The sequence below is a fragment of the Symbiopectobacterium sp. Eva_TO genome (assembly GCF_053848865.1).
In genome coordinates, this window is record NZ_JBSPEY010000004.1 from 1,953,210 (window position 1) to 2,068,552 (window position 115,343).

At 53.4% G+C, this 115,343-nt stretch carries 90 protein-coding genes, 1 tRNA gene, 32 pseudogenes and 1 riboswitch (2 of these 124 cut by a window edge); of the genes and pseudogenes, 65 read left to right on the forward strand and 58 right to left on the reverse strand.

Annotation, left to right across the window (positions count from 1 at the left end; all coding sequences use genetic code 11):
* A protein-coding gene (hofC, locus tag ACWWJF_RS12300; protein ID WP_455869601.1) for a protein transport protein HofC crosses the window boundary here: on the forward strand, positions 1-1,092 show its 3' portion. Its footprint begins 111 nt before the window's first position; 1,092 of the gene's 1,203 nt are visible here — the last part of the coding sequence; its start codon lies beyond the left edge, outside the window; its stop codon occupies positions 1,090-1,092.
* Between the two features lie 43 nt (positions 1,093-1,135).
* Here hofC and ACWWJF_RS12305 read toward each other — a convergent pair whose 3' ends face one another.
* A complete protein-coding gene (locus tag ACWWJF_RS12305; RefSeq protein ID WP_455871059.1) occupies positions 1,136-2,161 on the reverse strand; it encodes a GMP reductase in 1,026 nt (341 codons plus the stop codon).
* 82 nt (positions 2,162-2,243) lie between these two features.
* On the opposite strand from ACWWJF_RS12305, the gene ACWWJF_RS12310 reads away from it, so the two are divergent.
* From ACWWJF_RS12310 to yacG, 4 genes are all read left to right on the forward strand, one after another.
* A complete protein-coding gene (locus ACWWJF_RS12310; protein ID WP_455869602.1) occupies positions 2,244-3,284 on the forward strand; it encodes an IS481 family transposase in 1,041 nt (346 codons plus the stop codon).
* A 143-nt stretch (positions 3,285-3,427) separates the two neighbouring features.
* Entirely contained in the window at positions 3,428-4,045 is a 618-nt protein-coding gene (gene coaE, locus ACWWJF_RS12315; protein WP_455869603.1) for a dephospho-CoA kinase, read from the forward strand.
* A gap of 2 nt (positions 4,046-4,047) precedes the next feature.
* A complete protein-coding gene (gene zapD, locus ACWWJF_RS12320) occupies positions 4,048-4,800 on the forward strand; it encodes a cell division protein ZapD (protein ID WP_455869604.1) in 753 nt (250 codons plus the stop codon).
* Positions 4,801-4,824: 24 nt separating this feature from the next.
* A complete protein-coding gene (yacG, locus tag ACWWJF_RS12325) occupies positions 4,825-5,025 on the forward strand; it encodes a DNA gyrase inhibitor YacG (RefSeq protein WP_264623695.1) in 201 nt (66 codons plus the stop codon).
* Positions 5,026-5,061: 36 nt separating this feature from the next.
* Here the strand turns inward: yacG and mutT are convergent, their stop codons facing one another.
* From mutT to secM, 3 genes are all read right to left on the reverse strand, one after another.
* Complete coding sequence (gene mutT, locus ACWWJF_RS12330; protein ID WP_455869605.1) at positions 5,062-5,460, reverse strand: 8-oxo-dGTP diphosphatase MutT; 399 nt, start codon at positions 5,458-5,460, stop codon at positions 5,062-5,064.
* Positions 5,461-5,537: 77 nt separating this feature from the next.
* Positions 5,538-8,246 carry a preprotein translocase subunit SecA gene (gene secA / locus ACWWJF_RS12335; protein ID WP_455869606.1) on the reverse strand — a complete coding sequence of 903 codons (2,709 nt, stop codon included), beginning with the start codon at positions 8,244-8,246 and terminating at the stop codon, positions 5,538-5,540.
* A gap of 177 nt (positions 8,247-8,423) precedes the next feature.
* A complete protein-coding gene (secM, locus tag ACWWJF_RS12340) occupies positions 8,424-8,936 on the reverse strand; it encodes a secA translation cis-regulator SecM (protein ID WP_455869607.1) in 513 nt (170 codons plus the stop codon).
* Positions 8,937-8,970: 34 nt separating this feature from the next.
* Here secM and ACWWJF_RS12345 point away from each other — a divergent pair, with 34 nt between their 5' ends.
* On the forward strand, positions 8,971-9,501 hold the full coding sequence (locus ACWWJF_RS12345) for a DUF721 domain-containing protein (protein ID WP_455871060.1): 531 nt from the start codon (positions 8,971-8,973) through the stop codon (positions 9,499-9,501).
* 44 nt (positions 9,502-9,545) lie between these two features.
* Here the strand turns inward: ACWWJF_RS12345 and lpxC are convergent, their stop codons facing one another.
* From lpxC to mraZ, 16 genes are all read right to left on the reverse strand, one after another.
* A complete protein-coding gene (gene lpxC, locus ACWWJF_RS12350) occupies positions 9,546-10,463 on the reverse strand; it encodes a UDP-3-O-acyl-N-acetylglucosamine deacetylase (RefSeq protein WP_455869608.1) in 918 nt (305 codons plus the stop codon).
* Positions 10,464-10,565: 102 nt separating this feature from the next.
* Complete coding sequence (ftsZ, locus tag ACWWJF_RS12355; protein WP_455869609.1) at positions 10,566-11,717, reverse strand: cell division protein FtsZ; 1,152 nt, start codon at positions 11,715-11,717, stop codon at positions 10,566-10,568.
* 66 nt (positions 11,718-11,783) lie between these two features.
* The gene (gene ftsA, locus ACWWJF_RS12360) at positions 11,784-13,040 is read right to left on the reverse strand and encodes a cell division protein FtsA (protein WP_222158190.1); all 1,257 of its coding nucleotides are present in this window, start codon (positions 13,038-13,040) and stop codon (positions 11,784-11,786) included.
* Positions 13,037-13,912, reverse strand: a complete 876-nt coding sequence (ftsQ, locus tag ACWWJF_RS12365) for a cell division protein FtsQ (protein WP_455869610.1) — start codon at positions 13,910-13,912, stop codon at positions 13,037-13,039. The genes ftsA and ftsQ overlap by 4 nt, the downstream gene beginning before the upstream one ends.
* A gap of 1 nt (position 13,913) precedes the next feature.
* The gene (locus ACWWJF_RS12370; RefSeq protein WP_455869611.1) at positions 13,914-14,834 is read right to left on the reverse strand and encodes a D-alanine--D-alanine ligase; all 921 of its coding nucleotides are present in this window, start codon (positions 14,832-14,834) and stop codon (positions 13,914-13,916) included.
* A 2-nt stretch (positions 14,835-14,836) separates the two neighbouring features.
* The gene (gene murC / locus ACWWJF_RS12375) at positions 14,837-16,297 is read right to left on the reverse strand and encodes a UDP-N-acetylmuramate--L-alanine ligase (protein ID WP_455869612.1); all 1,461 of its coding nucleotides are present in this window, start codon (positions 16,295-16,297) and stop codon (positions 14,837-14,839) included.
* Positions 16,298-16,387: 90 nt separating this feature from the next.
* Entirely contained in the window at positions 16,388-17,452 is a 1,065-nt protein-coding gene (gene murG, locus ACWWJF_RS12380; protein WP_455869613.1) for an undecaprenyldiphospho-muramoylpentapeptide beta-N-acetylglucosaminyltransferase, read from the reverse strand.
* Positions 17,449-18,651 (reverse strand): cell division protein FtsW, encoded by a 1,203-nt coding sequence (ftsW, locus tag ACWWJF_RS12385; protein ID WP_455869614.1) that lies wholly within the window; start codon positions 18,649-18,651, stop codon positions 17,449-17,451. The genes murG and ftsW overlap by 4 nt, the downstream gene beginning before the upstream one ends.
* Complete coding sequence (gene murD, locus ACWWJF_RS12390; RefSeq protein ID WP_455869615.1) at positions 18,651-19,967, reverse strand: UDP-N-acetylmuramoyl-L-alanine--D-glutamate ligase; 1,317 nt, start codon at positions 19,965-19,967, stop codon at positions 18,651-18,653. The genes ftsW and murD overlap by 1 nt, the downstream gene beginning before the upstream one ends.
* Before the next feature lie 4 nt (positions 19,968-19,971).
* Positions 19,972-21,054 (reverse strand): phospho-N-acetylmuramoyl-pentapeptide-transferase, encoded by a 1,083-nt coding sequence (gene mraY, locus ACWWJF_RS12395; protein WP_455869616.1) that lies wholly within the window; start codon positions 21,052-21,054, stop codon positions 19,972-19,974.
* Positions 21,048-22,409, reverse strand: a complete 1,362-nt coding sequence (gene murF / locus ACWWJF_RS12400) for a UDP-N-acetylmuramoyl-tripeptide--D-alanyl-D-alanine ligase (RefSeq protein ID WP_455869617.1) — start codon at positions 22,407-22,409, stop codon at positions 21,048-21,050. The genes mraY and murF overlap by 7 nt, the downstream gene beginning before the upstream one ends.
* Positions 22,406-23,893, reverse strand: a complete 1,488-nt coding sequence (gene murE / locus ACWWJF_RS12405; protein ID WP_455869618.1) for a UDP-N-acetylmuramoyl-L-alanyl-D-glutamate--2,6-diaminopimelate ligase — start codon at positions 23,891-23,893, stop codon at positions 22,406-22,408. Before murE ends, murF begins: the two co-directional genes overlap by 4 nt.
* On the reverse strand, positions 23,880-25,643 hold the full coding sequence (locus ACWWJF_RS12410; RefSeq protein WP_455869619.1) for a peptidoglycan glycosyltransferase FtsI: 1,764 nt from the start codon (positions 25,641-25,643) through the stop codon (positions 23,880-23,882). The genes murE and ACWWJF_RS12410 overlap by 14 nt, the downstream gene beginning before the upstream one ends.
* 37 nt (positions 25,644-25,680) lie before the next feature.
* The gene (ftsL, locus tag ACWWJF_RS12415) at positions 25,681-26,001 is read right to left on the reverse strand and encodes a cell division protein FtsL (RefSeq protein WP_222158201.1); all 321 of its coding nucleotides are present in this window, start codon (positions 25,999-26,001) and stop codon (positions 25,681-25,683) included.
* Positions 25,998-26,939, reverse strand: coding sequence for a 16S rRNA (cytosine(1402)-N(4))-methyltransferase RsmH (rsmH, locus tag ACWWJF_RS12420; protein ID WP_455869620.1), 942 nt, complete (start codon positions 26,937-26,939; stop codon positions 25,998-26,000). The genes ftsL and rsmH overlap by 4 nt, the downstream gene beginning before the upstream one ends.
* A gap of 18 nt (positions 26,940-26,957) precedes the next feature.
* Positions 26,958-27,416, reverse strand: a complete 459-nt coding sequence (gene mraZ, locus ACWWJF_RS12425; protein WP_455869621.1) for a division/cell wall cluster transcriptional repressor MraZ — start codon at positions 27,414-27,416, stop codon at positions 26,958-26,960.
* Positions 27,417-28,760: 1,344 nt separating this feature from the next.
* On the opposite strand from mraZ, the pseudogene alaE (ACWWJF_RS12430) reads away from it, so the two are divergent.
* A pseudogene (gene alaE, locus ACWWJF_RS12430) lies at positions 28,761-28,859 on the forward strand (L-alanine exporter AlaE); the annotation flags it as partial.
* An 89-nt stretch (positions 28,860-28,948) separates the two neighbouring features.
* Positions 28,949-30,156 (forward strand): IS3 family transposase gene (locus ACWWJF_RS12435; RefSeq protein WP_455871061.1). Its coding sequence is split into 2 segments (ribosomal slippage): positions 28,949-29,270 and positions 29,270-30,156, totalling 1,209 coding nucleotides; the frame shifts between segments, so codons are not numbered across the junction.
* 29 nt (positions 30,157-30,185) lie between these two features.
* On the opposite strand, the gene ACWWJF_RS12440 is transcribed toward ACWWJF_RS12435, so the two are convergent.
* Positions 30,186-31,354 (reverse strand): IS3 family transposase gene (locus ACWWJF_RS12440; RefSeq protein ID WP_455868400.1). Its coding sequence is split into 2 segments (ribosomal slippage): positions 30,186-31,099 and positions 31,099-31,354, totalling 1,170 coding nucleotides; the frame shifts between segments, so codons are not numbered across the junction.
* 75 nt (positions 31,355-31,429) lie between these two features.
* Between ACWWJF_RS12440 and alaE (ACWWJF_RS12445) the strand changes: the two are divergent.
* The 3 pseudogenes from alaE (ACWWJF_RS12445) to alaE (ACWWJF_RS12455) form a co-directional block, all read left to right on the forward strand.
* A pseudogene (alaE, locus tag ACWWJF_RS12445) lies at positions 31,430-31,531 on the forward strand (L-alanine exporter AlaE); the annotation flags it as partial.
* 113 nt (positions 31,532-31,644) lie between these two features.
* Positions 31,645-32,685, forward strand: a pseudogene (locus ACWWJF_RS12450) (IS481 family transposase).
* Positions 32,686-32,928: 243 nt separating this feature from the next.
* Positions 32,929-33,192 (forward strand): annotated as a pseudogene (gene alaE / locus ACWWJF_RS12455) (L-alanine exporter AlaE); the annotation flags it as partial.
* A gap of 91 nt (positions 33,193-33,283) precedes the next feature.
* Here the strand turns inward: alaE (ACWWJF_RS12455) and cra are convergent.
* Together cra and ilvN (ACWWJF_RS12465) are read right to left on the reverse strand one after the other, a co-directional pair.
* Positions 33,284-34,288: a catabolite repressor/activator gene (cra, locus tag ACWWJF_RS12460; RefSeq protein WP_455869622.1), complete on the reverse strand. Its 1,005-nt coding sequence runs from the start codon at positions 34,286-34,288 to the stop codon at positions 33,284-33,286.
* Between the two features lie 355 nt (positions 34,289-34,643).
* A pseudogene (gene ilvN, locus ACWWJF_RS12465) lies at positions 34,644-34,853 on the reverse strand (acetolactate synthase small subunit); the annotation flags it as partial.
* Positions 34,854-35,158: 305 nt separating this feature from the next.
* On the opposite strand from ilvN (ACWWJF_RS12465), the gene ACWWJF_RS12470 reads away from it, so the two are divergent.
* Positions 35,159-36,490 (forward strand): IS4 family transposase, encoded by a 1,332-nt coding sequence (locus ACWWJF_RS12470; protein WP_455869047.1) that lies wholly within the window; start codon positions 35,159-35,161, stop codon positions 36,488-36,490.
* Between the two features lie 118 nt (positions 36,491-36,608).
* Complete coding sequence (locus ACWWJF_RS12475; RefSeq protein WP_455869623.1) at positions 36,609-37,649, forward strand: IS481 family transposase; 1,041 nt, start codon at positions 36,609-36,611, stop codon at positions 37,647-37,649.
* Positions 37,650-37,708: 59 nt separating this feature from the next.
* On the opposite strand, the pseudogene ilvN (ACWWJF_RS12480) reads toward ACWWJF_RS12475, so the two are convergent.
* The 4 genes and pseudogenes from ilvN (ACWWJF_RS12480) to ACWWJF_RS12495 all read right to left on the reverse strand — a co-directional run.
* Positions 37,709-37,996, reverse strand: a pseudogene (gene ilvN, locus ACWWJF_RS12480) (acetolactate synthase small subunit); the annotation flags it as partial.
* 2 nt (positions 37,997-37,998) lie between these two features.
* Positions 37,999-39,723, reverse strand: coding sequence for an acetolactate synthase 3 large subunit (ilvI, locus tag ACWWJF_RS12485; protein ID WP_455869624.1), 1,725 nt, complete (start codon positions 39,721-39,723; stop codon positions 37,999-38,001).
* A gap of 300 nt (positions 39,724-40,023) precedes the next feature.
* A pseudogene (locus ACWWJF_RS12490) lies at positions 40,024-40,718 on the reverse strand (IS1 family transposase).
* 96 nt (positions 40,719-40,814) lie between these two features.
* Positions 40,815-42,617: pseudogene (locus ACWWJF_RS12495) on the reverse strand (AMP-dependent synthetase/ligase).
* A gap of 495 nt (positions 42,618-43,112) precedes the next feature.
* On the opposite strand from ACWWJF_RS12495, the gene leuA reads away from it, so the two are divergent.
* Genes leuA through leuD form a run of 4 tightly spaced genes read left to right on the forward strand, consistent with a single transcriptional unit; the run spans position 43,113 to position 47,816 of the window.
* Positions 43,113-44,690: a 2-isopropylmalate synthase gene (leuA, locus tag ACWWJF_RS12500; RefSeq protein ID WP_455869625.1), complete on the forward strand. Its 1,578-nt coding sequence runs from the start codon at positions 43,113-43,115 to the stop codon at positions 44,688-44,690.
* Positions 44,690-45,784, forward strand: a complete 1,095-nt coding sequence (leuB, locus tag ACWWJF_RS12505; protein WP_455871062.1) for a 3-isopropylmalate dehydrogenase — start codon at positions 44,690-44,692, stop codon at positions 45,782-45,784. Before leuA ends, leuB begins: the two co-directional genes overlap by 1 nt.
* A 2-nt stretch (positions 45,785-45,786) precedes the next feature.
* A complete protein-coding gene (leuC, locus tag ACWWJF_RS12510; protein ID WP_455869626.1) occupies positions 45,787-47,199 on the forward strand; it encodes a 3-isopropylmalate dehydratase large subunit in 1,413 nt (470 codons plus the stop codon).
* Between the two features lie 14 nt (positions 47,200-47,213).
* Entirely contained in the window at positions 47,214-47,816 is a 603-nt protein-coding gene (gene leuD / locus ACWWJF_RS12515) for a 3-isopropylmalate dehydratase small subunit (protein WP_455869627.1), read from the forward strand.
* A 175-nt stretch (positions 47,817-47,991) separates the two neighbouring features.
* Here the strand turns inward: leuD and ACWWJF_RS12520 are convergent.
* Positions 47,992-48,894: pseudogene (locus ACWWJF_RS12520) on the reverse strand (LysR family transcriptional regulator).
* 104 nt (positions 48,895-48,998) lie between these two features.
* On the opposite strand from ACWWJF_RS12520, the gene ACWWJF_RS12525 reads away from it, so the two are divergent.
* A complete protein-coding gene (locus tag ACWWJF_RS12525; RefSeq protein WP_455869628.1) occupies positions 48,999-49,628 on the forward strand; it encodes an NADPH-dependent F420 reductase in 630 nt (209 codons plus the stop codon).
* 84 nt (positions 49,629-49,712) lie between these two features.
* On the opposite strand, the gene sgrT is transcribed toward ACWWJF_RS12525, so the two are convergent.
* The gene (gene sgrT, locus ACWWJF_RS12530; RefSeq protein ID WP_455869629.1) at positions 49,713-49,877 is read right to left on the reverse strand and encodes a glucose uptake inhibitor SgrT; all 165 of its coding nucleotides are present in this window, start codon (positions 49,875-49,877) and stop codon (positions 49,713-49,715) included.
* Positions 49,878-49,967: 90 nt separating this feature from the next.
* Between sgrT and sgrR the strand changes: the two genes are divergently transcribed.
* The 7 genes and pseudogenes from sgrR (at position 49,968) to ilvN (ACWWJF_RS12565) (ending at position 57,468) form a co-directional block, all read left to right on the forward strand.
* Complete coding sequence (sgrR, locus tag ACWWJF_RS12535; RefSeq protein ID WP_455869630.1) at positions 49,968-51,641, forward strand: HTH-type transcriptional regulator SgrR; 1,674 nt, start codon at positions 49,968-49,970, stop codon at positions 51,639-51,641.
* A 24-nt stretch (positions 51,642-51,665) separates the two neighbouring features.
* Positions 51,666-51,795, forward strand: a riboswitch (TPP riboswitch).
* A 144-nt stretch (positions 51,796-51,939) separates the two neighbouring features.
* Positions 51,940-52,844: pseudogene (gene thiB, locus ACWWJF_RS12540) on the forward strand (thiamine ABC transporter substrate binding subunit); the annotation flags it as partial.
* Positions 52,820-54,445: a thiamine/thiamine pyrophosphate ABC transporter permease ThiP gene (gene thiP / locus ACWWJF_RS12545; protein WP_455871063.1), complete on the forward strand. Its 1,626-nt coding sequence runs from the start codon at positions 52,820-52,822 to the stop codon at positions 54,443-54,445. The pseudogene thiB and the gene thiP, both read left to right, overlap by 25 nt.
* Positions 54,433-55,140, forward strand: a complete 708-nt coding sequence (gene thiQ / locus ACWWJF_RS12550; protein WP_455869631.1) for a thiamine ABC transporter ATP-binding protein ThiQ — start codon at positions 54,433-54,435, stop codon at positions 55,138-55,140. Before thiP ends, thiQ begins: the two co-directional genes overlap by 13 nt.
* Positions 55,141-55,304: 164 nt before the next feature.
* On the forward strand, positions 55,305-55,391 hold the full coding sequence (gene ivbL, locus ACWWJF_RS12555) for an ilvB operon leader peptide IvbL (protein ID WP_455871064.1): 87 nt from the start codon (positions 55,305-55,307) through the stop codon (positions 55,389-55,391).
* Positions 55,392-55,505: 114 nt separating this feature from the next.
* Complete coding sequence (gene ilvB, locus ACWWJF_RS12560) at positions 55,506-57,170, forward strand: acetolactate synthase large subunit (protein WP_455871065.1); 1,665 nt, start codon at positions 55,506-55,508, stop codon at positions 57,168-57,170.
* Positions 57,171-57,174: 4 nt separating this feature from the next.
* Positions 57,175-57,468 carry an acetolactate synthase small subunit gene (gene ilvN, locus ACWWJF_RS12565; protein WP_455869632.1) on the forward strand — a complete coding sequence of 98 codons (294 nt, stop codon included), beginning with the start codon at positions 57,175-57,177 and terminating at the stop codon, positions 57,466-57,468.
* Between the two features lie 258 nt (positions 57,469-57,726).
* Here the strand turns inward: ilvN (ACWWJF_RS12565) and ACWWJF_RS12570 are convergent, their stop codons facing one another.
* Entirely contained in the window at positions 57,727-58,500 is a 774-nt protein-coding gene (locus tag ACWWJF_RS12570) for a DedA family protein (protein ID WP_455869633.1), read from the reverse strand.
* 316 nt (positions 58,501-58,816) lie between these two features.
* Here ACWWJF_RS12570 and ACWWJF_RS12575 point away from each other — a divergent pair.
* Positions 58,817-59,661 (forward strand): IS5 family transposase gene (locus ACWWJF_RS12575; protein ID WP_455869634.1). Its coding sequence is split into 2 segments (ribosomal slippage): positions 58,817-59,162 and positions 59,162-59,661, totalling 846 coding nucleotides; the frame shifts between segments, so codons are not numbered across the junction.
* Between the two features lie 38 nt (positions 59,662-59,699).
* A pseudogene (locus tag ACWWJF_RS12580) lies at positions 59,700-59,951 on the forward strand (transposase); the annotation flags it as partial.
* Here the strand turns inward: ACWWJF_RS12580 and ACWWJF_RS12585 are convergent.
* Both ACWWJF_RS12585 and ACWWJF_RS12590 read right to left on the reverse strand, forming a co-directional pair.
* Positions 59,898-60,137, reverse strand: coding sequence for a hypothetical protein (locus ACWWJF_RS12585; RefSeq protein WP_455868475.1), 240 nt, complete (start codon positions 60,135-60,137; stop codon positions 59,898-59,900). The pseudogene ACWWJF_RS12580 and the gene ACWWJF_RS12585 overlap by 54 nt on opposite strands.
* Positions 60,138-60,170: 33 nt before the next feature.
* Positions 60,171-60,302 carry a hypothetical protein gene (locus ACWWJF_RS12590; protein WP_455869635.1) on the reverse strand — a complete coding sequence of 44 codons (132 nt, stop codon included), beginning with the start codon at positions 60,300-60,302 and terminating at the stop codon, positions 60,171-60,173.
* Positions 60,303-60,356: 54 nt separating this feature from the next.
* Between ACWWJF_RS12590 and ACWWJF_RS12595 the strand changes: the two genes are divergently transcribed.
* A complete protein-coding gene (locus ACWWJF_RS12595) occupies positions 60,357-60,599 on the forward strand; it encodes a hypothetical protein (protein WP_455869636.1) in 243 nt (80 codons plus the stop codon).
* On the opposite strand, the gene ACWWJF_RS12600 is transcribed toward ACWWJF_RS12595, so the two are convergent.
* Positions 60,588-61,432 (reverse strand): IS5 family transposase gene (locus ACWWJF_RS12600; protein ID WP_455869637.1). Its coding sequence is split into 2 segments (ribosomal slippage): positions 60,588-61,087 and positions 61,087-61,432, totalling 846 coding nucleotides; the frame shifts between segments, so codons are not numbered across the junction. The genes ACWWJF_RS12595 and ACWWJF_RS12600 overlap by 12 nt on opposite strands.
* A 55-nt stretch (positions 61,433-61,487) precedes the next feature.
* On the opposite strand from ACWWJF_RS12600, the pseudogene ACWWJF_RS12605 reads away from it, so the two are divergent.
* The 4 genes and pseudogenes from ACWWJF_RS12605 to ACWWJF_RS12620 form a co-directional block, all read left to right on the forward strand.
* Positions 61,488-61,964, forward strand: a pseudogene (locus ACWWJF_RS12605) (Rha family transcriptional regulator); the annotation flags it as partial.
* Positions 61,936-62,565, forward strand: a complete 630-nt coding sequence (locus ACWWJF_RS12610; RefSeq protein ID WP_455869638.1) for a hypothetical protein — start codon at positions 61,936-61,938, stop codon at positions 62,563-62,565. The pseudogene ACWWJF_RS12605 and the gene ACWWJF_RS12610, both read left to right, overlap by 29 nt.
* 293 nt (positions 62,566-62,858) lie before the next feature.
* A pseudogene (locus tag ACWWJF_RS12615) lies at positions 62,859-64,023 on the forward strand (IS3 family transposase).
* Between the two features lie 4 nt (positions 64,024-64,027).
* Positions 64,028-64,594 (forward strand): annotated as a pseudogene (locus ACWWJF_RS12620) (IS110 family RNA-guided transposase); the annotation flags it as partial.
* A 531-nt stretch (positions 64,595-65,125) separates the two neighbouring features.
* Here ACWWJF_RS12620 and glnG read toward each other — a convergent pair.
* The 4 genes from glnG to glnA are packed head-to-tail and all read right to left on the reverse strand — an operon-like array spanning position 65,126 to position 69,244.
* Positions 65,126-66,538, reverse strand: a complete 1,413-nt coding sequence (glnG, locus tag ACWWJF_RS12625) for a nitrogen regulation protein NR(I) (protein WP_455869639.1) — start codon at positions 66,536-66,538, stop codon at positions 65,126-65,128.
* Positions 66,539-66,546: 8 nt separating this feature from the next.
* On the reverse strand, positions 66,547-67,596 hold the full coding sequence (glnL, locus tag ACWWJF_RS12630; RefSeq protein ID WP_455869640.1) for a nitrogen regulation protein NR(II): 1,050 nt from the start codon (positions 67,594-67,596) through the stop codon (positions 66,547-66,549).
* A 50-nt stretch (positions 67,597-67,646) separates the two neighbouring features.
* Positions 67,647-67,799 carry a hypothetical protein gene (locus ACWWJF_RS12635; protein ID WP_455869641.1) on the reverse strand — a complete coding sequence of 51 codons (153 nt, stop codon included), beginning with the start codon at positions 67,797-67,799 and terminating at the stop codon, positions 67,647-67,649.
* Between the two features lie 35 nt (positions 67,800-67,834).
* Positions 67,835-69,244: a glutamate--ammonia ligase gene (gene glnA / locus ACWWJF_RS12640; RefSeq protein ID WP_455869642.1), complete on the reverse strand. Its 1,410-nt coding sequence runs from the start codon at positions 69,242-69,244 to the stop codon at positions 67,835-67,837.
* A gap of 371 nt (positions 69,245-69,615) precedes the next feature.
* Here glnA and typA point away from each other — a divergent pair, with 371 nt between their 5' ends.
* From typA to fabY, 4 genes and pseudogenes are all read left to right on the forward strand, one after another.
* The gene (typA, locus tag ACWWJF_RS12645; RefSeq protein ID WP_455869643.1) at positions 69,616-71,439 is read left to right on the forward strand and encodes a ribosome-dependent GTPase TypA; all 1,824 of its coding nucleotides are present in this window, start codon (positions 69,616-69,618) and stop codon (positions 71,437-71,439) included.
* Between the two features lie 170 nt (positions 71,440-71,609).
* On the forward strand, positions 71,610-72,248 hold the full coding sequence (yihX, locus tag ACWWJF_RS12650) for a glucose-1-phosphatase (RefSeq protein ID WP_455869644.1): 639 nt from the start codon (positions 71,610-71,612) through the stop codon (positions 72,246-72,248).
* Between the two features lie 68 nt (positions 72,249-72,316).
* A complete protein-coding gene (dtd, locus tag ACWWJF_RS12655; protein ID WP_455871066.1) occupies positions 72,317-72,754 on the forward strand; it encodes a D-aminoacyl-tRNA deacylase in 438 nt (145 codons plus the stop codon).
* Positions 72,755-72,825: 71 nt separating this feature from the next.
* Positions 72,826-73,766: pseudogene (gene fabY, locus ACWWJF_RS12660) on the forward strand (fatty acid biosynthesis protein FabY).
* 11 nt (positions 73,767-73,777) lie between these two features.
* Here fabY and ACWWJF_RS12665 read toward each other — a convergent pair.
* The 3 genes and pseudogenes from ACWWJF_RS12665 to ACWWJF_RS12675 all read right to left on the reverse strand — a co-directional run.
* Positions 73,778-75,472 (reverse strand): AsmA family protein, encoded by a 1,695-nt coding sequence (locus tag ACWWJF_RS12665; protein WP_455869645.1) that lies wholly within the window; start codon positions 75,470-75,472, stop codon positions 73,778-73,780.
* Positions 75,473-75,672: 200 nt separating this feature from the next.
* Positions 75,673-75,903, reverse strand: a pseudogene (locus ACWWJF_RS12670) (integrase core domain-containing protein); the annotation flags it as partial.
* 171 nt (positions 75,904-76,074) lie between these two features.
* Positions 76,075-77,021 (reverse strand): annotated as a pseudogene (locus tag ACWWJF_RS12675) (IS3 family transposase); the annotation flags it as partial.
* A gap of 221 nt (positions 77,022-77,242) precedes the next feature.
* Between ACWWJF_RS12675 and ACWWJF_RS12680 the strand changes: the two are divergent.
* Positions 77,243-78,574: pseudogene (locus tag ACWWJF_RS12680) on the forward strand (IS4 family transposase).
* Here the strand turns inward: ACWWJF_RS12680 and ACWWJF_RS12685 are convergent.
* From ACWWJF_RS12685 to ACWWJF_RS12705, 5 genes and pseudogenes are all read right to left on the reverse strand, one after another.
* Positions 78,539-78,994, reverse strand: a complete 456-nt coding sequence (locus ACWWJF_RS12685) for a lysozyme (RefSeq protein ID WP_455869646.1) — start codon at positions 78,992-78,994, stop codon at positions 78,539-78,541. The pseudogene ACWWJF_RS12680 and the gene ACWWJF_RS12685 overlap by 36 nt on opposite strands.
* Before the next feature lie 125 nt (positions 78,995-79,119).
* Positions 79,120-79,548: a Mor transcription activator family protein gene (locus ACWWJF_RS12690; protein ID WP_455869647.1), complete on the reverse strand. Its 429-nt coding sequence runs from the start codon at positions 79,546-79,548 to the stop codon at positions 79,120-79,122.
* 112 nt (positions 79,549-79,660) lie between these two features.
* Positions 79,661-80,179, reverse strand: coding sequence for a gp16 family protein (locus ACWWJF_RS12695; protein ID WP_455869648.1), 519 nt, complete (start codon positions 80,177-80,179; stop codon positions 79,661-79,663).
* Complete coding sequence (locus tag ACWWJF_RS12700) at positions 80,176-80,484, reverse strand: hypothetical protein (RefSeq protein WP_455869649.1); 309 nt, start codon at positions 80,482-80,484, stop codon at positions 80,176-80,178. Before ACWWJF_RS12700 ends, ACWWJF_RS12695 begins: the two co-directional genes overlap by 4 nt.
* Positions 80,485-80,666: 182 nt before the next feature.
* A pseudogene (locus ACWWJF_RS12705) lies at positions 80,667-81,086 on the reverse strand (integrase core domain-containing protein); the annotation flags it as partial.
* A 92-nt stretch (positions 81,087-81,178) separates the two neighbouring features.
* On the opposite strand from ACWWJF_RS12705, the gene ACWWJF_RS12710 reads away from it, so the two are divergent.
* Positions 81,179-82,386 (forward strand): IS3 family transposase gene (locus tag ACWWJF_RS12710; protein WP_455871067.1). Its coding sequence is split into 2 segments (ribosomal slippage): positions 81,179-81,500 and positions 81,500-82,386, totalling 1,209 coding nucleotides; the frame shifts between segments, so codons are not numbered across the junction.
* Between the two features lie 35 nt (positions 82,387-82,421).
* A pseudogene (locus tag ACWWJF_RS12715) lies at positions 82,422-82,562 on the forward strand (IS481 family transposase); the annotation flags it as partial.
* A gap of 58 nt (positions 82,563-82,620) precedes the next feature.
* Here ACWWJF_RS12715 and ACWWJF_RS12720 read toward each other — a convergent pair.
* A pseudogene (locus ACWWJF_RS12720) lies at positions 82,621-82,803 on the reverse strand (integrase); the annotation flags it as partial.
* Positions 82,804-82,862: 59 nt separating this feature from the next.
* Here ACWWJF_RS12720 and ACWWJF_RS12725 point away from each other — a divergent pair.
* Positions 82,863-83,464, forward strand: a pseudogene (locus ACWWJF_RS12725) (IS1 family transposase); the annotation flags it as partial.
* Positions 83,465-83,638: 174 nt separating this feature from the next.
* Positions 83,639-83,737, forward strand: a complete 99-nt coding sequence (locus ACWWJF_RS12730; protein WP_455871068.1) for an IS1 family transposase — start codon at positions 83,639-83,641, stop codon at positions 83,735-83,737.
* A 264-nt stretch (positions 83,738-84,001) separates the two neighbouring features.
* Here the strand turns inward: ACWWJF_RS12730 and ACWWJF_RS12735 are convergent, their stop codons facing one another.
* Complete coding sequence (locus ACWWJF_RS12735; RefSeq protein ID WP_455869650.1) at positions 84,002-84,319, reverse strand: hypothetical protein; 318 nt, start codon at positions 84,317-84,319, stop codon at positions 84,002-84,004.
* A protein-coding gene (locus ACWWJF_RS12740) for an IS3 family transposase (RefSeq protein ID WP_455869651.1) occupies positions 84,316-85,484 on the reverse strand; the annotation gives its coding sequence in 2 pieces (ribosomal slippage) (positions 84,316-85,229 and positions 85,229-85,484; 1,170 coding nt in all). The genes ACWWJF_RS12735 and ACWWJF_RS12740 overlap by 4 nt, the downstream gene beginning before the upstream one ends.
* A 198-nt stretch (positions 85,485-85,682) precedes the next feature.
* Here ACWWJF_RS12740 and ACWWJF_RS12745 point away from each other — a divergent pair.
* The 10 genes and pseudogenes from ACWWJF_RS12745 to ACWWJF_RS12790 all read left to right on the forward strand — a co-directional run bounded on the left by ACWWJF_RS12745 (position 85,683) and on the right by ACWWJF_RS12790 (position 94,900).
* Positions 85,683-86,606 (forward strand): IS5 family transposase, encoded by a 924-nt coding sequence (locus tag ACWWJF_RS12745; RefSeq protein ID WP_455868634.1) that lies wholly within the window; start codon positions 85,683-85,685, stop codon positions 86,604-86,606.
* A gap of 327 nt (positions 86,607-86,933) precedes the next feature.
* Positions 86,934-87,557: a guanylate kinase gene (gene gmk, locus ACWWJF_RS12750; protein ID WP_455869652.1), complete on the forward strand. Its 624-nt coding sequence runs from the start codon at positions 86,934-86,936 to the stop codon at positions 87,555-87,557.
* Positions 87,558-87,610: 53 nt separating this feature from the next.
* A complete protein-coding gene (rpoZ, locus tag ACWWJF_RS12755; RefSeq protein ID WP_455869653.1) occupies positions 87,611-87,886 on the forward strand; it encodes a DNA-directed RNA polymerase subunit omega in 276 nt (91 codons plus the stop codon).
* 18 nt (positions 87,887-87,904) lie between these two features.
* Entirely contained in the window at positions 87,905-90,007 is a 2,103-nt protein-coding gene (spoT, locus tag ACWWJF_RS12760; protein ID WP_455869654.1) for a bifunctional GTP diphosphokinase/guanosine-3',5'-bis pyrophosphate 3'-pyrophosphohydrolase, read from the forward strand.
* 75 nt (positions 90,008-90,082) lie between these two features.
* Positions 90,083-90,774, forward strand: a pseudogene (trmH, locus tag ACWWJF_RS12765) (tRNA (guanosine(18)-2'-O)-methyltransferase TrmH).
* Positions 90,775-90,785: 11 nt separating this feature from the next.
* The gene (recG, locus tag ACWWJF_RS12770; RefSeq protein WP_455869655.1) at positions 90,786-92,870 is read left to right on the forward strand and encodes an ATP-dependent DNA helicase RecG; all 2,085 of its coding nucleotides are present in this window, start codon (positions 90,786-90,788) and stop codon (positions 92,868-92,870) included.
* Positions 92,871-93,042: 172 nt separating this feature from the next.
* Positions 93,043-93,198: a hypothetical protein gene (locus ACWWJF_RS12775; RefSeq protein ID WP_455869656.1), complete on the forward strand. Its 156-nt coding sequence runs from the start codon at positions 93,043-93,045 to the stop codon at positions 93,196-93,198.
* A 7-nt stretch (positions 93,199-93,205) separates the two neighbouring features.
* Positions 93,206-93,454, forward strand: a pseudogene (locus ACWWJF_RS12780) (solute carrier family 23 protein); the annotation flags it as partial.
* A 180-nt stretch (positions 93,455-93,634) separates the two neighbouring features.
* Positions 93,635-94,702, forward strand: a pseudogene (locus ACWWJF_RS12785) (solute carrier family 23 protein); the annotation flags it as partial.
* Between the two features lie 57 nt (positions 94,703-94,759).
* Complete coding sequence (locus ACWWJF_RS12790) at positions 94,760-94,900, forward strand: hypothetical protein (protein ID WP_455869657.1); 141 nt, start codon at positions 94,760-94,762, stop codon at positions 94,898-94,900.
* On the opposite strand, the gene ACWWJF_RS12795 is transcribed toward ACWWJF_RS12790, so the two are convergent.
* On the reverse strand, positions 94,865-96,196 hold the full coding sequence (locus ACWWJF_RS12795; protein ID WP_455869658.1) for an IS4 family transposase: 1,332 nt from the start codon (positions 96,194-96,196) through the stop codon (positions 94,865-94,867). The two genes, ACWWJF_RS12790 and ACWWJF_RS12795, sit on opposite strands and share 36 nt — an antisense overlap.
* Positions 96,197-96,322: 126 nt before the next feature.
* Between ACWWJF_RS12795 and ACWWJF_RS12800 the strand changes: the two are divergent.
* The 3 genes and pseudogenes from ACWWJF_RS12800 to ACWWJF_RS12810 form a co-directional block, all read left to right on the forward strand.
* Positions 96,323-97,401, forward strand: a pseudogene (locus ACWWJF_RS12800) (IS3 family transposase); the annotation flags it as partial.
* A gap of 120 nt (positions 97,402-97,521) precedes the next feature.
* Entirely contained in the window at positions 97,522-97,704 is a 183-nt protein-coding gene (locus tag ACWWJF_RS12805) for a hypothetical protein (protein ID WP_455869659.1), read from the forward strand.
* Positions 97,705-97,782: 78 nt separating this feature from the next.
* Positions 97,783-98,823, forward strand: coding sequence for an IS481 family transposase (locus tag ACWWJF_RS12810; RefSeq protein ID WP_455868660.1), 1,041 nt, complete (start codon positions 97,783-97,785; stop codon positions 98,821-98,823).
* Positions 98,824-98,959: 136 nt separating this feature from the next.
* On the opposite strand, the gene ACWWJF_RS12815 is transcribed toward ACWWJF_RS12810, so the two are convergent.
* On the reverse strand, positions 98,960-99,382 hold the full coding sequence (locus ACWWJF_RS12815) for a DUF1640 domain-containing protein (RefSeq protein ID WP_455871069.1): 423 nt from the start codon (positions 99,380-99,382) through the stop codon (positions 98,960-98,962).
* A 110-nt stretch (positions 99,383-99,492) separates the two neighbouring features.
* On the opposite strand from ACWWJF_RS12815, the pseudogene ACWWJF_RS12820 reads away from it, so the two are divergent.
* The 8 genes and pseudogenes from ACWWJF_RS12820 to ACWWJF_RS12855 form a co-directional block, all read left to right on the forward strand.
* Positions 99,493-99,828: pseudogene (locus ACWWJF_RS12820) on the forward strand (KilA-N domain-containing protein); the annotation flags it as partial.
* A 124-nt stretch (positions 99,829-99,952) separates the two neighbouring features.
* A complete protein-coding gene (locus tag ACWWJF_RS12825; protein ID WP_455869660.1) occupies positions 99,953-100,477 on the forward strand; it encodes an IS4/Tn5 family transposase DNA-binding protein in 525 nt (174 codons plus the stop codon).
* Between the two features lie 114 nt (positions 100,478-100,591).
* Positions 100,592-101,464: pseudogene (locus ACWWJF_RS12830) on the forward strand (IS4 family transposase); the annotation flags it as partial.
* A gap of 216 nt (positions 101,465-101,680) precedes the next feature.
* Complete coding sequence (locus ACWWJF_RS12835) at positions 101,681-102,481, forward strand: hypothetical protein (RefSeq protein WP_455869661.1); 801 nt, start codon at positions 101,681-101,683, stop codon at positions 102,479-102,481.
* Between the two features lie 608 nt (positions 102,482-103,089).
* Positions 103,090-103,248: a DUF1187 family protein gene (locus ACWWJF_RS12840; protein ID WP_455871070.1), complete on the forward strand. Its 159-nt coding sequence runs from the start codon at positions 103,090-103,092 to the stop codon at positions 103,246-103,248.
* A gap of 250 nt (positions 103,249-103,498) precedes the next feature.
* A pseudogene (locus ACWWJF_RS12845) lies at positions 103,499-104,522 on the forward strand (IS630 family transposase).
* Positions 104,523-104,846: 324 nt separating this feature from the next.
* Positions 104,847-106,178 (forward strand): IS4 family transposase, encoded by a 1,332-nt coding sequence (locus ACWWJF_RS12850; RefSeq protein WP_455869662.1) that lies wholly within the window; start codon positions 104,847-104,849, stop codon positions 106,176-106,178.
* Between the two features lie 172 nt (positions 106,179-106,350).
* A complete protein-coding gene (locus ACWWJF_RS12855; protein WP_455868660.1) occupies positions 106,351-107,391 on the forward strand; it encodes an IS481 family transposase in 1,041 nt (346 codons plus the stop codon).
* Between the two features lie 83 nt (positions 107,392-107,474).
* Here ACWWJF_RS12855 and ACWWJF_RS12860 read toward each other — a convergent pair whose 3' ends face one another.
* From ACWWJF_RS12860 to ACWWJF_RS12875, 4 genes and pseudogenes are all read right to left on the reverse strand, one after another.
* Entirely contained in the window at positions 107,475-107,627 is a 153-nt protein-coding gene (locus ACWWJF_RS12860; RefSeq protein ID WP_455869663.1) for a hypothetical protein, read from the reverse strand.
* Between the two features lie 100 nt (positions 107,628-107,727).
* Positions 107,728-107,805, reverse strand: a tRNA-Gly gene (locus tag ACWWJF_RS12865).
* Between the two features lie 15 nt (positions 107,806-107,820).
* Positions 107,821-108,306 carry a hypothetical protein gene (locus tag ACWWJF_RS12870; RefSeq protein WP_455869664.1) on the reverse strand — a complete coding sequence of 162 codons (486 nt, stop codon included), beginning with the start codon at positions 108,304-108,306 and terminating at the stop codon, positions 107,821-107,823.
* A 117-nt stretch (positions 108,307-108,423) separates the two neighbouring features.
* Positions 108,424-109,482 (reverse strand): annotated as a pseudogene (locus ACWWJF_RS12875) (IS4 family transposase); the annotation flags it as partial.
* A 211-nt stretch (positions 109,483-109,693) separates the two neighbouring features.
* On the opposite strand from ACWWJF_RS12875, the gene ACWWJF_RS12880 reads away from it, so the two are divergent.
* Positions 109,694-110,862, forward strand: a protein-coding gene (locus ACWWJF_RS12880; protein ID WP_455868400.1) for an IS3 family transposase whose coding sequence is annotated in 2 segments (ribosomal slippage) — positions 109,694-109,949 and positions 109,949-110,862 — 1,170 coding nt in all. Because the reading frame shifts where the segments join, the coding sequence is not laid out codon by codon here.
* A 10-nt stretch (positions 110,863-110,872) separates the two neighbouring features.
* On the opposite strand, the pseudogene ACWWJF_RS12885 reads toward ACWWJF_RS12880, so the two are convergent.
* The 3 genes and pseudogenes from ACWWJF_RS12885 to ACWWJF_RS12895 form a co-directional block, all read right to left on the reverse strand.
* Positions 110,873-111,430: pseudogene (locus ACWWJF_RS12885) on the reverse strand (GAF domain-containing protein); the annotation flags it as partial.
* A gap of 12 nt (positions 111,431-111,442) precedes the next feature.
* The gene (gene rppH / locus ACWWJF_RS12890; protein WP_195313845.1) at positions 111,443-111,970 is read right to left on the reverse strand and encodes an RNA pyrophosphohydrolase; all 528 of its coding nucleotides are present in this window, start codon (positions 111,968-111,970) and stop codon (positions 111,443-111,445) included.
* A gap of 252 nt (positions 111,971-112,222) precedes the next feature.
* Positions 112,223-112,351, reverse strand: coding sequence for a hypothetical protein (locus ACWWJF_RS12895; RefSeq protein ID WP_455869665.1), 129 nt, complete (start codon positions 112,349-112,351; stop codon positions 112,223-112,225).
* 323 nt (positions 112,352-112,674) lie between these two features.
* On the opposite strand from ACWWJF_RS12895, the gene mutH reads away from it, so the two are divergent.
* Positions 112,675-113,355, forward strand: a complete 681-nt coding sequence (mutH, locus tag ACWWJF_RS12900) for a DNA mismatch repair endonuclease MutH (protein ID WP_455871071.1) — start codon at positions 112,675-112,677, stop codon at positions 113,353-113,355.
* Between the two features lie 297 nt (positions 113,356-113,652).
* Positions 113,653-114,984: an IS4 family transposase gene (locus ACWWJF_RS12905; protein WP_455869666.1), complete on the forward strand. Its 1,332-nt coding sequence runs from the start codon at positions 113,653-113,655 to the stop codon at positions 114,982-114,984.
* A 164-nt stretch (positions 114,985-115,148) separates the two neighbouring features.
* Here the strand turns inward: ACWWJF_RS12905 and ACWWJF_RS12910 are convergent.
* Positions 115,149-115,343 (reverse strand): annotated as a pseudogene (locus ACWWJF_RS12910) (integrase core domain-containing protein); its annotated part runs 327 nt beyond the window's last position; the annotation flags it as partial.

A 115,343-nucleotide genomic window follows, 5' to 3' on the forward strand; every position in this document is an offset into this window, starting at 1 on the left:
GGGTACCAGCCGTTACGTTTACGATACCGGCAGACGCTCACACAACGTTACTGGAAAACGACGGCCCGTATCGCCTTGTTTAAACAGGTTGCCGCATTGCTACAGGCTGGCCTGCCGCTGCTGAATGCACTGCGACTGCTGGCCGAACAGCATGAACTGCCGGGATGGCGATGCCTGATTAACGCATTAGCCGATGACATTGCCGAAGGCGAATCTTTTTCCGATGTCCTGCGCCACTACCCACAGGTGTTTCCTACGCTTTATCCTACCCTGGTTGCCGTTGGGGAGATGACCGGCAAACTGGATGTGTGTTGCCAACAGTTGGCGGCGCAGCAAGAGAAGCAGCTTCAGCTGCAAAAGAAAGTGAAACAAGCGCTGCGCTATCCTGGTTTTGTTCTGGGCGTTAGCGTTACGCTGAGTATCATCATGCTGATATGGGTATTACCCGAATTTGCCAGCCTGTATGAGGCATTCGAGACACCGCTACCGCCACTGACTCAGTGCGTTTTGGCACTGGCAGATGTGGTAGCCCATCGCGCGCTACTGCTACTTACGCTAACAGTGAGCATCGTACTGGGATATCCAGTGTGCCGCGCCCGCTCCATAGCCCTACGACGGCAGGAAGAACGTTTTTTGCTGAAGATCCCGCTATTTGGCACACTGATACGAGGAGAGGCATTGAGCTATCTTTTCACGCTGCTCGCCTTGACGCAACGCGCTGGGCTGACACTGCCGGCCGGCCTGACAGCCGCCTCAACCCTTCCCTATGTTGCCTATCAGGAAGCGCTAATCCCGATTCTGCGGAATATAGAGCAGGGGGACTCGCTGCAACAGGCAATGACACCTTACAGTAGGTTATTCCCACCCCCTTGTGCACAACTGATTCGCGTAGGAGAAGAAACCGGCGCGCTGGACAACATGTTTAGCCAGTTAGCGCAATGGCACCAACAGCAGACAGCACATCGCGCTGAAACGCTAACCCACACGCTGGAGCCACTGCTGATCGTGTTGGTTGGAGGCATAATTGGTACGCTGGTGATTGCCATGTACCTGCCCATCTTCCAATTCGGGAATCTGATGGCGAATGCGTAATCGCTTCGCCATCTTCGTACAGTCTGCACCGTGCGTGCTGGCGCTATGCGTTGCCGTTATAGATGCGGTTTTCCTGCTCTGCCACACGAATAAACGTGGTGCGCTTGGTGAGCTCTTTCAGGCGAGAAGCGCCAACGTAGGTGCATGCCGAACGCAAACCGCCCAGAATATCACGTACGGTATTATCAACCGGACCGCGCAACGGCAGTTTGACCGTTTTCCCTTCTGCGGAGCGATACTCTGCGACACCGCGGGAATGGCGCTCCATCGCAGAGGCAGAACTCATGCCATAGAACAGCATCAATATCTCGCCATTCTCTTCCACCACCCGGCCTTCACATTCATCGTGGCCTGCAAGCATGCCACCGAGCATCACAAAATCTGCACCGCCGCCAAAGGTTTTCGCCACGTCCCCCGGCATCGAGCAGCCACCGTCACTGACGATCTGCCCGCCCAAGCCGTGTGCGGCATCGGCACATTCAATCACAGCAGAGAGTTGCGGATAACCCAAACCGGTTTTCACTCGCGTGGTACACACTGAACCCGGTCCGATCCCCACCTTGACGATATCCGCACCAGAGAGAATCAGCTCTTCCACCATTTCGCCCGTCACGACGTTCCCAGCGCAAATGACCTTATCCGGCCAGGCTTCACGCGCTTTTTGCAGGAAATTAACGAAGTGCTCGGAATAGCCGTTGGCAACGTCGATGCAGATAAATTTGAGTTCAGCCGACAGCGCCAAGATCTGTTTCACCTTAACGAAATCCGCCTCCGAGGTACCGGTGGACACCATCACATGGCGTAATACCGTTTCAGGCGCGTCTTTGAGGAACTGCGCCCACTGCTCAACGCTGTAGTGCTTATGTACCGCGGTCAGCACGTCAAATTCCGCCAGCGCACGCGCCATGCGAAAGGTGCCTACGGTATCCATATTGGCTGCAATCACCGGTACACCAGACCAGGTGCTCTGAGCATGAAGGAAGGTGAATTGGCGTTCCAATTCAACATCAGAACGACTTTTCAAGGTAGAACGCTTGGGGCGAATAAGGTGTATTAGTCGCGACTTGATCTGACACTGGACCTTGAAAGGTTGAGAGTTACCGGTTTTGATATGGGTGTCGAATCCTTATACAAAACACGAGGTAACTCTCATGCTTCATACTAACAATCCCATCATCAAACACAAAGCCGGCCTGCTCAATCTCGCCGAAGAACTCGGTAACGTATCAAAAGCCTGTAAAATCATGGGGGTGTCACGCGACACGTTTTATCGCTATCAGGAACTGGCGGCAGAAGGCGGCATTGACGCTCTGGTTAACCAAAACCGCCGGGTTCCCAACCTGAAAAACCGTGCTGATGAAGCCACTGAACGTGCGGTTGTTGATTACGCCATTGAGTTCCCGGCTCATGGCCAGCACCGGACCAGTAATGAGCTGCGTAAAAAAGGCGTCTTCATTTCTGGCAGCGGTGTGCGCTCCATCTGGCAACGACACGATCTGGAAAACTTTCGTAAGCGCCTGAAGGCACTTGAGGAAAAAGTTGCCAGAGAAGGCATCGTACTTACTGATGCTCAAATCGCTGCACTGGAGAAGAAGGCGCACGACGACGAAGCCTGTGGTGAAATAGAGACTGCTCACCCGGGTTATCTGGGGTCGCAGGACACCTTCTACGTGGGTAATCTGAAAGGTGTTGGCCGTATCTACCAGCAGACGTTCGTGGATACGTACTCGAAAGTGGCGCACTGCAAGCTTTACACGAGTAAAGCACCGATCTCTGCCGCCGACCTGCTCAATGATCGCGTGCTGCCGTTCTACGAAGCTCAGGGGCTGCCAATGCTAAGAATACTGACGGACAGGGGGACGGAATACTGCGGTAAAGTGGAACAACATGATTATCAGCTGTACTTGGCTATCAACGATATAGACCATACGAAAACGAAAGCGATGTCTCCGCAGACAAACGGTATCTGCGAGCGCTTCCATAAAACTATTTTGCAGGATTTTTATCAGGTTGCGTTCCGTAAGAAGTTATACGAGGACCTAGAAAGTCTACAAAAGGATCTGGACAACTGGTTGTGGCATTACAATAATGAGCGAACTCATCAGGGTAAAATGTGCTGCGGGCGTACGCCAATGGCCACGTTACTTGATGGTAAACGAGTCTGGGCAGAAAAAAATCTGAACCAGATTTAATCTGACAGACACCTGTATAAATAACCGGTAACTGTCAGATCAGGTCTGAGCTAATACAAATAATGCAACAACAAGACTGCGATTTTCCCTTTATTTGGGCTAGAATCCCATAAATTTACCTGCTCATTTTCACACAAGGCGTTATGACCTATATCGTAGCCTTAACAGGTGGCATCGGCAGCGGCAAAAGTTCGGTCGCCGATGCCTTCGCCACCTTCGGGATCCGGGTTGTCGATGCCGATGTCATCGCACGTCAGGTGGTAGAGCCCGGTGCGCCAGCCTTATCAGCTATTCAGGCGCGTTTTGGTAACGATATGTTGAATAGCGATGGCACCTTGAATCGTGCCATGCTCCGCCAGCGCATCTTTTCCTCAACAGAGGATAAAACGTGGCTAAATGCCTTATTGCACCCCTTGATTCATGCAGAAACACGGCGACAATGGCAGCAGGCAAAAGGCCCCTATGTGCTGTGGGTAGTGCCGCTGTTGATGGAGAATGGGCTGCAATCCCTGGCACAGCGCGTGGCGGTCGTTGATGTGGAAAGAGACACGCAATTAGAACGCCTGCTTGCTCGCGACAAGGTAAATCGCCAGCAGGCTGAGAACATACTCGCGGCACAGGCAACGCGTGAACAGCGGTTGGCCTGCGCGGATGACATTATTGATAACAACGGTCGCCCCGGGGCGTGGATGGAGCAGGTCGCCGCGTTACATCAACGCTACCTCGCCCTTGCCGCCGACAACGACCGACAGGACAAGTAACAATGAGCGATGCCCTTTCCACCGTGTTGTTTGAATACCCACTCAATGAAAAGACGCGTACCTGGCTACGTTTGGAAACGCTGCTACAACAGTTGCATGAAAATCACAGTTGGGCAGATATGGGCAGTGCGCTTGCCTTCTTCCGTGCTGTGGTCGATTTGCTCGACGTGCTAGAACGCGGAGACATTCGTACTGAACTGCTCAAAGAGCTGGAGCGTCAGCAACAAAAGCTGCTGCAATGGAGCGATGTACCCGGCGTCGATCATGACCGTATCCATGCACTACGCCAGCGTTTGAAGCAACTCGCGGCCGTGCTGATGTCTGCCCCGCGCATGGGGCAATTCTTGCGCGAAGACAAGTTAATTGGCATGGTACGGCAGCGCCTGAGCATTCCGGGCGGTTGTTGCAGTTTTGATGTGCCAACCCTGCATCTGTGGCTGCATCAGCCGCAGGCGCAGAAGCAACAAGTGATCGATACCTGGCTACACTCGCTGTCACCGCTAAAAAACTCGCTCGACCAGGTGCTGGAGCTGATTCGCCACTCGGGTACTTTTCGGGCACAAACCAGTTTGAACGGATTCTTTCAAGATAACGCGGTAGATGCCGACCTGATTCGTTTGCAATTGGCTATCGAGCATCAGCTTTACCCTCAGGTATCAGGCCATAAATCACGCTTTGCGATTCGCTTTTTGCCATTAGACAGCGAAAATGGTCAGGTCCCTGCGCGCCTGTCCTTTGAATTAGCCTGTTGTTAACCGATATTGCTGTAGGAAAAAAACATGGATAACGAAACCTTCACTGTTAGCTGCCCTACCTGTAAAAAGTCGGTGGAGTGGGGAGAAAATAGCCCTTATCGCCCCTTTTGCAGCAAACGTTGCCAGCTTATCGATCTCGGGGAATGGGCAGATGAAGAAAAGCGCATCCCGAGTAATGAAGATATTTCGGACAGCGACGAATGGAGCGAAGAACCTCGCCATTAACGCCTGACGATTAATCAGCGGGGCTGTTGCACCGATTTAGCAATGCGTTTCCTTCAGCCAGCGGATCATCTCTGCGTTGGCGGGAGGAAATTCATCTTCCAGCAGCGACGCGGCATCCAGCCAGCGAGAAGGCTGCCCTTCGCGCCCATAGGGTTCACCCTGCCAGCGTTCAACCATAAAGAAGTGCAGCGTAATGATGCGCTCATCGGTTTCCACGGTTTTGCTGTTCAGCGCTATCGGTGCCAGCGCTTCAATCCCCGCTTCTTCACGCAGTTCACGAATCAGCGCCTGTTCAGCGGTTTCGCCCGGCTCCACTTTTCCGCCAGGAAACTCCCACATTCCTCCCATGTGTACGCCCTGAGGGCGACGGGCGATAAAAAACTCGCGTTGCGCATTACGAATAATGCCTACCGCAACGTTCAGGTGTTTACGCACGACTTACTCCTTCAGACTCCAGCCAAATAAAAGGCGGTCATTGACCGCCTCTTCGTTATATCACAGTGAGCGAGGCATTAGTGCTGCAAACTGCCATGGCACTGCTTGTACTTTTTACCAGAGCCGCACGGGCACGGATCGTTACGACCAATCTTGCGATCGCCCTGCCCGGCAGCCGCTGCCGCCGCGCTGACCTGATCGTCGTTCTGGTGGCTCAGTTGTTGCTGACGCGCCAGACGCTCCGCCTCTTCGCGACGCTGTTGCTCCAGCGCTTCAACTTCTTCCGGCATTCTGACCTGCACCTTGCTCAGCGTGCTGATCACTTCATATTTCAAGGACTCCAGCATGTTGGCAAACATCGAGAAGGATTCGCGCTTGTATTCCTGCTTCGGATCTTTCTGCGCATAACCGCGCAGGTGGATACCCTGACGCAGATAATCCATCGCCGCCAGATGCTCTTTCCACAGAGAATCCAGCGTTTGCAGCATCACGCCCTTCTCGAAGTTGCGCATCACATCGATACCGACCACTTCTTCTTTACGCTGATAGACATCGATGGTCTGTTGCAGGATACGCTCACGCAGGGTCTCTTCATGCAGCGTATGCTCTTCATCCAACCAGGCTGAAATCGGCAAATCGAGGTCGAAATCGTTTTTCAGGCGCTGTTCTAGCCCTTCGATATCCCACTGCTCTTCCAGCGACTGCGGCGGGATGTGGTTATCAATAGCCAGTTTAAACACATCTTCACGGATGCTGTTGATGGTTTCGCTGATATCCACCACGTCCAGCAATTCATTACGCTGGGTGTAAATGGCACGACGCTGATCGTTAGCCACGTCATCATATTCCAGCAACTGCTTACGAATATCAAAGTTGCGGCTTTCCACTTTGCGCTGGGCGTTAGCGATCGCTTTAGTCACCCACGGGTGCTCAATGGCTTCACCCGGTTTCATTCCCAGTTTACGCATCATGTTGGAGACGCGATCGGAAGCAAAAATACGCATCAGCGCATCTTCCATCGACAGGTAAAAACGGGAGGAACCCGCATCCCCCTGACGACCAGAACGGCCACGCAACTGGTTATCGATACGGCGTGATTCATGACGTTCCGTACCGATAATGTGCAAACCACCGGCTGCCAATACCGCATCGTGACGTACTTGCCATGCGGCTTTAGCTTCGGCAATCGCGGCCTCATCCGGATCGTCCAGCAGCGCCAAATCGGCCTGCAAGCTGCCGCCCAGCACGATATCGGTACCACGGCCCGCCATGTTGGTGGCGATGGTCACTGCACTTGCCTGACCGGCCTGCGCAACGATATCCGCTTCCTTGGCGTGGAATTTGGCGTTCAGGACGTTGTGCTTGATGCCTGCTTTGGTCAGCGCTTCTGACACCACTTCCGATTTTTCGATGGAGATAGTCCCCACAAGCACCGGCTGGCCCTTCACGCTACGCTCTTTAATATCTTCGATGATCGCGTCGATCTTTTCCTGTTCAGTCATGTAGACCAGATCGGGTAAATCTTTACGGATCATCGGGCGGTTTGTCGGTACCACAATGGTATCGAGCTTATAAATGGAGCTGAATTCGAACGCTTCGGTATCGGCCGTACCGGTCATCCCGGCCAGCTTTTCGTACAGGCGGAAGTAGTTCTGGAAGGTGATCGACGCCAGCGTCTGGTTTTCGTTCTGGATCTTCACGTTCTCTTTGGCTTCCACCGCTTGGTGCAAACCATCGGACCAGCGACGCCCCTGCATGGTACGACCGGTGTGCTCATCCACGATGATCACTTCGCCGTCTTTTACGATGTAGTCAACATCACGGGTGAACAGCACATGGGCGCGCAGCGCTGCGGTAACATGGTGCATCAGCATAATATTGGTTGGAGAATACAGCGACTCCCCATCATCCATGATGCCTTGTTTTACCAGCAGTTCCTCCACCAGTACCAGACCGCGTTCGGTCAGGTTAACCTGACGCGCTTTTTCATCCACCGAGAAGTGCCCTTCACCGTGGAAGGTATCGGAGTCTTCTTTTTCCTGATGAATCAGGTGCGGAATGATTTTATTGACGCGAATATAGAGATCGGAGCTATCTTCCGCCGGACCGGAAATGATCAGCGGGGTACGCGCTTCATCAATCAGGATGGAGTCCACTTCATCCACCAACGCATAATAAAGCTTACGCTGCACGCGCTCTTCGGGGCTGAATGCCATGTTGTCGCGCAGATAGTCAAAGCCGTACTCGTTGTTGGTACCGTAAGTGATATCGGCCGCATAGGCTTCACGTTTGGCTGGTGCAGGCATGCCCGGCAGGTTGATGCCAACCGTCAAGCCCAGGTATTCAAACAGCGGGCGGTTATTCTCGGCGTCACGCTGTGCCAGGTAGTCGTTCACTGTCACCACGTGCACGCCACGGCCAGTCAGGGCATTGAGGTAGGCAGGCAACGTTGCGGTCAGAGTCTTACCTTCACCGGTACGCATTTCTGCGATGCAGCGTTCGTTCAGTACCATGCCGCCCATCAACTGGACGTCAAAATGGCGCATACCAAACACACGCTTACTGGCTTCACGCACCACCGCAAACGCCTCAGGCAATAACGCTTCAAGGGTTTCCCCTTTTTCAAGACGCGCGCGGAATTCAGCGGTTTTTGCCTTCAGTTCATCATCCGACAGCGCTTCGATGGCCGGTTCCATTCGGTTGATCACATCAACCACTTTACGCATACGGCGCAGCGTACGATCGTTACGGCTGCCAAAAACTTTAGTCAGGATACTGGTTAACATAATGATTTTATTCTCACGTAGGCCGCTGTTTCAGCGACGATACGATAGCTACTCATAATTCCTTTCATCGCAATCCGGAGATCGGCGAGAAGAAGCGGTATTCGCGTTTGTATTCAGAACAGTGACATTGTCCATGTTCATCGTTATACGCCAGGAAAACGCGAGTGAAACGGCGTGTCAGGCAGAGAATGCTGGCCCGGCACGGATGCCACGGACTTGAGACAACCACAGCCCGGTACGGTGAGGAGAAGCGGCAAAAACCAGGGTGCCACGCGGTAAGGGGTGTAACGCCGAGGGGGTTTCCGGCAACGTCAATAGCGCATTGAGCGTATCCAGAATCACCAGCGGGTGAGCACTCAACGCCGCCTCGGCCTCCGGCAATGCGTGTGCCTGAGGCACCGTCAGCGCAAACGAGAGATGGCGAATAACCGTGCGAATGGCATGTTGATGCCAATAATCGATACCAAATGACGTGCGGCGATGCACCTCTTTCAAACTGACCAGTTCGGTCAGGCTGAAGGCAACGGGATTCTGGCGATTGATACTGGCCGTCGCGTTTGACGCAGAAGCATGCTCGTTGGTTTCGTTAAGGCTGGTCGGCAGACCAAGGCTGGCCGCAACCATCCCCAACAGGAGATGTGGCCAAAAATAACGTCTGCCAAATTGTCGCCAACGATTTAGAATACCCATGACGAGTTTATTTGCCCACCGGAGCCTGATGCCTATGCGTGATAGCCGCCCCCAATCACTGGAGTCCCTGTTCGATAGCGTGTCAGGGGGAAATAAAGGCCCCTTGCACGATGTCCAACAGCGCGCTATCGCCTTGTTAAAACTTAACCGGGCCGTGAAAGGCTTACTGCCTTCTCAACTGCACCCGTGGTGTCGCGTCGCGAATTACCGACAAGGCCACCTGATTCTGGAAACTGCCAATGCAAGCTGGTTAATGCGGTTACGTTATGAGCAACCCTCGTTACTCTCAGCATTGCGCGCTCAGATATTACCATCATTGGCATCGATCGACATCAGGATTAATCCCGCGCTGGCCGCAAAAGGGGATGAAACTGTATCGGGAAAGGATAATTTGAGCGCAGAAAACAAAAATTCAGATACTCCGCCCCGTCAACTGAGCGAACAGAGTGCCGAGACGCTCCGACATTTAGCCAGCCACAGTCCGGAAAAATTGAGGAAAATATTAGAAAGGCTGGCTTCACTCGCCGGAGAGGGTACGAGTAAAACCAGCCAACAGAAGAAATAACCTGTCACATTCGCCTGAACGACGACACTAACGCCCGATGTCGGTTACGCCAGCACCGTAGAAGGCGCTTTGAACGCCAATGGCACTTCGCGCTCGTTTTCAAAGGTGACGTATTCCCACGCTTCCTGCTTAGCCAACACCGCCTGCAACAATTTGTTGTTGAGCGCGTGACCAGATTTGAACGCAGAGAACGCACCAATGATGTTATAACCACACATGAACAGGTCGCCGATAGCATCCAGCATTTTGTGACGCACAAACTCGTCTTCAAAACGCAGACCATCTTCGTTCAGCACACGATAATCGTCTACCACGATAGCGCAATCCATACTGCCGCCCAGGCACAGGCCGCGGGATTGCAGGTATTCGATATCGCGCATAAAGCCGAAAGTACGCGCACGGCTGATCTGGCGAATAAACGCATCGGTTGAGAAATCCAGGCAATAGCGCTGTGAACCTGCATCAATGGCTGGGTGGTTAAAATCGATAGTGAAATCAAGGTTTAAACCGTTATACGGGGTCAGTTCTGCCCATTTATCACCGTCTTCAACCCGCACAGGCTGTTTGATGCGAACAAACTTTTTGGCGCAGTTCAGCTCTTCAATACCGGCATCAAGCAGCAGGTAAACGAACGGGCTGGCACTGCCATCCATAATTGGAATTTCCGGGGCATCAACATCAATCACGATGTTATCGATACCCAACCCCGCCAAGGCGGCGTTCAGGTGTTCCACCGTTGAAATACGCACGTCATGCTCGTTTACCAGGCAAGTACAGAGCATGGTATCACGCACGGATTTGGCATCAGCCGGAAAATCAACCGGTGGATTCAAGTCAGTGCGGCGATAGATGACCCCGGTATTCGCCGGTGCAGGTCGCATCGTCAGCTTGACTTTCTTGCCGGTATGCAAACCGACGCCCGTCGCCTGTACGATACGCTTTAATGTACGTTGTTTGATCATCGTATTATCTCGCAATGTTACTGAACCAACCGTCCTAGCTTACACCAGGATCGGCGGGACAGTTTAGCACAAAGAGCGGAGATTCCAATCACAAAGCGGAGGTTAGTCCGCTTGTTTGCGCAAAAATGCGGGAATATCCAAATAGTCAGGCTCTTTGTTAGTTTGTACCGTTTGGTCATTAACCACCTTGGCCGCCGGTTTTTCCTGCGTCAGCGGCGTCATACCATGCTGCTGATAACGATGATCCATAACCGGTTGGCTGGCTTGCTTGTTGGTCACCAGCGTAATTTCCGGACGCTTGTCCATGCCGATACCGGTCGCAACCACGGTGACGCGCAGTTCGTCGTTCATGTCCGGATCCAACGAGGTACCAATCACCACGGTGGCATTGTCAGAGGCGAACGCACGAATGGTGTTACCCACGGTTTCGAACTCATCCAGACGCAGGTCAAAGCCCGCCGTGATGTTGACCAACACGCCACGCGCGCCAGACAGGTCGATATCTTCCAGCAGCGGGCTGGAAATCGCCATTTCAGCCGCTTCTTCGGCACGGTCTTCACCGCGCGCCACGCCAGACCCCATCATGGCATAACCCATTTCTGACATCACGGTGCGCACGTCCGCAAAGTCCACGTTCATCAGGCCCGGACGGGTAATCAGTTCGGCAATACCTTGGACAGCGCCTTTCAGTACATCGTTCGCTGCACCGAACGCATCCAGCAAAGAAATACCGCGACCCAGCACTTTCAGCAGTTTGTCGTTAGGGATGGTGATGAGCGAATCCACATGTTTGGACAGCTCAGCAATCCCCTGCTCGGCAAACGCCATGCGTTTTTTGCCTTCGAAGTTGAAGGGCTTGGTCACAACCGCAACCGTCAGGATACCGAGATCCTTTGCCACTTCAGCCACCACGGGGGCTGCACCGGTGCCGGTACCGCCGCCCATACCGGCAGCGATGAACACCATGTCCGCGCCATCAAGTGCAGCGCGCAGCGCTTCACGATCTTCTTCCGCCGAGTTACGACCCACTTCCGGGTTGGCACCTGCGCCCAGCCCTTTGGTGATGCCGCTACCAATCTGAATAGTCTGACCCACCGCAGTCTTGCGCAGTGCCTGCGCATCGGTATTCACTGCGAAGAATTCGACACCTTCGATGCGCTCGCGCACCATATGTTCGATTGCGTTACCGCCGCCACCGCCGACGCCGATGACTTTAATCACCGCGTCGTTGGTTAACTCCATTGGTTCAAACATAATTTCTCTCCGTTTTGTGCCTGTACCGCGAGACCGTCAAGTGTGCCACACGGTCTCTGATAAACATTAAAATTCCTTTCTCAGCCAGCTACTGATGCGTTTAAACCAATTGCCCACTGAGCCACGTTTTTCTACTTCGTGCTCACCGCCCAGGTGAGACTCTTTGCCGTAATGCAGCAGCCCAACCGCCGTTGAGTAGAAGGGCTCCTGCGCATAATCCGTTAAGCCTGTTATATTCAGTGGCTGGCCGATACGCACCTGCGTGTGGAATACGCGCTTGGCGCAATCAACCAGCCCGTCGATCTGAGCGGCACCGCCTGTCAGCACAATGCCGGCGGCCAAATGGTGCTTCACGCCCTGCTGACGTAGTTGCTCCTGCAATTGCAAAATTTCATCGTTCACCAAATTGAGCAATTCGGTGTAACGCGGTTCAATCACTTCTGCCAGCGTCTGTCGTTGCAGACTGCGTGGCGGCCGACCGCCAACGCTCGGTACTTCCAGATTTTCGTCTTTGCTGACAATCGCGCCTAATGCACAACCGTGGCGTACCTTGATGGCTTCCGCATCCGTGGGCGGCGTGCCAAATGCATAAGCGATGTCGCTGGTCACCACATTGCCCGCGTAAGGGATCACTTTGGTGTGGCGCAACGCACCGCCGGTATAGACCGCGATATCCATGGTGCCACCACCGATATCCACCACGCAAACGCCCAACTCGCGCTCATCTTCTGTCAGCACCGCGTAGCTGGAAGCCAGGCCGGCGAAAATCAGTTGATCCACTTTCAAACCGCAGCGCTCTACGGCTTTGACAATGTTTTTCGCCATATCGTTATGGCAGGTGATCAAATGCACCTTTGCCTGCATGCGCACGCCGGAAAGTCCAATCGGGTTCTTGATCCCTTCCTGGTAATCAATGGCGTACTCTTGCGGAATCACATGCAAAATACGGTGTTCATCGCGCACGCGCACAGATTTCGCCGTGTGCACCACGCTCTCGACGTCATCCTGCGTCACTTCTTCTTCCGAAATCGGCACGATACCGATTTCATTCTGGCAACTGATGTGCTTGCCCGACAGCGCCAGATAGACGGAAGAAATTTGACAATCCGCCATCAGTTCGGCCTGGTCGATGGTCCGCTGTACACATTTTACAACGGACTCCAAATCGTTAACGCCGCCTTTATCCATCCCGCGTGACGGACAACTGCCCACGCCGATGATATTGACCATGCCATCGGGCAGAACTTCCCCTACCAGTGCAGCCACTTTTGCTGTACCGATTTCCAGTCCAACTACCAGTTTTCTGTCCGTCGACTTGATCATTGTTGTTTAGCCTGTGCCTGATTCTGTTGCTGATTACCGTTCTGTTTTTGATCAACGTCTTTTCGCTGAGCATTTCCCTGCTGCTGATCCAGCAGAGGCGGTGCCCATCCTACCGCGGCACCGGTGTCGTAACGTAAGTCCACGTAGCTAACACGTTTGTTGTCGTTCTGAGCCTGCCGCTGCAACAGCGGGTAAAGCTCAAGAAAACGTTCCAAACGCCGGGCCCGTTCATCACGCCCCAATTCCAGACGGATGTCATCTTCCAGCCCCAACTGCCACGAATGCCGTGCACTCATCGCCACCATTTTTAATGTCAGCTTACTGCTCGCCAACACCTGACTCATGGTGCGGTAGCCTTCCAGCACATCGTTTTCACTGCCTTTGGGCCCGTACAGCAACGGCATTTTGCGATTACCGACCCGTTCGGCGGGCACGCTGAAGGAATTTCCTTCTGCATCCACCATCAGTTGGTCATTCCACCGCGCTACGGGCACATATTCAACCAGATGAATCTTTAATTCGTCAGGCCACTGCTTACGCACGCTGGCCTGTTTGATCCACGGCAGACGTTCAATCTGCTGTTGGATAACATCCACATCCTGCGTCATAAAAGTGCCCGGCGCGCCCAGCGACAATATCGCCTGGCGAATATCATCATGGGTGGTGTAGTGCCGCTCACCGGTAACCACCAAACGAGAAAGCGGTAACCGACTGGCATCCTTCATCCACTGCAACACCATCCAGCCGCCCCACAGGATGGTGCCCAGCACCATCAGCAGGAACAACAATCCGGCCAACTGCCCACCGTTACTGCGACGCCCGCCTTTTGGCTCTTCGTCGCGTCCGCGCAAATTCCGCGCCGCCTGCGACATATCAAACAGCCGAGGCCAGAATCTGCGCGACGAGCTGCGAGAAGCCCATCCCGTGCTGCCTGGCAGCCATCGGCACCAGGCTGTGATCCGTCATACCGGGCGAAGTATTCACCTCCAACAGGTAAAACGCCCCGTCCGCGTCCAGCATCAGGTCAACGCGTCCCCAGCCGCGACATCCCAATGCCGCAAAGGCCGCTTGTGCTAGTACACCGATGGCATGTTCCTGCTCTGCCAGCAGCCCACTGGGACAAAAATACTGTGTCTCGTCAGAGAGGTACTTCGCGTCATAATCGTAAAACGCGCCCGCAGCCTGAATACGAATTGAGGGCAGAACCGTCTCGCCTAACAGCGCCACCGTGTACTCCGGCCCACTCAGCCACTTCTCAACCAGCACATCGTCGTCATGCTGAAACGCGGTGTCCAGCGCCGTCACCAGTTCATCTTGCTGCGTCACTTTACTCATACCGACGCTGGAACCCTCACGGCTCGGTTTCACGATCAGCGGCAACCCGAGGTGCGCGCAGGCTGACTGCAACTGCTCAGACGTTAACGCGTTATACTGTGCCCGCGTCAACGCGACATAAGGGGCTATCGGTAATCCCAACGACTGCCACACCAGCTTGGTGCGCCACTTATCCATGGTCAGCGCCGACGCCATCACCCCACTGCCGGTGTAAGGCAACTGCAAAAACTCCAATACCCCTTGCAGCGTGCCGTCTTCACCGCCGCGACCGTGCAGGGCGATAAACACTTTGTCAAACCCTGCCTCTTTCAGGCGAGTGACCGGAAAATCGCGCGGGTCAACGGCTTCGGCATTAACCCCAGCCTCTTTTAGCCCAGCAACCACCGCCTGACCGGAACGCAGTGACACATCACGCTCCGCCGATGTCCCTCCCAGCAGCACTGCCACTTTTTCCGCCATACTCACTCCGTAACCAGAGGTTGTAAGCGGGTATCCGCCAGTTTACGCGCCAGCTTACCCACATTGCCCGCACCTTGAATCAGCACCAGATCGCCATCGTGTAACGTCGGCGCCAGCAACGTGGCCAGCATATCCGGATCGGTAACCAGAATCGGATCGACCTTACCGCGTCCACGAATGGTACGGCACAGCGAGCGACTATCAGCACCAGGAATGGGGCTTTCTCCCGCCGAGTACACATCCAGCATCAGCAACACATCCACTTGCGACAGCACGTGGGCAAAATCGTCATACAGATCGCGAGTACGCGTGTAGCGGTGCGGCTGAAACACCATCACCACGCGTTTATCCGGCCAACCGGCACGAGCGGCTTTGATCGTCGCATCCACTTCTGTCGGATGGTGGCCGTAGTCATCCACCAACATCACACTGCCTGCGCTGCCATTTACCGCATCCAGCGGGAATTCGCCCAGGAAATCGAAACGACGCCCGGTTCCCTGAAAACTGGACAGTGCGCGCAAGATTGCCGCGTCATAAATGCCCTCTTCCGTCGCCACGGCAACCGCTGCTGCCGCGTTCAACGCGTTATGGCGGCCCGGTACATTCAGCGTAACCTGCAACAGCGGCTTACCCTGACGCGCCAGCGTAAAGTGCCCCTGAGCACCGGACTGACGGTACTCCGCCACGCGCACATCGGCGTCGTCGCTAAAACCGTAGGTGGTGATATGACGCCCTACGCGCGGCAGCAATTCACGGATCACCGCATCGTCCACGCACATCACCGCACGGCCATAAAACGGCAGATTGTGCAAAAAGTTGATGAACGTCTGCTTTAAATTTTCAAAATCGCCCTGATAGGTATCCATATGATCTGCTTCGATATTAGTGACAATCGCCACCATCGGTTGCAGATGCAGGAAGGACGCATCGCTTTCGTCCGCTTCCGCAATCAGGTAACGGCTGGAGCCCAGGCGCGCATGCACACCCGCAGCTTTCACCAACCCGCCGTTGACAAAGGTCGGATCCAGACCGGCCTCGGCATAAATACTGGCGACCATCGCGGTGGTCGTGGTTTTACCGTGAGTTCCGGCAATCGCGATACCGTGGCGAAAACGCATTAATTCGGCCAGCATTTCGGCGCGACGGATCACCGGAATACGCGCCTCGTGGGCCGCAACGATTTCCGGATTATCTGCGCTGATGGCGCTGGATACCACCACTACGCTGGCATCTTTCACGTTCTCAGGGCGATGATGAAAATAGATCTGCGCCCCTAGCGCCGCCAACTGCTGCGTCACCGCGTTCGGTGCCAGGTCAGAGCCGCTGATGTGGTATCCTTCGTTCGCTAACACTTCGGCAATACCGCCCATGCCAGCACCACCGATGCCGACAAAATGGATGTGCCGCACGCAATGCATTTCGGGCACGATGGAACGCAGTTTTGCCAATTGCTGTGTATTCACTTTTTCTACCGCTACCTTTTCACTTGTACTTCATTCATTTGTCATGGGGAGACGACCTGCACCTATGCATTCTATTCTGTCAGCCGCACCTTACTGCGCGGCAGCGGCCACTTCGGCAGCCACGCGTTCAGTGGCATCCGGCATCGCCACGGAACGGGCACGCTGTGCCATATCGCGCAACGTGGCACGATCCCAACCAGACAACACATCGCTTACTGCATCAACACTCAGTGCCGACTGCTCAATAATTTTGGCCGCACCTGCCTGTTCCAGCGGCAGCGCATTCCAATATTGCTGCCGGTCTTTATGCTGAAAGGGCACAAACAGCGCAGGCAAACCGGCGGCGGCAATTTCACTGACGGTAAGCGCACCAGAGCGGCACACCACCACGTCGGCCCAACTGTAGGCTTGCGCCATGTCATCGATAAATTCGGTGACTTTATGCTGCGGCACACCTGCTGCTGCATAAGCCTGCTGTACCTCAGCCAACGCGCCTTTGCCCGTCTGGTGCCAGACAGTGACGTTAGCACCCAGTCGCGCGGCCACGTCCGGCAACGTGCGGTTTAGCACCCGAGCCCCTTGGCTTCCGCCCACCACCAGCACACGGATCGGGCCTTCACGCCCGGCCAAACGTTCATCGGGTGTAGGCAACGCCAACACATCGGTACGAACCGGGTTGCCCACCACGTCAGCGTTGGGAAACGCACCGGGAAAAGCCTGTAATACCTTGCGCGCAATGCGCGATAGCCAGCGGTTGGTTAATCCCGCAATGCCGTTTTGCTCATGCAGCACCACCGGGATACCGCATAACCACGCAGCGAGACCGCCCGGTCCAGACACATAGCCGCCCATGCCCAGCACTACGTCCGGTTGATAGCGTTTCATGATCGCTTGCGCCTGACGCACCGCGCGATAAATCCGCAATGGTGCACACAGTTGCGCCGTAATGCCTTTGCCGCGCAAACCGGAAATACGAATAAAATCAATCTCAATGCCGTTTTTTGGCACCAAATCGGCTTCCATGCGATCGGCAGTTCCCAGCCAACGAACCTGCCAACCCTGCGCCATCAAATGATGTGCGACCGCCAGCCCCGGGAAAACATGTCCTCCGGTGCCACCTGCCATCACCATCAAGCGCTTACCTTCGCCACTCATTTGGCACTCCTCGTGAACGCCTGCGCCTTGGTCAGGCGCGTCTCAAAATCGATCCGCAACAGCAACACAGTGGCGGTCGACATGATGATCAAACTCGAGCCACCGTAACTGATTAACGGCAGCGTCAGCCCTTTGGTGGGTAACATTCCCGCAGCAGCACCTACGTTTACCAGCGTTTGGAAACTAAACCAGATGCCGATAGAACATGCCAAAAAGCCGGAAAATCGCTGATCGATCTCCAACGCGCGCTTGCCGATGGACATGGCCCGAAAAGCGACGAAGAATATCATTAACAACGCCAAAACCACACCGATATAGCCGAGCTCTTCGCCTAAAATGGAAAAAATAAAGTCGGTGTGCGCTTCCGGTAAATACTCCAGTTTCTGCACCGAGTTTCCTAATCCTTGCCCCCACAGCTCGCCGCGGCCAAATGCCATCAGCGACTGGGTTAACTGGTAGCCACTGCCAAACGGATCTTCCCACGGATTCCAAAACGACGTCACGCGGCGCATACGGTAGGGTTCCGCCACAATCAGCAAACCAACGGCAAACATGCCGCAGCCAATGATGGCGAGAAACTGCCACAGCTTGGCACCAGCCAAAAACAGCATCGCCAGCGTGGTGATAAACAGCACAACAACCGTTCCCAGATCGGGCTGCGCCAGCAGTAGAACAGCCAGCACCACCATCACGCCCATCGGTTTGCAAAAGCCCCAGAAGTTGTTACGAACTTCCTCTACCTTGCGCACCATGTAGCTGGAGAGGTAGCAAAACAGCGCCAGCTTCGACAACTCCGCAGGCTGCACACGCAGTGGCCCTAGCGCAATCCAGCGTGAAGCACCATTTACCGAACTGCCGACCACCAGCACCACCAGGAGCATCACCAGTGTGAGCAGCAGTAATATCGGGCTGTAACGCTGCCAGACTTCCATCGGCACGCGCATGGTGATCAACGCCAACGCAAATGCCAGGCCAAGGTAAAACGAGTCACGCTTGGCAAAAAAGAACGGATCGCTGGTCAGGCGCTGCCCCACAGGCATGGATGCAGAGGTCACCATTACGAACCCGATGACGGCCAGCCCGAACGTCAGCCAGAGCAGGGTGCGGTCATACATCACGATGCTCTGCACATCGCTTTCCCGCGTCCCCATGACCCAGCCTTTCAGTCGTTCAATCACTGGCAGCCCAATAAAACGCATCAGCCAAGTTCCTCCGCCAATCGGGCGAACTCATCGCCGCGCTGTTCGAAGCTCTTGAACTGATCGAGGCTGGCACACGCCGGAGACAGCAGTACCAGATCGCCCGGTTCGACGCGCGTGGCAATAACGCGCAGAGTTTGCTCCATTGTCTCGGTTTGCTCTGCTATCTCTGGACGCAACGCCGCCAGTTGGGCGCCATCACGCCCGAAGCAATACAGGCGAATATTGTCACCCTGGACATAACGCAGCAGCGGCGAAAAATCGGCTGACTTACCGTCGCCGCCTAACAGCAAGTGCAGCGTGCCTTTAACGTGTAATCCGTTCAGCGCCGCTTCAGTGCAACCAACGTTGGTTGCTTTGGAATCGTTAATCCAGCGCACGCCGTTACGCTGCAACACGCACTGGAAACGGTGCGGCAAACCGGTAAAGGTGGTGAGTGCCGTTAACGCGGGCGCGCGAGGAATTCCCACCGCATCCGCCAATGCCAGCGCCGCCAGCGCGTTGGTGTGGTTATGTTGCCCCACCAGGGAAATCTCTTTGGTATTCAAAACGCGCTCGCCTTTCACACGCAACCAGGTTTCACCCTGCTGGGTGTTGAGGTGATAGTCGCCCACATCCACGCCAAAGCTGATGCAGCGTGCGTCAGCGCCTTTGATCGGCATAGTCAGCGCGTCATCAGCATTCACCACACACACCTGCGCATGGTCATAGATACGTAACTTGGCAGCACGATACTGTTGGATACCAAACGGATAGCGGTTGGTATGATCTTCCGTAACGTTGAGAATGCTGGCGGCGGCGGCGCGCAGACTGGACGTGGTTTCCAATTGGAAGCTCGACAGCTCCAGAACATACAGTTGGCACGGCTGTTTCAGCAGCGTCAGCGCCGACAGGCCAATATTTCCGCCGACACCGACCGACCAACCGGCTGCCTTAGCCATTTCGCCGACCAGCGTAGTGACCGTACTTTTACCGTTGGATCCAGTAATCGCCACAATCGGTGCCTGCGCTTCACGGCAGAACAACTCGATATCGCCCACAATCTCTACGCCTGCGGCGGCGGCATCGGCCAGCGCGGGTGTTGCCAGCGCAATACCGGGGCTGGCGACGATCAGGTCAGCCGCTAACAGCCACTCTTCATTTAACGAACCAAGGTGGCGATCAACCTCGGCAGGCAACTTATCCAAACCAGGCGGACTAACACGGGTATCCACCACGCGCGGCGTCACACCGCGCGTCAGGAAGAAATCAACGCAGGAAAGCCCGGTTATCCCCAGGCCAATAATTACAACGTTTTTACCCTGATAGTCCATCATAGTGTTACCGTACCTTCAGCGTTGCCAGGCCAATCAGCACCAGCATCAGCGAAATAATCCAAAAACGCACAATCACGCGCGGCTCTGGCCACCCTTTAAGTTCATAGTGATGGTGAATCGGTGCCATGCGGAAGATACGCTGCCCGCGTAGCTTGAATGAACCGACCTGAAGGATCACCGACAGGGTTTCAACCACGAACACCCCACCCATAATCACCAGCAAGAATTCCTGACGCAGCAGGACGGCAATGGTGCCCAACGCGCCGCCGAGCGCCAGTGAGCCGACATCGCCCATAAATACCTGCGCCGGATAGGTGTTAAACCACAGGAAACCCAGGCCGGCGCCGACGATCGCCGTACAGACGATCACCAGTTCACTGGCGTGGCGGATATAAGGGATATGCAGGTAACCGGCAAAATTCATATTGCCCGTCGCCCACGCCACCAGCGCAAAACCAGCGGCAACAAACACGGTCGGCATAATCGCCAAACCATCCAGTCCGTCAGTGAGGTTGACCGCGTTACTGGTGCCAACGATGACAAAGTAGGTCAGCAAAATGTAGAGCAGACCCAGTTGCGGCATCACATATTTAAAGAACGGTACAACTAACTGCGTGGCCGGTGTGCCTTTGCCGATGGCATACATGGTAAACGCCACCGCCAGCGCAATCAGCGATTGCCAGAAATATTTCCAGCGCGCGATCAACCCTTTGGTGTCTTTGCGTACTACTTTGCGGTAATCATCGACAAAACCGACGATACCGTAGCCCAGCAGCACCAGCAGCACACACCACACATAGGGGTTGGACAAATTGGACCACAGCAGTACCGAAACGATGATCGCCGCCAGAATCATGACACCGCCCATGGTTGGCGTGCCACGTTTGCTGAAATGAGATTCAGGCCCTTCATTGCGCACCACTTGCCCGATCTGCAATTTTTGCAGCCAGGCGATCAGATGCGGTCCCATCCACAAGGAGATCACTAACGCGGTCAGCAGGCTGACAATGGCGCGAAACGTCAAATACGAGAAGACGTTAAAGCCGGAATAAAACTTGACCAGATGTTCGGCCAGCCACACTAACATGCTGCATTCTCCTGTAATGCGTGTACCACATACTCCATCGCAGAACTCCGGGAGCCTTTAACCAAAATGCTGATCGTGCCATGCGCCGACAGCAACGTTTTCAAACGCGCGATCAATGCAGCCCGATCGGAAAAATGTTCACCACGTTCACTGGTGAGGCTGATGGCCTGACTCAAGGTGCCAATACTCAACACCGTATCAATGCCTGCGTCACGCGCCACTTCGCCCACCTTCTGATGACACGCCTCGGCATTCTCGCCAAGTTCGCCCATGTCGCCCACCACCAGTACGCGGTAGCCCGGCATCTCCGCCAGCGTGTGCACCGCCGCAGTCATCGACCCCACATTGGCGTTGTAGCTGTCGTCCAGCAGCAGTTTTTTTGCCGCCAGCATGATGGGGAACAAGCGCCCCGGCACGGCCTTGAGCTGCGCCAGCCCGTCTTTTACCTGCTGCAACCCTGCGCCTACGGACATCGCCAATGCGGCAGCCGCCAGCGCGTTTGCCACGTTATGTCGACCCGGCAGCGGCACGTTGACCTCCAGCGAGCCAAACGGCGTATGGAGTTCAAACAGGGTGCCCCCACCTTCATTGCGAATATCGCTGGCGTAGTAGTCTGTGTATTCACCTTGCTGCGGTGAAAATTGCCATACTGTTTTGTCGCGCAGCACGTCGTGCCACCGCGTCAGGTCATTGCTGTCGGCGTTAATCACCGCAATACCCTTGGTGGGCAAACCGTTAAAGATCTCCCCTTTGGCGCGCGCTACGCCGTCCAACGATCCAAACCCTTCCAGATGTGCGGCTGCCAGGTTATTCACCAGCGCGCTATCCGGACGTACCAGATTGGCGGCATAGGCAATCTCACCAATATGGTTAGCTCCCAACTCAATCACCGCAAAGCGATGATCAAGGGTGAGGCGCAGCAGCGTTAACGGCACGCCAATGTCATTATTGAAATTGCCGTCGGTGTAAAGCACGTCACCACACTGACGCAAAATCGCTGCCGTCATCTCCTTGACGGAGGTTTTGCCGGAAGAACCGGTCAGTGCCACCACGCGCGCAGAAGATTGGCGACGCATCCAGGCACCCAGTTCGCCCAACGCCAGACGGGTATCCCCCACCAACAGTTGTGGTACGTCGATAGGTAAGTGCTTACTGACCAACAGAGCCGCCGCACCACCGCGTACTGCCTGATGGGCATAATCATGGGCATCAAACTTTTCACCGCGCAGAGCGATAAACAGGCAGCCCGGCGTCAATTTTCGGGTATCGGTGCACACTGTTTCCACTGCCACATCCTCACCCAGGAGTGTGGCATTTAACGCCGTGGCCAGTTGCTGCAACGTAACGCGAATCATGCGATAACCCCCAGCAGACGCGCGGCAGTCACGCGATCTGAATAATCGAGACGCTGATTGCCCACCAGTTGATAATCTTCATGGCCTTTACCTGCAATCAACACAATATCGTCCACGTTGGCCTGGATAATGGCACTGGTCACCGCTTCAGCGCGACCATGCACCGCCAGTGCTCGTCCGGCATCCACCAAACCGGCAAGAATGTCTTTCACGATAGCCTGCGGCTCTTCGCTCCTGGGGTTATCGTCCGTCACCACAACGCGATCGGCCAGTTGTTCCGCGATGGCCCCCATAAGTGGGCGCTTACCTTTGTCACGATCGCCGCCGCAACCAAATACGCACCACAGTTGACCGGAGCAATGCGGACGCGCCGCCGCCAGCGCTTTCTCCAGCGCATCCGGCGTGTGGGCGTAGTCCACAATCACAGTCGGTTTACCCGGTGCTTTAAACACTTCCATGCGACCGCAAACCGGCTGCAATTGTTCGCCGGTTTCCAGTAATCTATCCAGTGGGTAGCCAAGGGAAAGTAACGTTGCCAGTGCCATTAGCAGATTGCTGACGTTAAATTCACCCATAAGGCGACTTTCTATGCGGCCATTGCCCCATTTAGAGTCAAACGCAATTGAAGCGCCTTCGTCGTGATAATCGACGGCGGTGGCTTTCAGCCAGCGGCCACGGCAACCTGGCACCAGATTATTGTACAGCGTCACCGCCACGGCATCCGGCAGCTGCGCCAGCCAGCGTCGCCCCACCTCATCGTCGGCATTAATGATCTCCTGACCCACTTTATGTTCAGAGAACAGAGACCACTTGGCAGCCTCATAGCTTTCCATATCACCGTGGTAATCCAGATGGTCGCGGCTCAGGTTGGTGAAAACCGCCGCCGCAAACGGCAACGCGGCAACGCGATGTTGTACCAAGCCGTGCGAGGAAACTTCCATCGCAGCAAAAGTCGCGCCTTGTTCAACCAACTGATTCAGAACGTGCTGTATATCGACGGCCGAACCCGTGGTATTCGCTGTGGGATTGACGTGCCCTAACAGACCATTACCCACGGTGCCCATCACGGCGCTGGTATCGCCCAGCAGTTGGCTCCATTGGGCCAGCAACTGCGTGGTTGTGGTTTTGCCGTTGGTGCCGGTCACACCGACCAGCAGTAATTTTTCCGCAGGCTGCTGATAAAAACGCCCCGCCAACGCCGACAAACGTTGGTTCAAATTACTCAGATACACAACCGGAACGCCGTGCATTTCACGTACCGTGCCATCGGCAGCTTCACTGTCTACCTCTGCGATCACGGCCGCCACCCCTTGCGCAATCGCCTGAGGAATATAGCGACGCCCATCCACGCTGTGGCCAACTACGGCCACAAACAGATCGCCCGCCGCTGCAACACGGCTGTCCAGAGTCATTTCCCGCAGTTGGCGCGGTGGGACATCTTGCACCCACGGTGCCAGTAAATCGCACAGATTACGATCTGCCACCTGAAACCTCTTTATGGTTAATCACAAAATCATTTTTGTCGCCGACGGGCAGCGCATCCGGCTCAACGTTCATGGTGCGCAGTACGCCGCCCATGATGGAGCCGAACACCGGCGCAGAAACCGCACCACCATAGTAGTTACCCGCCTTAGGATCGTTAATCACCACCACCAGCGCAAAGCGCGGGTTGCTGGCAGGCGCGACGCCTGCGGTGTAGGCAATATATTTATTGATGTATTTGCCGTCCGGTCCCACTTTTTTTGCCGTACCGGTTTTAATGGCAACACGGTATCCCTTGATCGCAGCCTTGGTTCCGCCACCACCGGGCAGAGCAACACTTTCCATCATATGCACCACTGTGCGCACGATAGGCTCGGCGAAAATGCGTTCCCCCGGCACTGGTGGATCGACTTTGGTAATGGAGAGCGGACGATAGATACCATAGCTACCGATAGTGGCGTAAACGCGCGCCAGTTGCAGCGGCGTCACCATCAATCCATAGCCGAAAGAAAAGGTGGCCCTCTCTATGTCAGACCACCGTTGTTTTTGAGGGTATAAGCCACTGCTTTCTCCGACCAACCCCAAATTGGTCGCTTTTCCCAAACCAAAACGCGAGTAAGTGTCTACCAGCGCTGAGGAGGGCATCGCTAACGCCAGCCGTGAAACACCGACGTTACTCGACTTCTGTAGTATCCCGGTCAGGGTCAGTTCCGCGTAGCGGGCAACGTCTTTGATCTCATGACCGTTGATGTAATAGGGCAAGGTATTGAGCAGGCTGTTTTCTTTGACAACGTTACGTTGCAGCGCCGTCATCACCACCATCGGTTTTACCGTCGAACCCGGTTCAAAAATGTCGGTAATAGCGCGGTTACGCATGACATCGGAGGGGGTGCCTGCCAGATTGTTCGGATTGTAGGAAGGGCTGTTAGCCATCGCCAGCACTTCACCAGTACTGACATCCACCAGCACGGCGGTGCCAGATTCGGCATTATTGAAGGCCACGGCGTTGTTCAGTTCGCGATAAACCAACGCTTGCAGGCGCTCGTCAATGCTCAACATCAGGTTGTGTCCAGCCTGACTGTCAACGGAAGAGATATCTTCAATCACGCGACCAAAACGGTCTTTGCGCACCGTACGCTCACCCGGTTGCCCGGTCAGCCAACGATCGAAACTTTTCTCAACGCCCTCAATGCCCTGCCCATCAATATTGGTGAAACCAATCAGGTGAGACGTGACCTGACCAGCAGGATAGTAACGGCGTGACTCCTGGCGCAGATAAATGCCCGGCAGCTTGAGTTTGTGAACATATTCACCGATAGCGGGGTTCACCTGACGCGCCAGATAGACAAAGCGCCCTTTCGGGTTAGCATTGATTTTCGCCGCCATCTGATCGAACGGCAAATCCAGCGCATCAGAAAGCGCTTTCCAGCGGGTGTCGAGCGACACGCCGCCGTGTTCACTCAACTCTTTGGGATCGGCCCAGATGGCGTTAACGGGCACGCTGACCGCCAACGGACGCCCGGCGCGATCGCTGATCATGCCGCGCGCGGTGGGAACCTCCTGCACACGCAGGGAGCGCATATCCCCTTCACGTACCAGTTGATCCGGGTTGATCACCTGCAAATAGGCGGTGCGCAACATCAGCCCCACCATTGCCAACAGTATGCCTGTACAGAGCAACGCAAAACGCCAGCTTACAAAGCTGGCCTTATCTTCCTGTCGTTTCAACTTTCCTGTGCGCGCTGCTTTCATGCCAAATGAGTACCTATGTTCTAATGCTCAACCAGACTCACTGTTTGACTACGATATTTTCCTGCGCCGGGTCCACGTGCCCCATGTGCAGCTTTTCCGTTGCGATACGCTCCACCCGACTGTGATCGCCCAAGGCGTTCTCTTCCAGAATCAGGTTTCGCCATTCGATATCCAACGCATCACGCTCCAACAACAACTGCTCGCGCTGTGCGGTCAGCAAGCGCGTCTTGTGCGCGGTCGTCACCACCAGCACAGCAGAAACCAACGCACCAATCAGCAGCAGCAGTGGCAATTTGCCGTGACGAAGAATGTCCTGGCCGATAATGCCTGCCAGGCTGTGCCGCTCGTTGCTTATCATTCCGCTAGCCGTTCCGCGATACGTAACACAGAGCTACGCGCTCTCGGGTTTTCTGCCACTTCCGCTTCCGGCGGCATCATCTTGCCTACCGTTTTCAGCGTTTGACCGCCTTGCGCACGCAGTTGTGCTTCAGTAAGCGGGATCCCGGCTGGCACCTGTGGCCAACGGCTGTGATGACGCATAAAACGCTTCACAATACGATCTTCCAGCGAATGAAAACTGATGATCGACAAGCGGCCCTGCGGTGCGAGTGCCGTCAGCGCGCCGTTCAGCGCCTGCTCGATCTCATCCAGCTCACTGTTGATATAGATACGGATTGCCTGAAAACTGCGGGTTGCCGGGTGCTTATGCCGCTCTTTGATCGGGCTCGCCGCCGCAATCAGCGCCGCCAACTCGCCTGTGCGCGTCATCGGTTCTGTGCTGTTACGTTCCACAATGGCGCGCGCAATCCGCTTGGCAAACCGCTCTTCTCCAAAGGTTTTCAACACCCAGGCAATGTCATCGACTTCTGCCGTTTGCAACCATTGCGCCGCTGACTGCCCGCGCGTCGGGTCCATGCGCATGTCCAACGGGCCATCGCGCATAAAGGAAAAACCGCGTTCAGGATCGTCCAGTTGCTGCGAAGAGACGCCCAAATCGAGCAACACGCCGTCAATACGCCCGGTTAACCCCAGGGTCTCCACGTAACTTGCCAGCGCGGAAAAAGGTCCGTGAACAATAGAAAAACGGGAATCTTGAATCGCCTCTGATGCCGCTATAGCTTGAGGATCGCGATCGATAGCCACAAGGCGTCCTTCCGGTCCGAGACGGGAAAGGATCAGCCGCGAATGGCCACCACGGCCAAACGTGCCATCGATGTATGTGCCGTCAGCGCGGATATTGAGGCCATTAACCGCTTCATCCAACAGCACAGTGGTGTGTTTATAATTTTCCGGCATGTATTTCTTTCAGCATGACTACAGTGATAAATCCTGCAATCTCTCGGACAACGGGGCGTCAGAGAATTGCTCAGCGTCAATATCGTCCTTGACCTGTTGATACCAGGCCTGCTCATCCCACAGTTCAAACTTGTTGAACTGGCCGACCAGCATCACTTCTTTCGTCAGGCTCGCATGTTGCCGTAGCGTGCTGGCAATCAGCAGACGCCCGGCATTGTCCATCTGGCATTCACTGGCATGCCCCAACAGCAACCGCTGCACGCGGCGCTCAGCGGGATTCATGCTCGACAGACGTGACAACTTTTGTTCAATGATTTCCCACTCAGGCAGGGGATAAAGCAGCAGACAGGGCTGATGGAGGTCAATGGTGCAAACCATCTGACCTTGCGATGTCTCTGACAGCGTTTCCCGATAACGGGTAGGAACGGCGAGCCGACCTTTACTGTCGAGGTTAATCAGCGTAGCCCCACGAAACATGCTCGAGTTACCCCTTCATGACCCTTTTCACCACTTTATCCCACAAATTCCCACATTGATGAGTTTACGGAGGGTATGAAAACCTTGTCAAGCCAGAGCGGACGCGCTTTGGAATTATTTCTGCCTAAACACGGACATGAATGGCATAAAATGGAATAACAGACGAAAATTAAGGGAGATTAACGCCATGAAAATTTGAGGAAAAATTATTTATGTATAAACAATCAGAAAGAAAGAGTAATAATTTCTCATTTTTACTTAAATTTACCATTAATCATAAAACGCTTGTGTCACCGTCGCCGTATTCCTCCTCCAGGCTTTGTTGAATAATAGGGAATCGTGCTGTTTTACTATGCCCATTTTGGTAGAAAATGCTTATCACCTCAGGCATTCCGTTTTCTCATGATGCTTAACTGCATGATTTTACGTTGCTGGAAACAATCGTTTTACTGGGCTGGTAGCATAAAATCTGTTTATTCAACAAAGCCCCTCCTCCATCACCCGAGCACGGCGCTTGCCCGCTGCGCACTCCAGACCATATCGTTATACACATCTTTCTAACGCACTTTTTAATCAATGAGTTACGGGTTTATCTCAGAGTGGCATTTTGAACCTCAAAAAGCCAATGGGATGGCTTGAATGCCTTAATTCACGGGGTTCTGAGCATCCTGTTCAAAAAATGGCCAAAAGATGTGTATAACGATATGACTCCAGACCGATATCGGTCACATTTTTACCCAATGATATCGTTCATTCCATTCTACTGTTACAACAATGTCGGCACGCTATTCTATTTTCTTTTTGGCAATAATGCCGCCAATTTTTCTTTATTTAAGGTTACGAAAAACAATTGAGGCTTTTTACCGTTAACCACTAAGTTCGTCGGTTAATTATTATATTATAAGAGTATTCCTAAAACCCATGTGTTCCACGCTGTTATTTGGGTTAAGCGGGGACTTTTGCCCACCGAAAAATTAGTCGCCAAACGCAAAAGCACAACAAATTGTTTATAAACATAATTTCTCCTACTGCCGCGCTTAATAAACCGCCATGCCACCTTTCTTCTATAAAGTAGCGTCCATAAGAAAAAAGCATGAAAAAATAAAAAGTTATCGCTACTTACAACTTCAACATCCAGTGAAGTACACTACGCACATAAAATACACCGACATAATTAACTAAATTTAACCCAATTAACTGCATACCCTAAATAATTCGAGTTGCAGGAAGGCGGCAAGCGAACGAATCCCCAGGAGCTTACTCAGGTAAGTGACTGGGGTGGGTGAACAAAGCCAACGCACCTGCAACTTAAAGTATGACGGGTATATAACGGAGTCTCTCTGCATGTTCTCCCCTGAATCCCGATTGCGTAGTGCGGTAGCGGACACAGTCGCTATGGTAATCTACTATTTTATAACGGGTATGCTGATTGAGATCTTGCTGATGTAGCCCCCTGTAACACCAGACAGTAGCTGTATCTCCAGATAAGAGATAGGCTTAGATATATGTCTAACAATCATGCTAATTTTGAAATGACCGGGATCCTGTTAGGGCAAGAAGTCCGTAAGCGTAAAACTCCGCAAGAGAAAATCGCCATCATTCAGCAGACAATGGAGCCGGGGATGAACGTCTCCCATGTAGCCCGCCTGCATGGCATCCAGCCCAGCCTTTTGTTTAAGTGGAAGAAGCAATACCAGGAAGGAAGCCTCACCGCCGTTGCGGCCGGAGAAAAAGTGGTTCCAGCTTCGGCGCTGGCGACTGCCCTCAAGCAGGTCCGGGAGCTACAGCGCCTTCTGGGTAAGAAGACGATGGAAGTTGAGATCCTCAAAGAAGCAGTGGAGTACCGCCAGTCGCGAAAATGGATAGCGCACGCGCCCTTGTTGCCAAAGGACGGGGAATAGCTCTGGTCAGCCGCGCCATGAGCGTGTCGCGTGCGCAGCTGTCACTGCGGGTTAACCGTTCTGCCGACTGGCTGGACAGGCGCAGCAACCGGCGTAATGACGAAGCTGATGCTGAGATATTATCGGACATCCTCCGTATCATCAGCGACATGCCCAGTTACGGTTACCGCCGAGTGTGGGGTATCCTGCGTAAGCAACGTCGTGCAGAGGGATTTCCACCGGTGAACGCCAAACGGCTTTACAGGATAATGAGCGAGCATAACCTGCTGTTGTTGCATGATAAAACTGAACGTCCGAAGCGGGAGCATAAAGGCAAAATCGCGGTAGCAGAGAGCGATATGCGCTGGTGCTCAGATGGCTTCGAGTTCGGTTGTGACAACGGCGAGAAGCTGCGGGTGACGTTCGCACTGGACTGCTGCGACCGGGAGGCCATAGACTGGGCAGCGAGCACCAGGGGTTATGACAGTTCAACCGTGCAGGATGTGATGCTGAGGTCGGTGGAAAAACGCTTCGGTAGCGCGCTGCCGGATAAACCAGTGCAATGGCTGACGGATAATGGTTCAGCGTACACAGCGCATGAAACGCGGAAGTTCGCCAGAGAACTGAATCTGGAGCCCTGCACAACAGCAGTGAGCAGTCCACAGAGTAACGGCATGGCAGAACGGTTCGTGAAGACGATGAAGGAAGATTACATCGCCTTCATGCCAAAACCCGATGTGCGAACAGCGCTGAAGAATCTTGCAGCGGCGTTCAATCATTACAATGAAAACCATCCGCACAGTGCGCTGGGATACAACTCCCCAAGAGAATATCGGCGCCAGCGGGCATCGTTAACTTAAGATACAAAAGCTGTCCGGAGATGTAGTGGTCAACTAATATTGGCCACCGCATTAGACTGTATGTAGAACAGTCGCTCAGATTCGTTTGGAGTTAAGCCGCCGTTATACCAGTGAGGCCGGATAGCGCTGTAATACCCCGTGATGTAGCGGATAATCGCGTCCTGGGCTTCGCTGAAGCTGTTGTAACCCTTTGTCGGCACCCATTCTGTCTTCAGGCTGCGGAAGAACCGCTCCATTGGCGCATTATCCCAGCAGTTACCCCGCCGACTCATACTCTGCTTTATCCGGCAGCGCCACAGGGCTTGCCGGTATTGACGGCTGGTATAGTGGCTGCCCTGGTCGCTGTGGAACATGACTCCTGTTGGTTGTCCCCGGAGTTCCCAGGCCATCTGCAACGCTTTAACTGTCAGCGCCGAGTCCGGCGACGTCGACATGGCCCAGCCCACCGGTTTGCGGGCGAACAGGTCTAGCACCACCGCAAGGTAAGCCCAGCATTTGCCCGTCCAGATGTAGGTCACATCGCCGCACCAGACCTGATCCGGCGCGGTAACCGCGAACTGGCGGTTGAGATAGTTCGGTATTTCAACGTGTTCATTGCCGCCGCGTTTGTATTTGTGAGCCGGTCGCTGGCAGCTGGCGATACCCAGCTCCTTCATCAGCTTGCCAGCCAGCCAGCGCCCCATTTTGACACCAGAGCTGCCGGTGACGATGGTCGCGATACTTCGAGCGCCGGCAGAGCCGCCGCTGGCGTTCCAGGCTTCCATGACGCGACTACACTTAACCACGCGCTCACCGTCGGGTTCATTAGCGGAAGCCTGCCAGTGCCTGTAGCTGCTGCGATGTACCTCAAAAGTTTGGCACAACGCCGTGACCGGGTATCGCGCCCTCAGCCTGTCGACTACCGTGAACCGTTGAGTGAGTCCGACATTAAGAGCGCCGTAGCCTTTTTTAGGATTTCGTTCTCCATTTCAAGGCATTGGACTTTTTTCTTCATCTCACGCAGCTCGAGCTGTTCAGGGGTAAGAGGAAGTCCCGTTGGCGTTTTTCCCTGTCGTTCAAGGCGAAGCTTATTGACCCAGCGACTAATGGCAGAATGGCTGACATTAACCGCCTCTGCGGCCTTAACGTATGTGTAGCCGTGGTCGACAACCAGCTTTGCGGCTTCGAGCTTAAATTCCGCCGTAAAATGTTTACCCATGAGGTCACCTGTCGTGTTGATGAGGTGAGCATATCACCTCCGATCAGGTGGCCAGTATCAGTGTGCCACTACAAGATGGTGGGTCAAGATCAGATTGAGATCTTGCTGTCTGGCATGAGCTTCCAGCAGTCGCTCTCTTCGCGACTGGTGTCGATCCCCGTTAATATTGTTATTGCCTAGCCCTAAGGTGTATTAGTCGCGACTTGCTCTGACACTGGACCTTGAAAGGTTGAGAGTTACCGGTTTTGATATGGGTGTCGAATCCTTATACAAAACACGAGGTAACTCTCATGCTTCATACTAACAATCCCATCATCAAACACAAAGCCGGCCTGCTCAATCTCGCCGAAGAACTCGGTAACGTATCAAAAGCCTGTAAAATCATGGGGGTGTCACGCGACACGTTTTATCGCTATCAGGAACTGACGGCAGAAGGCGGCATTGACGCTCTGGTTAACCAAAACCGCCGGGTTCCCAACCTGAAAAACCGTGCTGATGAAGCCACTGAACGTGCGGTTGTTGATTACGCCATTGAGTTCCCGGCTCATGGCCAGCACCGGACCAGTAATGAGCTGCGTAAAAAAGGCGTCTTCATTTCTGGCAGCGGTGTGCGCTCCATCTGGCAACGACACGATCTGGAAAACTTTCGTAAGCGCCTGAAGGCACTTGAGGAAAAAGTTGCCAGAGAAGGCATCGTACTTACTGATGCTCAAATCGCTGCACTGGAGAAGAAGGCGCACGACGACGAAGCCTGTGGTGAAATAGAGACTGCTCACCCGGGTTATCTGGGGTCGCAGGACACCTTCTACGTGGGTAATCTGAAAGGTGTTGGCCGTATCTACCAGCAGACGTTCGTGGATACGTACTCGAAAGTGGCGCACTGCAAGCTTTACACGAGTAAAGCACCGATCTCTGCCGCCTACCTGCTCAATGATCGCGTGCTGCCGTTCTACGAAGCTCAGGGGCTGCCAATGCTAAGAATACTGACGGACAGGGGGACGGAGTAATGCGGTAAAGTGGAACAACATGACTATCAGCTGTACTTGGCTATCAACGATATAGACCATACGAAAACGAAAGCGATGTCTCCGCAGACAAACGGTATCTGCGAGCGCTTCCATAAAACTATTTTGCAGGATTTTTATCAGGTTGCGTTCCGTAAGACGTTATACGAGGACCTAGAAAGTCTACAAAAGGATCTGGACAACTGGTTGTGGCATTACAATAATGAGCGAACTCATCAGGGTAAAATGTGCTGCGGGCGTACGCCAATGGCCACGTTACTTGATGGTAAACGAGTCTGGGCAGAAAAAAATCTGAACCAGATTTAATCTGACAGACACCTGTATAAATAACCGGTAACTGTCAGATCAGGTCTGAGCTAATACACCTAAGGCCATATCGTTATACACATCTTTCTAACGCACTGTTTAATCAATGAGTTACGGGTTTATCTCAGAGTGGCATTTTGAACCTCAAAAAGCCAATGGGATGGCTTGAATGCCTTAATTCACGGGGTTCTGAGCATCCTGTTCAAAAAATGGCCAAAAGATGTGTATAACGATATGACCTAAGGCCTGTACCGCGATCGTATCCTGCGTCTGTCTCAGCGCTTCACGACGCACGGTACCTGGGTAAAAAATCTGGCAGACCTGTTTGCCTACGTCAGCTTTCAATCACCGGTGTATGTTGCCATCCTGTGGTTTATTGGTGCCAACCCACAGCAGATCGTCGCAGCAGTAACCAGCAATGTGTTGATATCTATGGTTATGGGTGTCGCCTACGGCTATTTTCTCGATTACTGCCGCCGTCTGTTTCGCGTCGCCGTACCGGTCTGAACGTCAGGCCGAGACCGTAACTACCGCCAAATACAGGCAACAAAAAAGCCATCCTGATACCGGATGGCTTTTTATTAGGAATAATCCCAAACTAACGACGACTGAGTGAACCGCGCCGATAGAGACTGCGCCGAATGCGCGTCAAACCGGGCTTAGGCTTCTTAGGTTCATCGAGACTTGCCAGCACCAACTCCAACACTCGCTCAGCCACTTCGCGATGACGTTGCGCCACGGAGAGCACCGGGCACTCGAGGAAATCGAGCAGTTCGTTGTCACCAAACGTGGCAATCGCCAAATTGTTCGGCAGCCGTCCGCTCTGCTTCAGCGTAATATCCATCACCCCTTGCAACAGCAGAAACGAGGTAGTGAATAGCGCCTGCGGCATCGGGTGGTGCTGCAAATACTCTTCAAACGCCGTCGCCGCCGCTGAGCGTTCGTAGCTGTTGGCATAAAGGAAATTCACCTGACGCGGATCCTCTGCCCACGCCATACGAAACCCTTGTTCGCGCAGGAAACTCACCGAAAGTTCCGGCAACGCCCCGAGGTAGAGTACTGACTCCGCTGGAATCTTGCGCAGTTCCTGCGCCAGCATTTCCGCATCCTCACAATCGGCCCCCACTACACTTGTGAAGTGTTCGCGATCCAACGCGCGATCCAGCGCGATAATCGGCAAGCTGTCTCCAGCCCAACGCTGATAGAACGGATGCTCCGGAGGCAACTCTGTCGACACGATAATGGCATCAACCTGACGTTGCAGCAGATGCTCAATGCAGCGCATCTCGTTATCCGGCTGATCTTCAGAGCAGGCAATCAGCAATTGATAACCGCGCTGACGCGCCTGACGCTCCAGATAATTGGCAATTTTGGTATAGCTGGTGTTTTCCAGATCCGGAATCACCAGCCCGATAGAACGGGTACGCCCAGCGCGTAATCCAGCAGCCACCGCATTGGGATAATAATTATGCTCACGCACCACCGACATCACTTTTTCTACCGTTTTATCACTGACGCGGTATTGTTTGGTCTTGCCATTGATAACGTAGCTGGCAGTAGTGCGTGAAACGCCCGCAAGGCGCGCGATTTCATCCAGTTTCACGTTAGCCCCTTTAAATAAGCTGGAAAATAAAAAATAAGGATGTCTATATTTTAAGCATGGATATCGTATAGATCTAACCGCAGAAGCTGGCATTCAGCAACCGCTTTATTGTTGTTCAGGGTTATAGAGAGAAAAATAAAAAGCTCACCGACACAGTGAGCCCTCAGACTGCTGGAAAGCCTACCAACCTCTTCGTCATCCTCGCCGTAGGCCGGGGGCCTCGGGCAGAATGAACGCGTTTAGCCTGTATGAGATTCCCGCCTGCGCGGGAATGACCGTTTTAGGTAGGTTTGCCAGCAACCTCAAGGTTCACCGACACAGTGAACCTCTTTATCATAGATCAGCGGAAGGAAAATTAGCGCATAATCTTATCGCCGCGTGATACGCCGACAATACCCGAACGCGCCACCTCGACAATTTCAGCCACATCACGCACCGCGCTCAGAAACGCATCCAATTTGTCACTGGTTCCCGCCAACTGCACGGTGTAGAGCGTTGCCGTGACATCCACAATCTGCCCACGGAAAATTTCCGTGCTGCGTTTCACTTCTTCCCGGCTATAACCCATATCGTTATACACATCTTTTGGCCATTTTTTGAACAGGATGCTCAGAACCCCGTGAATTAAGGCATTCAAGCCATCCCATTGGCTTTTTGAGGTTCAAAATGCCACTCTGAGATAAACCCGTAACTCATTGATTAAACAGTGCGTTAGAAAGATGTGTATAACGATATGGCTATAACCCACCTCGTTATACACAAGTCCGCAACGCCTTATATGCCAAGGGTTAGCGGGCTGAAATAGGCAGCCGGTGGGGTTGTAAATGAAGTGAAACCGACGTGTACTATCGCCATTTACGGCGCTGAAAAATGACACGGGATTCAGATGGCTGGGCACACCAAGAACTGGAAGGGGTAAATCTTGGTGACACGAGGCTCAATAAGCGTGCCAAAGGGCTTTTGATACGGCTGGCTGAGAATCCGCAAGCCAGCATTCCGCATGCGTGCCTCGGATGGTCTGAGACGCTGGGTGCTTACCGCTTCATGGAGAACCAAGCATTCGAATGGCGAGACATTCTGCAACCTCACTGGCAGCGTACGCAGGAAAGGATCCGAGAACACGAGGTTGTGCTGTGTATCCAAGACACTACCGAGCTTGACTTCAACGGGCAGCAAATCCAAGGCTTGGGTCCTTTGAACTACGAAGCCAGGCGTGGTCTGTACCTGCATCCGACCTACGCGGTCAGTCCGGATCGCGTGGGGTTGGGCGTACTGGATGCGTGGATGTGGGCAAGAGAGCCGAAGGATGCAGACGGAAAACGCGATGGGCTCAAGGAGAGTACGCGCTGGCTCGAGGGATACGAGCGAGTTGCTGAACTCGCCTCGGAGTTGCCAAACACACGTCTGGTGTACTTAGCCGATCGCGAAGCGGATATCAAGGCGTTGATGCAGCTCGCTGATGACCTTGGCACTCCGGCTGACTGGTTGATCCGCTCGACTCATAATCGCAGTCTGGACTGTAATGAGAAGCTTTGGCAGAAGGTTGGAAAGACCGTGCCGGTGGGAGAAATCCAATTCGTTATGGCGGCTCGCGCGGGGCAGAAGGCGCGTACGGTGAAACAGGCGCTGCGCGTGAAGCGAGTGTCGCTGCGTTGCGGGTTGGCAGTGACTTGTGTGATAGCCAAGGAAATTGAGCCGCCAGCAGGCGTGAAGCCGGTCGAGTGGCGGTTGCTGAGCAATCGCGTACCTGAAGGACGAGAAGATATCGTGGAGCTGATCGACTGGTATCGGGCTAGATGGGAAATCGAGATGTTCTTCAATGTGCTGAAGAACGGCTGCTGTGTCGAAGCGTTACAGTTATCGACCGTGGATCGCATTGAGCGGGCATTGGCGCTGTTCATGATCGTGGCATGGCGCATCGCCTATTTAATGCGTATGGGACGAACCTGTCCAGAGCTGGACGCAATGTTGTTCTTTGATTCCGACGAGACTCATGGCGCTTACCTACTGATGAACAAGCGTATGCCCAAGGGCCGCCCTAAGCTAAACGAAGTATTGCGCTTAGTTGCGCAACTGGGAGGCTTTCTTGCTCGAAAAGGCGACGGTGAACCAGGCGCAAAAACTATCTGGAAAGGCTTGCAGAAAGTCATGACGGCCGCCGAAACGCTCCGCGCGCTCAGGCACGAACAGAGATGTGTATAACGAGGTGGCTATAACCTGTATTAGTCGCGACTTGATCTGACACTGGACCTTGAAAGGTTGAGAGTTACCGGTTTTGATATGGGTGTCGAATCCTTATACAAAACACGAGGTAACTCTCATGCTTCATACTAACAATCCCATCATCAAACACAAAGCCGGCCTGCTCAATCTCGCCGAAGAACTCGGTAACGTATCAAAAGCCTGTAAAATCATGGGTGTGTCACGCGACACGTTTTATCGCTATCAGGAACTGGCGGCAGAAGGCGGCATTGACGCTCTGGTTAACCAAAACCGCCGGGTTCCCAACCTGAAAAACCGTGCTGATGAAGCCACTGAACGTGCGGTTGTTGATTACGCCATTGAGTTCCCGGCTCATGGCCAGCACCGGACCAGTAATGAGTTGCGTAAAAAAGGCGTCTTCATTTCTGGCAGCGGTGTGCGCTCCATCTGGCAACGACACGATCTGGAAAACTTTCGTAAGCGCCTGAAGGCACTTGAGGAAAAAGTTGCCAGAGAAGGCATTGTACTTACTGATGCTCAAATCGCTGCACTGGAGAAGAAGGCGCACGACGACGAAGCCTGTGGTGAAATAGAGACTGCTCACCCGGGTTATCTGGGGTCGCAGGACACCTTCTACGTGGGTAATCTGAAAGGTGTTGGCCGTATCTACCAGCAGACGTTCGTGGATACGTACTCGAAAGTGGCGCACTGCAAGCTTTACACGAGTAAAGCACCGATCTCTGCCGCCGACCTGCTCAATGATCGCGTGCTGCCGTTCTACGAAGCTCTGGGGCTGCCAATGCTAAGAATACTGACGGACAGGGGGACGGAGTACTGCGGTAAAGTGGAACAACATGACTATCAGCTGTACTTGGCTATCAACGATATAGACCATACGAAAACGAAAGCGATGTCTCCGCAGACAAACGGTATCTGCGAGCGCTTCCATAAAACTATTTTGCAGGATTTTTATCAGGTTGCGTTCCGTAAGACGTTATACGAGGACCTAGAAAGTCTACAAAAGGATCTGGACAACTGGTTGTGGCATTACAATAATGAGCGAACTCATCAGGGTAAAATGTGCTGCGGGCGTACGCCAATGGCCACGTTACTTGATGGTAAACGAGTCTGGGCAGAAAAAAATCTGAACCAGATTTAATCTGACAGACACCTGTATAAATAACCGGTAACTGTCAGATCAGGTCTGAGCTAATACATATAACCCGTGGCCTGCAATTTCACCAGCATGATTTCACGCTCAACGTGCGAACCCTGACCCAGTTCGCTCACGCGCAGCACGTCAACCAGCTTGTGCAGGTGCTTCTCAATCTGTTCGATAACCTTGGCATCGCCCACCGTCTGAATGGTCATACGCGACAGCGTTGGATCGTCGGTTGGTGCCACCGTCAAGCTTTCGATATTATACCCGCGCTGGGAAAACAGGCCGACAACACGCGACAATGCCCCAGATTCGTTTTCCAATAATACAGATAAAATCCGGCGCATGATCAGGTCCTCTCCGTTTTGCTTAACCACATTTCATCCATGCCGCCACCGCGTACTTGCATCGGATAAACGTGTTCACTGCTGTCGATAGTGATATCCAAAAACACCAGACGATTTTTCACCGCCAGCGCGTCGCTCAGCTTGCTTTCCAATTCCTGCGGCGACGTAATGGCAATACCAACGTGCCCGTAGGCTTCCGCCAGTTTGATGAAATCCGGCAGCGACTCCATGTAGGAGTTGGAATGTCTTCCGGAGTAGATCATGTCCTGCCACTGCTTCACCATGCCAAGGAAGCGGTTGTTGAGGTTAATCACCACCACCGGCAAATCGTATTGCAACGCCGTGAACAACTCCTGGATGTTCATCTGGATACTGCCATCACCCGTCACACAAATCACCGTTTCTTCCGGCAATGCCAGTTTGATACCCAGTGCCGCTGGCAGGCCGAAGCCCATGGTGCCGAGACCACCGGAGTTGACCCAGCGACGAGGCAGATCGAACGGATAGTAAAGCGCTGCGAACATCTGGTGCTGCCCTACGTCCGATGCCACATAGGCTTTGCCGTCGGTCAAACGGTGCAAGGTTTCAATCACCGCCTGCGGCTTGATCTTGTCGCTGTCTAACGGATATTTCAGGCATTGGCGCGCACGCCACTGCTCAATGCGCTGCCACCAGTCGCGCAGCGCGTCAAAATTCTGCTGCGTTTCGCCCTGAACCAGCAGTTCCAGCATCAGCGCCAGCACCTGGCGCGCATCCCCAACAATGGGAATATCCGCATTGACCGTTTTCGAAATGGAGGCCGGATCGATATCGATATCGATATGCAGCACAGTGGCATTCGGGCAGTACTTCGCCAGATTGTTGGTGGTGCGATCGTCAAAACGCACGCCGACGGCGAAGATCACGTCGGCATTGTGCATCGCCATGTTGGCTTCGTATGTGCCGTGCATGCCAAGCATGCCCAGACACTGACGGTGCGTCCCCGGAAAACCGCCCAATCCCATCAGAGAGTTGGTGACCGGCAGGTTCAAACGTTCTGCCAGTTGGCGCAGTTCTTCATGGCACTCCGCATTGATAACTCTGCCACCCGCGTAAATGATCGGTGACTGGGCGTTTAGCAAGGTTTGCAGCGCACGACGAATTTGCCCCTTATGCCCTTGAATCGTCGGGTTGTAGGAACGCATGGTGACCGCATCGGGATAGAGATACGGCAGTTTGTTGGCCGGACTCATCACATCTTTCGGCAAATCCACCACCACTGGGCCGGGACGCCCACTTGATGCCAGATAGAACGCCTTTTTCAGCACCGTGGGCACATCTTCAGCCTGTTTGACCAAGAAACTGTGCTTCACCACCGGACGAGAAATACCGACCATGTCGCATTCCTGAAACGCGTCGTAACCGATAAGCGAGGTGGCTACCTGCCCAGACAACACCACCATCGGGATGGAGTCCATATAAGCGGTGGCAATACCGGTAATCGCATTGGTGGCACCCGGACCCGAGGTGACCAGCACCACGCCGACATCACCGGTGGCGCGCGCGTAACCATCGGCCATGTGCACTGCACCCTGCTCGTGGCGCACCAGAATATGGTCAATACCGCCCACGATGTGTAGCGCATCGTAAATATCCAATACTGCCCCGCCCGGATACCCGAACACATATTTCACGCCCTGATCGATCAACGATCGAACCACCATCTCGGCGCCTGACAACATCTCCATGGGATTGCCTCTTTTCGTTCTGAGAGCGGCATCGCGGCACTGGCATCACAGCGCGACACGCGTCATTGTCTTATCCAGAATTTGAATATAGCCGATTACCATAACGTTAGACGATGGCACAGGCAAACAAGGCTGAAGCGAGGAAAAAACAAGTGGAAACGGGTTTACACCGCCAGAAGGGATTCGACTGAGATAAAACGCTAAACGGCGTCATCGCGGATAGTGATTATTCCGCGATGACAGCCAATTGCAGCGGGAAATTTTCAGCAAAAAAGTTAAAAATTCGGGTAATGACTCCAATTAGTAGAACATGTGTTTTTCGATGAAGGCTCCGATAACTTTTTCGTGGATCTCGACGGAGCGCGAGAAGCAAATCGTTTTACGCGCCAGTCGTTTAATGCGGGTACGGAGCGTCAGGTTATTGCGCTCTATGCGTTGCGTGAAGATCTTGCCAGTCAGATGTTTCTGCTTCGGAACCTCTCTTGCATAGCTGCCCCAGTTGTCACTGGTAATCATGCCGATGTTGAACGGTGTCAACAGAGCCAGCAATTCACGGCAGGTCTCATCGGTTCGGGGGCCAAAAGTGTAGGCCAGAACACCGCCCGTTTTGGTATTGTAAGCCTACCAGAGCCAGTGCTGTAGCGCCTGACTGCCAACGAAGCTCCATTGCTCATCAAGTTCACAGATAAGGGCGACGTCGGCGTGAGCAACGGGAGAAGACGTTATCCTGCGGGGCGAGAGCTTTTTAAAGCCCGGATGACCGTATTGATGCCGATTTTCAACGTTCTGGCGGTATCGCGAACACCGGCACCGTTGAAGGCCATATCAACGATCTGCTCTTTGACTCCCGGCTTTCGCGCTTCATAGCGGTAGGTAAGCTGGAATACACGGCGACAGCACTGACAACGGAAGCGTTCGCGCTTAGTTGGACTAAGGCCATGTCGATAAACTTTATCTGAATGGCAGCGAGGGCAATGAACAAAAACAGTAACCACGTGGAAACCTCAAATAGCGGCAGAATATCACAAAAGCCAACTATTTGAAGGTATTACCAAAATTCGTGTATCTCACCCGCAGCAAGTTACTCGGGGTTATTCGCCGTACATGGCATCAATTTCCAGCTGATAGCGCTGGGCGATGATCTTACGCCGCAGTTTTAATGTCGGCGTTAACTCCCCGCTCTCCATGGAGAAAGGGGTCGCCAGCAGGGTAAAGCGCTTGACCTGTTCGACGCGTGACAGCTCTTTTTGCATCTCGCGCAGACGCTGTTCAAACAGTTCGATAATGTGGCTATGACGTAACAATTCGAGGCGATCGTGATACTTGAGATTGGCCGATACCGCGTACTCTTCCAGCGCTTCAAAGCAAGGGACAATCAACGCAGACACGTATTTGCGCGCATCGGCAATCACCGCCACCTGCTCGATAAAGCGGTCTTGACCCAAGGTGCCTTCCAAGTGCTGCGGCGCAATATATTTTCCGCCGGAGGTTTTCATCAAGTCTTTCAGGCGCTCGGTGATATACAGGTTGCCCTCGGCATCCAGCTTCCCGGCGTCACCGGTTTTCAGCCAGCCATCGGCGGTGAAGGCTTCAGCGGTTTCCTGCGGACGGCGGAAATAACCGCGCATCAGCGTAGCGCCGCGCACCTGTATTTCGTTTTCGTCACCAATGCGCACTTCGATACCCGGTAGCGGCGTGCCGATCGAGCCCAGCCGCACATTATCCGCTTCCCAGCACGATACCGTGGCTCAAGTTTCCGTCATGCCGTAACTGTAAATAACGCGAACGCCCATCGACTGGAAAAACAGAATGATATTCTCATCCAGATGCGCGCCAGCCGCAGGAATAAAGCGAATCTTACCGCCCAGCAGGTGGCGCAGCTTGGTCAGCACCAGCCGATCGGCGACGCGATGCAGTAGCGCATGCAACGGTGAACGTGATTTACCTGAAATACGAGCCAGAAACGTCTTGCGTCCCTGCTCGATGGCCCAGTTAAACAGCGTGCGACGATGCCAAGGTGCCTGCGCGACTTTTTCGTGAATGGCGCTATACACTTTCTCGTAGAAACGCGGCACCGCACACATCACCGTCGGTGAAACGGCCTGCATCGCATTGCGCACCAGATTGGTGTCGGTCAAATAGACGTTTTGTGCACCGGTGTGCATCATGTAAAACGACCAGGCGCGCTCAAACACGTGAGAGAGCGGTAGGAAGCTCAGAGAGATATCGTCCTGCGACACACACAGGCTCTCATCGTGCAGCTTCAGCACCATCGCCATGTTAGCATAATCCAGCATCACCCCTTTCGGCTCACCGGTCGTGCCGGAGGTGTAGATCAACGTGAAGAGATCGTCCAGATTACGCTCATCAATGCGCTGTTGCAGCGCAGGCTGCCAGTAGGCGTCATCCACATCGGCCTCAAACGCCGCCAGCGTCAGCGCAAATGGGCAGTGATGCAGATTCACATTGTCATCGAGCACGATGATGCGCTTAAGCTGCGGACACTCCGGCAGCAGCGCCAATATCGCATCATACTGAGGCTGAGAACCGACAAAAATGGTGCGAATATCCGCGTCATTGATGATAAACGCAGCCTGTGTCGCCGTGTTGGTGGCATAAATCGGGACGGTCACGCCACGCACGTACAGCGTCGCGAGATCTGCCAGCGGCCAGTTGAGGGAATTATGAGAGAACAACGCGACACGCTCTTGGGCATCAATCCCCAGCGAGAGCAGTGCACTGGCAATGCGACGAATACGCGCACCGGCCTGAAACCAGGTAAGCTGCGTTTCGCCAGAGGCAGACCATTCACGCAGTGCGGTACGGCCGGAACAATGAGCAATCTGGTGTTGGATGCGTTCAACCAAATGGTATTGCGACAAATGGGTAGACATAAAAAATGAGCCTGGGAAATTTCAGCGTACAACTGTTTATTATTTTGGCGCAGTCTACTGATCTTGCCAGAAACCGCAACGATCTTTCACATTGACATGATGGAAGGTTGACGCCACGCACATCTGCCCATTTGCGCGCCCCACGTGACGACTGCAACGCAAACGGTTTCGTCGCGACCGGGAACGAACACCGTTCGATGATCACAAATGCTTGACATACCCACAAGAATCAAGTACCAATAAAAGCACGAGCGATGCCATTCCCGCGATTAAGCGGTATGTGGCAAATTTTACAGCTAACCGGATCAGACGAGATAGCATGTTCAAACACACTTTCCTACTAGGCCTACTACTACACGCATCAACATTGCGCGTTATGCCTGTGGGTGAAAGTCAGAGCTGATTTCACGTTACACAGAATGAAGAACCCGCGCCGATGCGCGGGTTTTTTTTACCCGTTCGGCGCTCGAATAAACACGATAAGGAATCTTTCCAATGAGCCAGCAGGTCATTATTTTCGATACCACATTGCGTGATGGTGAGCAGGCATTACAAGCCAGTCTGAGTGTAAAAGAGAAACAGCAAGTGGCCTACGCGCTGGAAAGATTGGGCGTGGACGTGATGGAAGTCGGCTTTCCGGTCTCTTCGCCGGGCGATTTCGAATCGGTACAGACCATTGCGCGTCAGATTAAAAACAGCCGAGTGTGTGGTTTGACCCGCTGCGTCGATAAAGACATCGATGTCGCAGCTGAAGCGCTGCGCGTTGCCGAAGCCTTCCGCATTCACGTATTCCTGGCCACCTCTACGCTGCACATCGAATCCAAACTGCGTTTGTCGTTCGAGCAGGTCATTGAGAAAGCGGTTCACTCCGTCAAACGGGCGCGTAACTACACCGACGACGTAGAGTTCTCCTGTGAAGATGCTGGCCGTACGCCTATCGATAACCTGTGCCGTATCGTTGAAGCCGCAATTAACGCCGGTGCTACCACCATCAACATCCCTGACACCGTGGGTTACACCACGCCGTATCAGTTCGGCGGCATCATCACTACGCTGTACGATCGTGTGCCGAACATCGACAAAGCGATTATTTCCGTGCACTGCCATGACGATCTGGGGATGTCGGTTGCCAACTCCATTACTGCGGTGCAGGCTGGCGCACGTCAGGTAGAAGGCACGTTGAACGGTTTGGGCGAGCGCGCAGGCAACACCGCGCTGGAAGAAGTGATAATGGCGATCAAAACCCGTCAGGATTTGCTGAACGTCCACACCAATATCAATCATCAGGAAATCTATCGCACCAGCCAGTTGGTGAGCCAGATTTGCAATATGCCAATCCCCGGCAACAAAGCGATTATCGGTTCTAACGCATTCGCCCACTCCTCCGGTATCCATCAGGACGGCGTGCTGAAAAACCGCTCTAACTACGAAATCATGACGCCGGAATCCATCGGGCTGAAAGAAGTGCAGTTGAACCTGACCTCCCGTTCTGGCCGCGCGGCAGTGAAACACCGCATGGAAGAGATGGGCTATAAAGAAAGCGATTTTAATCTGGACCAGTTGTACACCGATTTCCTGAAGCTGGCCGACAAAAAAGGTCAGGTGTTCGACTACGATTTAGAAGCATTGGCCTTTATCAACAGCCAGCAGGAAGACGAAGAGTTCTATCGTCTGGATGCCTTCAACGTGCAGTCTGGCTCCAACACGATTGCCACCGCGTCAGTGCAATTGGCCTGTGGTGGCGAGGTGCAAGCCGAAGCCGCTACCGGCAACGGACCGGTCGATGCCGTCTATCAAGCGATTAACCGCATCACGGGCTACGGCATTGAACTGGTGAAATACCAGTTGTACGCTAAGGGCCAGGGACGTGATGCACTGGGGCAAGTGGATATCGTCGCCGCTTATCAAGGCCGCCGCTTCCACGGCGTGGGCCTGGCGACCGACATCGTCGAATCCTCCGCCAAAGCGATGGTCAACGTATTGAACAACATCAAACGCGCACAGTTGGTAGAACAAGAAATTCAGCGTTTGCAGCACCACAACAAACAACAAAATAGCCAGGAAACAGTGTGATGACAAAGAGTTACCATATCGCCGTCTTACCCGGTGACGGCATCGGCCCGGAAGTCATGGCGCAAGCCCATAAAGTATTAGACGCGGTTCGCCAGCGTTTCGGTTTGCGTATCACCACCAGCGAATATGACGTCGGCGGCATCGCCATCGACCGCCAGGGCACACCACTGCCAGCCGCCACCGTCGCCGGTTGCGAGCAGGCTGACGCCATTCTGTTCGGTTCGGTTGGCGGCCCGAAATGGGAGCATCTGCCGCCGGCTGAACAACCGGAGCGCGGCGCATTGCTGCCACTGCGTAAGCACTTCCGTCTGTTCTGCAACCTGCGCCCGGCGCGTCTGTATCAAGGGCTGGAAGCCTTTTGCCCGCTGCGTAGCGACATCGCTGCAAATGGTTTCGACATTCTGTGCGTGCGCGAACTGACCGGCGGTATCTACTTCGGTCAGCCGAAAGGCCGTAAAGGCAGCGGCCAGCACGAGCGTGCGTTCGACACCGAGGTCTATCACCGTTTCGAGATCGAGCGTATCGCACGTATTGCCTTTGAGTCGGCACGTAAGCGTCGCAGCAAAGTCACGTCCATCGATAAAGCTAACGTACTGCAAAGCTCCATCCTGTGGCGTGAAATCGTCACCGAAGTCAGCAAGGTCTACCCGGACGTGACGCTGGCGCACCTGTACATCGACAACGCCACCATGCAGTTGATCAAAGATCCGTCCCAGTTCGACGTGATGCTGTGCTCCAACCTGTTTGGTGACATCCTGTCTGACGAATGTGCGATGATCACCGGTTCGATGGGTATGCTGCCTTCCGCCAGCTTGAACGAACAAGGTTTCGGTCTGTACGAACCAGCGGGCGGTTCTGCGCCTGATATCGCGGGCAAAAACATCGCTAACCCGATCGCACAGATCCTGTCACTGGCACTGTTGCTGCGCTACAGCCTGGAAGCCGATGATGCGGCCAACGCCATCGAAAACGCGGTAAACACCGCACTGGCCGAAGGCTATCGTACTGGCGATCTGGCGGGCCGTGACGGCAAAGCCATCAGCACCGACGAAATGGGCGATGCCATTGCCCGCTTTGTGGCGCAAGGGGTGTAACCATGAGCAAGACCTTATACCAGAAGTTGTTTGATGCCCACGTGGTGTACGAAGCACAGAATGAGACGCCGCTGCTGTATATCGACCGCCATCTGGTGCATGAAGTCACTTCTCCGCAAGCTTTTGATGGCCTGCGTGCCATGGGGCGCAAACTGCGCCAGCCGGGCAAAACCTTTGCCACCATGGATCACAACGTGTCCACCCAGACCAAAGATATCAATGCCTGTGGTGAAATGGCCCGCATCCAGATGCAGGAACTGATCAAGAACTGCGCCGAGTTTGGCGTGCATTTGTACGACCTGAATCACCCGTATCAAGGCATCGTCCACGTTATAGGGCCGGAACAGGGCATGACCCTGCCGGGTATGACGATTGTGTGCGGCGATTCCCATACCGCTACCCACGGAGCCTTTGGCTCACTGGCATTTGGGATCGGCACCTCCGAAGTGGAACATGTGATGGCGACGCAAACCCTGAAGCAGGGTCGTGCCAAAGCTATGAAAATTGAAGTAACAGGCCAAGCCGCGCCCGGCATCACCGCAAAAGACATCGTGCTGGCGATTATCGGTAAAACCGGCAGCGCAGGCGGTACGGGTCACGTGGTGGAATTCTGTGGCGACGCCATCCGCGCGTTGAGCATGGAAGGCCGCATGACGTTGTGTAACATGGCGATTGAAATGGGCGCAAAGGCCGGTTTAGTGGCACCGGATGAAACCACGTTTGCCTACCTGAAAGGCCGCCAGTTCGCACCGAAAGGGGCCGATTGGGACGCTGGAGTAGCGTACTGGAGCACGTTGAAATCCGACGCAGATGCGGTGTTTGACACCGTCGTCACATTGAATGCCGCCGATATCGCACCGCAGGTAACCTGGGGTACCAACCCCGGGCAAGTAATCGCGGTGAACCAGAATATCCCCGATCCTGAATCCTTCAGCGATCCGATTGAGCGTGCCTCTGCCGCCAAAGCGCTGGCGTATATGGATCTGCAACCGGGTATCAAGCTGACCGATGTTGCCATCGACAAAGTGTTTATCGGTTCCTGTACTAACTCGCGTATCGAAGATTTGCGCGCCGCCGCCGCTATCGCCAAAGGGCGTAAAGTGGCCGACGGCGTGCAGGCTATCGTGGTGCCGGGCTCTGGCCCGGTGAAAACCATGGCGGAGCTGGAAGGTCTGGACAAAGTGTTTATCGAAGCCGGTTTCGAATGGCGTCTGCCGGGCTGTTCCATGTGTCTGGCGATGAACAATGACCGCCTGAACCCCGGTGAGCGCTGTGCATCCACCAGCAACCGTAACTTTGAAGGCCGTCAGGGGCGTGCGGGCCGTACTCACCTGGTCAGCCCGGCGATGGCTGCCGCCGCCGCCGTGACAGGGCATTTCGCGGATATCCGCGAATTACCTTCGTCCGCGAATTAATAAGGAGACGCCTGATGGCTAAATTTACCCAACATACCGGGCTAGTCGTGCCGCTGGACGCCGCCAACGTGGACACGGACGCGATCATCCCCAAGCAGTTTTTGCAGAAAGTGACGCGTACCGGCTTCGGCCAACATCTGTTTCACGACTGGCGTTTTCTGGATGACGCTGGGCAGCAGCCCAACCCGGAGTTTGTGCTGAATAAACCGCGCTATAAAGGTGCCACCATCCTGCTGGCGCGCGAAAACTTCGGCTGTGGCTCCTCCCGTGAGCATGCCCCCTGGGCACTGGCCGACTACGGTTTTCACGTGGTGATCGCGCCAAGCTTTGCGGATATTTTCTACGGTAACGCGTTTAACAACCAGTTGCTGCCGGTAAAACTGAGTGATAGCGATATCGACGACCTGTTCAAACTGGTCGACGGTACACAGGGCATCACCTTTACGGTGGATCTGGAAGCGCAGACGGTCGACGCTGGCGGGAAAAAATACCCGTTTGAGATAGACAGCTTCCGCCGCCACTGCATGCTCAACGGGCTGGACAGCATCGGTTTGACGTTACAACACGAAGAAGCCATTGCGCGCTACGAACAGCAGCAACCGGCCTTTTTGCGTTAAGTCACAAGGCACCGCTCTGCGGTGCCTTACTGACAATTTCACCTACCTCGATCATGCCCGTCCACCTCCGTCATTCCCGCTCAGGCGGGAATCTTTTGCAGAAGTAACGCGTTTCTTCTCACAAAGATCCCTGACTTTCACCGAGGATAACGGGAAAGTAGCTTTGCCTGTTATTTTACAGCCCCATCCCTTCGCCAAACGCCTCTCTCAGCGCATCGACAAAGCAACGGATCTTAACCGTTTGCCGCCTTGCCGCAGGCACCAGCACATGCATCGGGCGGGCTGGACCTTCATAGTCCGGCAGAACCTGAACCAAACGTCCGGCTTCAATCTCTTTGCCCAACACATCGGCGGGACCCAAGGTGACGCCATAACCTTCGATTGCCGCAAACAGCAGCGCTTTCCTATCATTGGCGCGAAACCGTCCGGTTGGCCTGACTTCTTCGATCTACCCATCACGCTGGAACAACCAGCGGCACGGCACAGTGGGCGTCCATTCGCCGTACACCAGACAAGCGTGATGCGCCAAATCGCTGGGTTTTTCAGGGAAACCCTCGTGCACCACATAAGTGGGTGATGCGCAGGCAATCAGCCGATAGGGTCTTAACGGCCAGGCGATCATCGAACTGTCGGCCAGTTCACCGATGCGCACGATCACTTCGAAACCTTCCTCAATCGGGTCGACCATGCGATCGTTAAGCGTCAGTTCGATCTGCGTACCCGGATAACGATCGAGATAGCGGGTAATAAAGGGCGCAAGTGCATAAGCGCCAAAGGTAACGGGCGCATTAACCCGAATGGTCTCCGACGGCGTTGCTTTCATCTCCAGCGCAATCGCTTCTGCCACATCGACCTCCGCCAACACTATCTTACAACGTTCGTAATAGCTGCGGCCGATATCGGTCAAACTTTGACGCCGCGTGGTGCGGTTGAGCAATCGAGCCCCCAGACGTGCCTCTAGCCAGGCCACATGCTTAGCCACCCCTTGCGGAGAAAGGTGTAACACCTCGGCCACCGCAGCAAAAGAGCCCAGCTCAGCGGCTTTAACAAAGATGTGCATGCTGGTCAGCCTGTCCATCATTCACTCCAATTGGTTGTTTATTTATATGTCATTTGTGATTTTATCTTATTTTAGTGGTGAATTACGCTCCCTGTTGATGAATGACGCAACAGGAGATCAGCATGAAAATAGGCATTATTGGCGCAGGCTTTGTCGGACGAACGATTGCCACGCTCGCGATTAACTCCGGACATCAGGTGATGCTCAGTAACTCACGTGGCCCGCAAACGCTGTTTAGCTTCCGCTCGATGGTAGGCTGTCAGGCTGGAACGGTTGAAGAGGCCATTAAGTTTGGTGATGTAGTGGTGATAGCCGTTCCGCTGACGGCAATCGATCGATTGCCTGCCGCGCTGCTGGCGGGCAAGCAGGTGCTCGATGCGGTCAATTATTACCCGGAGCGTGATGGTCAGGTTGATGTGCTCGACAGTGCACAAACCACCACCAGCGAACTACTGGCACGCCATTTACCCGGAGCCCTCATCACCAAGGCGTTCAATGCTATTCAGATGACGCAATTGGAAAGCGATGGTTTACCGGCGGGCAGCCCCAACCGTCGCGCATTGCCACTGGCGGGGGACAATGCGCAAGGCAAACAGATTGCCCATGAATTGTATGAAGCTTTCGGTTTTGATGCGGTCGACGTTGGCGCGCTCACCGAAGGATGGCGCTTTGAACGGGGCACTCCTGCTTACTGCGTGCGCATGACCAAAGAGGCGTTGCTGGCGGCACTGGAAGGCGTACAACGCAACTGATGGGCAATAAAAATGCCAGCGGCGCAGGCCGCTGGCTGGTGAAAAGCACCATTACTCAGAAGTTTCTCTACTACCAGAACAGCACTAGAGCCAGTTCCGGTACTCTTCTTCCGACATCGCATCGGTATGCCATTGCGTCACTTGCTGTAACAACGCCAGCCTTTGCTGAGCGCTGATCCTCCTCAGCCAGCAGCCAGGGCAATGCAAGAAGTAGTGCCGGTAAAATTGATTGAGCCGTGAAATCGCCATTAGCCACCTCCGTGCTTTCCTTGTTGTGCAGTATCGCCGTAATATAGGGAAAGATAAATTGATGACTTTGGTTCGCGGAGTTCCTCTTTTATGTCGTCGACACGTTTGCAACAGCAGTTTGTCCGCCTCTGGCAGCGCTTTCAGGGGCAGGATACCGACACCACGCTTGAAGAGCTGGCCGGGGTATTACTCTGCTCGCGCCGCCATATCCGTTCACTGCTCGGAGCCATGCAAAAAGAGGGGTGGCTGCTGTGGCAGGCGGAAGCGGGACGCGGAAAACGCTCCCGTCTCAGTTTTATCTATACCGGCTTAACGTTGCAACAACAGCGCGCGGAAGACTTGCTGGAGCAGGATCGCGTCGAGCAGTTGATCCAGTTGATCGGTGATAAAGAGACGGTACGCCAGATGTTGCTTTCCCACCTGGGCCGTCGTTTTCGCCAAGGGAAACATCTGTTGCGCGTGCTTTATTATCGACCACTGCGCAACCTGCTCCCCAGCTCCGCACTGCGACGCTCTGAGATGCATATCGTCAGGCAAATCTTCTGCGGGTTAACCAAGATAAATGAGGAAAACGGGGAAATCGCACCGGACCTCGCGCACCACTGGCAGCAAATTACGCCACACCGCTGGCGTTTTTATTTACGCCCGGCGATCCGCTTCCACGATGGACGCGAGCTGGTGATGAAGGATGTGATCGCCTCGGTGATGCGGTTGACATCGCAGGCATTATTCTCACACATCACACGCGTGACCTCCCCTATTCCCTTTGTGATTGATGTGGAACTGAGCGAACCCGATGGTTGGCTCCCCTGGCTGCTCGGTAGCGCGCATGCCATGATCCTGCCCCACGACTGGCAGACACAGGCCGATTTTGCGCGCCACCCTGTCGGCACCGGCCCCTATGCGGTGGAGAAAAACAGCGACAGTCAGCTGAAAATAAAAGCCTTTGATGACTATTTCGGCTACCGGGCGCTGATCGATGAGGTCAATATCTGGGTGTTGCCAGACGCCTCCGAAGAGCTGCCGGTGTCCATTCAGGTACAAAGCAACACCTCCACGCGCGACGAGCTGGAAAGCCGCATGGAGGAAGGATGCTATTTCCTGCTGTTTGACACCCGCTCTGCGCGAGGCGCAAACAGCGAGGTGCGCCGCTGGATCAGCCAGATCTTCCACCCTATCACGCTGCTCAGCCAGACGACGAGCACCCACCGACATAGCTGGTCGCCAGCGTACAGCTTACTGCCTCGTTGGCATCATCAACGTTTTGAGAATAAACCACTGAAACCTGCTGGCCTGACTGATATCACCCTGACGTTTTATCAGGAGCACCCCGAGTACCGCATCATTGGCGAGCTCATGCATGACCTGCTGGCACAACAGGGAGTGACACTGCACATACAGAAAGTCGAATACGAACAATGGTATCTGGGAGAAGCGGAAAGCGACATCTGGCTGAGCAGTGTCAACTGCTACCCTCCACTGGAGTTTTCGCTGTTCGCCCTGCTGTATGAGTTACCGCTGCTGCGTCACTGCCTGAGCGATTCGTTACAACAAGACGCACAGCGCTGGCACGCTCAAACGCTCTCTATCGCCGACTTCAGCCAGCGCCTGATTGACAGCGGTGAGATCCACCCGCTGTTTCACCACTGGTTACAGTTGCAGGGACAGCGCAGCATGCGCGGCGTGCGCATGAACATGTTGGGCTGGTTCGACTTTAAATCCGCCTGGTTTGTGCCGCCGGAGCACGACGCCGACTTTCCCTGATGCTACAAACCCTTTACAATAATGACGTTCTCAACGGGGTGCAGGCCGTTTGTTGGCGATATCGCATTGTCAACGCACTGTATTTATGCTGAGAAAATACCCGTCGAACCTGATCCGGTTAATACCGGCGAAGGGATTTGAGAGTGCATTCGCCTGCCTCAAAGTCCTTTGCCACCCTAATATACCCAGGAGTGCAAAGTGTTACAGTCGCTATTATCCCGTTTATTACTTCCTGTATTCGGCCTCTCTGCCGTACTGTTCGGCTCTGCTGCCGCTAATACCAAGCCCGCATTGACCGTTTGATTCCTTCGCGTCTGAATGGGCCCCGGCCCGGCGATTAAAAAAGCCTTCGAAAAAGAGTGCGAGTGCGAATTAAATTTCGTCGCGCTGGAAGATGGCGTTGCCCTGTTGAACCGCTTGCGCATGGAAGGTAAAAACAGCAAAGCGGATATCGTCCTGGGGCTGGATAACAACCGGCTCAAAGCGGCAGCAGATACCGGGCTATTTACCCCACACCACGTGAAAACCGACGCGTTAACGCTGCCCGGCGGCTGGAACAACGCCACGTTCCTGCCTTACGATTACGGCTACTTCGCGTTCGTCTACAACAAAGACACGCTAAAAAATCCACCGACCAGCCTTGATGCCTTGATCAACAGCGAGCAACCGCTGAAGGTAGTTTATCAAGACCCGCGCACCAGTACGCCGGGGCTGGGCCTGCTGCTGTGGATGCAAAAGGTGTATGGCGATAAAGCGCCTGAAGCCTGGCAAAAACTGGCGCGTAAAACCGTTACCGTCACCAAAGGGTGGAGTGAGGCTTACGGTCTGTTCCTTAAAGGCGAAGCAGATCTGGTGCTGAGCTACACCACCTCTCCGGCCTATCACATTATCGAAGAGAAAAAGACTAACTACGCAGCGGCGCTGTTCAGCGAAGGCCACTATATGCAAGTTGAAGTTGCCGGACAGTTGACCGCCAGCAAGCAGCCGGAACTCGCTAACCGCTTTATGCAGTTTATCCTCAGCCCGACGTTCCAAAGCCTGATACCAACCACCAACTGGATGTATCCGGTCACTGGCGTGGCACTGCCAGAAGGTTTCCAATCGCTGGCGCGCTCGGAAAAAGCGCTGTCCTTTATCGCACAAGAGGTGGCAGACCTGCGTGGGCAGTGGATTCAGGCATGGCAACGCGCCGTCAGCCGCTGATCCCACACTGGCTCTGGCCTGGGCTGTTTATCGCGGCATTGCTGGCAGGTGTTGCCCTGCTCGCGTTTGGCGCTCTCTGGCATCAGGCTCCTGATACCCCATGGCAGACGCTATGGGGTGACAGCTATGTATGGTACGTAGTGCGCTTTACCTTTTGGCAGGCATTGCTTTCGGCGCTACTCTCCACACTGCCCGCCATTGTGCTGGCACGCGCCCTCTACCGCCGCCATTTCCCCGGCAGAACCTGGCTGCTGCGCCTGTGCGCCATGACGCTGGTGTTACCGGTGTTGGTGGCGGTATTTGGCATACTGCGCGTCTACGGGCGACAGGGCTGGCTGGCACAAGGCTTAAGCGCACTCGGCATCAACTACACCTTTTCCCCCTATGGCCTGCAAGGGATTTTGTTGGCGCACGTGTTCTTCAATCTGCCGCTGGCGACACGTCTGCTGTTGCAAGCCCTGGAGTCCATTTCCACGGAGCAGCGTCAGTTAGCGGCCCAGTTGGGCATGAATGCCTGGCAAACCTTTCGTCTCATTGAATGGCCGTGGTTACGGCGTCAAATCCTGCCCAGTGCGGCACTGATTTTCATGCTCTGCTTCGCCAGTTTTGCCACCGTACTCTCACTCGGTGGAGGCCCGCGCTCCACTACAATCGAATTGGCTATCTATCAGGCATTGAGCTTTGATTACGATCCTGCGCGCGCGGCTGGATTGGCACTGATCCAGATGGTCTGTTGTCTGGGGTTGGTGCTACTCAGCCAACGACTCGGATCGTGGTTCGCCGTGGGCAATACCCAGCAATTGCGCTGGCCCAACCCACAAGGTTCGCTGGCTGGACGGTTGGGCGATACCGTGATTATCGTTACTGCGCTGTTATTGCTGCTGTCACCGTTGCTGGCCGTGGTGCTGGATGGTCTCAGTCCTGCGATGCTGGCGGTGCTCAAACAGCCCGCGCTGTGGCAAACGCTGTGGACATCCCTGCGTATCGCGCTCGGCGCAGGTGTGCTTTGCGTCATCCTGACCCTGATGCTGCTGTGGAGCAGCCGTGAGCTGAAACTGCGTCAGCAGCGGCTGGCGGGACAGTTGATGGACATCAGCGGCCTGCTAATTCTGGCGATGCCGGGCATTGTGTTGGCGACAGGCTTTTTTCTTGTGCTTAACAACACCGTAGGGCTACCGACATCCCCCTATGGGCTAGTGGTCGCCACTAACGCGCTGATGGCCATCCCCTATGCGCTCAAGGTGTTGGAGAACCCGATGCTCGACATCGCTCAGCGCTATAATCTGCTGTGTCAGTCTCTGGATATTCGCGGTTGGAACCGTCTTCGTCTGATTGAGTTGCGCGCTTTGCAACAACCGATCGCGCAGGCGATGGCATTTGCCTGCGTACTCTCGGTTGGGGATTTCGGCATTATCGCCCTGTTTGGCAATGAGCAGTTCCGCACGTTGCCCTTCTATCTTTACCAACAAATTGGCGCTTATCGCAGCGCAGACGGTGCGGTGACCGCACTGCTGCTGATGCTGCTCTGTTTCGCGTTGTTTACCGTGATGGAGACATTGACCCTGTGGCAAATAACGGGCGGGCCGACATGCTGTCGTTGAATAAACTCACTTATCTCTATCAACAGGCCCCCATGCTGTTCGATGTCAACATCGCTGCGGGAGAGCGCGTTGCCCTGTTGGGGCCAAGCGGTGCGGGAAAAAGTACTCTGCTCAGCCTGATTGCCGGTTTTTTATTACCGAACAGCGGCGAACTGTGGCTAAATGGCGACGATCATCGCTATACGCCGCCCGCCGAGCGCCCGGTGTCAATTCTGTTTCAGGAAAACAACCTGTTCCCACACCTGACGCTGGAGCAAAATATTGCGCTTGGCCTACACCCCGGTTTGCGTCTCACGGCAGCACAGCGTCAGGCATTGCACTCTATTGCAGAACACGTGGGCTTAAACAGCCTGATGCAACGCCTGCCCGCGCAGGTGTCTGGCGGTCAACGCCAGCGCGCCGCATTGGTCCGCTGCCTGCTGCGCCAACGCCCTGTCCTGCTGCTGGATGAACCGTTCTCCGCGCTCGATCCGGCGCTGCGTCAGGATATGCTCACACTGGTTGATAGGGTGTGTGCAGAGCAGCAGCTTACGCTGCTGATGGTCACTCACAATCTGGATGACGCATTGCGTATTGCTCCACGCAGTCTGCTGTTGGTCGACGGGAACATAGCCTACGATGGCCCCACGATGTCGCTGTGTGACGGCAGCAGCGAGGCGGCGCGGATACTGGGGATTAGCGCCACACGTGACTGATCGCCTACATCGCGCGGCGACTCAACAGAGGATATTTTGTGAGCTGAATAAAATTTTCACTTTTTATTCCTTGTGGGTATTGCGCCTATTGCAACGCCCGTGCTTATATAAAACGGTTAATTAACTGACTGATTGACAGGATCCCCGTGAGACACTCCGCTGCTATGACTTCTGCACTACTACACACCGCGCATGTTGACGCGGTCGTTGTCGTGCGCGTGGTCGTGGTGGTCGTCGGCGACGCGCCGTAACGGGTTCCGAATCACAGCACGATTCCCAAACCCCGCCGGCGCAAGCCGAGCGGGGTTTCTTGTTTTTACCTTCCCCGCTCCGAAAACGCACCGGCCCAGATGAAGGATATTACTATGCGTTATACCGGAGCACAGTTGATCGTCCGGCTGTTGGAACAGCAGGGCATCACCACGGTAGCGGGCATTCCCGGCGGGGCGGCACTGCCGCTGTACGATGCGCTGGGGCAGAGCACAACCATTCGCCATATTCTCGCCCGCCATGAGCAAGGGGCAGGATTTATCGCGCAAGGCATGGCACGTGCCAGCGGCAAAGCCGCCGTTTGTCTGGCCTCTAGCGGCCCGGGAGCCACTAACCTGCTTACCGCGATTGCCGATGCGAAACTCGATTCCATCCCTCTGGTATGCATTACCGGTCAGGTCTCCTCGACCATGATCGGCACCGATGCCTTTCAGGAAGTGGACACCTATGGTATTTCCATCCCCGTCACCAAACATAACTATCTGGTGCGGGACATCAACGAACTGACGCGTGTGATTTCAGACGCGTTTCGCATCGCGCAATCAGGGCGTCCGGGCCCGGTATGGATCGATATTCCGAAAGATGTTCAAACCGCTACGATAGAGCTGTCCGAACTGCCAGCCATTGCTGAACCCGATCTCACCCCCGCCATTGATACACAAGCCATCGCACAGGCCGCCGCGATGATCAATGCGGCAGAGCGCCCAATCCTCTATCTGGGCGGTGGCATCATCAGCGCCGAGGCCCACAAACAGGCAATTGAACTCGCCGAGCGCGCCAGTTTGCCCACCACCATGACGCTGATGGCGCTCGGTGCTATGCCGACCGATCATCCGCTGTCACTCGGCATGTTAGGCATGCACGCAGCACGTTCCACTAATCTGATTTTGCAACAGTCAGATTTGCTTATCGTACTGGGCGCACGTTTTGACGATCGCGCTATCGGTAAAGCGGAGCAATTCTGCCCGGATGCCAGCATCATCCATATCGATATCGATGCGGCGGAACTGGGAAAAATCCGCCAGGCGCACGTTGGGCTGCATGCCGATGTGGGTGAAGCGCTGACACAATTGTTACCGTTGATTGAGTCGCAAAAAAGGGAGAAATGGCATCAGACGGTATCCGCGTTACAGCAAACCTATCCGTTCCGCATGCCGGGCGCAGACGATCCTTTGAGTCACTATGGGCTGGTACAAGCGACTGCGCAGGCGCTGACGGACGATGCCATCATCGCCACCGACGTGGGTCAGCATCAGATGTGGGTGGCACAGAGCTATCCGCTGCGCCGACCGCGTCAGTGGTTAACCTCAGGCGGCCTCGGCACCATGGGATTTGGCTTGCCCGCTGCAATGGGTGCCGCACTGGCTGAACCCGACAAAATTGTGGTGTGCTTTTCCGGCGATGGCAGCATCATGATGAACATTCAAGAGATGGCGACGGCAGCCGAAGAGGGGCTTAACGTTAAGGTCATCCTGATGAACAATCAGGCATTAGGGCTGGTGCACCAACAGCAAGACCTGTTCTATGGGCAGCGCATCTTCGCCGCTGACTGCCGCTATCAAACCGATTTTATCAGCATCGCTCGTGGCTTTGGCTTCGCGGCGTATGACCTGAATAACGCAGATGATCCGACTGCCATGTTGGCAGATGCCCTGCACACGCCGGGCCCGGCCCTGATTCATGTGGCCATCGATGCCAACGAAAAAGTATATCCGATGGTGCCGCCGGGCGGGGCCAACACCGACATGATTGGAGACTAACACTATGCAAAATCAATCAACTTCGTCTCACGTAACGCTAGAACTGGCGGTACGTAACCACCCAGGCGTCATGTCTCATGTGTGTGGACTGTTCGCCCGTCGCGCTTATAACGTGGAAGGCATTCTTTGTATGCATCTAGCCGGAGGCAAAGAGAGCCGCATCTGGCTTCTGGTGCAGGAAGACAACCGACTACCGCAGATGATAAGTCAGGTGGAAAAACTGGAGGATGTGCTACAGGTGCGCCGCCACGGTACCGGCATGCGCATTTTTGATCAGGTGGCTGAGTTTTATCGTTGAGCGATCTGACGCTAATCTCACTGAGCTGGGCGGCGTTGCTGACAAACAGCACTGCTTCCAGCGTCATTCCGACCCACCACCGTCATTCCCGCGAAAGCGGGAATCTCTTACCGAGGAAACGCTTTTATTCTCAAAGAGATCCCCGGCTTTCGCCGAGAATGACAAGAGAGGAACCGGGAAACACGAACATGCCGAAAAGGGGGACAGCAACCTCACTTCTATCGGATATTTCATCGAACCAAACGCGCCCCAATAACGTTATCCTCGCAGCACCACTTTCCCTAGCAGATGGGTGTACACCGGCATCATCGGGTGTTGAAGCAACATCACTACCCCCGCGACGGCGGCCGTCATGGTCAACGGAGCCAACCAGTGTAAACGCGCCACGGTTAACCACTTCAAGCGTTTACGGCTTTTGGTTTGCTTGCGACTGTTCCACCAGCGCCAACCTAGCCATCCAGCAAGCCACACCAGTATTGCCACCCCCAGCAGCAACCAGCGGAATGACGCGCTGTTGCCACCAGACGGAATTTCATACACGACGCCCGCCAAAATTCCCGGCATAAAATAGACTGGCGGCCAGACAATGCAGCCAATGATATTCGGCAGCGCAAAGCGTGCGGGGGGAAGCGCCAGCATCCCAGCTAACATCGGGATCAACGGTCGGGTTGGGCCAACGAAGCGCCCGATGATGATCGTGGGCATCGGGTGTTGGTGCAAGGCGTGCTCCGTGTGGCGCAGTAAAGTCTGGTGTTTCTTTAAAAACGACCAGTTGTGCAGTGGCGTTTTGAATTTCCAACCGATGAAATAGGATATCCAATCGCCGAGCAGGCAGCCCACCAATCCGGTACCCCATGCCGCGTACAGGCTCAGTTGCCCGCTACCGATGAGCGCGCCCAATGTCGCCATCATCACCGTGCCGGGCAGTAACAGCCCCACTAGCGCCAGCGATTCCAAAAAAGCCACTAACATCACCGCAATCAGCGAATAGGTGACAGATTGGGTCACAAAATGATCCAGCCACGCTTCCATAAAGTCCTACCGGGTTATCAACGGCACCTTTGGTTTAATAAACAGTGTGTTCAATAAACAGGACGTTGGATAAAAGGGAGAGCATTGTCAGGATCATAGCAGACGGCGTCAATGGCGGGTTTTTCTATACATACAATTATGTGTATTAGTCGCGACTTGATCTGACACTGGACCTTGAAAGGTTGAGAGTTACCGGTTTTGATATGGGTGTCGAATCCTTATACAAAACACGAGGTAACTCTCATGCTTCATACTAGGCTGTGTCCCTTAATCCCATGAGTTATACTAACTGTTTGTTTCTACATCATTTTGAACTATGGCTCGCTACGACCTTCCCGATGAAGCATGGGCTATCATCCAGCCCTTACTCCCTGCTGAACCAGCAACACCACAGGCCGGACGCCCATGGGCTGAGCATCGCATGATTATCAATGGCATGTTCTGGGTGCTGTGCTCTGGTGCCCCATGGCGTGATTTACCTGAGCGATACGGCCCATGGAAAACCGTTTATAACCGCTTTAACCGATGGTCAAAATCGGGAGTCATTAACATTTTTTTCAATAAGTTACTTTCATCACTTGATGCCCATGGCCTCGTGGACTGGTCAGCGACTGCGCTGGATGGTAGCAATATCCGGGCGCTGAAATGTGCTGCCGGTGCTCAAAAAAACATCCCGATATCACCGGAGATAATGGGCTGGGTCGCTCTCGAGGTGGTTTTGGCACCAAAATCCATATGGCTACAGACGGAAGTGGTCTTCCGTTAAACATCGTGTTGAGCCCCGGTCAGGCTCATGAAAGTCAGTTTGCACTACGTCTTTTGGACGGTATTGGTGTTCAACGCCAGAACGGCAGTATGAAATGCCGTGGTCATGCGGTACTCGCTGACAAGGCGTACTCCGGGCATGTATTACGTAACGAGCTGAAAAACAGAGGTATAAAAACTGTCATCCCCCGAAAATCCACTGAAAAAATGGCGGTGGATGGTCGTTCAAAGCTCGATCGTGACGCCTACCGCAATCGGAACGTTGTTGAGCGGTGCTTTGGCCGTCTGAAAGAATACCGTCGCATTGCGACACGTTACGACAAAACGGCGAGGAATTATCTGGCAATGTTGAAACTGGGCTGCATCCGCCTGTTTTACCAGAGGTTATGTAATTAAGGGACACAGCCTAATACCCAGCAGAGTATTCTTCCCTCCAGTACTGTATTGGCGGGAAGAATACTCTGCTGGGTATTAGCAAGCGTGGAGATAAAAACCTTCGCCGATTGCTTGTTCAATGTGCGCGGGTATTTATCCTAAGAATTGACCATCAATCAGGGAGATTAGCTGATTGGGTAAGGTCTCAGTTGGGCAGGAAACATTCTTGCGTTGTGTGCTGTGCATTAGCAAATAAATTAGCTCGAATAGCTTGGGCAATAACGACACGAAATACCGTGTTTGAACAGTAATGCTGGTCTAACAGTCAGCAATTTAACGAAGTTACCCATCTGGTTTTGCGAAGACTGATTATTGATGACATGAACGGCCTGACGGCCTGATATAAAACCAAAAAATGAAAATGGCTCAATGAAGCCGATGGCCTTTTTAGGAATATCAGGTGCGAAACTCATCGTGGCGCGGGCATCCTTGGCCATAAAGACGCCGGATAGATTTAAGCAAGCCCACCATTAATCAAAGATCAGTGTTGCAAAAATGGGGGTGACCATAGATTTTTTCGCCTGCGCATCCTCGTGCGCATAAAACCAAGAGTCTTTCGGGATATGAGCCTGAGACAGAGTGGCGGTTTCATCGCTAACCACTCTTGGGCCACTCATGTCTACGAGGCAGGCTCTATCACCAAAAGGAAATAAGCGATGCAATTAGTGGAAATAAAGAAACTTGATCTCGTAGCGAATACTATGGTGATTGCTGAAGGTGTTAAGAAAGATCATGACACCATCATCAAGCTTGTTGACCGTAACAAAGCTGATCTGGAAGAGTTTGGGCCACTCGGATTTGAAATCCGTATGGTTGAAAGAAGTCAAGGCGGTGGCAAGCCTCTTCGTATTGCATTTCTCAACGAGCAGCAAACTAGGCTGTGTCCCTTAATTACATAACCTCTGGTAAAACAGGCGGATGCAGCCCAGTTTCAACATTGCCAGATAATTCCTCGCCGTTTTGTCGTAACGTGTCGCAATGCGACGGTATTCTTTCAGACGGCCAAAGCACCGCTCAACAACGTTCCGATTGCGGTAGGCGTCACGATCGAGCTTTGAACGACCATCCACCGCCATTTTTTCAGTGGATTTTCGGGGGATGACAGTTTTTATACCTCTGTTTTTCAGCTCGTTACGTAATACATGCCCGGAGTACGCCTTGTCAGCGAGTACCGCATGACCACGGCATTTCATACTGCCGTTCTGGCGTTGAACACCAATACCGTCCAAAAGACGTAGTGCAAACTGACTTTCATGAGCCTGACCGGGGCTCAACACGATGTTTAACGGAAGACCACTTCCGTCTGTAGCCATATGGATTTTGGTGCCAAAACCACCTCGAGAGCGACCCAGCCCATTATCTCCGGTGATATCGGGATGTTTTTTTGAGCACCGGCAGCACATTTCAGCGCCCGGATATTGCTACCATCCAGCGCAGTCGCTGACCAGTCCACGAGGCCATGGGCATCAAGTGATGAAAGTAACTTATTGAAAAAAATGTTAATGACTCCCGATTTTGACCATCGGTTAAAGCGGTTATAAACGGTTTTCCATGGGCCGTATCGCTCAGGTAAATCACGCCATGGGGCACCAGAGCACAGCACCCAGAACATGCCATTGATAATCATGCGATGCTCAGCCCATGGGCGTCCGGCCTGTGGTGTTGCTGATTCAGCAGGGAGTAAGGGCTGGATGATAGCCCATGCTTCATCGGGAAGGTCGTAGCGAGCCATAGTTCAAAATGATGTAGAAACAAACAGTTAGTATAACTCATGGGATTAAGGGACACAGCCTACACTCTTAATTACCTACATGCGCAATAATGATGCCGTTCGTGTATTCAAGAAGAAGCTGGTTTCCGAGTTCTTCCGTATGCGCAAGGCATTAGCGGGCAAGAAGATGGATCGCAATACCGCCCGAATTGAGTACCGTCCAATGACCGATGCCATCAAGCACGAGCGCGAGGCGCAGGGAAAGCAGATTGCCCCACACCATTTCAGCAACGAGGCTGATTTAATAAACCGCATTGCACTTGGTATGACATCTGCAAAATTTCGTGTCCATCATGAAATAGGTAAGAAAGAGTCCATCCGTGACTATCTGACGCCAGAGCAGATCTACTGCATTACCGAACTGCAACGCGCCAACACGGTATTCATTGGTATGGGATGGGACTTTGAGCAACGCAAGGCCACGCTGATGGGAATATTTAACAAAAACCATCGCCAACCGTTGATTGAAGAACAGCACCGACTGGCAGCATGATGCGCTGGAAACTTCTTTGGGTGATTGCTGCCTTGCTGGCATTGATGACCGGCGCGGCGAAGGAAGAGTCACTATGTCTATCAGGGATACCGTAATCGCTATTTTGCTTGCTCTTATTGCTGCACTGTCATTCGGCGTCTACCACTACCATGGAAAGTACAGCACCGAACAAGGCAAAACAGAAAGGCTGACGCAAGAAACCGCAGGCCAAGCCACGGTAATCGCAAAGCAGGCTTTCAAGTTTAACCGATTCAATCAGATATCCCAGCAAGCCCGCCAGTACGCAACCAACATCAAGGCCAAATCAGATGAGCGACAAATTATTATTCGAACGGTTGTCAAGAAAGACGCCGTTAGCCGTAAGTGCGTGCCTGATGATGTTGCTAGCCGGTTGCTCGACCACACGTACCGTTTACGCTCCAGCGCCATGCACATCGCTGCCAGCGGAACTGACACAGCCAGTGCTAGCGCCATTGCCACCGCCTGCCGACTGACATACGCACAGGCTGTTTACTGGATTGATCCGCTGTTGACGGCGATTGACCAGGCCAACAGCCAACTGGCAGGTATCAGGGAAATCGAAGAGTCACGCAGCCACTGACACGGTGCAACTCTGTGGAGAAGTGGCAATGCTGCGGATTGATGTAATCGCTATGCGATTACACTCGATCAACCCGAACAAAAAAGTAACAAAACAATGAGGCTCGGTTAATCCGGGCCTAATGAGATGGTCACCCCCACTCTGTGAGCGGTACTCTGGCAGGGTGTTTTTCTTTCAGAAGAGGCCATCATGGAAAACGTTACTCTTATTGGTATCGATCTGTAGTGGCACACTGATACTGACCACCTGAGCGGAGGTGATATGCTCACCTCATCAACACGACAGGTGACCTCATGGGTAAACATTTTACGGCGGAATTTAAGCTCGAAGCCGCAAAGCTGGTTGTCGACCACGGCTACACATACGTTAAGGCCGCAGAGGCGGTTAATGTCAGCCATTCTGCCATTAGTCGCTGGGTCAATAAGCTTCGCCTTGAACGACAGGGAAAAACGCCAACGGGACTTCCTCTTACCCCTGAACAGCTCGAGCTGCGTGAGATGAAGAAAAAAGTCCAATGCCTTGAAATGGAGAACGAAATCCTAAAAAAGGCTACGGCGCTCTTAATGTCGGACTCACTCAACGGTTCACGGTAGTCGACAGGCTGAGGGCGCGATACCCGGTCACGGCGTTGTGCCAAACTTTTGAGGTACATCGCAGCAGCTACAGGCACTGGCAGGCTTCCGCTAATGAACCCGACGGTGAGCGCGTGGTTAAGTGTAGTCGCGTCATGGAAGCCTGGAACGCCAGCGGCGGCTCTGCCGGCGCTCGAAGTATCGCGACCATCGTCACCGGCAGCTCTGGTGTCAAAATGGGGCGCTGGCTGGCAAGCTGATGAAGGAGCTGGGTATCGCCAGCTGCCAGCGACCGGCTCACAAATACAAACGCGGCGGCAATGAACACGTTGAAATACCGAACTATCTCAACCGCCAGTTCGCGGTTACCGCGCCGGATCAGGTCTGGTGCGGCGATGTGACCTACATCTGGACGGGCAAATGCTGGGCTTACCTTGCGGTGGTGCTAGACCTGTTCGCCCGCAAACCGGTGGGCTGGGCCATGTCGACGTCGCCGGACTCGGCGCTGACAGTTAAAGCGTTGCAGATGGCCTGGGAACTCCGGGGACAACCAACAGGAGTCATGTTCCACAGCGACCAGGGCAGCCACTATACCAGCCGTCAATACCGGCAAGCCCTGTGGCGCTGCCGGATAAAGCAGAGTATGAGTCGGCGGGGTAACTGCTGGGATAATGCGCCAATGGAGCGGTTCTTCCGCAGCCTGAAGACAGAATGGGTGCCGACAAAGGGTTACAACAGCTTCAGCGAAGCCCAGGACGCGATTATCCGCTACATCACGGGGTATTACAGCGCTATCCGGCCTCACTGGTATAACGGCGGCTTAACTCCAAACGAATCTGAGCGACTGTTCTACATACAGTCTAATGCGGTGGCCAATATTAGTTGACCACTACAGGATAAGCCTGCCAATCGGCGAGGCGGTAATAAAGCGACTGTCTCTGGTGCTGGCTGAGCACGAAATCCCCGCATACCTGAGCCGTCTGCTGATGAAGTTACATGCCCACTATCTTTACCTTGTCGAGCAAATAACAGCGCTGGAATCAGAATTAAATCAGTCAATCAAAGCTGATGATACTGCACAGCGAATTATGACAATTCCAGGCGTCGGTCCGATTACTGCCAGCTTACTTTCATCACAGTTCGGCGATGGAAAACAATTTTCATGTAGCAGGGATTTTGCGGCTTCCACAGGGCTTGTACCGCGACAATACAGCACAGGAGGCAAACCGACTCTGCTGGGGATAAGCAAACGAGGTGATAAAAATTTACGCAAACTTCTGGTTCAATGTGCCCGCTCGTTCATGATGCGACTTGAATATCAGCAGGGCAGGCTTGCTGAATGGGTTCGGGGGCAACTCGATAACAAACATTCAAATATTGTCGCCTGTGCTCTGGCAAACAAACTGGCGCGAATAGCCTGGTCAATCACAACTAATCACAATGAATATCAGGCCTGATGTTATGTAGAACTAAATCAACAGACTGATTATTAAGTAATTAAACAGCAGTTACCTATCTGGTTTTGCGAAGACTGATTATTGATGACATGAACGGCATATCGGCCTGCTGAAAAACCTGACGACAAAAATGGCTCACTGAAGCCGAGGGCTTTTTCAGGTTCACCAGGCGCGGAACTCATCGAGGCGCGGGCATCTCGCCCACAGAGACGCCGGATAGATTGAAGCAAGCCCACCATTAGTCAAAAATCAGTGTTGCAAAAATGGGGGTGACCATAGATTTGTTGGTACCGTGAATGTTTCGTGCGCGTTAACCCAAGCAGTTATTTACATCGTACATCGCACGCGCCCGACACGGGGCGCTCAATCGCCCTGGCTTTCCGCGGGAAATAACGCCGCTATGCGGTGCCTTCGGGGCCCGAGCCCACTGACGTTCGCGGCGTCCTGCCGCTCACCCAGTGGTCTCGTTCCCCCCAGCGTTATTTTTTACGCGATATAACGTCAAACAATTCAAAAAGTAAAACCATGCGGCTATTCCATTCCCAGCTCTTTGAGCTTGCGCGTCAGGGTGTTACGTCCCCATCCCAACAGGCGAGCAGCCTCTTGCTTATGACCCTGCGTATGGAGTAACGCGGTAGTGAGCAGCGTTCTTTCCATCTCCGGTTGCGCTTCCGAGAGCAGGTTTTGATGACCGGAACGCAGCGCCCGATCTGCCCATTGCGCCAGCAGGGTTGCCCAACTGTCTGGTAGCATGTGCACCGTAGCGTCCGGTGCCGTGGTTTCAAACAGCTCTGGCGGCAGATCCTGAATCAACACCTCTTGCCCCGCGGCCATAACGGTCAGCCAGCGGCAGGTATTCTCCAACTGACGCACGTTGCCCTGCCAGGGCAAGCGCGTTAACGCCGTTTCCGTTTCCGGGTGCAGATTTTTGGGTTCCACTCCCAGCTCTTTGGCGGTTGCCTGCAAGAAGTAGCGTGCCAGCCGCGGAATATCTTCGCGCCGTTCACGCAGTGGAGGCAGATGGACGCGAATCACATTGAGACGGTGAAACAGGTCTTCGCGAAATTTGCCTTCCTGAACCCGTAGCTCCAGATTTTGGTGGGTTGCGGCGATGATACGCACATCCACTTTCACCGCTGCATAGCCACCGACGCGGTAGAACTGCCCGTCAGCCAATACGCGCAACAGCCGCGTTTGCACATCCAGAGGCATATCGCCGATTTCATCCAGAAACAGGGTGCCGCCATCTGCCTGTTCAAAACGTCCCTGGCGAATCTGATTCGCGCCGGTAAACGCCCCTTTTTCGTGACCAAACAGCTCTGACTCGATCAGATCCTTGGGGATGGCCGCCATATTCAAGGCGATAAACGGCTCTTTGGCGCGCGGACTGTGGCGATGCAGCGCATGTGCCACCAGCTCTTTACCGGTTCCCGATTCCCCGTTGATCAGCACGCTGATAGATGAACGGGAGAGCCGGCCAATAATGCGAAACACATCCTGCATGGCCGGAGCTTCACCAATGATATCGGTGGTGGGGCCATTGAGCGGTTGCGCTCGGACCGGCTGCTGCTGTTCCAGATAGTGACTGATCGCACGCTCAACCAAAGCGACAGCTTCATCGATATCAAACGGTTTTGGCAGGTAATCAAATGCACCTTGTTGGTAAGCGCTTACCGCAGCATCCAGATCGGAGTGCGCGGTCATAATAATCACTGGCAGCATCGGATGACGCTGTTTGATCTGTTGCAGCAGCGCCAGACCGTCCATGCCCGGCATGCGAATATCGGACAGCAGTACGTCTGGCGTTTGGGTTGCCAGCGCGTGCAGCGCCTGATTTCCGTTATCAAAGGTGGCACAGGTCAACCCCGCCCCAGTGAGCGCGCGCTCCAGCACCCAACGGATGGAGCTATCGTCATCGGCAATCCAGACTATCCCTCGTTGCATCGTGAACCTCACTGGCGAATGTGCAGGTAAACCGAGAATTCGGTATGGCCTGGCCAACTGTTAAATTCAATTTTTCCCGAATGCTGATAGATCAAGCTGCGCGCGATCGATAATCCCAGTCCAGTGCCGCCTTCGCGACCGCTTACCATTGGGTAAAACAGCGTGTCTTGCAACTGTGCAGGGACGCCAGGGCCATCGTCTTCGATATCAATACGCGCCGCCAAGCGATAGCGCACGCCGTGCAGCGTGAGTTGAAAAGCGGTGCGCGTGCGCAGCGTAATGGTGCCGCCTTCTTTACCCAGCGCCTGGAGCGCATTGCGGGTAATGTTTAGCAGCACTTGTTCAATCTGGTCTGGGTCATGGGTCAGCTCTGGCAAACTGGGATCGTAATCTTTCACCAGCGTCACGTTGTCAGGTTTTTCTAACGAGACCAACTTGCAGACGCGCTCAACGACCTGATGAATACTTTGTGTTACGTGTAAACCCGGTTGCTGCGGCCCTAATAGCCTGTCCACCAGATTGCGCAGGCGATCGGCCTGCTCAATGATCACTTTGGTGTATTCCGTCAGCGCGGGGTCGGGCAGCGCTTTGGCCAGCAACTGTGCCGCGCCGCGCAATCCGCCGAGCGGATTCTTGATTTCATGCGCCAGACCGCGCACCAAATCACGCGCTGCCTGCTGCTGGGAATGCTGTAATTGTTCCTGACTGAGGCGGCGCTGGTTGTCCATCGGCGCCATCTCCAACAGGATAAAACTGTGTTGAATGCGTTGTGCGGTGAGCGACATGATGTGTGCTCTACCATCGACAACGATAGTCACTTCGTTATCCGTAAATCCTTGACCCGCGTTGAGACTTTCGCGCATCAGCTCAATATTTAGCGAGAAATAGCTGAGCAGATCCGGCAACGGTGTTCCCGCTAATTTGCGTGAACTTTGCGCCAGCAACTGCTGGGCAGCCGGATTGGAATAGTGGATTGCCAGGTCGTTATCCAGCAATAAAATACTATTGATCAAAGAATTGAGGATCTGCCCAGCATCGGGCAGCGTGCCTGTTGCCATAACGCAGACTCCTGCACCCTCGCGGTGCATTGTAGTGTAGATGATGGATGTTACGTCGCAACGGCCAATATTGATGATAAAGAAATAAGGCCGGTGGTGAAAAAAGCCCATCCGAAGATGGGCTGAAAAGTTTCCACGGCAACAAAAACAAACTTCTTATAATTCTGTTGATGCTCGGTCATGGCAGGGTTCAGCACGTCCACCACGCCGAGGTAAATCATAGGTACGCAGTCGTTGATTAAACGCTGTAGTACAGTTCGAACTCAACCGGGTGCGGCGTCATGCGAACGCGATCGTTCTCTTCACGGCGCAGACCGATGTAAGCATCGATAGCGTCGTCAGTGAACACGCCGCCCGCCGTCAGGAATGCACGGTCAGCGTCCAGCGCGTTCAGTGCTTCTTCCAGAGAGCCTGCAACCTGCGGGATTTCATTCGCTTCTTCCGGCGGCAGATCGTATAGGTTTTTGTCCATGGCATCGCCAGGGTGGATCTTGTTCTTGATACCATCCAGGCCAGCCATCAACAGTGCGGCGAAGCACAGGTACGGGTTAGCCGCCGGGTCTGGGAAGCGCACTTCGATACGTGCAGCTTTCGGGCTGGAAACGAACGGGATACGGATAGAAGCAGAACGGTTACGTGCGGAGTACGCCAGCATTACCGGAGCTTCATAACCCGGGACCAGACGCTTGTAAGAGTTGGTGGTCGGGTTGGACAGGGCGTTGATCGCTTTAGCATGTTTGATGACACCGCCGATGTAGAACAGCGCTTCTTCAGACAGGCCAGCGTATTTGTCGCCGGAGAATTTGTTGGTGCTGCCTTTGGACAGGGACATATGGCAGTGCATGCCAGAGCCGTTGTCACCGAACATCGGTTTCGGCATAAAGGTGGCCGTTTTGCCGTAAGCGTGCGCTACGTTGTGAACAACGTATTTGTAGATCTGAATTTCGTCCGCTTTTTTGGTCATGGTGTTGAAGCGGGTTGCCACTTCGTTCTGACCAGCCGTTGCCACTTCGTGGTGGTGAGCTTCAACAACCAGACCCATTTGTTCCATTACCTGGCACATCTGAGAACGGATGTCTTGTGCGGAGTCAACCGGTGGAACCGGGAAGTAACCGCCTTTCACTGCCGGACGGTGGCCTTTGTTGCCGCCTTCGTATTTGGTGCCGGAGTTCCAGGCACCTTCGATGTCATCGATAGCAACGTGAGAGCCGGAGATGCTGCTGCCGAAACGAATGTCGTCAAACAGGAAGAATTCAGGTTCTGGTCCAAACAGAACGGTATCCGCGATACCGGTGGAGCGCAGGTACTCTTCAGCGCGTTTCGCGATGGAGCGCGGGTCGCGATCGTAACCTTGCATGGTGTTCGGTTCCAGAATGTCACAACGAATGATCAGCGTCGTGTCTTCATAGAACGGGTCCAGTACAGCGGTGCTTGCGTCAGGCATCAGCACCATGTCGGATTCGTTGATACCTTTCCAGCCACCAATGGAGGAGCCGTCGAACATTTTGCCTTCTTCGAAGAAGTCAGCGCTAACCTGGTGAGCTGGAATGGTGACGTGCTGCTCTTTACCCTTGGTATCGGTAAAGCGTAAGTCGACGAATTTAACTTCGTGCTCATTCAGCATCGTCAAAACATGTTCTGCGGACATACTTGGATCTCCCGATTTGTCATTTATCGTCGTGGAACGAATATCGTTATGGAATGATGTTTGTTACCGTAATAGGGTTTAGGCTAAAATCATGCCAACTCTACGCATGGGGTTGGGAGGCGTTGTTTTCAGGCTTTCATTGAAGGCAGTGCCTGCACCATTAGCGTTCGTTGCACTATTATGGTTCATAATCACCAAAATAGTGCACTGTTTGTGTGCGTTTGTTTACTTTCTCTGCGCCGTTGCACCGTGAAAGGGATCACAAAGCAAGCACCCCTGGGTTGTTTATCGCTTAGGAGTGTGATCTTGTTTGGTCCCTCGCTTAATCCGTGTACAATAGCGCGCTATTTCTAAATGCCTGAGGCAAAGCTGTGATCGAGAATTTGCGTAACATTGCTATTATTGCGCACGTTGACCATGGGAAAACTACCCTGGTTGACAAGCTGCTACAACAATCTGGAACATTGGGTGAACGAAATGACGCCACTGAGCGCGTTATGGACTCCAACGATCTGGAAAAAGAACGCGGTATCACCATCCTGGCGAAAAACACCGCCATTAACTGGAGAGATTACCGTATCAATATCGTTGACACCCCAGGACACGCCGATTTCGGTGGTGAAGTGGAGCGTGTAATGTCCATGGTCGATTCAGTGCTGCTGCTGGTAGACGCAATGGACGGCCCGATGCCCCAGACCCGTTTCGTTACCCAAAAAGCTTTTGCCTATGGCCTGAAACCGATCGTGGTCATCAACAAAGTTGACCGTCCGGGCGCGCGCCCTGACTGGGTCGTCGATCAGGTGTTCGATCTGTTCGTGAACCTGGGTGCTACCGACGAGCAACTGGATTTCCCTATCGTTTACGCGTCTGCGTTGATGGGTATCGCCGGTTTGGATCACGAAGAGATGGCGGAAGACATGACGCCGCTGTTCGAAGCGATCGTCAAACACGTTGAAGCGCCGAACGTCGATCTGGACGGTCCGCTGCAAATGCAAATCTCCCAGCTGGACTACAACAGCTATGTGGGTGTTATCGGTATCGGCCGTATCAAACGCGGTCGCGTTAAACCGAACCAGCAAGTGACGATTATCGATGCGGAAGGTAAACGCCGTAACGGTAAAGTGGGTCAGGTGTTGGGCCATTTGGGTTTGCAACGTATCGAATCTAGCGTCGCAGAAGCGGGCGATATCATCGCTATCACCGGTCTGGGTGAACTGAACATCTCCGACACCATCTGTGATACCGCTAACGTTGAAGCTCTGCCGCCGCTGTCAGTGGATGAGCCGACCGTTACCATGTCTTTCGGGGTTAACACCTCGCCGTTCTGCGGTAAAGAAGGCAAGTTCGTGACCTCTCGTCAGATTCTGGATCGTCTGAAGAAAGAGCTGGTACACAACGTTGCGCTGCGCGTAGAAGAAACCGAAGACCCGGATACCTTCAGTGTGTCTGGTCGTGGCGAACTGCACCTGTCAGTGCTGATCGAAAACATGCGTCGTGAAGGTTTCGAACTGGCGGTTTCTCGCCCGAAAGTTATCTTCCGTGACATCGATGGTCGCCGTCAGGAACCGTTCGAACAAGTTACCGTTGATATCGAAGATCAGCATCAGGGTTCCGTCATGGAAGCGCTGGGCCTGCGTAAAGGCGAAATGCGTGACATGAACCCGGATGGTAAAGGCCGTGTACGTCTGGATTACATCATTCCAAGCCGTGGTTTGATTGGTTTCCGTACCGACTTTATGACCATGACCTCCGGTACTGGCCTGCTGTACTCCACCTTTAGCCACTACGACGATGTGCGTCCGGGCGATATCGGCCAGCGTCAGAACGGTGTGCTGATCTCTAACGGTCAGGGTAAAGCGGTAGCCTATGCGCTGTTCAGCTTGCAGGAACGCGGCAAATTGTTCCTGGGCCACGGTGCAGAAGTGTATGAAGGCCAAATCATCGGTATTCACACCCGCTCCAATGACCTGACGGTTAACTGCCTGACAGGTAAAAAACTGACCAACATGCGTTCTTCCGGTACTGACGAAGCCACCGTGCTGGTGCCAGCGGTGAAAATGTCGCTGGAGCAAGCGTTGGAATTTATCGATGACGATGAATTGGTTGAAGTGACTCCGCTGTCTATTCGTCTGCGTAAACGTCACCTGACCGAAAACGATCGCCGTCGCGCCAACCGCGGGCCGAAAGAGGGCTAATCCACCTCTCTTTACAAAACCGATCCAGGGCGCTTTCAGGCGCCCTGCCTTTTTCCAATCCCGCCTACCAGTCGTGAGTATTTCGTATACGTTTTAGTTATGTTCCTCCCTGTTCAGCCGCCATGTTTCCCGCTACAGTGAAAAAACAACCATGACGTCTGGAGGGCGAAATGCTTTATATCTTTGATTTGGGTAACGTTGTCATTGATATCGATTTCAACCGTGTGTTGGGCGTGTGGAGTAAGCTGAGCGGTGTGCCACTCGCCACGCTGAAAGAGCGCTTTACCATGGATGAAGTCTTTGAACTGCATGAGCGCGGTGAGATTAGTGATGAAGAATTTGGTGCCCGACTGAGTCAGGAAATGGGCATGCTGCTGAGCTACGAGCAGTTTACGGCGGGATGGCAGGCCATTTTTGTTGCGCTGCGTCCTGAGGTACTGGATGTGATGCAGCAACTGCGCCAGCAAGGACATCGCGCCGTGATTTTGTCTAACACCAATCGCCTGCACTGCGCGCATTGGCCCGCTCTGTTTCCAGAAGTGGCCGAGGCCGCTGATTATCTCTATCTGTCACAGGATATCGGGATGCGTAAACCGGAGGCGAGAATTTATCAGTATGTGCTGACGCAAGAGCAGGCAACCCCGGCGCAAACGGTCTTCTTCGATGATAACGAGCAGAATATTGCCGCTGCGCAAGCGTTGGGGATCCGCAGCATTTTGGTGACCGATCGCGATACGGTGCCACAGTTTTTTGCCGAACATCCCATTTCCCCTGCACACAATACCGTCGCTAACGCGAGTAAGCTGTGATAAAAACGGTTGGCATTTTTGATAATAAATCGATTAAAAGAACAGCGATTCAGGAGTGGTTGTCGTTTATGATTGCGTTAATTCAGCGTGTTACCCGCGCCAGTGTGACGGTGGACAATGCCATTGTGGGGGAGATCGCAGGCGGATTGTTGGTGCTGTTAGGCGTCGAGCAAGGGGATGATGAACGTAAGGCGGCGCGCCTGTGTGAACGCGTGCTAGGCTATCGCATTTTCAGCGATGAGCAGGGCAAGATGAACCTTAACGTGCAGCAAACCGGGGGCAGCGTGTTGGTGGTATCGCAGTTCACGCTGGCGGCGGATACGCAAAAAGGCATGCGGCCCAGCTTTTCCCGCGGCGCAGAACCTGCCGAGGCGGACAGGCTGTATCAATATTTTGCCGCCCAGTGCCGTGAACGCGGCAACCACACGCAAACCGGCCGCTTCGCGGCAGATATGCAGGTTGACTTGGTTAACGACGGGCCAGTCACGTTCTGGCTTCAGGTGTGACGATGCCGTGCGCGTCAGCGCGCCCGTTGTCACCGATGAGCAACACCGCCAATCGGAAGGAGGAGGAGGCAATGTATCACCTGAGAGTGCCTGAAACCGCTGAAGAAATGGACGCCTACTACCAATTCCGCTGGGAGATGCTGCGTAAGCCATTACACCAGCCATTAGGGTCGGAACGGGATGCCTATGACGCGCTGGCGCACCATCAGACCGTGGTGGATGAGCAAGGGCGGTTGGTGGCTATTGGACGCCTCTCCATTAATGCCGATAACGAAGCCGCCATTCGCTTTATGGCGGTGCATCCCAGCGTGCGGTGCAAAGGGCTGGGCACACTGGTAGCGATGACGCTGGAGTCCGTCGCGCGTCAGGAAGGCGTCAAGCGCGTGGTATGCAGCGCGCGGGAAGAGCCGTGGCGTTCTTTACCAAGCTGGGCTTTTCCCTGTAAGGGGAGATCAGCGCACCGCAAACCACCACCGTGCGTCATTATCTGATGACCAAACCCATTGCTTCACTGGATGATATCCTGCATCGCCCTGATTGGTGCGCACAGTTGCAGCAAGCTTGGTATGACCATATCCCGCTCAGTGAAAAAATGGGCGTGCAAATCAACCAATACACTGGGCAAAAATTTATCACTACCATGCCGGAAACGGGTAACCAGAATCCTCACCATACGCTGTTTGCCGGTAGCCTGTTTTCATTGGCGACGCTGACTGGATGGGGACTGATTTGGTTATTGCTGCGTGAACGGCATCTGGGGGGCACCATCATTCTGGCCGATGCGCATATCCGTTACAGCTCGCCGATTACCGGCCGCCCCAGCGCAGTGGCCGATCTAGGCTCGCTGAGCGGCAACCTTACGCGCCTGGCGCTCGGGCTTAAAGCGCGCGTGCAACTGAACGTTGAGCTGTTTGGCGATGATAAGGCCGGTGCGGTGTTTGAAGGCGTGTATATCGTGCTACCCGCGCAGCCTGCCGATCCCTTGGAAAAAGGCGGCTCGGAAGCCGGGTAACGGTACGGTCATTAGTGCGCGCTGCTCACTTCACCGTGTTGAATCTGCTGCCTTACGCCGGTGCCATCGCTGGTGGTCCCCTGTAACAGACCGTTCAGCGTCGGTTTAAGCGGCGTGTTGGCGGCCAGATTTCCCGTTAAACGCAGTTGCAGATTACTGTCGGTGCTGGGAAGGGTTTCAGACGCTTGCCAGCCCCAGTGTGTCAAAGTATTCATCGGTACTGAACGCCCGGTTAATGACAGTGTGAACGCGCGGCCTGGCTGTTGCTCAATAGTGGCCTGCGCCTCGAGCAGACCACGTTGCGTAAATGCACTCAGTTCGGTAATGGCTATTTGCGCATCGCCGGCGTTTAGCGCGAGAGAAGGGCGGCGCACATCGAGTTTGTTGAAGGTGGCATCGCTGGCGTTCAGGTTCAGAGTGCCCTGCCAAACGCCCCACTGGTGCTGACGCGCCAGCAACAGATTATTGCCGTAGCCATCCAGCGCGGTGAGCTGGAACGGGAAATCCGGGTTGATGTCGATGAGCAGGTTGCGGTTAGCGCGGAACTTCTTCACCTCAACATCGCTCAGCCAGTCCGGTAATGTCTTCTGCCAGCGCTCACGCCAGTCCATGGGCAGGGTATACTCCATCCCAGCGACCACGACTTCATTCAAGGTCAGACGGTGGTTATTGCGCGTCCACATGCCATCGGTGCGCATCAAACCGCCTTCCCAGCGGGTTGTAAACTGTTTGATAGCCACCCCTTGCGGCGAAACGGCAAGGTTAACAATAGGGTCAATCAGGTGCATGCTTCCGTTGACGATGTCGCTGGCATTAAACGACAGCGTGCCGTCGTCGCTTTCCCAACTGCGCTGGCGGAAGGTGATATTTTGCAACGTGACGTCGAGATCGCTAAACGCCCAGCCGGGCCCTTCAATGCGGGCATCCACCATATCGAAGCGGGAAACCGCTACCGAAGGCAGTTCGGCCACTGGCTGCCAGAAATCTTCCAGCGATTTTGTGGTTTGTAAACGCACATTGCTCAGGCGCAGGTTATCCACCTGCCAACTGCCATCTTCTGCACGTCGGGCATTACCGGTTAACTGACCGCCCGCAACGTCTGCACCAAAATTGGTTAACGTGAGCTGGTTGTTGTTGATTTCACCCTGAATCAGCACCTGGCTGGCGGGAACGTCATTGAGGCGCAGCGAGCGAGCGCTGAGTTGAAAATTACCCTGCGTGCCGAGCAGATGCCCCTGTTCTGGCTGCCAGGGGGTGATGCCACCGTTAATTTGCTGCCCGTTCAGCGACCAATCACCGTCTTGCGATTGCAGCGCCATTGTGCGCAATTGCAGCACATCGGCCATGAACGAAACGGCAATGCTGTTGCCAGGCAGCAGATTTAAGGTACCGCCTTCCAGTTCCAGGCTGGCAAAGTGGCTCGGTTCTGTCAGTTGGCGTGCGCTTAAACCAAAGGATATTTTACGTGCCGCCAGGGTCAACGGCTGCCCTTTGACGCCAAAGGTGACATCGCTGAACACGATATGGTCGGTTTCTGACCAGTCATGCTCGATTTTTCCCAGCGTTAACTGGTAGTCGGTATTGTCATTTACCCAAGAAGTGACGCGGTTTGCGGCCCAGTGGGTTTGCAACACAACGTAAACGATGACCAGTGCCAACAGGGCTAGCAACAGCAAGGTGAGCAGTAGTTTCCCGAGAAATTTCATCGTATCAGTCCATGCCTTGTCATCGTGAGTACTTGTGTTATGCCGCAATTCTTCCTGCGTCTCAATACTTAACCGTGGTTACAGACAATAAAAAACGGCCAGTGTTTCCACTCTGGCCGTTTTATCATACCCAAGTTGGACGCTATTGCCTCTGCCTGGTTTTATTTTTCTTCGTGCGGGAAGACAAGATTATGTAGTGGTCAACTAATATTGGCCACCGCATTAGACTGTATGTAGAACAGTCGCTCAGATTCGTTTGGAGTTAAGCCGCCGTTATACCAGTGAGGCCGGATAGCGCTGTAATACCCCGTGATGTAGCGGATAATCGCGTCCTGGGCTTCGCTGAAGCTGTTGTAACCCTTTGTCGGCACCCATTCTGTCTTCAGGCTGCGGAAGAACCGCTCCATTGGCGCATTATCCCAGCAGTTACCCATATCGTTATACACATCTTTCTAACGCACTGTTTAATCAATGAGTTACGGGTTTATCTCAGAGTGGCATTTTGAACCTCAAAAAGCCAATGGGATGGCTTGAATGCCTTAATTCACGGGGTTCTGAGCATCCTGTTCAAAAAATGGCCAAAAGATGTGTATAACGATATGGCAGTTACCCCGCCGACTCATACTCTGCTTTATCCGGCAGCGCCACAGGGCTTGCCGGTATTGACGGCTGGTATAGTGGCTGCCCTGGTCGCTGTGGAACATGACTCCTGTTGGTTGTCCCCGGAGTTCCCAGGCCATCTGCAACGCTTTAACTGTCAGCGCCGAGTCCGGCGACGTCGACATGGCCCAGCCCACCGGTTTGCGGGCGAACAGATCTAGCACCACCGCAAGGTAAGCCCAGCATTTGCCCGTCCAGATGTAGGTCACATCGCCGCACCAGACCTGATCCGGCGCGGTAACCGCGAACTGGCGGTTGAGATAGTTCGGTATTTCAACGTGTTCATTGCCGCCGCGTTTGTATTTGTGAGCCGGTCGCTGGCAGCTGGCGATACCCAGCTCCTTCATCAGCTTGCCAGCCAGCCAGCGCCCCATTTTGACACCGGAGCTGCCGGTGACGATGGTCGCGATACTTCGAGCGCCGGCAGAGCCGCCGCTGGCGTTCCAGGCTTCCATGACGCGGCTACACTTAACCACGCGCTCACCGTCGGGTTCATTAGCGGAAGCCTGCCAGTGCCTGTAGCTGCTGCGATGTACCTCAAAAGTTTGGCACAACGCCGTGACCGGGTATCGCGCCCTCAGCCTGTCGACTACCGTGAACCGTTGAGTGAGTCCGACATTAAGAGCGCCGTAGCCTTTTTTAGGATTTCGTTCTCCATTTCAAGGCATTGGACTTTTTTCTTCATCTCACGCAGCTCGAGCTGTTCAGGGGTAAGAGGAAGTCCCGTTGGCGTTTTTCCCTGTCGTTCAAGGCGAAGCTTATTGACCCAGCGACTAATGGCAGAATGGCTGACATTAACCGCCTCTGCGGCCTTAACGTATGTGTAGCCGTGGTCGACAACCAGCTTTGCGGCTTCGAGCTTAAATTCCGCCGTAAAATGTTTACCCATGAGGTCACCTGTCGTGTTGATGAGGTGAGCATATCACCTCCGCTCAGGTGGCCAGTATCAGTGTGCCACTACAATTTACGGTTGCCCGCCTTGCGCCACCTCGTTATACACAAGTCCGCAACGCCTTATATGCCAAGGGTTAGCGGGCTGAAATAGGCAGCCGGTGGGGTTGTAAATGAAGTGAAACCGACGTGTACTATCGCCATTTACGGCGCTGAAAAATGACACGGGATTCAGATGGCTGGGCACACCAAGAACTGGAAGGGGTAAATCTTGGTGACACGAGGCTCAATAAGCGCGCCAAAGGGCTTTTGATACGGCTGGCTGAGAATCCGCAAGCCAGCATTCCGCATGCGTGCCTCGGATGGTCTGAGACGCTGGGTGCTTACCGCTTCATGGAGAACCAAGCATTCGAATGGCGAGACATTCTGCAACCTCACTGGCAGCGTACGCAGGAAAGGATCCGAGAACACGAGGTTGTGCTGTGTATCCAAGGCACTACCGAGCTTGACTTCAACGGGCAGCAAATCCAAGGCTTGGGTCCCTTGAACTACGAAGCCAGGCGTGGTCTGTACCTGCATCCGACCTACGCGGTCAGTCCGGATCGCGTGGGGTTGGGCGTACTGGATGCGTGGATGTGGGCAAGATAGCCGAAGGATGCAGACGGAAAACGCGATGGGATCAAGGAGAGTACGCGCTGGCTCGAGGGATACGAGCGAGTTGCTGAACTTGCCTCGGAGTTGCCAAACACACGTCTGGTGTACTTAGCCGATCGCGAAGCGGATATCAAGGCGTTGATGCAGCTCGCTGATGACCTTGGCACTCCGGCTGACTGGTTGATCCGCTCGACTCATAATCGCAGTCTGGACTGTAATGAGAAGCTTTGGCAGAAGGTTGGAAAGACCGTGCCGGTGGGAGAAATCCAATTCGTTATGGCGGCTCGCGCGGGGCAGAAGGCGCGTACGGTGAAACAGGCGCTGCGCGTGAAGCGAGTGTCGCTGCGTTGCGGGTTGGCAGTGACTTGTGTGATAGCCAAGGAAATTGAGCCGCCAGCAGGCGTGAAGCCGGTCGAGTGGCGGTTGCTGAGCAATCGCGTACCTGAAGGACGAGAAGATATCGTGGAGCTGATCGACTGGTATCGGGCTAGATGGGAAATCGAGATGTTCTTCAATGTGCTGAAGAACGGCTGCTGTGTCGAAGCGTTACAGTTATCGACCGTGGATCGCATTGAGCGGGCATTGGCGCTGTTCATGATCGTGGCATGGCGCATCGCCTATTTAATGCGTATGGGACGAACCTGTCCAGAGCTGGACGCAATGTTGTTCTTTGATTCCGACGAGACTCATGGCGCTTACCTACTGATGAACAAGCGTATGCCCAAGGGCCGCCCTAAGCTAAACGAAGTATTGCGCTTAGTTGCGCAACTGGGAGGCTTTCTTGCTCGAAAAGGCGACGGTGAACCAGGCGCAAAAACTATCAGGAAAGGCTTGCAGAAAGTCATGACGGCCGCCGAAACGCTACGCGCGCTCAGGCACGAACAGAGATGTGTATAACGAGGTGACCTTAACCCAGCGACGAAACTCATCGCAGGCCGCCGGGATATCGCCGGCATTGAGGCGCTTTAGCAGGGTCGAGCGCGCAAAGGCCCCCGACCCGACATTGTGAATAAACGCCGCGAGGGCCACGCGCTGGCCGTCTGACAGCGGTACGGTGGCATGCTGGTCAATCACGATGAAAGCCTGGCGCATATCCGCCGCCAGCAGTGCCTCACATTGCGCCGGCGTTTTGGTCATCTCGGGGGTGATATCGCCACCGGTATGGCCGTAGCAGACCGTCAGCACCCCGCCACTGTCGGCATAGGGCTGGGGGGCGTGACCTTCCCAGAACGCGGTATAGCAGGCGGCGATAGTCAACAGACTGGCACCGAAGACGGCGAGGAGTTTTTTACGTAACGGGTCGGGCAACGGCGGCATAGCGATACCTTGATACAGGGATTCCTGGTCACAGGGTAAGCGTTGCGTGATAAGGCGGGGGATTACGCTCCGTTAACAATCCGTCCCCTGGGGGCCTGTCGATTGTTCGGATACGTTAGCAGGGGTTAGTCGGCAAACAGGGCGGGTTGGGTACGCTTGACATAGCGCTGGCGCTGGGTGGCAATCACTTTATAAATCTGTATCTGGCCGAGCCGGTATGCCTTGCGTAGCGTTTCAATCGGTGTGCCCTGCTGCCAGCGGTGGAAAATTTCATCGTCGCGTAACGCCGTAAGCAGACTGTCGCCTTTGGGCAAATAATAGTTACGCCCACCCGCATACGCTGCCAGGGCCGCCGCCATTTTACGCGCCAGAGGGCGAGATTGGGGGGCGCTAAACCCCTGGCGTTGCAGTTCATTATCCATGATATCCACCAGGGCCGCGAGCAATTGTGGCCACTGGGGTTGCAAGGTTTCCTCATCCACCGTGTCTATTCGGTCTATTAATGCATGCAGGTGGGTATCATCGGCGAGTAAATCCGCTTGGTGTGTCTTCATCGTCTACCTCATCAGGTGAGTTGAGTAATAATGTTATTATACAATATATTATCCCATAACCCTAAAGCGAGACGCCCCTTCTGCCCACGGTGACGATAACCCGTTACCGACGTTATGACGATACACGGGTCTCGGCCTCATAACGCTGACAAACGCGCGGATAACTTTCAGTCGGCGTACCCGGTGGGAGTGTCGCCAGCATGCAGCGCCGATGCCAGCGCTTGAGACTTTCAAGCACCTTGACGGCCAACGCGCTATCCTGATTGAGCCAGGCCAGCTGCGCTACCCCCAGTCCACCGTTCTCCCTGGCCGTGGTGCGCGTTATCCAGGCATTCAGTGCGGCCTCATCGCCCGACTGCACAAACCCCTGGCGGTGCATGGTCTGCCAGATGGCGAGGATTTTTGCGACCAGTGAAGCGGGTTTAACGCCGCGTAAAACCGGCTTTGAACACACTTTAAAGCCTTTTTGCTGAAAGGCATGTAACACCCTGACCAGCTCGGGTACCGTCATTTCCCGGCAACTGGTTTTATCGGCGCACACCTTCATCAGCGCCGCGCGGTAGGTTTCTTCATCCAGCTGCAACTCCCGACGGGCCACATGGATAAGTTTGATTAAGGTTGCCCGGTTCATGACTTATCCTCCCCCGTGTTTATCGTCGCCGGTGGGTGGGTCAATAGGCGTTGCGACAAGGCGTCCAGCTTGCGCACTTTTTCATCGTCAATCATCGCCGCCAGACCGTTCAGACGAAGCTGGGCGAGCATGATTTCCATGTCCGCCACGGTTTGACAGACTTGTCGCATATTCTGACCCTGCGAAAGAAAACGGCACAGCGCGCCGGCCAGTGCACCGCAGCGCTCAATGGTTTTTAACAGCTGTCGGTCATGCCCCCACCGCGCCAGGGCGGCGTTATAAATTACCTCTTCATTCACTGACATAAAGATGTCCTCGGCTGAATTTGGCGCGCCCGATGCCCTGACGTGCGCGCCGGATGTAAAGCAATCGATTAAAAATGCATTACAGTTTGGAGATATCGAGCGACAGTTGTTTATAGGCTTTGTCTGTATTAGCTCAGACCTGATCTGACAGTTACCGGTTATTTATACAGGTGTCTGTCAGATTAAATCTGGTTCAGATTTTTTTCTGCCCAGACTCGTTTACCATCAAGTAACGTGGCCATTGGCGTACGCCCGCAGCACATTTTACCCTGATGAGTTCGCTCATTATTGTAATGCCACAACCAGTTGTCCAGATCCTTTTGTAGACTTTCTAGGTCCTCGTATAACGTCTTACGGAACGCAACCTGATAAAAATCCTGCAAAATAGTTTTATGGAAGCGCTCGCAGATACCGTTTGTCTGCGGAGACATCGCTTTCGTTTTCGTATGGTCTATATCGTTGATAGCCAAGTACAGCTGATAGTCATGTTGTTCCACTTTACCGCAGTACTCCGTCCCCCTGTCCGTCAGTATTCTTAGCATTGGCAGCCCCTGAGCTTCGTAGAACGGCAGCACGCGATCATTGAGCAGGTCGGCGGCAGAGTGATGTAGCCCCCTGTAACACCAGACAGTAGCTGTATCTCCAGATAAGAGATAGGCTTAGATATATGTCTAACAATCATGCTAATTTTGAAATGACCGGGATCCTGTTAGGGCAAGAAGTCCGTAAGCGTAAAACTCCGCAAGAGAAAATCGCCATCATTCAGCAGACAATGGAGCCGGGGATGAACGTCTCCCATTTAGCCCGCCTGCATGGCATCCAGCCCAGCCTTTTGTTTAAGTGGAAGAAGCAATACCAGGAAGGAAGCCTCACCGCCGTTGCGGCCGGAGAAGAAGTGGTTCCAGCTTCGGCGCTGGCGACTGCCCTCAAGCAGGTCCGGGAGCTACAGCGCCTTCTGGGTAAGAAGACGATGGAAGTTGAGATCCTCAAAGAAGCAGTGGAGTACCGCCAGTCGCGAAAATGGATAGCGCACGCGCCCTTGTTGCCAAAGGACGGGGAATAGCTCTGGTCAGCCGCGCCATGAGCGTGTCGCGTGCGCAGCTGTCACTGCGGGTTAACCGTTCTGCCGACTGGCTGGACAGGCGCAGCAACCGGCGTAATGACGAAGCTGATGCTGAGATATTATCGGACATCCTCCGTATCATCAGCGACATGCCCAGTTACGGTTACCGCCGAGTGTGGGGTATCCTGCGTAAGCAACGTCGTGCAGAGGGACTTCCACCGGTGAACGCCAAACGGCTTTACAGGATAATGAGCGAGCATAACCTGCTGTTGTTGCATGATAAAACTGAACGTCCGAAGCGGGAGCATAAAGGCAAAATCGCGGTAGCAGAGAGCGATATGCGCTGGTGCTCAGATGGCTTCGAGTTCGGTTGTGACAACGGCGAGAAGCTGCGGGTGACGTTCGCACTGGACTGCTGCGACCGGGAGGCCATAGACTGGGCAGCGAGCACCAGGGGTTATGACAGTTCAACCGTGCAGGATGTGATGCTGAGGTCGGTGGAAAAACGCTTCGGTAGCGCGCTGCCGGATAAACCAGTGCAATGGCTGACGGATAATGGTTCAGCGTACACAGCGCATGAAACGCGGAAGTTCGCCAGAGAACGGAATCTGGAGCCCTGCACAACAGCAGTGAGCCGTCCACAGAGTAACGGCATGGCAGAACGATTCGTGAAGACGATGAAGGAAGATTACATCGCCTTCATGCCAAAACCCGATGTGCGAACAGCGCTGAAGAATCTTGCAGCGGCGTTCAATCATTACAATGAAAACCATCCGCACAGTGCGCTGGGATACAACTCCCCAAGAGAATATCGGCGCCAGCGGGCATCGTTAACTTAAGATACAAAAGCTGTCCGGAGATGGTGGGTCAAGATCAAAAGGATCTGGACAACTGGTTGTGGCATTACAATAATGAGCGAACTCATCAGGGTAAAATGTGCTGCGGGCGTACGCCAATGGCCACGTTACTTGATGGTAAACGAGTCTGGGCAGAAAAAAATCTGAACCAGATTTAATCTGACAGACACCTGTATAAATAACCGGTAACTGTCAGATCAGGTCTGAGCTAATACACAATATCTCAATAAATGGTCGTATCTTTTCGGGTATAGGCCTAATTATAGGCGTCTCAGTTTTGCTATGCTCTTTAGGAACAGTCCATAGCCAGTTATCCAAGTCCCATTCATCCCAACGGGATAATCTAGCCTCTCCGCTTCGACAGCCAAAAACCATTAATATTTTCAACCATGCGGAATAGGGTAATGCCTTCAAATAGTTGGCTTTTGTGATATTCTGCCGCTATTTGAGGTTTCCACGTGGTTACTGTTTTTGTTCATTGCCCTCGCTGTCATTCAGATAAAGTTTATCGACATGGCCTTAGTCCAACTAAGCGCGAACGCTTCCGGTGTCAGTGCTGTCGCCGTGTATTCCAGCTTACCTACCGCTATGAAGCGCGAAAGCCGGGAGTCAAAGAGCAGATCGTTGATATGGCCTTCAACGGTGCCGGTGTTCGCGATACCGCCAGAACGTTGAAAATCGGCATCAATACGGTCATCCGGGCTTTAAAAAGCTCTCGCCCCGCAGGATAACGTCTTCTCCCGTTGCTCACGCCGACGTCGCCCTTATCTGTGAACTTGATGAGCAATGGAGCTTCGTTGGCAGCAAGGCGCTACAGCACTGGCTGTGGTACGCTTACAATACCAAAACGGGCGGTGTTCTGGCCTACACTTTTGGCTCCCGAACCGATGAGACCTGCCGTGAATTGCTGGCTCTGTTGACACCGTTCAACATCGGCATGATTACCAGTGACAACTGGGGCAGCTATGCAAGAGAGGTTCCGAAGCAGAAACATCTGACTGGCAAGATCTTCACGCAACGCATAGAGCGCAATAACCTGACGCTCCGTACCCGCATTAAACCATATCGTTATACACATCTTTTGGCCATTTTTTGAACAGGATGCTCAGAACCCCGTGAATTAAGGCATTCAAGCCATCCCATTGGCTTTTTGAGGTTCAAAATGCCACTCTGAGATAAACCCGTAACTCATTGATTAAACAGTGCGTTAGAAAGATGTGTATAACGATATGGCATTAAACGACTGGCGCGTAAAACGATTTGCTTCTCGCGCTCCGTCGAGATCCACGAAAAAGTCATCGGAGCCTTCATCGAAAAACACATGTTCTACTAATTGGAGTCATTACCCGGAATAGTAAGGCAGTAATGAATTATTATTGTTTATGAATAACCATAGCTGACCGATTTCTATATCCGTCAATACTCTGTCTTTTCTCCCCGAGGCCTTACCCCATATCGTTATACACATCTTTTGGCCATTTTTTGAACAGGATGCTCAGAACCCCGTGAATTAAGGCATTCAAGCCATCCCATTGGCTTTTTGAGGTTCAAAATGCCACTCTGAGATAAACCCGTAACTCATTGATTAAACAGTGCGTTAGAAAGATGTGTATAACGATATGGCCTTACCCACATCATTTATGGTTAGGTCATCTAGCGCGTTGCTTAGAGCATATCGACGACTTCGACAAAATTTTAACGCCTGTCTGCATATCTGAAGCATTTTCCCCGCAGTTACAGGAATGTAATTCATGCGTTCAAAGCACTCTAACCAATAACGAGTTTCACAATCGGATACAGCCATATCACCAATATAGGGATAAATGTGCTTTTTTAATTGTTGATGTTTATTTTTAATGCTGCTTACTCGATTTAATCCATAATGTTTTACCCAGTATTCAATTGTAGTGGTCAACTAATATTGGCCACCGCATTAGACTGTATGTAGAACAGTCGCTCAGATTCGTTTGGAGTTAAGCCGCCGTTATACCAGTGAGGCCGGATAGCGCTGTAATACCCCGTGATGTAGCGGATAATCGCGTCCTGGGCTTCGCTGAAGCTGTTGTAACCCTTTGTCGGCACCCATTCTGTCTTCAGGCTGCGGAAGAACCGCTCCATTGGCGCATTATCCCAGCAGTTACCCCGCCGACTCATACTCTGCTTTATCCGGCAGCGCCACAGGGCTTGCCGGTATTGACGGCTGGTATAGTGGCTGCCCTGGTCGCTGTGGAACATGACTCCTGTTGGTTGTCCCCGGAGTTCCCAGGCCATCTGCAACGCTTTAACTGTCAGCGCCGAGTCCGGCGACGTCGACATGGCCCAGCCCACCGGTTTGCGGGCGAACAGGTCTAGCACCACCGCAAGGTAAGCCCAGCATTTGCCCGTCCAGATGTAGGTCACATCGCCGCACCAGACCTGATCCGGCGCGGTAACCGCGAACTGGCGGTTGAGATAGTTCGGTATTTCAACGTGTTCATTGCCGCCGCGTTTGTATTTGTGAGCCGGTCGCTGGCAGCTGGCGATACCCAGCTCCTTCATCAGCTTGCCAGCCAGCCAGCGCCCCATTTTGACACCGGAGCTGCCGGTGACGATGGTCGCGATACTTCGAGCGCCGGCAGAGCCGCCGCTGGCGTTCCAGGCTTCCATGACGCGGCTACACTTAACCACGCGCTCACCGTCGGGTTCATTAGCGGAAGCCTGCCAGTGCCTGTAGCTGCTGCGATGTACCTCAAAAGTTTGGCACAACGCCGTGACCGGGTATCGCGCCCTCAGCTTGTCGACTACCGTGAACCGTTGAGTGAGTCCGACATTAAGAGCGCCGTAGCCTTTTTTAGGATTTCGTTCTCCATTTCAAGGCATTGGACTTTTTTCTTCATCTCACGCAGCTCGAGCTGTTCAGGGGTAAGAGGAAGTCCCGTTGGCGTTTTTCCCTGTCGTTCAAGGCGAAGCTTATTGACCCAGCGACTAATGGCAGAATGGCTGACATTAACCGCCTCTGCGGCCTTAACGTATGTGTAGCCGTGGTCGACAACCAGCTTTGCGGCTTCGAGCTTAAATTCCGCCGTAAAATGTTTACCCATGAGGTCACCTGTCGTGTTGATGAGGTGAGCATATCACCTCCGCTCAGGTGGCCAGTATCAGTGTGCCACTACATTGCAACAGCACCAGGAAAAACAACACCGTGCCGTATTGGAGAACAGATTGGCTTTGTTGAATAAATAGAAAGTTTGGGTAATCATCGGATCAGATCACCATAGTTGTTTCAACATCAGGTCTCCATGGCAAAACAAAATTTTAAAATCACTAACTGGCCCTCCTATAACAAGGCCCTCAAGCAGCGCGGTTCTCTAACCGTATGGCTAGATGAATCAGCCATTGCTGCATGGACGGAAAAAACGACTACTGAACGGCGTGGACGACCGCTCCACTACTCAGATATGGCCATCACCACAGTCCTGATGATGAAACGCGTGTTTGGCCTTTCATTGAGGGCTTTACAGGGTTTTGTTGACTCGATTTTTAAACTGATTAAATTGTCGCTGCATTGTCCAGACTATTCGCTGCTCAGCAAGCGAGCAAAGACAGTGAACATCAGCATAAAAACGCCAACCCGTGGTGAAATCTCACATCTGGTCATTGATGGAACCGGCCTGAAGGTCTTTGGCGAAGGCGAATGGAAAGTCCGGCAGCATGGTGCCGACAGACGCAGGGTGTGGCGTAAGCTGCATCTGGCAGTAGACAGTGCGACGCATGAGATTATCTGTGCGGATTTGTCGCTCAGTGGTACGACTGATGCCCAGGCTCTACCGGCACTGATAAACCAAACCCACCGGAAAATCAGAGAGGCATCGGCTGACGGCGCTTACGATACAGGTTACTGCCATGATGCTCTGCTGAGGAAGAAAATAAGGCCGCTTATCCCGCCGCGAAGGGGGGCGCAATATTGGCCGGACCACTACCACGAGCGTAACCACGCTGTTGCAAATCAGCGCCTGAGCGGCAGCAACGATACCTGGAAAAAGAAAGTGGGCTATCACCGACGCTCAGTGGCTGAAACGGCCATGTTCCGGTTCAAAACGCTTCTGGGTGGTCATCTAAGTCTGCGTGACTACGATGCTCAGGTGGGTGAAGCCATGGCGATGGTCAAAGCGCTTAACCGGATCACGCTATTAGGAATGCCGAACAGTATTCGCATCACGTAACAATCGACCTGGGGCACAGTCGTTACAAGTTCTGATTTATTCAACAAAGCCGAACAGATTGTCTCATAAGCGCATCCTTGTACGTTTCTGCCGTTATGCTGGCACACACCAAAACGCCTCAGAAACCAAAAAACGCGCGAAAAATGCATATCACATCAAAATTTAAGCAAACTATCGAAAGCGATCACGAATCCAGTCATCACACGATGTGATATCCGGTGACGCAACGGTAAAGATTAGTGCGCGTATCGTGTATAATGCGAAAATTGGCACAGGCAAGGCATTCCAATCGACCCATCACATTCACCATACATTACGTTCATCATTATGGCTCAAGGCATGTTATACATTGTTTCTGCCCCCAGCGGCGCGGGAAAATCCAGTTTAATAAATGCGTTACTGAAAACGCAGCCATTGTATGACACCCAGGTGTCGATTTCCCACACCACACGAGCCAAACGCCCGGGGGAAAACCACGGAGAACACTATTTCTTCGTTTCTGTGGATGAATTTAAGCGTATGATTCAGGAAGATGCCTTCCTTGAGTACGCCGAAGTGTTTGGCAACTACTACGGCACGTCCAAAACCGCTATTGAGCAGGTGCTGGCAACCGGCGTAGATATTTTTCTGGATATCGATTGGCAGGGCGCAGAGCAAATCCGCCGCCGGATGCCGCAGGCGCGCAGTATCTTTATTCTGCCGCCGTCCAAAGAAGAGTTGGGGCGCCGTCTGCGCGGACGCGGCCAGGACAGCGATGAGGTGATTGCACGACGTATGGCGCAAGCGGTGGCTGAAATGACACACTACGCGGAATACGATTATCTGATCGTCAACGATGATTTCGATCTGGCGCTGTCCGATTTGAAAACCATCATCCGTGCTGAACGCCTATTGCTGAGCCGCCAAGCATTGCGGCATGATGCATTAATCACCAAACTATTGGCAGACTGACATCACTTTCAGTATGATGCGCAGTCATTTTATTTCCTGTGGAGTAGCACATTATGGCACGCGTAACTGTTCAAGACGCTGTTGAGAAAATTGGTAACCGTTTTGACCTGGTGTTGGTCGCTGCTCGCCGCGCTCGCCAGATGCAGGCAGGCGGAAAAGATCCGCTGGTCCCTGAAGAGAACGACAAATACACCGTGATTGCGCTGCGCGAAATCGAAGAAGGCCTGATCAACAACCAGATTCTGGATGTGCGTGAGTGTCAGGAACAGCAAGAGCAAGAAGCCGCAGAGATCCAGGCGGTCACCGCGATTGCTGAAGGTCGTCGTTAATCTCGCTACGGGTCGCCCTTGTATATCTTCGAAAGCCTCAATCTGCTGATACAGCGCTATCTGCCGGAAGACCAGATCAAGCGCCTTCAGCAGGCTTATATTGTTGCACGTGATGCTCACGAGGGGCAGACTCGCTCCAGCGGTGAACCTTACATCACCCATCCCGTCGCTGTTGCCGGTATTTTGGCGGAGATGCGTCTTGACTATGAGACGCTGATGGCCGCGCTGTTGCATGACACTATCGAAGATACCCCCACTACCCACCAGGATATTGAGCAACAATTCGGCAAGAGCGTCGCCGAACTGGTAGATGGCGTCTCGAAGCTGGACAAGCTGAAATTCCGCGACAAGAAAGAAGCGCAGGCCGAGAACTTCCGCAAGATGATTATGGCGATGGTGCAGGACATCCGCGTTATTCTCATCAAACTGGCTGACCGTACGCATAACATGCGCACACTGGGCTCGCTGCGTCCTGACAAGCGTCGTCGTATTGCGCGTGAAACGCTGGAAATTTACAGCCCATTGGCGCACCGTTTGGGTATTCATCATCTGAAAACCGAGTTGGAAGAGCTGGGTTTTGAGGCGCTGTATCCAAACCGTTATCGTGTGATCAAGGAAGTGGTCAAAGCCGCGCGCGGCAACCGCAAGGAAATGATCCAAAAAATCCTTTCCGAAATCGAAGGGCGGTTGAACGAAGCAGGCATTCCCTGTCGCGTCAGCGGACGCGAAAAACATCTCTATTCCATCTACTGCAAGATGCACCTGAAAGAACAGCGTTTCCATTCCATCATGGATATCTACGCGTTTCGGGTGATCGTTAAAGAGCTGGATACCTGCTATCGCGTGCTCGGACAGGTGCACAGCCTGTACAAACCGCGTCCTGGCCGCGTCAAAGATTACATCGCTATTCCGAAGGCGAACGGCTACCAATCGCTGCATACCTCGTTGATTGGGCCGCACGGCGTGCCGGTCGAGGTACAGATCCGTACCGAAGACATGGACCAGATGGCCGAAATGGGTGTGGCGGCACATTGGGCGTACAAAGAAGGTGAAAGCAGCACTACGGCACAGGTCCGTGCGCAGCGCTGGATGCAGAGCCTGCTGGAGCTGCAACAAAGTGCGGGCAGCTCGTTCGAGTTTATCGAGAGCGTCAAATCCGATCTGTTCCCCGATGAAATGTATGTGTTCACTCCGGAAGGGCGCATCATCGAGCTACCGGCAGGTGCGACACCGGTCGATTTTGCCTACGCGGTACATACGGATATCGGGCATGCCTGCGTCGGCGCACGCGTCGACAGACAGCCCTACCCGCTCTCTCAATCGCTGAGCAGTGGGCAAACGGTGGAGATCATTACCGCCCCCGGTGCTCGCCCCAATGCGGCATGGTTAAACTTTGTCGTAAGTTCGCGCGCTCGCGCCAAGATTCGCCAAATGCTGAAGAATCTCAAGCGTGACGATTCCGTGAGCCTGGGACGTCGTTTATTGAATCATGCTTTGGGTAATGGCAGAAAGCTCAGCGATATTCCACAAACCAGCATCCAGCTTGAGTTGGATCGCATGAAACTCACCTCGCTCGATGATCTGCTGGCAGAGATTGGCCTCGGTAACGCCATGAGCATCGTCGTAGCGAAAAACCTTTTGGATGAGCAGCCGTTACAGCAAGAGCACACCGGTTTGCGCAAGCTGCCGATCAAAGGCGCAGATGGCGTATTGATTACGTTCGCCAAATGTTGCCGCCCGATCCCCGGTGACCCGATTGTGGCCCACGTCAGTCCTGGTAAAGGTTTGGTGGTTCACCATGAGTCTTGTCGAAACATTCGCGGCTACCAGAAAGAGCCAGAAAAATTCATGGCGGTCGAGTGGGATAAGGTTACTGAACAAGAGTTTATCGCTGAGATTAAAGTCGACATGTTCAACCATCAGGGAGCATTGACCAACCTGACCGCAGCGATTAATGCCGCCAACTCCAATATTCAGAGTATCAATACGGAAGAGCGGGATGGACGCGTGTATAGCGCCTTTATCCGTTTGACCACGCGCGATCGGGTACATCTGGCTAACGTCATGCGTAAAATCCGCGTGATGCCGGATGTCATCAAAGTGACCCGTAATCGCAACTGATCGCCACCGTAACCAATGATAGCCCTGACGATCTCGGTCGCACATATGGTACCGGGATAACGCAAGAGACATCGTATGACACCAGAACGCTACGCCCGCATCCAAGAGATGCTGACAAGCCGTCAACCTGATTTGACGGTGTGTATGGAACAGGTGCACAAACCCCACAATATTTCCGCTGTAATTCGTACCGCCGATGCCGTTGGCGTCCACGAAGTCCACGCCGTTTGGCCTACCAGCCGCATGCGTACACTGGTGTCATCAGCAGCAGGCAGCAACAGTTGGGTACAGGTCAAAACACATCGCACCATCGCCGATGCCGTCTCGCACTTAAAAACGCAAGGCATGCAGATTCTGGCGACCAACCTGTCAGCCAAAGCGGTCGATTTTCGTGAAGTCGATTACACGCGACCGACCTGCATCCTGCTCGGTCAGGAAAAAACCGGCATCACGCAGGAAGCGCTCGCGCTGGCCGACCAGGACATCATCATTCCGATGATCGGCATGGTGCAATCCCTGAACGTATCGGTTGCTTCTGCGCTGATCCTTTACGAAGCCCAACGCCAACGTCAAAACGCGGGTATGTACCAGCGTGAAGCAGGCATGCTTGATGACGATGAACAACAGCGCTTGCTGTTCGAAGGAGGCTATCCGGTGCTGGCGCGCGTAGCGACGCGGAAAAACTCCCCCGCCCGCGCATCGACAATCAGGGCCAGATCATTGCCGACACGGCATGGTGGGCAGCCATGCAATCCGCCGCCGAATAGCTAGAGCGCCAATGAAAAGCCACCTGCTGAATAACCAACCGTTGAACACCCTCACGGGGGTCGGTGCCAGTCAGGCGGCTAAACTCGCGCGCCTCGGGTTGGAAACCGTGCAGGACGTGTTGCTGCACCTACCGCTGCGTTACGAAGATCGTACCCACCTCTACGCCATTGGCGACCTGCTGCCCGGTATCTATGCCAGCGTGGAAGGTGACGTGTTGCGCAACGATATCGTCTTTGGACGCAAACTTATGCTGACCTGCCAAATCAGCGACGGCAGCGGCGTGCTGACGATGCGTTTCTTCAACTTCAATGCCGCAATGAAAAATAGCCTGGCTCCAGGCCAGCACGTTATCGCCTACGGTGAAATCAAACGAGGCAAGAATGGGGTAGAGATTATCCACCCAGAATACCGCGTACAGGGCGATGCACAGCAACCGGTGGAATTACAGGCCTCACTGACGCCAGTTTACCCAACCACGGAAGGAGTGCGTCAGGCTACGCTGCGCAAATTGACCGATCAGGCGCTGGAGCGTCTGGATGCACAACCGATAGAAGAGTTGCTGCCGCAGGAGCTAAGCCGCGGCATGATTGGGCTGCCTGAAGCGTTACATACTCTGCACCGTCCCCCAGCAGGCACGCAACTGAATGAGCTTGAGCACGGCAAACACCCGGCGCAAGTGCGTTTAATCATGGAAGAGCTGCTGGCGCATCACTTAAGCATGCTGGCGGTACGCGCCGGTGCGCAGCGCCATCGCGCCCTTGCACTGCAAGCACAGGACGAATTAAAAACGCGACTGTTGGCCGCCCTCCCGTTCGCGCTGACTCAGGCGCAAACCCGCGTCATCAACGACATTGAAGCCGACATGGAGAAACCTTTCCCCATGATGCGTCTGGTTCAAGGGGATGTCGGCTCCGGAAAAACGCTGGTGGCGGCCATGGCGGCACTGCGCGCCATCGCTAACGGCAAACAGGTGGCGTTAATGGCACCCACCGAACTGCTCGCGGAACAACACGCCATCAACTTTCGTCATTGGTTTGAACCCCTTGGCATTGAGGTCGGCTGGCTGGCCGGCAAGCAAAAAGGCAAAGCACGCGTTGCGCAACAAGAAGCCATTGCCAATGGTCAGGTCAGTATGATCGTGGGTACGCAAGCTATTTTTCAGCAGCAGGTGCAATTTAGTGGGCTAGCGCTGGTGATCATCGATGAACAGCACCGCTTTGGTGTACATCAACGACTAGCCTTGTGGGAAAAAGGGGTGGAACAGGGCTTTCACCCTCACCAGTTGATCATGACAGCAACACCAATCCCACGCACGCTGGCGATGACTGCCTATGCCGACCTAGATACGTCGATCATCGATGAACTGCCGCCGGGCAGAACGCCTGTGACAACGGTCGCCATCCCCGATTCTCGCCGTGAGGATATTATCACCCGCGTCGATCGTGCCTGTCGGGAAGAAGGGCGACAGGCCTATTGGGTCTGCACGCTGATTGAAAAGTCCGACCTGCTGGAAGCACAAGCCGCTGAAGCCACCTGCGAAGGACTGAAGGCCGCACTGCCAGGTCTGCGAATTGGATTGGTACACGGCCGGATGAAAGCGCAAGAGAAGCAGGCGGTGATGCAGGCATTCAAACAGGGCGAACTGCAACTGCTGGTGGCAACCACGGTCATCGAAGTGGGGGTAGATGTGCCCAACGCCAGCCTGATGATCGTCGAAAACCCAGAGCGGCTGGGTCTGGCACAATTGCACCAGTTGCGCGGTCGAGTCGGACGTGGTGCCATCGCCTCCCACTGCGTATTGCTCTATAAGACGCCGCTAAGTAAAACTGCACAGCAGCGCTTGCAGGTGATGCGCGACAGCAACGACGGTTTCGTTATTGCGCAACGGGATTTAGAGATTCGCGGTCCCGGCGAACTGCTGGGTACGCGGCAAACCGGCAGCGCCGAGTTTAAAGTAGCGGATTTACTGCGCGATCAGGCACTGATCCCCGAAGTACAGCGCGTGGCTCGTCACCTTCATGCACACTATCCAGAACATGCCAAAGCGCTAATTGAACGTTGGTTACCGGAGCGAGTGCGCTATACCAATGCCTAGCGCCCTAGGTGAGACGCAGAAAAAAGGGAGCAAATAACCTTTGTAGTGCAGCACGCGTATAAAGCCCCCCCCTCCTCTAAGCATTAAATTGCTCGTCACCACGATAAAAAAAATCGACGTTTTTTGACACATTGATAACGAGGTATTCAAAAAATCCCTACCGTCATCAGACATGACACAAGATTGTTTTGTAATCGCCCCGCAAACGATTGCTTTTGCAAAGCAGATCATTAAAATGCCCTCTTTGCCGTTTCAGGACGCTCTTGATTATGACTACCACCACCACGGAACTGCCCTAAACGGAGACGCCAACTGCTGCGCCCCGTAACAGTGAATTGATTTATCGTCTGGAAGACAGACCACCGTTAGCGCAAACGTTGTTTGCCGCCAGCCAGCATCTTCTGGCTATGTTTGTGGCGGTGATTACCCCAGCCCTGCTGATATGCCAGGCACTCGGTTTGCCCGCGCAGGATACCCAGCACATCATCAGCATGTTGCTGTTTGCTTCCGGCCTGGCGTCCATTCTGCAAATTAAAACCTGGGGTCCGGTAGCATCGGGGTTACTTTCTATTCAGGGCACCAGCTTTAACTCATATCGTTATACACATCTTTTGGCCATTTTTTGAACAGGATGCTCAGAACCCCGTGAATTAAGGCATTCAAGCCATCCCATTGGCTTTTTGAGGTTCAAAATGCCACTCTGAGATAAACCCGTAACTCATTGATTAAACAGTGCGTTAGAAAGATGTGTATAACGATATGGCTTTAACTTTGTTACCCCGTTAATCATGGGTGGTCTGGCGCTAAAAAATGGTGGTGCCGATGTGCCCACCATGATGGCCGCACTGTTCGGCACTCTGATGGTGGCGTCTTTCACTGAAATCATCCTTTCCCGCTTCCTGCATCTGGCGCGCCGCATCATTACGCCGCTGGTCTCCGGCGTGGTCGTGATGATTATCGGCCTGTCGCTGATTCAGGTGGGATTAACATCGATCGGCGGCGGCTTTGCTGCCATGAACGATCACACCTTCGGTGCCCCCAAAAATCTGGCACTGGCCGCTATCGTCCTGCTGGTTATCATCCTGCTGAACCGCCAGCGCAACCCCTACCTGCGCGTCGCCTCTCTGGTGATTGCCATGGCGGTCGGGTATTTTGCCGCCTGGGCGATGGGCATGCTGCCGCAAGACACGTCGGCCACGCACACCTCAGCGATCATGATCCTGACACCGCTCTATTACGGCCTCGGCTTTGACTGGAACCTGCTTATTCCGCTGATGCTGGTGTTTATGGTGACCTCATTGGAAACCATCGGTGATATCACCGCCACCTCCGACGTTTCCGAACAGCCAGTTAGCGGCCCGCTTTACATGAAGCGCCTGAAGGGCGGCGTGTTGGCTAACGGCATGAACTCCTGCCTGTCCGCCATTTTCAACACCTTCCCTAACTCCTGCTTCGGCCAGAACAACGGCGTTATTCAGCTTACCGGCGTTGCCAGCCGCTACGTGGGTTTTGTGGTTGCACTGATGCTGATCCTGCTGGGCCTGTTCCCGGCAGTCAGCGGCTTTGTGCAGCACATTCCTGAACCGGTACTGGGCGGCGCGACCATCGTGATGTTCGGCACCATTGCAGCCTCTGGCGTGCGTATTGTCTCGCGCGAGCCGCTTAACCTCCGCGCCATCATGATCATTGCACTGTCGCTGGCTGTCGGCCTGGACGTATCACAGCAGCCATTGATTCTGCAATTCGCACCGGATTGGCTAAAAAACCTGCTTTCCTCCGGCATTGCCGCTGGGGGTATTACCGCGATTGTTCTTAATGTAGTGGCACACTGATACTGGCCACCTGAGCGGAGGTGATATGCTCACCTCATCAACACGACAGGTGACCTCATGGGTAAACATTTTACGGCGGAATTTAAGCTCGAAGCCGCAAAGCTGGTTGTCGACCACGGCTACACATACGTTAAGGCCGCAGAAGCGGTTAATGTCACCTCGTTATACACATCTCTGTTCGTGCCTGAGCGCGCGTAGCGTTTCGGCGGCCGTCATGACTTTCTGCAAGCCTTTCCTGATAGTTTTTGCGCCTGGTTCACCGTCGCCTTTTCGAGCAAGAAAGCCTCCCAGTTGCGCAACTAAGCGCAATACTTCGTTTAGCTTAGGGCGGCCCTTGGGCATACGCTTGTTCATCAGTAGGTAAGCGCCATGAGTCTCGTCGGAATCAAAGAACAACATTGCGTCCAGCTCTGGACAGGTTCGTCCCATACGCATTAAATAGGCGATGCGCCATGCCACGATCATGAACAGCGCCAATGCCCGCTCAATGCGATCCACGGTCGATAACTGTAACGCTTCGACACAGCAGCCGTTCTTCAGCACATTGGAGAACATCTCGATTTCCCATCTAGCCCGATACCAGTCGATCAGATCCACGATATCTTCTCGTCCTTCAGGTACGCGATTGCTCAGCAACCGCCACTCGACCGGCTTCACGCCTGCTGGCGGCTCAATTTCCTTGGCTATCACACAAGTCACTGCCAACCCGCAACGCAGCGACACTCGCTTCACGCGCAGCGCCTGTTTCACCGTACGCGCCTTCTGCCCCGCGCGAGCCGCCATAACGAATTGGATTTCTCCCACCGGCACGGTCTTTCCAACCTTCTGCCAAAGCTTCTCATTACAGTCCAGACTGCGATTATGAGTCGAGCGGATCAACCAGTCAGCCGGAGTGCCAAGGTCATCAGCGAGCTGCATCAACGCCTTGATATCCGCTTCGCGATCGGCTAAGTACACCAGACGTGTGTTTGGCAACTCCGAGGCGAGTTCAGCAACTCGCTCGTATCCCTCGAGCCAGCGCGTACTCTCCTTGAGCCCATCGCGTTTTCCGTCTGCATCCTTCGGCTCTCTTGCCCACATCCACGCATCCAGTACGCCCAACCCCACGCGATCCGGACTGACCGCGTAGGTCGGATGCAGGTACAGACCACGCCTGGCTTCGTAGTTCAAGGGACCCAAGCCTTGGATTTGCTGCCCGTTGAAGTCAAGCTCGGTAGTGTCTTGGATACACAGCACAACCTCGTGTTCTCGGATCCTTTCCTGCGTACGCTGCCAGTGAGGTTGCAGAATGTCTCGCCATTCGAATGCTTGGTTCTCCATGAAGCGGTAAGCACCCAGCGTCTCAGACCATCCGAGGCACGCATGCGGAATGCTGGCTTGCGGATTCTCAGCCAGCCGTATCAAAAGCCCTTTGGCACGCTTATTGAGCCTCGTGTCACCAAGATTTACCCCTTCCAGTTCTTGGTGTGCCCAGCCATCTGAATCCCGTGTCATTTTTCAGCGCCGTAAATGGCGATAGTACACGTCGGTTTCACTTCATTTACAACCCCACCGGCTGCCTATTTCAGCCCGCTAACCCTTGGCATATAAGGCGTTGCGGACTTGTGTATAACGAGGTGGGTTAATGTCAGCCATTCTGCCATTAGTCGCTGGGTCAATAAGCTTCGCCTTGAACGACAGGGAAAAACGCCAACGGGACTTCCTCTTACCCCTGAACAGCTCGAGCTGCGTGAGATGAAGAAAAAAGTCCAATGCCTTGAAATGGAGAACGAAATCCTAAAAAAGGCTACGGCGCTCTTAATGTCGGACTCACTCAACGGTTCACGGTAGTCGACAGGCTGAGGGCGCGATACCCGGTCACGGCGTTGTGCCAAACTTTTGAGGTACATCGCAGCAGCTACAGGCACTGGCAGGCTTCCGCTAATGAACCCGACGGTGAGCGCGTGGTTAAGTGTAGCCGCGTCATGGAAGCCTGGAACGCCAGCGGCGGCTCTGCCGGCGCTCGAAGTATCGCGACCATCGTCACCGGCAGCTCCGGTGTCAACATGGGGCGCTGGCTGGCTGGCAAGCTGATGAAGGAGCTGGGTATCGCCAGCTGCCAGCGACCGGCTCACAAATACAAACGCGGCGGCAATGAACACGTTGAAATACCGAACTATCTCAACCGCCAGTTCTCGGTTACCGCGCCGGATCAGGTCTGGTGCGGCGATGTGACCTACATCTGGACGGGCAAATGCTGGGCTTACCTTGCGGTGGTGCTAGATCTGTTCGCCCGCAAACCGGTGGGCTGGGCCATGTCGACGTCGCCGGACTCGGCGCTGACAGTTAAAGCGTTGCAGATGGCCTGGGAACTCCGGGAACAACCAACAGGAGTCATGTTCCACAGCGACCAGGGCAGCCACTATACCAGCCGTCAATACCGGCAAGCCCTGTGGCGCTGCCGGATAAAGCAGAGTATGAGTCGGCGGGGTAACTGCTGGGATAATGCGCCAATGGAGCGGTTCTTCCGCAGCCTGAAGACAGAATGGGTGCCGACAAAGGGTTACAACAGCTTCAGCGAAGCCCAGGACGCGATTATCCGCTACATCACGGGGTATTACAGCGCTATACGGCCTCACTGGTATAACGGCGGCTTAACTCCAAACGAATCTGAGCGACTGTTCTACATACAGTCTAATGCGGTGGCCAATATTAGTTGACCACTACAGTGTGCCACTACAGTTACGGTGCTGTCAGAAGCGACTAATCGTTTGAATGCAGCGCCGAAAACTTGGCACGCTCTTTAATGAGCCTGTCTTTTATCTCCATAGGAGCACCTCATGATTGAAGTTGAAAACGTTAAAGTCCTTCTTCTTGAAGCTACAGGCCTTGTATTTAGGTTAAACAAAGATGGAAGCGATACCATCACTTTAAAACCAGAGGCCGACAAGAAAGCAATCCTCGCGGAAATCGTGATTTTCGGCAACCGGCTGATAAAGTGTATTAGTCGCGACTTGATCTGACACTGGACCTTGAAAGGTTGAGAGTTACCGGTTTTGATATGGGTGTCGAATACTTATACAAAACACGAGGTAACTCTCATGCTTCATACTAACAATCCCATCATCAAACACAAAGCCGGCCTGCTCAATCTCGCCGAAGAACTCGGTAACGTATCAAAAGCCTGTAAAATCATGGGGGTGTCACGCGACACGTTTTATCGCTATCAGGAACTGGCGGCAGAAGGCGGCATTGACGCTCTGGTTAACCAAAACCGCCGGGTTCCCAACCTGAAAAACCGTGCTGATGAAGCCACTGAACGTGCGGTTGTTGATTACGCCATTGAGTTCCCTGCTCATGGCCAGCACCGGACCAGTAATGAGCTGCGTAAAAAAGGCGTCTTCATTTCTGGCAGCGGTGTGCGCTCCATCTGGCAACGACACGATCTGGAAAACTTTCGTAAGCGCCTGAAGGCACTTGAGGAAAAAGTTGCCAGAGAAGGCATCGTACTTACTGATGCTCAAATCGCTGCACTGGAGAAGAAGGCGCACGACGACGAAGCCTGTGGTGAAATAGAGACTGCTCACCCGGGTTATCTGGGGTCGCAGGACACCTTCTACGTGGGTAATCTGAAAGGTGTTGGCCGTATCTACCAGCAGACGTTCGTGGATACGTACTCGAAAGTGGCGCACTGCAAGCTTTACACGAGTAAAGCACCGATCTCTGCCGCCGACCTGCTCAATGATCGCGTGCTGCCGTTCTACGAAGCTCAGGGGCTGCCAATGCTAAGAATACTGACGGACAGGGGGACGGAGTACTGCGGTAAAGTGGAACAACATGACTATCAGCTGTACTTGGCTATCAACGATATAGACCATACGAAAACGAAAGCGATGTCTCCGCAGACAAACGGTATCTGCGAGCGCTTCCATAAAACTATTTTGCAGGATTTTTATCAGGTTGCGTTCCGTAAGACGTTATACGAGGACCTAGAAAGTCTACAAAAGGATCTGGACAACTGGTTGTGGCATTACAATAATGAACGAACTCATCAGGGTAAAATGTGCTGCGGGCGTACGCCAATGGCCACGTTACTTGATGGTAAACGAGTCTGGGCAGAAAAAAATCTGAACCAGATTTAATCTGACAGACACCTGTATAAATAACCGGTAACTGTCAGATCAGGTCTGAGCTAATACAGATAAAGAACCGCCACGCGCTGTAAGTCCCCCCCATTGACGCAAGGACAACCTATGCGCTATAGCGCACAGGCCAACATCACATTTTAAGAATGGCGGCGATGATGCTGACAGCGGCGGCGACCATTAGCCCAAGCCGGATGGTCATCTGCATGCCAAGCTTCTCAAATTTATCATTAATTTTATCGAAACCAGCAGTCATATCCTTACGGACATCGGCTATCTGAGCTTCAGTTTTCTCGAAGCGAGCCTGCATCTGAGCTTCGTTCTTCTCGAAGCGAGCATCAATATCCTTGCGGACATCGGCTATCTCTGCGGATAGATCCTTACGGACATCAGCTATATCACGCTTCACTTCGGCAATATCTGCCTTAGTAGCGACATCCGCCACTTCATGAGACTTGCGTACGACGAGCGAAATAGCCCTAGCCTGTTCTCTAGAGATGCCAGCAGTTTCAAGCTCTTCTGACGCCTGCAATGTATCAAATGCAACCTGGCCCATAGCGGATCCTCCTGTGTTAAGCCAAGTGTAAGCGATCTGACCGCCAATCTGCAAAATTTTACCCGTTAGCCCTATGATAACCACATCCGTTTAATTATGGAGAAATTGTTATGTCTAAATTAGTTGTCATTGAAAATACCGTCGTCCGTCAGGATGCTTTCGGACGTTACTGCCTGAATGATTTACACCGTGCCGCCGGCGATATTAAAAAAGATAGTCCTGCGTACTGGCTGGCAAATAAACAGACCCAAGAACTGATTGCTCAATTTTTGATCGAGGACGGAATTCCGGTATCGGTTATCCGTGGTGGCCCCGAACAGGGAACATACGTTGCTAAAGAACTTGTTTACGCCTACGCCATGTGGATCAGCGCCGCTTAGGTCATCCGCACGTTTGATAAAGCCATCTCTGCGCCAGAGCAACCATTGACAGACCAGCTTCAGGCCACCTCGTTATACACAAGTCCGCAACGCCTTATATGCCAAGGGTTAGCGGGCTGAAATAGGCAGCCGGTGGGGTTGTAAATGAAGTGAAACCGACGTGTACTATCGCCATTTACGGCGCTGAAAAATGACACGGGATTCAGATGGCTGGGCACACCAAGAACTGGAAGGGGTAAATCTTGGTGACACGAGGCTCAATAAGCGTGCCAAAGGGCTTTTGATACGGCTGGCTGAGAATCCGCAAGCCAGCATTCCGCATGCGTGCCTCGGATGGTCTGAGACGCTGGGTGCTTACCGCTTCATGGAGAACCAAGCATTCGAATGGCGAGACATTCTGCAACCTCACTGGCAGCGTACGCAGGAAAGGATCCGAGAACACGAGGTTGTGCTGTGTATCCAAGACACTACCGAGCTTGACTTCAACGGGCAGCAAATCCAAGGCTTGGGTCCCTTGAACTACGAAGCCAGGCGTGGTCTGTATCTGCATCCGACCTACGCGGTCAGTCCGGATCGCGTGGGGTTGGGCGTACTGGATGCGTGGATGTGGGCAAGAGAGCCGAAGGATGCAGACGGAAAACGCGATGGGCTCAAGGACATATCGTTATACACATCTTTTGGCCATTTTTTGAACAGGATGCTCAGAACCCCGTGAATTAAGGCATTCAAGCCATCCCATTGGCTTTTTGAGGTTCAAAATGCCACTCTGAGATAAACCCGTAACTCATTGATTAAACAGTGCGTTAGAAAGATGTGTATAACGATATGGCTCAAGGAGAGTACGCGCTGGCTCGAGGGATACGAGCGAGTTGCTGAACTCGCCTCGGAGTTGCCAAACACACGTCTGGTGTACTTAGCCGATCGCGAAGCGGATATCAAGGCGTTGATGCAGCTCGCTGATGACCTTGGCACTCCGGCTGACTGGTTGATCCGCTCGACTCATAATCGCAGTCTGGACTGTAATGAGAAGCTTTGGCAGAAGGTTGGAAAGACCGTGCCGGTGGGAGAAATCCAATTCGTTATGGCGGCTCGCGCGGGGCAGAAGGCGCGTACGGTGAAACAGGCGCTGCGCGTGAAGCGAGTGTCGCTGCGTTGCGGGTTGGCAGTGACTTGTGTGATAGCCAAGGAAATTGAGCCGCCAGCAGGCGTGAAGCCGGTCGAGTGGCGGTTGCTGAGCAATCGCGTACCTGAAGGACGAGAAGATATCGTGGAGCTGATCGACTGGTATCGGGCTAGATGGGAAATCGAGATGTTCTTCAATGTGCTGAAGAACGGCTGCTGTGTCGAAGCGTTACAGTTATCGACCGTGGATCGCATTGAGCGGGCATTGGCGCTGTTCATGATCGTGGCATGGCGCATCGCCTATTTAATGCGTATGGGACGAACCTGTCCAGAGCTAGACGCAATGTTGTTCTTTGATTCCGACGAGACTCATGGCGCTTACCTACTGATGAACAAGCGTATGCCCAAGGGCCGCCCTAAGCTAAACGAAGTATTGCGCTTAGTTGCGCAACTCGGAGGCTTTCTTGCTCGAAAAGGCGACGGTGAACCAGGCGCAAAAACTATCTGGAAAGGCTTGCAGAAAGTCATGACGGCCGCCGAAACGCTACGCGCGCTCAGGCACGAACAGAGATGTGTATAACGAGGTGACCTGAAATGCATGACAGGATCATCGGCACTTTCATTGAGCGTGAATATTATTTCTGATGGGCAATCAACTCATTGAATACATGACCCAAAAATTAACGAATCCTTGCGGTCACCCCTATTGGAACAGCGAATTATTAAAGCGGTATAACGCTCACTTAATTAATATTCCGCTTGACCTTCAACATTCATCTAGAGCTAAGGAGCCCCTATGCGAGCAGGGATATCAAATAACATCAGCACATTAATGAAAAATTTTATGTCACCCTTACCGCCATCATCGGCAAAAAATACGTTTGTTGGCGTTATAAAACAAGATTTTCAAAAAGTGTCAAACAATGCAATAAAGTTTATGCCTTCAGTCAAAGCGTTATCTACCGCACCCGCCAAAGAGCTGCCGCTCAGTGAACGCAATATGCGAGCAGGGATATCAAAGAACATCAGCACATTAATGAAAAATTTTATGTCACCCTTACCGCCATCATCGGAAAAAAATACGTTTGTTGGTGTTATAAAACATGATTTTCAAAAAGGGTCAAACAATGCAATAAAGTTTATGCCTTCAGCCAAAGCGTTATCTACCGCACCCGCCAAAGAGCTGCCGCTCAGTGAACGCAAAGTTATTAATGCGCGGAAACCTTCAGACAATTTCGCGAGCAAATTCGGTACATTGATGCAGAATCTGAACAGCCGTTTCGCCGCGGGTCCTTCACCGATTAGAAAGCCCCTCGTTGCCACGCCTGCACCAGCGCCTGTCATGCTGAGCACATTCACTCCGCCAGCGCCCGTAAAACCGGGTAAAATGGGGATGCCACCGCCGCCGCCCCCTATGCCGCCAGCATCGTATGTACCGCCAAGAATCATCCAGACGGATATGGTAAGTTCAGCACCGGTGGTACGTGAAAAGAAAAGCATTAAACCCGAAACAACACCACAATATAACTCAGTCATGGATGAGCTTAAAAAGAGGCTTGAAGCTTCATCCCTTAAAGCACAGACCGTAAACCACTAAACTGCATCAAGAAACACACATGGCGCGAAATCTCGCGCCATTGCTTAGAAAATAAAAATAGCATGATTATTCGGTAGCAATAGGCGTTGTTGAATAAATAGATATTATGCTGCGCAGCCATAAAGACTGCGGATTCTCTTAACTTAAAATCAGTATGTTACATCCAGAGCTTGGTGATGCATCCCTGAATGAACAGCATTTTCGTCCAAAACAGGGCTTTGTTGAATAATAGGGAATCGTGCTGTTTTACTATGCCCATTTTGGTAGAAAATGCTTATCACCTCAGGCATTCCGTTTTCTCATGATGCTTAACTGCATGATTTTACGTTGCTGGAAACAATCGTTTTACTGGGCTGGTAGCATAAAATCTGTTTATTCAACAAAGCCCCAAAACAGGCATATCAGAACAGCATCATTCCCTATTATTCAACAAAGCCACGCAGAAGCGCTTTACCTGACTTATCCTGGCAATGAATATGAAAAGAATGTTTACCGAGATCGATACCAATAAGAGTAACGTTTTCCATGATGGCCTCTCCTGAAAGAAAAACACCCTACCAGCGTACCGCTCACAGAGTGGGGGTGACCATCTCATTAAGCCCGGCGGACTGGATGTTCAGTGGCTACGGTTCTCTAAGGTGAAACTCACCATGTCAGAATGCGAAAAACTGCTCTTTAAGCCCAAGGAGGCAGGTAAGTCGTTCGGCGATAAGGTGAAACTGGAGGATTTCCGCTGCATCAAGTTGAAAAACAGGGACACGTGGTAAATAGCACAATAAACCATCCCATTGACGCAAGGAGAACCCATGCGCTATAGTCGTTCTGCATCTGCAAATTCAGGTGCCGGGATTAGAAACCCGCAGAGTGTACCGGCTAATAACACGCCGAGAGCGTGTTTTTTTATTGGTTAAAACCTAAATAACTGTTCCGAATAGTAGATCACCTGAAGGGAACTCAGTCCGAGTTGAGCGATCTGATCAATCGATAAAGCTCCCAAATCATCAACCGGACTGAGCGATGTCGAGCATAGCACCGATACCCCGTAACGAACGACGCCTGATGAAGAAAACTCTCCATAAAACGCGTGACAAGAATCACGCCCGCAGGCTGACCGCCATCCTGATGTTGCACCGGGGTGAGCGATGTCGCCAGAATGCTTTGCTGCGCCCGTTCGTCAATCGGCAGATGGATTAACTGGCTCACCCTGTACGGCATTGAAGGCCTCAAATCTCTGCGGCCCGGTCGTGGCCGTGGCTGGCCGTTTGAACAGATCTGCGCACTGTTAATCCAGCTCGTAAAGCGTTCCCCTCATGATTTTGGCTATCAGCGTTCGCGCTGGAGCACGGAACTGCTAGCGATAAAAATCAATGAGATAACCGGTTGCCAGTTGCATGCTTCCACGGTGCGCCGTTGGCGGCCTTCTGCCGGTCTGGTGTGGCGACGCGCAGCTCCTACGCTGCGTATCCGCGACCCGCATAAGGAAGAAAAAATGGAGGCCATCGCGATGGCGCTGGAACAATGCAGCGCGGAACATCCCGTCTTTTACGGAGACGAAGTGGATATTCATCTGAATCCCAAAATTGGCGCGGACTGGCAGGTTCGCGGGAAGCAGAAACGCATCGTGACGCCGGGCCAGAACGAGAAATATTATCTGGCGGGTGCATTACACAGCGGGACGGGAAAAGTCAGCTATGTTGGAGGAAACAGTAAAAGTTCGTGTTTGTTTATCAGTATGTTAGAGCATCTGAGAGCAACGTACAGACGGGCAAAAAAGCTCACGCTGATAGTTGATAACTACATTATTCACAAAAGCCGGGAGACGCAGCGCTGGCTGGAAGAAAACCCGAAATTCAGGGTTATTTATCAGCCGGTGTACTCACCATGGGTAAATCATGTAAAGTGGTTATGGCAGGCGTTGCATGAAACCATTACCCGCAATCATCAATGCTGTTCAATGTGGCAGTTACTGAACAAGGTTCGCCGCTTCATGGAAAACGTCAGCCCGTTTCCCAGTGGAAAACATGGACAGGCAAAAGTGTAGCGGTATTAGGAACAGCTATTTAGTCACATATCAATGGTGGCTCAGGTAGGGGGGCCGAAAGGCCCACCGGCGGTACACCGGCATTTCTAACCCTATCTGGGCTACCACCACGAGATTAGAAACTCTGATGGTAGTGTTACCCAAATGTACCATTGGAGGTCATCATGACCATTCATACCAGCCTTGCTGCACCTAAAGTCACCTCGTTATACACAAGTCCGCAACGCCTTATATGCCAAGGGTTAGCGGGCTGAAATAGGCAGCCGGTGGGGTTGTAAATGAAGTGAAACCGACGTGTACTATCGCCATTTACGGCGCTGAAAAATGACACGGGATTCAGATGGCTGGGCACACCAAGAACTGGAAGGGGTAAATCTTGGTGACACGAGGCTCAATAAGCGTGCCAAAGGGCTTTTGATACGGCTGGCTGAGAATCCGCAAGCCAGCATTCCGCATGCGTGCCTCGGATGGTCTGAGACGCTGGGTGCTTACCGCTTCATGGAGAACCAAGCATTCGAATGGCGAGACATTCTGCAACCTCACTGGCAGCGTACGCAGGAAAGGATCCGAGAACACGAGGTTGTGCTGTGTATCCAAGACACTACCGAGCTTGACTTCAACGGGCAGCAAATCCAAGGCTTGGGTCCCTTGAACTACGAAGCCAGGCGTGGTCTGTACCTGCATCCGACCTACGCGGTCAGTCCGGATCGCGTGGGGTTGGGCGTACTGGATGCGTGGATGTGGGCAAGAGAGCCGAAGGATGCAGACGGAAAACGCGATGGGCTCAAGGAGAGTACGCGCTGGCTCGAGGGATACGAGCGAGTTGCTGAACTCGCCTCGGAGTTGCCAAACACACGTCTGGTGTACTTAGCCGATCGCGAAGCGGATATCAAGGCGTTGATGCAGCTCGCTGATGACCTTGGCACTCCGGCTGACTGGTTGATCCGCTCGACTCATAATCGCAGTCTGGACTGTAATGAGAAGCTTTGGCAGAAGGTTGGAAAGACCGTGCCGGTGGGAGAAATCCAATTCGTTATGGCGGCTCGCGCGGGGCAGAAGGCGCGTACGGTGAAACAGGCGCTGCGCGTGAAGCGAGTGTCGCTGCGTTGCGGGTTGGCAGTGACTTGTGTGATAGCCAAGGAAATTGAGCCGCCAGCAGGCGTGAAGCCGGTCGAGTGGCGGTTGCTGAGCAATCGCGTACCTGAAGGACGAGAAGATATCGTGGATCTGATCGACTGGTATCGGGCTAGATGGGAAATCGAGATGTTCTTCAATGTGCTGAAGAACGGCTGCTGTGTCGAAGCGTTACAGTTATCGACCGTGGATCGCATTGAGCGGGCATTGGCGCTGTTCATGATCGTGGCATGGCGCATCGCCTATTTAATGCGTATGGGACGAACCTGTCCAGAGCTGGACGCAATGTTGTTCTTTGATTCCGACGAGACTCATGGCGCTTACCTACTGATGAACAAGCGTATGCCCAAGGGCCGCCCTAAGCTAAACGAAGTATTGCGCTTAGTTGCGCAACTGGGAGGCTTTCTTGCTCGAAAAGGCGACGGTGAACCAGGCGCAAAAACTATCAGGAAAGGCTTGCAGAAAGTCATGACGGCCGCCGAAACGCTACGCGCGCTCAGGCACGAACAGATATGTGTATAACGAGGTGACCTTTGGTACGGGCAATAAAGAGATTGAGCAAATAAAGCAGCAGGTAGAGGCATTTTTAAATTGTATTAGTCGCGACTTGATCTGACACTGGACCTTGAAAGGTTGAGAGTTACCGGTTTTGATATGGGTGTCGAATCCTTATACAAAACACGAGGTAACTCTCATGCTTCATACTAACAATCCCATCATCAAACACAAAGCCGGCCTGCTCAATCTCGCCGAAGAACTCGGTAACGTATCAAAAGCCTGTAAAATCATGGGGGTGTCACGCGACACGTTTTATCGCTATCAGGAACTGGCGGCAGAAGGCGGCATTGACGCTCTGGTTAACCAAAACCGCCGGGTTCCCAACCTGAAAAACCGTGCTGATGAAGCCACTGAACGTGCGGTTGTTGATTACGCCATTGAGTTCCCGGCTCATGGCCAGCACCGGACCAGTAATGAGCTGCGTAAAAAAGGCGTCTTCATTTCTGGCAGCGGTGTGCGCTCCATCTGGCAACGACACGATCTGGAAAACTTTCGTAAGCGCCTGAAGGCACTTGAGGAAAAAGTTGCCAGAGAAGGCATCGTACTTACTGATGCTCAAATCGCTGCACTGGAGAAGAAGGCGCACGACGACGAAGCCTGTGGTGAAATAGAGACTGCTCACCCGGGTTATCTGGGGTCGCAGGACACCTTCTACGTGGGTAATCTGAAAGGTGTTGGCCGTATCTACCAGCAGACGTTCGTGGATACGTACTCGAAAGTGGCGCACTGCAAGCTTTACACGAGTAAAGCACCGATCTCTGCCGCCGACCTGCTCAATGATCGCGTGCTGCCGTTCTACGAAGCTCAGGGGCTGCCAATGCTAAGAATACTGACGGACAGGGGGACGGAGTACTGCGGTAAAGTGGAACAACATGACTATCAGCTGTACTTGGCTATCAACGATATAGACCATACGAAAACGAAAGCGATGTCTCCGCAGACAAACGGTATCTGCGAGCGCTTCCATAAAACTATTTTGCAGGATTTTTATCAGGTTGCGTTCCGTAAGACGTTATACGAGGACCTAGAAAGTCTACAAAAGGATCTGGACAACTGGTTGTGGCATTACAATAATGAGCGAACTCATCAGGGTAAAATGTGCTGCGGGCGTACGCCAATGGCCACGTTACTTGATGGTAAACGAGTCTGGGCAGAAAAAAATCTGAACCAGATTTAATCTGACAGACACCTGTATAAATAACCGGTAACTGTCAGATCAGGTCTGAGCTAATACAATTTATCCATTTAAAAATTTGTAGGTTAAGCGGCGGGATATCCTTTGCTGATTTCACTGCTGATGCCCTGTGAGGTGTCAGCTGACTCACTGACACTTAACATGGATTGCTGATACCTCGGCACCGTAAACAGCGCGCGGCTGTCTCCCTGGATATCGGCCCGACCGCCGTTGTCCACGGATACATTCACCCGGGACCATCCACACCGACGGTGACAGCAGGCCCATTCCCAGTCGGGCGGCCGTGCAATCAGGTTCCGCCTGACACAAGGGGTAGCATGGTGGGTCGAGCAGGAATCGAACCCGCATCTTACGGTTGGGGAACACGTACGCTCTTCCACACTGAGCTACCGACCCAAGTGGCAGAATTGATTAAAGGGCCGTAACGAGAAAAGCTTTCACAACCAGAGAGAGAATACCCAAAATTCCAGCACTCAGCATCCAGCGAATTAACTTCTGCTCTGAGCGGATACCCGCCATCTCAAGCTGTAAATCTTTGCGGACTAATTGCATATCCTTACGGACATCGGCTATCTGAGCTTCAGTTTTCTCGAAGCGAGCCTGCATCTGAGCTTCGTGCTTCTCGAAGCGAGCGTCAATATCCTTGCGGACATCGGCTATCTCTGCAGATAGGTCCTTACGCACATCGGCTATCTCTGCGGACAGGTCCTTACGCACATTGGCTATCTGAACCGTTAAATCCTTGCGCACATCCTCAAGGTCACGCTTGGTAGCGACATCCGCCACCTCGTGAGACTTACGCACGACGAGCGAAATCGCCTTGGCCTGCTCACTGGTAAGCCCGGCGGTTTGAAGCTCTTCTGACGCCTGCAATGTATCAAATGCAACCTGGCCCATAATGTTATTCCTCTTTTTGGGAAGTATAACACAACCATTTTCATTGTGAATTCAGTGAAAAATTAGTCGCTGACTGAAGGGAGCTTGACATCCCAACAGCTAGCTAACCCCACCTCGTTATACACATCTCTGTTCGTGCCTGAGCGCGCGTAGCGTTTCGGCGGCCGTCATGACTTTCTGCAAGCCTTTCCAGATAGTTTTTGCGCCTGGTTCACCGTCGCCTTTTCGAGCAAGAAAGCCTCCCAGTTGCGCAACTAAGCGCAATACTTCGTTTAGCTTAGGGCGGCCCTTGGGCATACGCTTGTTCATCAGTAGGTAAGCGCCATGAGTCTCGTCGGAATCAAAGAACAACATTGCGTCCAGCTCTGGACAGGTTCGTCCCATACGCATTAAATAGGCGATGCGCCATGCCACGATCATGAACAGCGCCAATGCCCGCTCAATGCGATCCACGGTCGATAACTGTAACGCTTCGACACAGCAGCCGTTCTTCAGCACATTGAAGAACATCTCGATTTCCCATCTAGCCCGATACCAGTCGATCAGCTCCACGATATCTTCTCGTCCTTCAGGTACGCGATTGCTCAGCAACCGCCACTCGACCGGCTTCACGCCTGCTGGCGGCTCAATTTCCTTGGCTATCACACAAGTCACTGCCAACCCGCAACGCAGCGACACTCGCTTCACGCGCAGCGCCTGTTTCACCGTACGCGCCTTCTGCCCCGCGCGAGCCGCCATAACGAATTGGATTTCTCCCACCGGCACGGTCTTTCCAACCTTCTGCCAAAGCTTCTCATTACAGTCCAGACTGCGATTATGAGTCGAGCGGATCAACCAGTCAGCCGGAGTGCCAAGGTCATCAGCGAGCTGCATCAACGCCTTGATATCCGCTTCGCGATCGGCTAAGTACACCAGACGTGTGTTTGGCAACTCCGAGGCGAGTTCAGCAACTCGCTCGTATCCCTCGAGCCAGCACGTACTCTCCTTGATCCCATCGCGTTTTCCGTCTGCATCCTTCGGCTCTCTTGCCCACATCCACGCATCCAGTACGCCCAACCCCACGCGATCCGGACTGACCGCGTAGGTCGGATGCAGGTACAGACCACGCCTGGCTTCGTAGTTCAAGGGACCCAAGCCTTGGATTTGCTGCCCGTTGAAGTCAAGCTCGGTAGTGTTGTATTAGCTCAGACCTGATCTGACAGTTACCGGTTATTTATACAGGTGTCTGTCAGATTAAATCTGGTTCAGATTTTTTTCTGCCCAGACTCGTTTACCATCAAGTAACGTGGCCATTGGCGTACGCCCGCAGCACATTGTAGTGGCACACTGATACTGGCCACCTGAGCGGAGGTGATATGCTCACCTCATCAACACGACAGGTGACCTCATGGGTAAACATTTTACGGCGGAATTTAAGCTCGAAGCCGCAAAGCTGGTTGTCGACCACGGCTACACATACGTTAAGGCCGCAGAGGCGGTTAATGTCAGCCATTCTGCCATTAGTCGCTGGGTCAATAAGCTTCGCCTTGAACGACAGGGAAAAACGCCAACGGGACTTCCTCTTACCCCTGAACAGCTCGAGCTGCGTGAGATGAAGAAAAAAGTCCAATGCCTTGAAATGGAGAACGAAATCCTAAAAAAGGCTACGGCGCTCTTAATGTCGGACTCACTCAACGGTTCACGGTAGTCGACAGGCTGAGGGCGCGATACCCGGTCACGGCGTTGTGCCAAACTTTTGAGGTACATCGCAGCAGCTACAGGCACTGGCAGGCTTCCGCTAATGAACCCGACGGTGAGCGCGTGGTTAAGTGTAGCCGCGTCATGGAAGCCTGGAACGCCAGCGGCGGCTCTGCCGGCGCTCGAAGTATCGCGACCATCGTCACCGGCAGCTCCGGTGTCAAAATGGGGCGCTGGCTGGCTGGCAAGCTGATGAAGGAGCTGGGTATCGCCAGCTGCCAGCGACCGGCTCACAAATACAAACGCGGCGGCAATGAACACGTTGAAATACCGAACTATCTCAACCGCCAGTTCGCGGTTACCGCGCCGGATCAGGTCTGGTGCGGCGATGTGACCTACATCTGGACGGGCAAATGCTGGGCTTACCTTGCGGTGGTGCTAGATCTGTTCGCCCGCAAACCGGTGGGCTGGGCCATGTCGACGTCGCCGGACTCGGCGCTGACAGTTAAAGCGTTGCAGATGGCCTGGGAACTCCGGGGACAACCAACAGGAGTCATGTTCCACAGCGACCAGGGCAGCCACTATACCAGCCGTCAATACCGGCAAGCCCTGTGGCGCTGCCGGATAAAGCAGAGTATGAGTCGGCGGGGTAACTGCTGGGATAATGCGCCAATGGAGCGGTTCTTCCGCAGCCTGAAGACAGAATGGGTGCCGACAAAGGGTTACAACAGCTTCAGCGAAGCCCAGGACGCGATTATCCGCTACATCACGGGGTATTACAGCGCTATCCGGCCTCACTGGTATAACGGCGGCTTAACTCCAAACGAATCTGAGCGACTGTTCTACATACAGTCTAATGCGGTGGCCAATATTAGTTGACCACTACAATCCAGCCTGGCGCAATCGCTACGCCGCTTGATGCCACCAGCGCTTTGAGCCGTGTTTGCCGATACTGACCAAACAGCGCCTTGATTTGCGTCAGAGAGAGAATGGCGGCCATTTGCGCCGCCAGCGTGACCATGAAAGACTCTTCATTTTTATCAAACTGGCGGTGTTCGCGCTGTTGTACCACCAGCACGCCGAGCAGTTGTCGACGATGAATGATGGGCACACCAAGGAAAGAACGAAAGTGCTGTTCTTTAACGGAAGGGATAAATTTAAAACTGGGGTGGGCTTGCGCATCGGCCAAGTTGATGGGTTCAGTACGCTGGCCTACCAAACCGACAATCCCTTGACTAAAGGCCAACGAGATAAGACGACCACGCGGCTTTTTCAAACCGCGTGTCGCCATCAGGTAGTAACATTGGCGATCATGATCGGCCAGATAGATAGAACAGACTTCCGTATCCATCGCCTGGCAGGTCTCATTGACCAACAGATCCAGCGCATCATTTAAGCGCGATGCCGCCACCACTTTCTCAACGATTTCTCGCAAACGCGTGAGCATGATGAGCGCGACTTATCCTCTTTTGCGCCGAGGCACCGAAGGCGCCCTCGCCGCGGCGTTCTCTTGCAGTTGTATAACCGGGCTGATAAATTCCTTCATCACTCGACGGTAAACGTCGCGTTTAAACGACACCACCTGACGCACAGGATACCAGTAACTCACCCAGCGCCAGCCATCGAACTCCGGCGTGCCGCTGCTTTGCATATTGATATCAGATTCGTTGCACATTAACTGTAGCAGAAACCACTTCTGCTTTTGACCGATACAAACCGGTTTTGTATCCCAACGCACCAAACGTTTTGGTAATTTGTAACGTAACCAGCTACGGGTTGAAGCCAGAATACGGACATCCTTTTTCCTGAGTCCCACTTCTTCAAACAGTTCGCGATACATGGCCTGTTCAGGGCTTTCCCCCGGGTTGATGCCCCCTTGCGGAAACTGCCAGGAGTGCTGACCATAACGGCGCGCCCAGAGCACTTCACCAAGCCGATTGCAGATTACAATACCAACGTTAGGGCGGTAGCCATCATCATCGATCACCGGACTACCTCGAAAACTTTCAATGCAAAGATGACCTGATTGTTTCACACTCCCGTCACCCGGTAAACTCCTGCTTAACAGCATTGATTCTTCGAATAACCTGCGGCTAACCCACAGAAAGGGGAATAGTTATAAACAGCATGCGTCAGGCATAGCGCTTTTATTCACTATTTTTGTGGATATCACTGTGCAGAACCAAATGAAAGCATGCGGAAAACATTTTCTCTGTCGTTAAAACCGCAGCGCGGAACCTCAAAATTCTTCCTTTATTTTCAAAAAAAATACCGATTTAACCCACGACATATTCACTGCAAATAAACCACACAGAAAACCGCTGTCCGGCAGAGTGGTGAAAGATTGCTCAACGACGGTTTTATCCACAGACGCAGCGCAAGAATCGCATAATAAAATAACAAAAATCGCAAAAACGCGTGACGTCAAGGCTGTAAATCAAACCAGTAGTGATGACTTATCCCGGTTATCCCAAAAATCTGTGGATAACCTGGTGTAAGATCCTGTTTATTGTCGGTGTCTATCCCTGAACAACGATAAAACCGACGTGATACATTGGCGGGATAAACAAAAAAATACGCTATGAATCATGCTATTATTGTTTTCCTTTCTGCCCGGCAGCGCCCTGTTGAAAAACCTGATGGATGCTGTATTTTTTTTAGTCAGTCTGACGTTCTGTTTCATAGGTGAATATGCCCAACCCGATTGCAACACCACCCGCCGATGAACATGCGCTACTTGAGCGCGCACAAGCGCTTGCCGGCTATACGCTGGCAGAACTTGCTGTACAAGCCAATCTGCCGCTGCCAGCCAACCTTAAACGCGATAAAGGGTGGATCGGTGTATTGCTTGAGCGCTTTCTCGGTGCCAGTGCGGGCAGCAAACCAGAACAGGATTTTCCGGAAATTGGCGTGGAGCTAAAAACTATTCCGATTGATGACCGGGGCAGGCCGCTTGAAACCACCTTCGTGTCGGTGGCTCCGCTGACCGGCAACAGCGGTGTGACATGGGAAAGCAGCCATGTGCGGCATAAGTTGGCTCGAGTGCTGTGGATCCCGGTAGAAGGGTCGCGTGACATTCCGCTTGGCGAACGGCACATCGGCACGCCGCTTATCTGGAGCCCCTCTCCCGAGGAGGAAGATCTGCTGCGTAGGGATTGGGAAGAACTGATGGATCTGATTGTGCTCGGCAAAGTGGAGAGCATCACCGCGCGTCACGGTGAGGTATTACAATTACGCCCCAAAGGAGCCAACAGCAAGGCGCTGACACAAGCGATCGGCGAGTTTGGTCAGCCCATCATGACGCTACCTCGCGGTTTCTATTTAAAGAAAACCTTTACCGGCCCAATGCTAGCCCGTCACTTCCATCTTTAAACGGTACAGATAATGCGTATCTTTTTTTTTTGCCAGAAAGCCGAAAGCGAAGCGTATAATCTACGTTTACATTTCGTTTGGGTTTGATTGATATAATGTTTCATTGGATTGTTGATCCGAATGCATGGCTAGTGCTCGGCACGCTGACCATTTTGGAGATCGTACCTAGGCTCACCTCGTTATACACAAGTCCGCAACGCCTTATATGCCAAGGGTTAGCGGGCTGAAATAGGCAGCCGGTGGGGTTGTAAATGAAGTGAAACCGACGTGTACTATCGCCATTTACGGCGCTGAAAAATGACACGGGATTCAGATGGCTGGGCACACCAAGAACTGGAAGGGGTAAATCTTGGTGACACGAGGCTCAATAAGCGTGCCAAAGGGCTTTTGATACGGCTGGCTGAGAATCCGCAAGCCAGCATTCCGCATGCGTGCCTCGGATGGTCTGAGACGCTGGGTGCTTACCGCTTCATGGAGAACCAAGCATTCGAATGGCGAGACATTCTGCAACCTCACTGGCAGCGTACGCAGGAAAGGATCCGAGAACACGAGGTTGTGCTGTGTATCCAAGGCACTACCGAGCTTGACTTCAACAGGCAGCAAATCCAAGGCTTGGGTCCCTTGAACTACGAAGCCAGGCGTGGTCTGTACCTGCATCCGACCTACGCGGTCAGTCCGGATCGCGTGGGGTTGGGCGTACTGGATGCGTGGATGTGGGCAAGAGAGCCGAAGGATGCAGACGGAAAACGCGATGGGATCAAGGAGAATACGCGCTGGCTCGAGGGATACGAGCGAGTTGCTGAACTCGCCTCGGAGTTGCCAAACACACGTCTGGTGTACTTAGCCGATCGCGAAGCGGATATCAAGGCGTTGATGCAGCTCGCTGATGACCTTGGCACTCCGGCTGACTGGTTGATCCGCTCGACTCATAATCGCAGTCTGGACTGTAATGAGAAGCTTTGGCAGAAGGTTGGAAAGACCGTGCCGGTGGGAGAAATCCAATTCGTTATGGCGGCTCGCGCGGGGCAGAAGGCGCGTACGGTGAAACAGGCGCTGCGCGTGAAGCGAGTGTCGCTGCGTTGCGGGTTGGCAGTGACTTGTGTGATAGCCAAGGAAATTGAGCCGCCAGCAGGCGTGAAGCCGGTCGAGTGGCGGTTGCTGAGCAATCGCGTACCTGAAGGACGAGAAGATATCGTGGAGCTGATCGACTGGTATCGGGCTAGATGGGAAATCGAGATGTTCTTCAATGTGCTGAAGAACGGCTGCTGTGTCGAAGCGTTACAGTTATCGACCGTGGATCGCATTGAGCGGGCATTGGCGCTGTTCATGATCGTGGCATGGCGCATCGCCTATTTAATGCGTATGGGACGAACCTGTCCAGAGCTAGACGCAATGTTGTTCTTTGATTCCGACGAGACTAATGGAGCTTACCTACTGATGAACAAGCGTATGCCCAAGGGCCGCCCTAAGCTAAACGAAGTATTGCGCTTAGTTGCGCAACTCGGAGGCTTTCTTGCTCGAAAAGGCGACGGTGAACCAGGCGCAAAAACTATCTGGAAAGGCTTGCAGAAAGTCATGACGGCCGCCGAAACGCTACGCGCGCTCAGGCACGAACAGAGATGTGTATAACGAGGTGGCTTCACGTGTATTAGTCGCGACTTGATCTGACACTGGACCTTGAAAGGTTGAGAGTGATCTTGAGCCACCATCTCCGGACAGTTTTTGTATCTTAAGTTGTATTAGCTCAGACCTGATCTGACAGTTACCGGTTATTTATACAGGTGTCTGTCAGATTAAATCTGGTTCAGATTTTTTTCTGCCCAGACTCGTTTACCATCAAGTAACGTGGCCATTGGCGTACGCCCGCAGCACATTTTACCCTGATGAGTTCGCTCATTATTGTAATGCCACAACCAGTTGTCCAGATCCTTTTGTAGACTTTCTAGGTCCTCGTATAACGTCTTACGGAACGCAACCTGATAAAAATC

Coding starts and splice junctions, on each gene's coding strand:
- ACWWJF_RS12310 (WP_455869602.1), top strand. CDS start 2,244: ATGCTTCATACTAACAATCCCATCATCAAACACAAAGCCGGCCTGCTC.
- coaE (WP_455869603.1), top strand. CDS start 3,428: ATGACCTATATCGTAGCCTTAACAGGTGGCATCGGCAGCGGCAAAAGT.
- zapD (WP_455869604.1), top strand. CDS start 4,048: ATGAGCGATGCCCTTTCCACCGTGTTGTTTGAATACCCACTCAATGAA.
- yacG (WP_264623695.1), top strand. CDS start 4,825: ATGGATAACGAAACCTTCACTGTTAGCTGCCCTACCTGTAAAAAGTCG.
- secA (WP_455869606.1), bottom strand. CDS start 8,246: ATGTTAACCAGTATCCTGACTAAAGTTTTTGGCAGCCGTAACGATCGT.
- secM (WP_455869607.1), bottom strand. CDS start 8,936: ATGGGTATTCTAAATCGTTGGCGACAATTTGGCAGACGTTATTTTTGG.
- ACWWJF_RS12345 (WP_455871060.1), top strand. CDS start 8,971: ATGCGTGATAGCCGCCCCCAATCACTGGAGTCCCTGTTCGATAGCGTG.
- lpxC (WP_455869608.1), bottom strand. CDS start 10,463: ATGATCAAACAACGTACATTAAAGCGTATCGTACAGGCGACGGGCGTC.
- ftsZ (WP_455869609.1), bottom strand. CDS start 11,717: ATGTTTGAACCAATGGAGTTAACCAACGACGCGGTGATTAAAGTCATC.
- ftsA (WP_222158190.1), bottom strand. CDS start 13,040: ATGATCAAGTCGACGGACAGAAAACTGGTAGTTGGACTGGAAATCGGT.
- ftsQ (WP_455869610.1), bottom strand. CDS start 13,912: ATGTCGCAGGCGGCGCGGAATTTGCGCGGACGCGACGAAGAGCCAAAA.
- ACWWJF_RS12370 (WP_455869611.1), bottom strand. CDS start 14,834: ATGGCGGAAAAAGTGGCAGTGCTGCTGGGAGGGACATCGGCGGAGCGT.
- murG (WP_455869613.1), bottom strand. CDS start 17,452: ATGAGTGGCGAAGGTAAGCGCTTGATGGTGATGGCAGGTGGCACCGGA.
- ftsW (WP_455869614.1), bottom strand. CDS start 18,651: ATGCGTTTTATTGGGCTGCCAGTGATTGAACGACTGAAAGGCTGGGTC.
- murD (WP_455869615.1), bottom strand. CDS start 19,967: ATGATGGACTATCAGGGTAAAAACGTTGTAATTATTGGCCTGGGGATA.
- mraY (WP_455869616.1), bottom strand. CDS start 21,054: ATGTTAGTGTGGCTGGCCGAACATCTGGTCAAGTTTTATTCCGGCTTT.
- murF (WP_455869617.1), bottom strand. CDS start 22,409: ATGATTCGCGTTACGTTGCAGCAACTGGCCACGGCGTTAAATGCCACA.
- ACWWJF_RS12410 (WP_455869619.1), bottom strand. CDS start 25,643: ATGAAAGCAGCGCGCACAGGAAAGTTGAAACGACAGGAAGATAAGGCC.
- ftsL (WP_222158201.1), bottom strand. CDS start 26,001: ATGATAAGCAACGAGCGGCACAGCCTGGCAGGCATTATCGGCCAGGAC.
- rsmH (WP_455869620.1), bottom strand. CDS start 26,939: ATGCCGGAAAATTATAAACACACCACTGTGCTGTTGGATGAAGCGGTT.
- mraZ (WP_455869621.1), bottom strand. CDS start 27,416: ATGTTTCGTGGGGCTACGCTGATTAACCTCGACAGTAAAGGTCGGCTC.
- ACWWJF_RS12470 (WP_455869047.1), top strand. CDS start 35,159: ATGACACGGGATTCAGATGGCTGGGCACACCAAGAACTGGAAGGGGTA.
- ACWWJF_RS12475 (WP_455869623.1), top strand. CDS start 36,609: ATGCTTCATACTAACAATCCCATCATCAAACACAAAGCCGGCCTGCTC.
- ilvI (WP_455869624.1), bottom strand. CDS start 39,723: ATGGAGATGTTGTCAGGCGCCGAGATGGTGGTTCGATCGTTGATCGAT.
- leuA (WP_455869625.1), top strand. CDS start 43,113: ATGAGCCAGCAGGTCATTATTTTCGATACCACATTGCGTGATGGTGAG.
- leuB (WP_455871062.1), top strand. CDS start 44,690: ATGACAAAGAGTTACCATATCGCCGTCTTACCCGGTGACGGCATCGGC.
- leuC (WP_455869626.1), top strand. CDS start 45,787: ATGAGCAAGACCTTATACCAGAAGTTGTTTGATGCCCACGTGGTGTAC.
- leuD (WP_455869627.1), top strand. CDS start 47,214: ATGGCTAAATTTACCCAACATACCGGGCTAGTCGTGCCGCTGGACGCC.
- ACWWJF_RS12525 (WP_455869628.1), top strand. CDS start 48,999: ATGAAAATAGGCATTATTGGCGCAGGCTTTGTCGGACGAACGATTGCC.
- sgrT (WP_455869629.1), bottom strand. CDS start 49,877: ATGGCGATTTCACGGCTCAATCAATTTTACCGGCACTACTTCTTGCAT.
- sgrR (WP_455869630.1), top strand. CDS start 49,968: ATGTCGTCGACACGTTTGCAACAGCAGTTTGTCCGCCTCTGGCAGCGC.
- thiP (WP_455871063.1), top strand. CDS start 52,820: ATGGCAACGCGCCGTCAGCCGCTGATCCCACACTGGCTCTGGCCTGGG.
- thiQ (WP_455869631.1), top strand. CDS start 54,433: ATGCTGTCGTTGAATAAACTCACTTATCTCTATCAACAGGCCCCCATG.
- ivbL (WP_455871064.1), top strand. CDS start 55,305: ATGACTTCTGCACTACTACACACCGCGCATGTTGACGCGGTCGTTGTC.
- ilvB (WP_455871065.1), top strand. CDS start 55,506: ATGCGTTATACCGGAGCACAGTTGATCGTCCGGCTGTTGGAACAGCAG.
- ilvN (WP_455869632.1), top strand. CDS start 57,175: ATGCAAAATCAATCAACTTCGTCTCACGTAACGCTAGAACTGGCGGTA.
- ACWWJF_RS12570 (WP_455869633.1), bottom strand. CDS start 58,500: ATGGAAGCGTGGCTGGATCATTTTGTGACCCAATCTGTCACCTATTCG.
- ACWWJF_RS12585 (WP_455868475.1), bottom strand. CDS start 60,137: ATGGCCAAGGATGCCCGCGCCACGATGAGTTTCGCACCTGATATTCCT.
- ACWWJF_RS12595 (WP_455869636.1), top strand. CDS start 60,357: ATGCAATTAGTGGAAATAAAGAAACTTGATCTCGTAGCGAATACTATG.
- glnG (WP_455869639.1), bottom strand. CDS start 66,538: ATGCAACGAGGGATAGTCTGGATTGCCGATGACGATAGCTCCATCCGT.
- glnL (WP_455869640.1), bottom strand. CDS start 67,596: ATGGCAACAGGCACGCTGCCCGATGCTGGGCAGATCCTCAATTCTTTG.
- glnA (WP_455869642.1), bottom strand. CDS start 69,244: ATGTCCGCAGAACATGTTTTGACGATGCTGAATGAGCACGAAGTTAAA.
- yihX (WP_455869644.1), top strand. CDS start 71,610: ATGCTTTATATCTTTGATTTGGGTAACGTTGTCATTGATATCGATTTC.
- dtd (WP_455871066.1), top strand. CDS start 72,317: ATGATTGCGTTAATTCAGCGTGTTACCCGCGCCAGTGTGACGGTGGAC.
- ACWWJF_RS12665 (WP_455869645.1), bottom strand. CDS start 75,472: ATGAAATTTCTCGGGAAACTACTGCTCACCTTGCTGTTGCTAGCCCTG.
- ACWWJF_RS12685 (WP_455869646.1), bottom strand. CDS start 78,994: ATGCCGCCGTTGCCCGACCCGTTACGTAAAAAACTCCTCGCCGTCTTC.
- ACWWJF_RS12690 (WP_455869647.1), bottom strand. CDS start 79,548: ATGAAGACACACCAAGCGGATTTACTCGCCGATGATACCCACCTGCAT.
- ACWWJF_RS12695 (WP_455869648.1), bottom strand. CDS start 80,179: ATGAACCGGGCAACCTTAATCAAACTTATCCATGTGGCCCGTCGGGAG.
- ACWWJF_RS12700 (WP_455869649.1), bottom strand. CDS start 80,484: ATGTCAGTGAATGAAGAGGTAATTTATAACGCCGCCCTGGCGCGGTGG.
- ACWWJF_RS12745 (WP_455868634.1), top strand. CDS start 85,683: ATGGCAAAACAAAATTTTAAAATCACTAACTGGCCCTCCTATAACAAG.
- gmk (WP_455869652.1), top strand. CDS start 86,934: ATGGCTCAAGGCATGTTATACATTGTTTCTGCCCCCAGCGGCGCGGGA.
- rpoZ (WP_455869653.1), top strand. CDS start 87,611: ATGGCACGCGTAACTGTTCAAGACGCTGTTGAGAAAATTGGTAACCGT.
- recG (WP_455869655.1), top strand. CDS start 90,786: ATGAAAAGCCACCTGCTGAATAACCAACCGTTGAACACCCTCACGGGG.
- ACWWJF_RS12775 (WP_455869656.1), top strand. CDS start 93,043: ATGACACAAGATTGTTTTGTAATCGCCCCGCAAACGATTGCTTTTGCA.
- ACWWJF_RS12790 (WP_455869657.1), top strand. CDS start 94,760: ATGGGTAAACATTTTACGGCGGAATTTAAGCTCGAAGCCGCAAAGCTG.
- ACWWJF_RS12795 (WP_455869658.1), bottom strand. CDS start 96,196: ATGACACGGGATTCAGATGGCTGGGCACACCAAGAACTGGAAGGGGTA.
- ACWWJF_RS12805 (WP_455869659.1), top strand. CDS start 97,522: ATGATTGAAGTTGAAAACGTTAAAGTCCTTCTTCTTGAAGCTACAGGC.
- ACWWJF_RS12810 (WP_455868660.1), top strand. CDS start 97,783: ATGCTTCATACTAACAATCCCATCATCAAACACAAAGCCGGCCTGCTC.
- ACWWJF_RS12815 (WP_455871069.1), bottom strand. CDS start 99,382: ATGGGCCAGGTTGCATTTGATACATTGCAGGCGTCAGAAGAGCTTGAA.
- ACWWJF_RS12825 (WP_455869660.1), top strand. CDS start 99,953: ATGACACGGGATTCAGATGGCTGGGCACACCAAGAACTGGAAGGGGTA.
- ACWWJF_RS12835 (WP_455869661.1), top strand. CDS start 101,681: ATGCGAGCAGGGATATCAAATAACATCAGCACATTAATGAAAAATTTT.
- ACWWJF_RS12850 (WP_455869662.1), top strand. CDS start 104,847: ATGACACGGGATTCAGATGGCTGGGCACACCAAGAACTGGAAGGGGTA.
- ACWWJF_RS12855 (WP_455868660.1), top strand. CDS start 106,351: ATGCTTCATACTAACAATCCCATCATCAAACACAAAGCCGGCCTGCTC.
- ACWWJF_RS12870 (WP_455869664.1), bottom strand. CDS start 108,306: ATGGGCCAGGTTGCATTTGATACATTGCAGGCGTCAGAAGAGCTTCAA.
- mutH (WP_455871071.1), top strand. CDS start 112,675: ATGCCCAACCCGATTGCAACACCACCCGCCGATGAACATGCGCTACTT.
- ACWWJF_RS12905 (WP_455869666.1), top strand. CDS start 113,653: ATGACACGGGATTCAGATGGCTGGGCACACCAAGAACTGGAAGGGGTA.